This is a genomic window from Streptomyces sp. NPDC001709 (assembly GCF_053596375.1).
The window spans coordinates 113,734-226,929 of the sequence record NZ_JBSFGB010000011.1 but is presented as its reverse complement, the minus strand read 5'-3'; the positions used below and the strand labels follow the sequence as shown (position 1 = coordinate 226,929).

General features: G+C 70.4%; 100 protein-coding genes and 3 tRNA genes (1 of these 103 only partly in view). 52 read left to right on the top strand and 51 right to left on the bottom strand.

The annotated features are described in order from the left end of the window. Positions 1-271, top strand: partial view of a CCA tRNA nucleotidyltransferase gene (locus ACWC0C_RS19015; protein ID WP_450864918.1) — the end only. It extends 1,196 nt beyond the left edge of the window; only the last 271 of its 1,467 coding nucleotides appear in the window; the start codon falls outside the window, past its left edge; it ends in the stop codon at positions 269-271. Positions 272-381: 110 nt separating this feature from the next. On the opposite strand, the gene ACWC0C_RS19010 is transcribed toward ACWC0C_RS19015, so the two are convergent. The 4 genes from ACWC0C_RS19010 to ACWC0C_RS18995 form a co-directional block, all read right to left on the bottom strand. Beyond that, positions 382-876, bottom strand: a complete 495-nt coding sequence (locus tag ACWC0C_RS19010; protein ID WP_450864917.1) for an LppU/SCO3897 family protein — start codon at positions 874-876, stop codon at positions 382-384. A gap of 124 nt (positions 877-1,000) precedes the next feature. After that, positions 1,001-2,263 (bottom strand): MFS transporter, encoded by a 1,263-nt coding sequence (locus tag ACWC0C_RS19005; protein WP_449195032.1) that lies wholly within the window; start codon positions 2,261-2,263, stop codon positions 1,001-1,003. A 92-nt stretch (positions 2,264-2,355) separates the two neighbouring features. After that, positions 2,356-3,438, bottom strand: a complete 1,083-nt coding sequence (locus ACWC0C_RS19000) for an inositol-3-phosphate synthase (protein WP_449195033.1) — start codon at positions 3,436-3,438, stop codon at positions 2,356-2,358. A gap of 43 nt (positions 3,439-3,481) precedes the next feature. Then, on the bottom strand, positions 3,482-4,159 hold the full coding sequence (locus ACWC0C_RS18995) for a helix-turn-helix transcriptional regulator (protein WP_449195034.1): 678 nt from the start codon (positions 4,157-4,159) through the stop codon (positions 3,482-3,484). Positions 4,160-4,555: 396 nt separating this feature from the next. Here ACWC0C_RS18995 and ACWC0C_RS18990 point away from each other — a divergent pair, with 396 nt between their 5' ends. Then, a complete protein-coding gene (locus ACWC0C_RS18990) occupies positions 4,556-7,234 on the top strand; it encodes a transglycosylase domain-containing protein (protein ID WP_450864916.1) in 2,679 nt (892 codons plus the stop codon). A gap of 96 nt (positions 7,235-7,330) precedes the next feature. On the opposite strand, the gene ACWC0C_RS18985 is transcribed toward ACWC0C_RS18990, so the two are convergent. Beyond that, positions 7,331-7,768 carry a hypothetical protein gene (locus ACWC0C_RS18985; protein ID WP_449195036.1) on the bottom strand — a complete coding sequence of 146 codons (438 nt, stop codon included), beginning with the start codon at positions 7,766-7,768 and terminating at the stop codon, positions 7,331-7,333. A gap of 160 nt (positions 7,769-7,928) precedes the next feature. On the opposite strand from ACWC0C_RS18985, the gene ACWC0C_RS18980 reads away from it, so the two are divergent. Beyond that, complete coding sequence (locus ACWC0C_RS18980) at positions 7,929-9,473, top strand: glycosyltransferase family 87 protein (protein WP_450864915.1); 1,545 nt, start codon at positions 7,929-7,931, stop codon at positions 9,471-9,473. A 95-nt stretch (positions 9,474-9,568) separates the two neighbouring features. On the opposite strand, the gene ACWC0C_RS18975 is transcribed toward ACWC0C_RS18980, so the two are convergent. The 3 genes from ACWC0C_RS18975 to ACWC0C_RS18965 all read right to left on the bottom strand — a co-directional run bounded on the left by ACWC0C_RS18975 (position 9,569) and on the right by ACWC0C_RS18965 (position 12,298). Beyond that, the gene (locus ACWC0C_RS18975; protein ID WP_449195038.1) at positions 9,569-10,600 is read right to left on the bottom strand and encodes an alanine racemase; all 1,032 of its coding nucleotides are present in this window, start codon (positions 10,598-10,600) and stop codon (positions 9,569-9,571) included. A gap of 83 nt (positions 10,601-10,683) precedes the next feature. Further along, a complete protein-coding gene (gene femX / locus ACWC0C_RS18970) occupies positions 10,684-11,805 on the bottom strand; it encodes a peptidoglycan bridge formation glycyltransferase FemX (protein WP_449195039.1) in 1,122 nt (373 codons plus the stop codon). A 175-nt stretch (positions 11,806-11,980) separates the two neighbouring features. Beyond that, positions 11,981-12,298: a hypothetical protein gene (locus tag ACWC0C_RS18965; protein ID WP_449195040.1), complete on the bottom strand. Its 318-nt coding sequence runs from the start codon at positions 12,296-12,298 to the stop codon at positions 11,981-11,983. Between the two features lie 271 nt (positions 12,299-12,569). Here ACWC0C_RS18965 and rpsF point away from each other — a divergent pair, with 271 nt between their 5' ends. The 4 genes from rpsF to rplI all read left to right on the top strand — a co-directional run bounded on the left by rpsF (position 12,570) and on the right by rplI (position 14,256). Then, positions 12,570-12,860 carry a 30S ribosomal protein S6 gene (rpsF, locus tag ACWC0C_RS18960; protein WP_003956532.1) on the top strand — a complete coding sequence of 97 codons (291 nt, stop codon included), beginning with the start codon at positions 12,570-12,572 and terminating at the stop codon, positions 12,858-12,860. 74 nt (positions 12,861-12,934) lie between these two features. Next, positions 12,935-13,513, top strand: coding sequence for a single-stranded DNA-binding protein (locus ACWC0C_RS18955; protein ID WP_363214108.1), 579 nt, complete (start codon positions 12,935-12,937; stop codon positions 13,511-13,513). Positions 13,514-13,554: 41 nt separating this feature from the next. After that, on the top strand, positions 13,555-13,791 hold the full coding sequence (gene rpsR, locus ACWC0C_RS18950; RefSeq protein ID WP_003949403.1) for a 30S ribosomal protein S18: 237 nt from the start codon (positions 13,555-13,557) through the stop codon (positions 13,789-13,791). A gap of 18 nt (positions 13,792-13,809) precedes the next feature. Further along, positions 13,810-14,256: a 50S ribosomal protein L9 gene (gene rplI / locus ACWC0C_RS18945; protein WP_067000461.1), complete on the top strand. Its 447-nt coding sequence runs from the start codon at positions 13,810-13,812 to the stop codon at positions 14,254-14,256. 150 nt (positions 14,257-14,406) lie between these two features. Here the strand turns inward: rplI and ACWC0C_RS18940 are convergent, their stop codons facing one another. Continuing rightward, a complete protein-coding gene (locus ACWC0C_RS18940; RefSeq protein ID WP_450864914.1) occupies positions 14,407-15,744 on the bottom strand; it encodes an MATE family efflux transporter in 1,338 nt (445 codons plus the stop codon). A gap of 482 nt (positions 15,745-16,226) precedes the next feature. Between ACWC0C_RS18940 and dnaB the strand changes: the two genes are divergently transcribed. Together dnaB and ACWC0C_RS18930 are read left to right on the top strand one after the other, a co-directional pair. Beyond that, complete coding sequence (gene dnaB, locus ACWC0C_RS18935) at positions 16,227-17,705, top strand: replicative DNA helicase (RefSeq protein ID WP_449195042.1); 1,479 nt, start codon at positions 16,227-16,229, stop codon at positions 17,703-17,705. An 80-nt stretch (positions 17,706-17,785) separates the two neighbouring features. Then, complete coding sequence (locus ACWC0C_RS18930) at positions 17,786-19,171, top strand: serine hydrolase domain-containing protein (protein ID WP_450864913.1); 1,386 nt, start codon at positions 17,786-17,788, stop codon at positions 19,169-19,171. Positions 19,172-19,243: 72 nt separating this feature from the next. Here the strand turns inward: ACWC0C_RS18930 and ACWC0C_RS18925 are convergent, their stop codons facing one another. Together ACWC0C_RS18925 and ACWC0C_RS18920 are read right to left on the bottom strand one after the other, a co-directional pair. Then, positions 19,244-19,696, bottom strand: coding sequence for an N-acetyltransferase family protein (locus ACWC0C_RS18925; RefSeq protein WP_449195044.1), 453 nt, complete (start codon positions 19,694-19,696; stop codon positions 19,244-19,246). Between the two features lie 9 nt (positions 19,697-19,705). Then, positions 19,706-20,164: a MarR family winged helix-turn-helix transcriptional regulator gene (locus ACWC0C_RS18920; protein WP_449195045.1), complete on the bottom strand. Its 459-nt coding sequence runs from the start codon at positions 20,162-20,164 to the stop codon at positions 19,706-19,708. A gap of 143 nt (positions 20,165-20,307) precedes the next feature. On the opposite strand from ACWC0C_RS18920, the gene ACWC0C_RS18915 reads away from it, so the two are divergent. Together ACWC0C_RS18915 and ACWC0C_RS18910 are read left to right on the top strand one after the other, a co-directional pair. Further along, positions 20,308-21,516: an MFS transporter gene (locus ACWC0C_RS18915; RefSeq protein ID WP_450864912.1), complete on the top strand. Its 1,209-nt coding sequence runs from the start codon at positions 20,308-20,310 to the stop codon at positions 21,514-21,516. A 47-nt stretch (positions 21,517-21,563) separates the two neighbouring features. Next, complete coding sequence (locus ACWC0C_RS18910) at positions 21,564-21,983, top strand: GlcG/HbpS family heme-binding protein (protein WP_449195047.1); 420 nt, start codon at positions 21,564-21,566, stop codon at positions 21,981-21,983. Between the two features lie 69 nt (positions 21,984-22,052). On the opposite strand, the gene ACWC0C_RS18905 is transcribed toward ACWC0C_RS18910, so the two are convergent. Next, positions 22,053-22,919, bottom strand: coding sequence for a GNAT family N-acetyltransferase (locus tag ACWC0C_RS18905; protein ID WP_450864911.1), 867 nt, complete (start codon positions 22,917-22,919; stop codon positions 22,053-22,055). 152 nt (positions 22,920-23,071) lie between these two features. Here ACWC0C_RS18905 and ACWC0C_RS18900 point away from each other — a divergent pair, with 152 nt between their 5' ends. Together ACWC0C_RS18900 and ACWC0C_RS18895 are read left to right on the top strand one after the other, a co-directional pair. Then, positions 23,072-23,704 carry an HAD family hydrolase gene (locus ACWC0C_RS18900; RefSeq protein WP_450864910.1) on the top strand — a complete coding sequence of 211 codons (633 nt, stop codon included), beginning with the start codon at positions 23,072-23,074 and terminating at the stop codon, positions 23,702-23,704. Positions 23,705-24,026: 322 nt separating this feature from the next. After that, positions 24,027-25,463 carry a globin domain-containing protein gene (locus ACWC0C_RS18895; protein ID WP_450864909.1) on the top strand — a complete coding sequence of 479 codons (1,437 nt, stop codon included), beginning with the start codon at positions 24,027-24,029 and terminating at the stop codon, positions 25,461-25,463. A gap of 5 nt (positions 25,464-25,468) precedes the next feature. Here ACWC0C_RS18895 and ACWC0C_RS18890 read toward each other — a convergent pair whose 3' ends face one another. The 5 genes from ACWC0C_RS18890 to ACWC0C_RS18870 all read right to left on the bottom strand — a co-directional run bounded on the left by ACWC0C_RS18890 (position 25,469) and on the right by ACWC0C_RS18870 (position 29,185). After that, entirely contained in the window at positions 25,469-25,951 is a 483-nt protein-coding gene (locus ACWC0C_RS18890; protein WP_076089889.1) for an NUDIX domain-containing protein, read from the bottom strand. 88 nt (positions 25,952-26,039) lie between these two features. Then, positions 26,040-26,945, bottom strand: coding sequence for a LysR family transcriptional regulator (locus ACWC0C_RS18885; RefSeq protein ID WP_449195052.1), 906 nt, complete (start codon positions 26,943-26,945; stop codon positions 26,040-26,042). A gap of 218 nt (positions 26,946-27,163) precedes the next feature. Next, on the bottom strand, positions 27,164-28,312 hold the full coding sequence (locus ACWC0C_RS18880) for a cystathionine gamma-lyase (RefSeq protein WP_449195053.1): 1,149 nt from the start codon (positions 28,310-28,312) through the stop codon (positions 27,164-27,166). Next, positions 28,309-28,800, bottom strand: coding sequence for a low molecular weight protein-tyrosine-phosphatase (locus ACWC0C_RS18875; protein WP_449195054.1), 492 nt, complete (start codon positions 28,798-28,800; stop codon positions 28,309-28,311). Before ACWC0C_RS18875 ends, ACWC0C_RS18880 begins: the two co-directional genes overlap by 4 nt. Positions 28,801-28,807: 7 nt before the next feature. After that, complete coding sequence (locus tag ACWC0C_RS18870) at positions 28,808-29,185, bottom strand: phage holin family protein (protein WP_365176286.1); 378 nt, start codon at positions 29,183-29,185, stop codon at positions 28,808-28,810. 59 nt (positions 29,186-29,244) lie between these two features. Here ACWC0C_RS18870 and ACWC0C_RS18865 point away from each other — a divergent pair, with 59 nt between their 5' ends. The 4 genes from ACWC0C_RS18865 to ACWC0C_RS18850 all read left to right on the top strand — a co-directional run bounded on the left by ACWC0C_RS18865 (position 29,245) and on the right by ACWC0C_RS18850 (position 31,624). Beyond that, the gene (locus tag ACWC0C_RS18865; RefSeq protein ID WP_031164408.1) at positions 29,245-29,562 is read left to right on the top strand and encodes a cupin domain-containing protein; all 318 of its coding nucleotides are present in this window, start codon (positions 29,245-29,247) and stop codon (positions 29,560-29,562) included. Positions 29,563-29,712: 150 nt separating this feature from the next. After that, on the top strand, positions 29,713-29,925 hold the full coding sequence (locus ACWC0C_RS18860; RefSeq protein WP_449195055.1) for a DUF5326 family protein: 213 nt from the start codon (positions 29,713-29,715) through the stop codon (positions 29,923-29,925). Positions 29,926-30,145: 220 nt separating this feature from the next. Continuing rightward, a complete protein-coding gene (locus ACWC0C_RS18855) occupies positions 30,146-31,087 on the top strand; it encodes a helix-turn-helix domain-containing protein (RefSeq protein WP_450864908.1) in 942 nt (313 codons plus the stop codon). Between the two features lie 99 nt (positions 31,088-31,186). Then, positions 31,187-31,624, top strand: a complete 438-nt coding sequence (locus tag ACWC0C_RS18850) for an SsgA family sporulation/cell division regulator (RefSeq protein ID WP_449195057.1) — start codon at positions 31,187-31,189, stop codon at positions 31,622-31,624. A gap of 397 nt (positions 31,625-32,021) precedes the next feature. Here the strand turns inward: ACWC0C_RS18850 and ACWC0C_RS18845 are convergent, their stop codons facing one another. Then, complete coding sequence (locus ACWC0C_RS18845) at positions 32,022-33,512, bottom strand: YibE/F family protein (RefSeq protein ID WP_450864932.1); 1,491 nt, start codon at positions 33,510-33,512, stop codon at positions 32,022-32,024. A gap of 251 nt (positions 33,513-33,763) precedes the next feature. On the opposite strand from ACWC0C_RS18845, the gene thiC reads away from it, so the two are divergent. Beyond that, a complete protein-coding gene (thiC, locus tag ACWC0C_RS18840; protein ID WP_449195058.1) occupies positions 33,764-35,548 on the top strand; it encodes a phosphomethylpyrimidine synthase ThiC in 1,785 nt (594 codons plus the stop codon). A gap of 182 nt (positions 35,549-35,730) precedes the next feature. On the opposite strand, the gene ACWC0C_RS18835 is transcribed toward thiC, so the two are convergent. From ACWC0C_RS18835 to ACWC0C_RS18825, 3 genes are all read right to left on the bottom strand, one after another. Beyond that, a complete protein-coding gene (locus tag ACWC0C_RS18835; RefSeq protein ID WP_449195059.1) occupies positions 35,731-36,591 on the bottom strand; it encodes a hypothetical protein in 861 nt (286 codons plus the stop codon). Positions 36,592-36,771: 180 nt separating this feature from the next. Continuing rightward, positions 36,772-37,851 carry a metallophosphoesterase gene (locus ACWC0C_RS18830; protein WP_449195060.1) on the bottom strand — a complete coding sequence of 360 codons (1,080 nt, stop codon included), beginning with the start codon at positions 37,849-37,851 and terminating at the stop codon, positions 36,772-36,774. A gap of 358 nt (positions 37,852-38,209) precedes the next feature. Then, on the bottom strand, positions 38,210-39,322 hold the full coding sequence (locus ACWC0C_RS18825) for a LacI family DNA-binding transcriptional regulator (protein ID WP_449195061.1): 1,113 nt from the start codon (positions 39,320-39,322) through the stop codon (positions 38,210-38,212). A 431-nt stretch (positions 39,323-39,753) separates the two neighbouring features. Between ACWC0C_RS18825 and hisC the strand changes: the two genes are divergently transcribed. Further along, positions 39,754-40,833 carry a histidinol-phosphate transaminase gene (hisC, locus tag ACWC0C_RS18820; protein ID WP_450864907.1) on the top strand — a complete coding sequence of 360 codons (1,080 nt, stop codon included), beginning with the start codon at positions 39,754-39,756 and terminating at the stop codon, positions 40,831-40,833. A gap of 13 nt (positions 40,834-40,846) precedes the next feature. Here the strand turns inward: hisC and ACWC0C_RS18815 are convergent, their stop codons facing one another. Beyond that, on the bottom strand, positions 40,847-41,224 hold the full coding sequence (locus tag ACWC0C_RS18815; protein WP_449195063.1) for a cyclophilin-like fold protein: 378 nt from the start codon (positions 41,222-41,224) through the stop codon (positions 40,847-40,849). A gap of 208 nt (positions 41,225-41,432) precedes the next feature. On the opposite strand from ACWC0C_RS18815, the gene ACWC0C_RS18810 reads away from it, so the two are divergent. Genes ACWC0C_RS18810 through cydD form a run of 3 tightly spaced genes read left to right on the top strand, consistent with a single transcriptional unit; the run spans position 41,433 to position 47,551 of the window. Then, positions 41,433-42,941: a cytochrome ubiquinol oxidase subunit I gene (locus ACWC0C_RS18810; RefSeq protein WP_449195064.1), complete on the top strand. Its 1,509-nt coding sequence runs from the start codon at positions 41,433-41,435 to the stop codon at positions 42,939-42,941. 15 nt (positions 42,942-42,956) lie between these two features. Further along, positions 42,957-43,976, top strand: coding sequence for a cytochrome d ubiquinol oxidase subunit II (gene cydB, locus ACWC0C_RS18805; RefSeq protein WP_450864906.1), 1,020 nt, complete (start codon positions 42,957-42,959; stop codon positions 43,974-43,976). A gap of 59 nt (positions 43,977-44,035) precedes the next feature. Next, positions 44,036-47,551 carry a thiol reductant ABC exporter subunit CydD gene (cydD, locus tag ACWC0C_RS18800; protein ID WP_450864905.1) on the top strand — a complete coding sequence of 1,172 codons (3,516 nt, stop codon included), beginning with the start codon at positions 44,036-44,038 and terminating at the stop codon, positions 47,549-47,551. A 132-nt stretch (positions 47,552-47,683) separates the two neighbouring features. Here cydD and ACWC0C_RS18795 read toward each other — a convergent pair whose 3' ends face one another. From ACWC0C_RS18795 to ACWC0C_RS18770, 6 genes are all read right to left on the bottom strand, one after another. Beyond that, entirely contained in the window at positions 47,684-48,571 is an 888-nt protein-coding gene (locus ACWC0C_RS18795; RefSeq protein WP_450864904.1) for a Cof-type HAD-IIB family hydrolase, read from the bottom strand. A gap of 72 nt (positions 48,572-48,643) precedes the next feature. Then, positions 48,644-49,546: an LLM class flavin-dependent oxidoreductase gene (locus ACWC0C_RS18790; protein ID WP_449195068.1), complete on the bottom strand. Its 903-nt coding sequence runs from the start codon at positions 49,544-49,546 to the stop codon at positions 48,644-48,646. A gap of 113 nt (positions 49,547-49,659) precedes the next feature. Further along, positions 49,660-50,220, bottom strand: coding sequence for an RNA 2'-phosphotransferase (locus ACWC0C_RS18785; RefSeq protein WP_449195069.1), 561 nt, complete (start codon positions 50,218-50,220; stop codon positions 49,660-49,662). Positions 50,221-50,349: 129 nt separating this feature from the next. Next, entirely contained in the window at positions 50,350-51,288 is a 939-nt protein-coding gene (locus tag ACWC0C_RS18780; RefSeq protein WP_450864903.1) for a MerR family transcriptional regulator, read from the bottom strand. Between the two features lie 224 nt (positions 51,289-51,512). Next, positions 51,513-53,267: an SDR family oxidoreductase gene (locus ACWC0C_RS18775; RefSeq protein WP_450864902.1), complete on the bottom strand. Its 1,755-nt coding sequence runs from the start codon at positions 53,265-53,267 to the stop codon at positions 51,513-51,515. Beyond that, positions 53,264-54,106, bottom strand: coding sequence for a M24 family metallopeptidase (locus ACWC0C_RS18770; RefSeq protein WP_450864901.1), 843 nt, complete (start codon positions 54,104-54,106; stop codon positions 53,264-53,266). Before ACWC0C_RS18770 ends, ACWC0C_RS18775 begins: the two co-directional genes overlap by 4 nt. A gap of 246 nt (positions 54,107-54,352) precedes the next feature. Between ACWC0C_RS18770 and ACWC0C_RS18765 the strand changes: the two genes are divergently transcribed. From ACWC0C_RS18765 to ACWC0C_RS18745, 5 genes are all read left to right on the top strand, one after another. Then, positions 54,353-55,333 carry an ABC transporter ATP-binding protein gene (locus tag ACWC0C_RS18765; protein ID WP_450864931.1) on the top strand — a complete coding sequence of 327 codons (981 nt, stop codon included), beginning with the start codon at positions 54,353-54,355 and terminating at the stop codon, positions 55,331-55,333. Further along, positions 55,323-56,240 (top strand): ABC transporter permease subunit, encoded by a 918-nt coding sequence (locus tag ACWC0C_RS18760; protein WP_450864900.1) that lies wholly within the window; start codon positions 55,323-55,325, stop codon positions 56,238-56,240. Before ACWC0C_RS18765 ends, ACWC0C_RS18760 begins: the two co-directional genes overlap by 11 nt. Continuing rightward, on the top strand, positions 56,237-57,148 hold the full coding sequence (locus ACWC0C_RS18755) for an ABC transporter ATP-binding protein (RefSeq protein WP_450864899.1): 912 nt from the start codon (positions 56,237-56,239) through the stop codon (positions 57,146-57,148). The genes ACWC0C_RS18760 and ACWC0C_RS18755 overlap by 4 nt, the downstream gene beginning before the upstream one ends. A gap of 10 nt (positions 57,149-57,158) precedes the next feature. Next, positions 57,159-57,878 (top strand): ABC transporter permease subunit, encoded by a 720-nt coding sequence (locus ACWC0C_RS18750; RefSeq protein WP_449195075.1) that lies wholly within the window; start codon positions 57,159-57,161, stop codon positions 57,876-57,878. Positions 57,879-57,987: 109 nt separating this feature from the next. After that, complete coding sequence (locus ACWC0C_RS18745) at positions 57,988-58,230, top strand: SGM_3592 family protein (protein ID WP_450864898.1); 243 nt, start codon at positions 57,988-57,990, stop codon at positions 58,228-58,230. Positions 58,231-58,705: 475 nt separating this feature from the next. Here ACWC0C_RS18745 and ACWC0C_RS18740 read toward each other — a convergent pair whose 3' ends face one another. From ACWC0C_RS18740 to ACWC0C_RS18700, 9 genes are all read right to left on the bottom strand, one after another. Further along, a complete protein-coding gene (locus ACWC0C_RS18740) occupies positions 58,706-59,506 on the bottom strand; it encodes an HAD family hydrolase (protein ID WP_449195077.1) in 801 nt (266 codons plus the stop codon). Then, positions 59,503-60,780, bottom strand: a complete 1,278-nt coding sequence (gene serS / locus ACWC0C_RS18735) for a serine--tRNA ligase (protein ID WP_450864897.1) — start codon at positions 60,778-60,780, stop codon at positions 59,503-59,505. The genes ACWC0C_RS18740 and serS overlap by 4 nt, the downstream gene beginning before the upstream one ends. Before the next feature lie 551 nt (positions 60,781-61,331). Then, positions 61,332-62,264 (bottom strand): prephenate dehydratase, encoded by a 933-nt coding sequence (gene pheA / locus ACWC0C_RS18730; protein ID WP_449195079.1) that lies wholly within the window; start codon positions 62,262-62,264, stop codon positions 61,332-61,334. A gap of 141 nt (positions 62,265-62,405) precedes the next feature. Further along, positions 62,406-63,689 carry an iron uptake transporter deferrochelatase/peroxidase subunit gene (efeB, locus tag ACWC0C_RS18725; RefSeq protein ID WP_450864896.1) on the bottom strand — a complete coding sequence of 428 codons (1,284 nt, stop codon included), beginning with the start codon at positions 63,687-63,689 and terminating at the stop codon, positions 62,406-62,408. A gap of 8 nt (positions 63,690-63,697) precedes the next feature. Beyond that, positions 63,698-65,683: a copper resistance CopC/CopD family protein gene (locus ACWC0C_RS18720; RefSeq protein WP_450864895.1), complete on the bottom strand. Its 1,986-nt coding sequence runs from the start codon at positions 65,681-65,683 to the stop codon at positions 63,698-63,700. Positions 65,684-65,699: 16 nt separating this feature from the next. Further along, positions 65,700-66,179 (bottom strand): copper chaperone PCu(A)C, encoded by a 480-nt coding sequence (locus tag ACWC0C_RS18715; RefSeq protein WP_450864894.1) that lies wholly within the window; start codon positions 66,177-66,179, stop codon positions 65,700-65,702. Further along, positions 66,176-66,829 (bottom strand): SCO family protein, encoded by a 654-nt coding sequence (locus tag ACWC0C_RS18710; protein WP_449195083.1) that lies wholly within the window; start codon positions 66,827-66,829, stop codon positions 66,176-66,178. The genes ACWC0C_RS18715 and ACWC0C_RS18710 overlap by 4 nt, the downstream gene beginning before the upstream one ends. A 121-nt stretch (positions 66,830-66,950) precedes the next feature. Further along, the gene (locus ACWC0C_RS18705) at positions 66,951-67,706 is read right to left on the bottom strand and encodes a YcnI family copper-binding membrane protein (RefSeq protein WP_449195084.1); all 756 of its coding nucleotides are present in this window, start codon (positions 67,704-67,706) and stop codon (positions 66,951-66,953) included. A gap of 148 nt (positions 67,707-67,854) precedes the next feature. Further along, complete coding sequence (locus ACWC0C_RS18700; protein WP_450864893.1) at positions 67,855-68,718, bottom strand: hypothetical protein; 864 nt, start codon at positions 68,716-68,718, stop codon at positions 67,855-67,857. 306 nt (positions 68,719-69,024) lie between these two features. Between ACWC0C_RS18700 and ACWC0C_RS18695 the strand changes: the two genes are divergently transcribed. Further along, entirely contained in the window at positions 69,025-69,471 is a 447-nt protein-coding gene (locus tag ACWC0C_RS18695) for an ATP-binding protein (RefSeq protein ID WP_449195086.1), read from the top strand. A gap of 89 nt (positions 69,472-69,560) precedes the next feature. On the opposite strand, the gene pdxR is transcribed toward ACWC0C_RS18695, so the two are convergent. From pdxR to ACWC0C_RS18680, 3 genes are all read right to left on the bottom strand, one after another. Next, a complete protein-coding gene (pdxR, locus tag ACWC0C_RS18690; protein ID WP_449195087.1) occupies positions 69,561-70,934 on the bottom strand; it encodes a MocR-like pyridoxine biosynthesis transcription factor PdxR in 1,374 nt (457 codons plus the stop codon). Positions 70,935-71,000: 66 nt separating this feature from the next. Further along, positions 71,001-72,485 (bottom strand): aminopeptidase P family protein, encoded by a 1,485-nt coding sequence (locus ACWC0C_RS18685; RefSeq protein WP_450864892.1) that lies wholly within the window; start codon positions 72,483-72,485, stop codon positions 71,001-71,003. Positions 72,486-72,642: 157 nt separating this feature from the next. Next, complete coding sequence (locus ACWC0C_RS18680; RefSeq protein WP_449195089.1) at positions 72,643-74,043, bottom strand: SpoIIE family protein phosphatase; 1,401 nt, start codon at positions 74,041-74,043, stop codon at positions 72,643-72,645. Positions 74,044-74,654: 611 nt separating this feature from the next. Here ACWC0C_RS18680 and ACWC0C_RS18675 point away from each other — a divergent pair. Both ACWC0C_RS18675 and ACWC0C_RS18670 read left to right on the top strand, forming a co-directional pair. Then, the gene (locus tag ACWC0C_RS18675) at positions 74,655-75,341 is read left to right on the top strand and encodes a bifunctional DNA primase/polymerase (protein WP_450864891.1); all 687 of its coding nucleotides are present in this window, start codon (positions 74,655-74,657) and stop codon (positions 75,339-75,341) included. A 261-nt stretch (positions 75,342-75,602) separates the two neighbouring features. After that, positions 75,603-76,259: a hypothetical protein gene (locus ACWC0C_RS18670; protein ID WP_450864890.1), complete on the top strand. Its 657-nt coding sequence runs from the start codon at positions 75,603-75,605 to the stop codon at positions 76,257-76,259. A gap of 242 nt (positions 76,260-76,501) precedes the next feature. Here ACWC0C_RS18670 and ACWC0C_RS18665 read toward each other — a convergent pair whose 3' ends face one another. The 3 genes from ACWC0C_RS18665 to ACWC0C_RS18655 all read right to left on the bottom strand — a co-directional run bounded on the left by ACWC0C_RS18665 (position 76,502) and on the right by ACWC0C_RS18655 (position 79,590). Then, on the bottom strand, positions 76,502-77,467 hold the full coding sequence (locus tag ACWC0C_RS18665; protein ID WP_450864889.1) for a DUF5926 family protein: 966 nt from the start codon (positions 77,465-77,467) through the stop codon (positions 76,502-76,504). Positions 77,468-77,951: 484 nt separating this feature from the next. Next, entirely contained in the window at positions 77,952-78,590 is a 639-nt protein-coding gene (locus ACWC0C_RS18660) for an ATP-binding protein (RefSeq protein WP_449195093.1), read from the bottom strand. A gap of 169 nt (positions 78,591-78,759) precedes the next feature. Then, positions 78,760-79,590, bottom strand: a complete 831-nt coding sequence (locus tag ACWC0C_RS18655) for a glycerophosphodiester phosphodiesterase (RefSeq protein ID WP_449195094.1) — start codon at positions 79,588-79,590, stop codon at positions 78,760-78,762. Positions 79,591-79,922: 332 nt separating this feature from the next. Here ACWC0C_RS18655 and ACWC0C_RS18650 point away from each other — a divergent pair, with 332 nt between their 5' ends. Together ACWC0C_RS18650 and ACWC0C_RS18645 are read left to right on the top strand one after the other, a co-directional pair. Next, positions 79,923-81,371 carry a S1C family serine protease gene (locus ACWC0C_RS18650; protein ID WP_450864888.1) on the top strand — a complete coding sequence of 483 codons (1,449 nt, stop codon included), beginning with the start codon at positions 79,923-79,925 and terminating at the stop codon, positions 81,369-81,371. 67 nt (positions 81,372-81,438) lie between these two features. Beyond that, positions 81,439-81,523: transfer RNA gene (locus tag ACWC0C_RS18645), tRNA-Ser, on the top strand. A gap of 125 nt (positions 81,524-81,648) precedes the next feature. Here ACWC0C_RS18645 and ACWC0C_RS18640 read toward each other — a convergent pair. Beyond that, positions 81,649-82,527 (bottom strand): bifunctional DNA primase/polymerase, encoded by an 879-nt coding sequence (locus ACWC0C_RS18640; RefSeq protein WP_450864887.1) that lies wholly within the window; start codon positions 82,525-82,527, stop codon positions 81,649-81,651. A gap of 370 nt (positions 82,528-82,897) precedes the next feature. Between ACWC0C_RS18640 and ACWC0C_RS18635 the strand changes: the two genes are divergently transcribed. The 8 genes from ACWC0C_RS18635 (at position 82,898) to ACWC0C_RS18600 (ending at position 90,993) form a co-directional block, all read left to right on the top strand. Further along, a complete protein-coding gene (locus ACWC0C_RS18635; protein WP_449195097.1) occupies positions 82,898-83,155 on the top strand; it encodes a hypothetical protein in 258 nt (85 codons plus the stop codon). A gap of 204 nt (positions 83,156-83,359) precedes the next feature. Next, entirely contained in the window at positions 83,360-84,511 is a 1,152-nt protein-coding gene (locus ACWC0C_RS18630; RefSeq protein ID WP_449195098.1) for an acyl-CoA dehydrogenase family protein, read from the top strand. Beyond that, positions 84,508-85,461, top strand: coding sequence for a bifunctional MaoC family dehydratase N-terminal/OB-fold nucleic acid binding domain-containing protein (locus ACWC0C_RS18625; RefSeq protein WP_450864886.1), 954 nt, complete (start codon positions 84,508-84,510; stop codon positions 85,459-85,461). The genes ACWC0C_RS18630 and ACWC0C_RS18625 overlap by 4 nt, the downstream gene beginning before the upstream one ends. Position 85,462: 1 nt before the next feature. Continuing rightward, the gene (locus ACWC0C_RS18620) at positions 85,463-86,677 is read left to right on the top strand and encodes an acyl-CoA dehydrogenase family protein (RefSeq protein ID WP_450864885.1); all 1,215 of its coding nucleotides are present in this window, start codon (positions 85,463-85,465) and stop codon (positions 86,675-86,677) included. Positions 86,678-86,680: 3 nt separating this feature from the next. Next, a complete protein-coding gene (locus tag ACWC0C_RS18615) occupies positions 86,681-87,112 on the top strand; it encodes a MaoC family dehydratase (RefSeq protein ID WP_450864884.1) in 432 nt (143 codons plus the stop codon). Continuing rightward, positions 87,109-88,275, top strand: coding sequence for a lipid-transfer protein (locus tag ACWC0C_RS18610; protein WP_449195102.1), 1,167 nt, complete (start codon positions 87,109-87,111; stop codon positions 88,273-88,275). Before ACWC0C_RS18615 ends, ACWC0C_RS18610 begins: the two co-directional genes overlap by 4 nt. Before the next feature lie 276 nt (positions 88,276-88,551). Beyond that, on the top strand, positions 88,552-89,145 hold the full coding sequence (locus ACWC0C_RS18605) for a SigE family RNA polymerase sigma factor (RefSeq protein ID WP_449195103.1): 594 nt from the start codon (positions 88,552-88,554) through the stop codon (positions 89,143-89,145). Between the two features lie 192 nt (positions 89,146-89,337). After that, positions 89,338-90,993 (top strand): long-chain fatty acid--CoA ligase, encoded by a 1,656-nt coding sequence (locus ACWC0C_RS18600; protein WP_450864883.1) that lies wholly within the window; start codon positions 89,338-89,340, stop codon positions 90,991-90,993. A gap of 40 nt (positions 90,994-91,033) precedes the next feature. Here the strand turns inward: ACWC0C_RS18600 and ACWC0C_RS18595 are convergent, their stop codons facing one another. Beyond that, on the bottom strand, positions 91,034-95,533 hold the full coding sequence (locus tag ACWC0C_RS18595; protein WP_450864882.1) for a PAS domain-containing protein: 4,500 nt from the start codon (positions 95,531-95,533) through the stop codon (positions 91,034-91,036). Between the two features lie 274 nt (positions 95,534-95,807). Next, the gene (locus tag ACWC0C_RS18590) at positions 95,808-96,326 is read right to left on the bottom strand and encodes an SSI family serine proteinase inhibitor (protein WP_450864881.1); all 519 of its coding nucleotides are present in this window, start codon (positions 96,324-96,326) and stop codon (positions 95,808-95,810) included. A 171-nt stretch (positions 96,327-96,497) separates the two neighbouring features. On the opposite strand from ACWC0C_RS18590, the gene ACWC0C_RS18585 reads away from it, so the two are divergent. The 3 genes from ACWC0C_RS18585 to ACWC0C_RS18575 all read left to right on the top strand — a co-directional run bounded on the left by ACWC0C_RS18585 (position 96,498) and on the right by ACWC0C_RS18575 (position 97,974). Beyond that, positions 96,498-96,588, top strand: a tRNA-Ser gene (locus ACWC0C_RS18585). A gap of 204 nt (positions 96,589-96,792) precedes the next feature. Then, a tRNA-Arg gene (locus tag ACWC0C_RS18580) sits at positions 96,793-96,865 on the top strand. Positions 96,866-97,074: 209 nt separating this feature from the next. Next, positions 97,075-97,974, top strand: coding sequence for a calcium-binding protein (locus ACWC0C_RS18575; RefSeq protein ID WP_450864880.1), 900 nt, complete (start codon positions 97,075-97,077; stop codon positions 97,972-97,974). A 136-nt stretch (positions 97,975-98,110) separates the two neighbouring features. Here ACWC0C_RS18575 and ACWC0C_RS18570 read toward each other — a convergent pair whose 3' ends face one another. Further along, positions 98,111-98,605, bottom strand: coding sequence for a MarR family winged helix-turn-helix transcriptional regulator (locus ACWC0C_RS18570; protein WP_450864879.1), 495 nt, complete (start codon positions 98,603-98,605; stop codon positions 98,111-98,113). 90 nt (positions 98,606-98,695) lie between these two features. On the opposite strand from ACWC0C_RS18570, the gene ACWC0C_RS18565 reads away from it, so the two are divergent. From ACWC0C_RS18565 to ACWC0C_RS18525, 9 genes are all read left to right on the top strand, one after another. Continuing rightward, the gene (locus ACWC0C_RS18565) at positions 98,696-99,061 is read left to right on the top strand and encodes an HGxxPAAW family protein (protein WP_450864878.1); all 366 of its coding nucleotides are present in this window, start codon (positions 98,696-98,698) and stop codon (positions 99,059-99,061) included. Between the two features lie 66 nt (positions 99,062-99,127). Further along, positions 99,128-100,093 (top strand): BRO-N domain-containing protein, encoded by a 966-nt coding sequence (locus ACWC0C_RS18560; RefSeq protein ID WP_450864877.1) that lies wholly within the window; start codon positions 99,128-99,130, stop codon positions 100,091-100,093. 135 nt (positions 100,094-100,228) lie between these two features. Then, complete coding sequence (locus ACWC0C_RS18555; RefSeq protein WP_450864876.1) at positions 100,229-101,092, top strand: DUF2797 domain-containing protein; 864 nt, start codon at positions 100,229-100,231, stop codon at positions 101,090-101,092. A 114-nt stretch (positions 101,093-101,206) separates the two neighbouring features. After that, positions 101,207-101,575: an antibiotic biosynthesis monooxygenase family protein gene (locus ACWC0C_RS18550; RefSeq protein ID WP_450864875.1), complete on the top strand. Its 369-nt coding sequence runs from the start codon at positions 101,207-101,209 to the stop codon at positions 101,573-101,575. A gap of 100 nt (positions 101,576-101,675) precedes the next feature. Then, the gene (locus tag ACWC0C_RS18545; protein WP_450864874.1) at positions 101,676-102,416 is read left to right on the top strand and encodes a response regulator transcription factor; all 741 of its coding nucleotides are present in this window, start codon (positions 101,676-101,678) and stop codon (positions 102,414-102,416) included. After that, complete coding sequence (locus tag ACWC0C_RS18540; protein WP_450864873.1) at positions 102,413-104,080, top strand: ATP-binding protein; 1,668 nt, start codon at positions 102,413-102,415, stop codon at positions 104,078-104,080. Before ACWC0C_RS18545 ends, ACWC0C_RS18540 begins: the two co-directional genes overlap by 4 nt. 14 nt (positions 104,081-104,094) lie before the next feature. Further along, positions 104,095-105,465, top strand: a complete 1,371-nt coding sequence (locus tag ACWC0C_RS18535; protein WP_450864872.1) for a glycosyltransferase — start codon at positions 104,095-104,097, stop codon at positions 105,463-105,465. Further along, complete coding sequence (locus ACWC0C_RS18530) at positions 105,462-107,642, top strand: ArnT family glycosyltransferase (protein ID WP_450864871.1); 2,181 nt, start codon at positions 105,462-105,464, stop codon at positions 107,640-107,642. The genes ACWC0C_RS18535 and ACWC0C_RS18530 overlap by 4 nt, the downstream gene beginning before the upstream one ends. A gap of 67 nt (positions 107,643-107,709) precedes the next feature. Beyond that, complete coding sequence (locus tag ACWC0C_RS18525) at positions 107,710-108,471, top strand: TetR/AcrR family transcriptional regulator (RefSeq protein ID WP_449200060.1); 762 nt, start codon at positions 107,710-107,712, stop codon at positions 108,469-108,471. Here ACWC0C_RS18525 and ACWC0C_RS18520 read toward each other — a convergent pair whose 3' ends face one another. The 4 genes from ACWC0C_RS18520 to ACWC0C_RS18505 form a co-directional block, all read right to left on the bottom strand. Continuing rightward, complete coding sequence (locus tag ACWC0C_RS18520) at positions 108,472-108,945, bottom strand: PPOX class F420-dependent oxidoreductase (protein WP_449200061.1); 474 nt, start codon at positions 108,943-108,945, stop codon at positions 108,472-108,474. Between the two features lie 49 nt (positions 108,946-108,994). Further along, positions 108,995-109,816 carry a YceI family protein gene (locus ACWC0C_RS18515; protein ID WP_450864870.1) on the bottom strand — a complete coding sequence of 274 codons (822 nt, stop codon included), beginning with the start codon at positions 109,814-109,816 and terminating at the stop codon, positions 108,995-108,997. Positions 109,817-109,909: 93 nt separating this feature from the next. Then, complete coding sequence (locus ACWC0C_RS18510; RefSeq protein ID WP_450864869.1) at positions 109,910-112,483, bottom strand: MFS transporter; 2,574 nt, start codon at positions 112,481-112,483, stop codon at positions 109,910-109,912. Positions 112,484-112,496: 13 nt separating this feature from the next. Then, entirely contained in the window at positions 112,497-112,991 is a 495-nt protein-coding gene (locus tag ACWC0C_RS18505) for a MarR family winged helix-turn-helix transcriptional regulator (RefSeq protein WP_450864868.1), read from the bottom strand. Between the last annotated feature and the right edge of the window lie 205 nt (positions 112,992-113,196).

The window sequence follows — 113,196 nt, the reverse complement described above, 5'->3', positions numbered from 1 at the left end:
CACCACCCGCAACAAGCGCAAGGCGGCAGCGCTGTCCCGGGCCTACGACGGCCTGGAGGAGCGCATCGCCGAGCTCAAGGACCAGGAGGAGCTGGACGCGATCCGCCCGGACCTCGACGGCAACCAGATCATGGAGATCCTGGGTGTCGGTCCCGGCCCTGTCGTCGGCCAGGCGTACAAGCACATGCTGGAGCTGCGTCTGGAGAACGGCCCGATGGAGCATGACGCTGCGGTGACGGCTCTCAAGGAGTGGTGGGCCGGGCAGAGCTGATCTCTGCTGCGTCGGCACCGGCGGTGTTTCACGTGAAACATCCCGTCTGAGCCTGGGACGCCGAGGGGCGATGTTTCACGTGAAACATCGCCCCTCGGTACGTTCAAGTGCTACTTGTTCTTGCCCAGGCAGAGGACGAAGGAGTCGCTGCCTTCCTTCCATGTGACGGCAGCGGTCGTTCCCGAGACCCCCTGGCAGGCGAGCATGGCGAGGCTGGTGCCGTTGTCCTTCTTGAGCACCTTGTAGTCCGCCTTGGGGTCGCTGCAGTCCAGCTGCTTGATATCAGGGTTGTCGTTGCTTCCCTTGTTCGTCAGGCAGTCGCCGACAGCCAGCTTCTTGGCGTCGTCTTCGTGGTTGAAATACCAGCCGCCGACTATGACGATGGCGCCGACGATGGCGGCGACTGTGCGCAGCTTCTGCCTGGCGCTGCGCTTCGGCCGCTGAGGAGGCACCGGTGCATACGGTGCCGGGCCCTGCTGGGGGAACCCGGGCTGACCCGGCTGCTGCGGGTAGCCGCCCTGGGGCGGGTACGGGGCCTGGGGCTGGCCGTACGGCTGCTGGCCCTGTGCGAATGGATTCTGGCCCTGGGGCGGCGGAGTCGTCACTTCGGGGTCCCCCTAGGAGAGTTGGTGAGCGGCGCACATAAGTGGCGCGTAAGACGCACGTAAGTTACCGGGCTCCACTGACACTCCTGTAACCGAGGGCGACTCTGTGGCTTTCATGTGACACTCACGGGTCTTCAAAGCGGGCCATAGCACCAGCAACCGCTCCGTAGATGACGGCGAGTGTGACGACCAGCGTCGCCGAGCGGCCGTCCGGCGGCAGCATCAAGGCGGCCACCGCGGCGGCACCGACGAAGGCCATGTTGAACAGGACGTCGTAGACGGAGAAGACCCGCCCACGGAAGCCGTCGTCCACCAAGGACTGCACGATCGTGTCGGTCGCGATCTTCGCGCCCTGGGTGGTCAGGCCCAGGACGAAGGTAGCGACCAGCATGGGGCCGACGGCGAACGGGAGTCCGAGGGCGGGCTCCAGGACCGCGGCCGTCACGGCGCACACGACGATCCAGCGGCCCCGGCCGAGCCGTCCCGCACCCCAGGGCGTCACCACGGCCGCGGCGAAGAAGCCGGCGGCCGACGTGGCCAACGCCAGTCCCAGCAGGCGCAGTCCGGCGTCCGTGTTCGAGGCGAAGGCGTAGCGGCACAGCATCAGCAACATGACCAGCAGGGCGCCGTAGCAGAAGCGCATCAGCGTCATGGTGACGAGGGCGAAGGCGGCCTCCCTGCGTGGCGGTGCGGCGAGGTGACGTACGGCTGCCACCAGGTCGCGGGCGGTGCCGGTGAGTGCCGTCGCCAGGCGGGGCTGGATCAACTCGGGGTCCGGCCCCAGTTGCCCGGGCGTGAAGCTCAAGGACGCGAGTGCCGCGCACAGGTACAGGATGGCGCCCAGCACCACCACCGCGGCGTCGGAGTCCGCCACCACCAGCCGTACGACGAAGGCGAGCCCGCCGCCCGCGCTCGCGGCGAGCGTACCGGCGGTCGGCGAGAGGGAGTTGGCCATCACGAGGCGCTCGTCGTCGACCACGCGCGGGAGCGCGGCGGACAGGCCCGCGAGGACGAAACGGTTGACGGCGGTGACGCTCAGCGCGGAAACGTAGAAGAGCCAGTCCGGGACCTTGGCGACGATCAGCACGGCCGTCGCCGATGCCATCAGAGCGCGCAGCAGGTTGCCGTACAGGAAGACCTGCCGGCGCCGCCAGCGGTCCAGCAGGACGCCCGCGAACGGGCCGACCAGCGAATAGGGGAGCAGCAGGACCGCCATCGCCGAGGCGATCGCGGTGGCCGAGGTCTGTTGCTCCGGGGAGAAGACGACGTACGCGGCGAGCGCGACCTGGTAGACGCCGTCGGCACCCTGGGAGAGGAGGCGTACGGCGAGCAGGCGCCGGAAGTTCCGCAGGCGCAGCAGGACGCGCAGGTCACGGACGACGGGCATGGGGCACAGCCTCACATATGCGGAGGGTCCCCGGGTCGTGAAACCCGGGGACCCTCACAGCCCTGGCAGGAGCGTTCTCGGCGAGCGAGTGTCTAGCGCTCGACCTCGCCGCGGATGAACTTCTCGACGTTCTCGCGGGCCTCGTCGTCGAAGTACTGAACCGGCGGGGACTTCATGAAGTAGGAGGACGCCGACAGGACCGGACCGCCGATACCGCGGTCCTTGGCGATCTTCGCGGCGCGCAGGGCGTCGATGATGATGCCGGCGGAGTTCGGGGAGTCCCACACCTCGAGCTTGTACTCCAGGTTCAGCGGGACCTCGCCGAAGGCACGGCCCTCGAGGCGGACGTAGGCCCACTTGCGGTCGTCCAGCCAGGCGACGTAGTCGGACGGGCCGATGTGGACGTTCTTGTCGCCCAGTTCCCGGTCCCGGATCTGGGAGGTCACGGCCTGCGTCTTGGAGATCTTCTTGGACTCCAGGCGGTCACGCTCGAGCATGTTCTTGAAGTCCATGTTGCCGCCGACGTTCAGCTGCATGGTGCGCTCGAGGCGTACACCGCGGTCCTCGAACAGCTTCGCCATGACGCGGTGCGTGATGGTGGCGCCGACCTGGGACTTGATGTCGTCACCGACGATCGGCACGCCGGCCTCGGTGAACTTGTCCGCCCACTCCTTGGTGCCGGCGATGAAGACCGGGAGGGCGTTGACGAAGGCGACCTTGGCGTCGATGGCGCACTGGGCGTAGAACTTCGCCGCGTCCTCGGAGCCGACCGGCAGGTAGCAGACCAGGACGTCGACCTGCTTGTCCTTGAGGATCTGGACGACGTCGACCGGCTCCTCGGCGGACTCCTCGATGGTGAGGCGGTAGTACTTGCCGAGGCCGTCGAGGGTGTGGCCGCGCTGGACGGTGACACCGGTGCTGGGCACGTCGCAGATCTTGATGGTGTTGTTCTCGGAGGCGCCGATCGCGTCCGCGAGGTCGAGGCCGACCTTCTTGGCGTCGACGTCGAACGCGGCGACGAACTCGATGTCGCGCACGTGGTAGTCACCGAACTGCACGTGCATCAGGCCGGGGACCTTGGACGCCGGGTCGGCGTCCTTGTAGTACTCGACTCCCTGCACCAGCGACGCGGCGCAGTTGCCCACGCCGACGATGGCTACGCGAACCGAACCCATTCCGGTTGCTCCCTGTGTGTACGAGTGAGGCCCTGTGTGGGTCTCACGTGGCGGTGTCTCCGGGCGTATCCGTCCGGGGGGTGTCCCCGGGACGGGGCAGGCCGCCCGTCGATCCATTGGTGGTGTCCTGCTGAGCGGACTCCCCGGACGCGGAACCCTTCAGGTCCCGCCCGGCCCGCTCGCTCTCGATGAGCTCGTTCAGCCAGCGCACTTCGCGCTCCACGGACTCCATCCCGTGGCGCTGGAGCTCGAGTGTGTAGTCGTCGAGGCGCTCCCGCGTGCGCGCCAGGGAGGCGCGCATCTTCTCCAGGCGCTCCTCCAGGCGGCTGCGCCGGCCCTCCAGTACGCGCATGCGAACATCGCGCGAGGTCTGCCCGAAGAACGCGAAGCGTGCGGCGAAATGCTCGTCCTCGTACGCGTCGGGGCCGGTCTGCGAGAGCAGCTGCTCGAAGTGCTCCTTACCTTCTGCCGTCAATCGGTACACGATCTTCGCTCGGCGTCCGGCGAGGGGAGCGGCGTCCTCGTGGGTGCTGCCCGGCTCCTCGATCAACCAGCCGTTGGCGACCAGCGTCTTGAGGCAGGGATAGAGGGTTCCGTAGCTGAACGCGCGGAACACACCCAGGGACGTGTTGAGGCGTTTGCGCAGCTCGTAGCCGTGCATCGGGGACTCGCGCAGCAGGCCGAGCACGGCGAACTCGAGGATGCCGGAACGTCGGCTCATCGTCGCCTCCTCTCGGTCCCGCTGATCGCTCACGCGGGTCTCGCAGTGCCGCTCAGCGTCTTTATGTCGCGCTGATGTATCGACTCGATACATCAAGACGATAGAACGGCCTCCCGCAGGCGACAAGAGGGACGGTGGTGAACGGGATCACATCACCGATTCATACGGGGCGGGTTGCCTGTTTTGGGGTGAACTTCGGGGCTCGGTGGGTTTTGGTGGTGCGTAGTCTGTGCGGCATGCAATCCACCGGGAACCAAGTGACGCCCGGGGAGCGTCGTCGTCCCCGGTGCAGTACGGGTGAATGCAGGACCGACCACATCCGTACTTCGGGGGGACCGGAAACCAGCCGCCGTTCCAGGCGCGCAAGGGTGCGCCTGCCCGAGGAGTAATCGTTCGATGAGCGAGCACCGTCGCAAACCGCCGCAGCCGCAGGGAGGCGGACGTGCCGCGGCCCGACGCGGCCAGTCCGGCTCGTCCTCCGGTCGCCGCGCGGCACCGCGAGGCGCCACCGGGTCCTCAGCCGACTCCTATGGGTCCAGTTCCTATGGGTCGGGTTCCAATGGTCCGGGAGGTGAAGAGCGCCCCTACAGCGGCCGCGCAGAGGCCCGCCGGGCGGCGCAGAGAGGCAGCCGCCGCAAGGGCGCCGACGACGCGGGCCCAGGCGGCCGGCGCGGCGCTCCGGGCGGCCCGACCGGTCCCGGGCGCGGCAGAGGCCGTGCGTCGACCGCTCCTGGCAAGAAGCGGTTCATCGACTATCCCCGAGCCGGAAAGTACGGCTGGCGCCGCTGGGTGCCGTCCTGGAAGCTCGTCTCCGGGCTGTTCATCGGTTTCGTCGGCAGCCTGGTGGCGCTGGTAGGCGTCAGCTACGCGATGGTCTCGATCCCCAACGAGAACGACGCGGCCAAGTCCCAGAACAACGTCTACTACTGGGCCAACGGCCAGCAGATGGTGGCCACGGGCACCGGCGTCAACCGGCAGAACGTCAGCATCGACCAGATTCCCGAGGCCATGCAGTGGGCCGTGATCTCGGCCGAGAACAAGAGCTTCTACCAGGACTCGGGCGTCGACCCCATGGGCATCGCGCGCGCCGTGCTCAACATGGCACGGGGCGGCCAGACCCAGGGTGGTTCCACGATCACGCAGCAGTACGTGAAGAACACGTACCTGAGCCAGCAGCAGACCCTCACCCGTAAGTTCAAGGAGATGTTCATCTCCATCAAGGTGGGGACGAAGCTCGACAAGAAGCAGATCCTGCAGGGCTACCTGAACACCTCGTACTTCGGCCGGGGCGCGTACGGCATCCAGGCGGCCGCGCAGACGTACTACGGCAAGAACGCGGTGGACCTCAAGCCGGGCGAATGCGCGGTCCTCGCGGCGCTGCTCAAGGGCCCGACGTACTTCGACCCGGCGGGCAACGCGGACCTCGACCAGTCGGCGACCCCGGATGCCAACAAGAAGCGCTCGATGGAACGCTGGGGCTGGATCCTCGAGCAGATGCACAACGATCACCACCTGAGCGACACCCAGTACCAGGAAGCCAAGGCGCATTACCCCATGCCCGACGGCCGCAAGGCGACCAGGGGCATGAACGGCCAGATCAGCTACCTGGCGGACACGGCGAAGAAATACGTCCTCGCGCACTCCGACATCACGGAGGCACAGTTCGACCGCGGTGGCTACCAGATCTACACGACGTTCGATAAGGGCAAGGTCAACGCCTTGTCCGCGGCCGTGAAGAAGGTCCAAGCGCAACGCCTCGACCCGAAGCACCGTGACCTGGACAAGTACGTGCAGTTCGGTGCGGCCTCGGTGAAGCCCGACGACGGCAGGATCGTCGCTCTCTACGGCGGTGACGGCTACGAGAACGGTCACTTCACCAACAACGCGGACACCTCGGGTGTCCCCGTCGGTTCGACGTGGAAGCCGTTCGTTCTGGCCGCGGCCATGGAGTACGGGACGTACAAGTCGGACGGCGCCGGGATCTCGCCACTGAGCAAGTACAACGGCAATGACCATCTCAAGGTCATGAAGCCGGATGGGTCCTTCTACCTCAACAAGGACAACTCGACCTTCTACCAGAACAACGAGACTCCTCACCCCTGGGGCTACATCACCCTCCGCAAGGCGATGGAGCAGTCCATCAACACGCCGTTCGTGCAGCTCGGCGTCGATGTGGGGATGACGCACGTACGAGACGTGGCCAGGTCGGCCGGCATCCTCGGCCAGAGCATGTCGCAGGACCTCAACCCGTCCTTCGCGATCGGTACGTCGACCCCCAGCGCGATCCGCATGGCGGACGCCTACGCCACGTTCGCCGCGTCCGGCAAGCAGACGGACCCGTACTCGGTGACGGCCGTGAAGACGAACGGCGCGGACGCGCCCAGCTTCACCAAGCCCAAGCCCAGCCCCAAGGAGGCGATGGACCCCAACATCGCCAACAACGTCACGGACGTTCTGCAGAACGTGATCCAGAACGGTACGGGTCAGAACGCCAAGGCCCTCGGCCGTACGGCGGCGGGCAAGACCGGTACCACCGACAAGAACAAGTCGGCCTGGTTCGTGGGCTACACGCGGCAGCTGTCGACCTCGGTGGCGATGTTCCGCGAGAACCCCAAGGATCACAAACTGCTCTCCATGAACGGCACGGCGGGCAAGGACTCGATCCACGGTGGTGACATTCCGACGCTGGTGTGGACCGAGTACATGCAGGATGCCCTGAAGGGGCAGAACGACCTCGGCTTCCCGCAGGCCACCGAGATCGGCAAGGTCCAGGACGAGGCCGGTGCCCCGTCCCCGACCCCGAGCGTGACCATCACGCCGAGCCAGACGCCGAGCAGCTCGCCGAGCCCAAGCCCCAGCCCGGCGTCCCCGTCTCCGTCCCCGTCGGCGAGCGACACCTGCCAGTGGAGCTGGGGCAACCCCTGCAACGGCAACGGCAACGGTAACGGCGGCACGGACACGGGCGGCACCACCGGAGGCACCGATCCGTCGCCCAGCGTCACGGATACGACCGGCAACGGCGGTAACACCCGTGGCAATGGCAATGGAGGCATCTTCGGCGGGCCGACAGGCTGACCGAACGGCCGGAGGCCGGTGTCCGACACCCTTTCAGGTGCCGGACACCGGCCTCCGCGCTTTTCTGTGACTGCCGTTTTTCGGACTGCCGAAAAACTAGGACGGATCCTTCGTGGAACCGGAAACCCACTTCGTGCAGTGACGTATCTGCTTGCTTCCGTTGTACACGGCAACTTGAATTCCGACGTCGAAGATGTTTCCGCCCTTGGGTACGGAGCTGTCGAACTCCTTGTAGGTGCCGTATCCGTCATAGTCGGAGTGCCACGGGAAATAGCTGTACGTATCCGCGTACGACGCTACCAGTCTTATCTTGACTTCATTTCCGTCCGAAGCCTCGTCGTACACCTTCATGACAAGACTCGGGATGCTTCTGTCGTTGTAGTCCCAGCCACTGGTCGCAACGGAACCCGAGGCGCCTGCCGGACTGGTGAAGCAGCTTGCATAGTGCTGCGTGGCGGCCTGAGACGGACTGGCCGCGAATCCCACAAGCAGAGCTGAAATGGCGACAGGTAGTCCGATTCTTGTCTTCTTCATCGCTTACCCCCTCTTTTTTGGGTTGGTCAATACCCGGTGATGAAACTATCTTGCCTCGATGGACAGCAGCAAGATGAACAAAGTTCACTATTGGGATGAGGAGCTCTGAAGGGGTCCAGGCCTCGCGACGCGCACAGCCCAATGCGGCAGGATGTCCCCCATGCCCAGTGCAGAGATGACGCCCGCGAGCATGTACGAGCCCGATCGCGTGCGGCCCGCCGTGGCAGAACCGGTGCGACCGACCAGTGAGGACGAGATCGCCCGGGCCGGCAGTGAGCTGATCGGTGGTCCCCTGGGGCGGCGTGCCCTGCTCGGGACCTCCTGGTGGACCCCCGTACGGATTGTGGCGCTCGTGGCGATCGGCATGTTCGCCCTCGGCCTCGTCCAGAAGGCGCCCTGCTACCACAGTGCCTGGTTCTTCGGCGCGAGCAGCCAGTACACGCACGCCTGCTACTCGGACATCCCGCACCTCTACCAGGGCCGCGGGTTCGCCGACCACCTCGTGCCGTACTTCGACAGGCTCCCGGACGACATGTCCGGCGGCATGAGCTACCTCGAATACCCGGTGCTGACCGGTGTGTTCATGGAGGTGGCGTCCTGGCTGACCCCGCACAGCGGCACCATCCAGCGCCAGGAGCAGTGGTACTGGTTCGTCAACGCCGGCATGCTGATGGTGTGCGCGGCCGTCATCGCCGTCTGCGTGGCCCGCACCCACCGCCGTCGTCCCTGGGACGGCCTGCTGGTGGCCCTGGCACCCGCCTTCATGCTCACCGCGACCATCAACTGGGACCTGCTGGCGGTGGCGCTCACGGCCGCCGCGATGCTGATGTGGTCCCGGAGCCGTCCCGTCGCCTTCGGTGTCCTCCTGGGCCTCGCCACGGCCGCCAAGCTCTACCCCGTGTTCCTGCTGGGCCCGCTGCTCGTGCTGTGCTGGCGGGCCGGCAAGTGGCGTGAGTACGCCCAGGCCGTGGCCGGCGCGGCGATCGCCTGGTTCCTGGTGAACGCGCCGGTGATGCTCTTCGCCTTCCAGGGCTGGTCGAAGTTCTACACGTTCAGCCAGGAACGGGGCGTCGACTTCGGCTCGTTCTGGCTGATCTGGGCGCAGAACTCCAGCAACCCGCCCGGCACCGGCTTCGTGAACGCCACGGCCATGGTGCTGGTGGTGCTGTGTTTCCTCGGCATCGCCGCGCTGACGTTCACCGCCCCGCGCCGGCCGCGCTTCGCCCAGCTGGCCTTCCTGATCGTGGCGGCCTTCATCCTCACCAACAAGGTCTACTCCCCGCAGTACGTGCTGTGGCTGGTGCCGCTGGCGGTCCTCGCCCGGCCCAAGTGGCGGGACCTGCTGATCTGGCAGGCGGGCGAGCTGGCGTACTTCCTGGGCATCTGGATGTACCTCGCCTACACGACCAGCGGAGACGCCCACAAGGGCCTGCCGACGCAGGGCTATCACTGGACGATCGTGCTGCACCTGGCGGGCACGCTGTACCTGTGCGCCGTCGTCGTACGGGACATCCTCATGCCGGAGCGGGACGTGGTGCGGCGGTCGGGCGACGACGACCCCTCGGGCGGGGTGCTCGACGGCGCGCAGGACGCCTTCGTGCTCGGCGCCGCGGCCCATCCGCCGCGGCACGCCGCCCACTTCGAGGGACCTCAGGTGGACTGGGGCAGGCCGGTCCCGCCCTCCCTCGAGGACCGTTCGCTGTGAGCGAACGCACCGTCGGAAGGTCATGAAGAAGGCCACATGAAGAAGGCCGTACCCGCGTCCTGCGGGTACGGCCTTCTCCCTGTTCCGGTCCGGGCTCAGCTGTCCACGAGCCGGTCGAACTGCGTGGTGGTGTGCCGCAGATGGGCCACCAGCTCGTCGCCCACCTGCGGCTCCGGGGCGTCCGAGGGGACGAACAGGATCGACACCTGCATGTGCGGCGGCTCTGCGAACCAGCGCTGCTTGCCGCCCCAGACGAACGGAGAAAGGTTCCGGTTGACCGTGGCGAGGCCGGCCCGAGCGACGCCCTTGGCGCGTGGCATGACGCCGTGCAGGGCCTTCGGCGCCTCCAGGCCCACCCCGTGCGACGTTCCGCCCGCCACGACGACCAGGAAGCCGTCGGAGGCCGCCTTCTGCTGCCGGTAGCCGAACCGGTCGCCCCTGGACACACGCGTGACGTCCAGGACGGCACCGCGGTACTGGGTGGCCTCGTGGTCCCCCAGCCACAGCCGCGTGCCGATCCGGGCGCGGAACCGGGTCTGCGGGAACTGCTGCTGGAGCCGGGCGAGTTCATCGGCCTTGAGGTGGCTGACGAACATCGTGTGCAGCGGCAGCCGGGCCGCGCGCAGCCGGTCCATCCAGCCGATGACTTCCTCGACGGCGTCCGATCCGTCGGTGCGGTCCAGCGGCAGATGGATGGCGAAGCCCTCCAGCCGGACGTTCTCTATGGCCTGGTGCAGCTGGGGCAGGTCCTGCTCGCTGATGCCGTGACGCTTCATCGAGGACATCACCTCGATGACGACGCGCGCGCCCACGAGGCCGTATACGCCGTCGACCGAGGACACGGAGCGCACCACCCGGTCGGGCAGCGGCACGGGCTCCTCGCCGCGCCGGTACGGCGTCAGCACCAGCAGGTCACCGCCGAAGAAGTCCTTGATGCGCGCGGCCTCGTATGTCGTGCCGACCGCGAGCAGGTCCGCGCCCAACCGCGTGGCCTCCTCCGCCAGCCGTTCGTGCCCGAAGCCGTAGCCGTTGCCCTTGCAGACCGGGACGAGACCCGGGAACTGCTCCTGCACGTGCTTGTGGTGCGCCCGCCAGCGCGCGGTGTCGACGTAGAGCGTGAGCGCCATGGCCGGACCCGGAACCTTTCTCGTGGCTGCGGTGTATCAGAGCTGTGAAAACTGTGGAGCCTATCGAATCAAACGCCCGCGGCTCAGCGGCGCGACATGTAGATGTCGAGCGCCTTGTGGAGCAGCTTGTTCAGCGGGAAGTCCCACTCGCCGAGGTACTCGGCTGCCTGACCGCCGGTGCCGACCTTGAACTGGATCAGGCCGAACAGGTGGTCCGTCTCGTCCAGCGAGTCCGAGATGCCGCGCAGGTCGTAGACGGTGGCACCGAGCGCGTAGGCGTCGCGCAGCATCCGCCACTGCATCGCGTTCGAGGGCCGGACCTCACGGCCGATGTTGTCGGAGGCGCCGTAGGAGTACCAGACGTGTCCGCCGACGATCAGCATCGTCGCTGCCGAAAGGTTCACGCCGTTGTGGCGGGCGAAATACAGCCGCATCCGGTTCGGGTCCTCGGTGTTGAGGGCCGTCCACATGCGCTGGAAGTACGACAGCGGGCGGGGCCGGAAGTGGTCGCGCACAGCCGTGATCTCGTACAGCCGCTGCCACTCGGCCAGGTCCTGGTAGCCGCCCTGTACGACCTCGACGCCGGCCTTCTCGGCCTTCTTGATGTTGCGCCGCCACAGCTGGTTGAAGTTCTTGTGGACCTCTTCCAGGGAGCGGTTGGCCAGCGGCACCTGGTAGACGTAGCGCGGCTGCACGTCGCCGAAGCCGGCGCCGCCGTCCTCGCCCTGCTGCCAGCCCATACGGCGCAGCTTGTCCGCCACTTCGAAGGCGCGCGGCTCGATGAAGTCGGCCTCCAGGTCGCGCAGACGCTTGACGTCCTGGTCCTGGATGCCCTTCTTGATGGTCTCGGCGTTCCAGCGCCGGATGATCACCGGCGGGCCCATCTTCACGGAGAACGCGCCCTGCTGTTTCAGGTGCGCCAGCATCGGCTGGATCCAGTCGTCCAGATTCGGCGCGAACCAGTTGATGACCGGGCCCTCGGGGAGATAGGCGAGGTAGCGCTTGATCTTGGGCAGCTGGCGGTAGAGGACCAGGCCCGCGCCGACCATCTCGCCGGTGCGGTCGTCGAACCAGCCGAGGTTCTCCGAACGCCACTCCGCCTTCACATCGGCCCAGGCCGGGACCTGCATGTGGCTCGCCGACGGCAGGCTCTGGATGTAGGCCAGATGTTGCTCGCGGCTGATGGTCCTCAGGGTCAGGCTCATGTCGGGGCGCTCCTCGGGCTGGTGTGTCCCCATGGGTACAGGGGCTCCGGCTCTCGCGCCGAAGCCTACTGCGCCGTCCGAGCGCCCCGACTGGGCGTACGGACCTTGGCCCCGGCCGGATGGACGACCGGGGCGGTCCGTGGGGTGCGAAGGGTGCCGGGCGGACGGCCGGCGGTCAGCTGCCGATCAGCCCGCCGAACAGTCCGCCGTGCGCCATGCCGATCATGAAACCGACCCCCGCGGCGCCGAGACCCAGGATCAGGCCGAAGCGCTCCCGCGTGGTCACCGAGATCCACTGCCCGTAGATACCGACAGCGAGCCCCACCAGGCCCGTCCAGGACGTCAGCAGGTGGAGGCCGTGGAAGAAGGACGTGATGAAGGACAACAGGCCGAGCACGAGCGTGCCCGCCATGAGCGCGTCCTGAAGCGGACGGCGCTTGCCGTCCGTGGCGAAGAGGGAACCGGCGACGGTGGGATGCAAAGCCTGTGCCATGGGCACCTCCTGCGGAAGGCGGCGCATAGTAGCGCCGTACACACCCGACGTGTACAGAGTGACGGTCCTCACGGCCGGATTTCAACCGGAAGCGGGTGTGCGGGTAGTCTGTACCGTCTGCACCGGTGTCTGCCCACCCCTGCCCAGGTAACACTGCGGGAACCCTCCGGGACCCCGATTGTCAGTGGTGGCCGATACCGTTGCGTACGCATCACAACCCTCCTGCCACGGAACGACCGTGGCCGCTGAGTCCAAAGGAGGTGGGTTCCACATGCGTCACTACGAGGTGATGGTCATCCTCGACCCCGATCTGGAGGAGCGCGCTGTCGCCCCCCTGATCGAGAACTTCCTCTCCGTCGTCCGTGAGGGCAACGGCAAGGTGGAGAAGGTCGACACCTGGGGCCGTCGTCGTCTCGCGTACGAGATCAAGAAGAAGCCCGAGGGCATCTACTCGGTCATCGACCTGCAGGCCGAGCCTGCGGTCGTGAAGGAGCTCGACCGCCAGATGAACCTGAACGAGTCGGTCCTCCGGACCAAGGTCCTCCGCCCCGAGACCCACTGAGCTTCCCCGCTCAGCTGATCTCGGGTTTCGAGTAGCAAGCAAGCAGCCAGAGCAAACCCGCCGAGAGGTTCCCCATGGCAGGCGAGACCGTCATCACGGTCATCGGCAATCTTGTCGACGACCCCGAGCTGCGCTTCACCCCGTCCGGTGCGGCGGTCGCGAAGTTCCGCGTCGCGTCCACTCCCCGCACCTTCGACCGCCAGACGAACGAGTGGAAGGACGGCGAGAGCCTGTTCCTGACCTGCTCGGTCTGGCGTCAGGCGGCGGAGAACGTCGCCGAGTCGCTCCAGCGAGGCATGCGCGTCATCGTGCAGGGCCGGCTGAAGCAGCGGTCCTACGAGGACCGCGAGGGCGTCAAGCGCACGGTCTACGAGCTGGACGTCGAGGAAGTCGGCCCCAGCCTGCGCAACGCCACGGCCAAGGTCACCAAGACCGCCGGTGGCGCTCGCGGTGGCCAGGGCGGTTACGGCGGCGGTGGCGGCCAGGGTGGCGGCGGCTGGGGCTCAGGCCCCGGTGGCGGCCAGCAGGGCGGCGGCGCTCCGGCCGACGACCCGTGGGCGACCGGCGCTCCCGCCGGTGGCAACCAGGGTGGCGGCGGCTGGGGCGGAGGCTCCGGCGGCGGTGGCGGCTACTCGGACGAGCCCCCCTTCTAAGGGCTCGCATCCCCCCTTCTTGATCACACAGGAGATACACCATGGCGAAGCCGCCTGTGCGCAAGCCGAAGAAGAAGGTCTGCGCTTTCTGCAAGGACAAGGTCACGTACGTGGACTACAAGGACACGAACATGCTGCGGAAGTTCATTTCCGACCGCGGCAAGATCCGTGCCCGCCGCGTGACCGGCAACTGCACGCAGCACCAGCGTGACGTCGCCACGGCCGTCAAGAACAGCCGTGAGATGGCGCTGCTGCCCTACACGTCCACCGCGCGCTAAGGGAAGGGTGACCGACACATGAAGATCATCCTCACCCACGAGGTCTCCGGCCTCGGTGCCGCCGGCGACGTCGTCGACGTCAAGGACGGTTACGCTCGCAACTACCTGATCCCGCGGAAGTTCGCTATCCGCTGGACCAAGGGCGGCGAGAAGGACGTCGAGCAGATCCGTCGCGCTCGCAAGATCCACGAGATCCAGACCATCGAGCAGGCCAACGCTGTGAAGGCCCAGCTCGAGGGCGTCAAGGTCCGCCTGGCCGTCCGCTCGGGCGACGCCGGCCGTCTCTTCGGTTCCGTCACCCCGGCCGACATCGCGTCCGCGATCAAGGCTTCCGGTGGCCCCGAGGTCGACAAGCGCCGCATCGAGCTGTCTGCTCCGATCAAGACCCTGGGCGCCCACGAGACGTCCGTGCGTCTGCACCCCGAGGTTGCCGCCAAGGTCAACATCGAGGTCGTCGCGGCCTGATCGCCGCGTGATCGCTGCGCTCGCTTGAGCAGCTGAGAGAGGGGCCGTCCCTTGCGGGGCGGCCCCTCTTCGCGTTCGGCGCCGGCATGCGCTGCGCCCAGCCCCGCATGTTTCACGTGAAACCGCGGCGGCGCGACTGTGCCGATCTGTTCAGCGGGTGGCGCCCGTGACGATCCAGCGGCCCGAGCGAGTGCGCAGCCACAGGGTCAGCATGCGGACGGTCATCATCAGCGTCATCGCAGCCCACAGCGCGGTGAGCCCACCGCCGAGGGCGGGGATGAGCAGGGCGATCGGAGCGAACACCGCCAGGGTGACAAGCATGGCCCCGGCCAGGTACGACCCGTCGCCGGCGCCCATCAGGACTCCGTCCAGCACGAAGACCATCCCGCAGATGGGTTGCGAGAGCGCCACCATCAGCAGGGCGGGCAGGGCCGTGTCCTTGACCACGGAGTCACCGGTGAACAGCGGCAGAAAGAGCGGACGGGCGGCCACGACGAGCAGACCGAGGACGACACCGGTCGCGATGCCCCAGTGGACCATGCGGCGGCAAGCCTCACGCGCTCCTTGGGCGTCCTCCGCGCCAAGACAGCGGCCGATGATGGCCTGGCCCGCGATCGCTATCGCGTCGAGTGCGAAGGCCAGCAGGCTCCACAGGGACAGGATGATCTGGTGGGCGGCGATATCGGCGTCGCCCAGATGGGCCGCGACCGCCGTGGCGATCATCAGGATCGCCCGCAGGGACAGTGTGCGGACCAGAAGGGGGACACCCGCCTGGGCCGAGGCCCGGATGCCGGCGGCGTCCGGCCGTAGCGAGGCTCCGTGGCGATGCGCCCCGCGGACGACCACGGTCAGATAGACGGCCGCCATCCCGCACTGGGCGATGACCGTGCCCCAGGCCGAACCGGCTATGCCCAGCCCGGCGCCGTAGACGAGTCCCGCATTGAGTGCGCCGTTGGCGACGAATCCCGCGACAGCGACGTAGAGGGGGCTCCTGGTGTTCTGCAGCCCGCGGAGCACTCCCGTCGCGGCGAGGACGATGAGCATGGCCGGGATGCCCAGAGCGGAGATGCGCAGATACGTTGTGGCGTAGGGGGCCGCGGTCGTGGAGGCGCCGAAGAGGTCCACGATGCCGCGGGCCAGTGGAAGGACTACGGCGATGACAGAGATGCCGAGCAGCAGCGCCAGCCAGATGCCGTCCATACCCTGGCGAATGGCGCCCTGCAGATCGCCGGCACCGACGCGCCGGGCCACGGCGGCGGTGGTGGCGTAGGCGAGGAAGACGAAGACGCTCACCGCGGTGGTGAGGAGAGCCGAGGCGATGCCGAGGCCGGCGAGCTGAGCGGTGCCGAGGTGTCCGACGATGGCACTGTCCGCCATGACGAAGAGGGGCTCGGCGACGAGCGCGCCGAAGGCCGGGACGGCCAGCGCCACGATCTCTCTGTCGTGCCGCCGAGGGGTGGCCCTGGGTATCGCGGGAGCCTGTGTCATGAGCACTAATCTAATCGTCCACAGGTAAGAGATGCAATCGCTGACTGACCCTTACCTCTTCGCTCGGGACGTGTCCTTTCGTGCACCGTTCGAAGCGATCTTGGCCCGACCGGGGAAGTTTTTCTTCTGCACAGCCGGTGGACGGTAAACCTGCAGGTCAAGATGATCCGGTGGGTGGGGCGGAGGTCTTGTTCACAGGGCTGTCCACCGGGTCGTGCACAGGTTTCCGTGAGTTCTCCACAGCATCCGGGCCGTCGTCCACATGGCCTGTGGATAACCAGATTGGCTGACGCTGCCGAGGGGCCTACCGTTGTCCGGCGCCCGCTCCTTTCCCAGGCCCGGGAAGGTGTCCTTCACTCGGTCCTGGAATCGGCATAGAACCGCCGCGTCAGAACCGGAGTTGGGCCTCTCATTTGTCAGTGTCGTGCCGTACAAAAGAGGACACGGCGAGGTCCGCCGCGCGGACGGGAGGAGGTGGCTCGGTGAGCATTTCCGAGCCCTTGGACGATCCGTGGGCCGATGCCGGACCCAGTGATCGTCTGCCTGCCTCCCGGCGACGCGGTGACGGCGGCCGGGGCCGTGACGAACAGCACGACCGGGGCCGGGAAAACGCTTCCTGGGACGAGGGGGGCTCTTCCTTCGAGCGGGTGCCACCGCAGGACCTGGACGCCGAGCAGTCTGTGCTCGGCGGCATGCTGCTGTCCAAGGACGCCATCGCCGACGTCGTCGAGATCCTCAAGGGCCACGACTTCTACAAGCCCGCGCACGAGACGATCTACCAGGCGATCCTGGACGTCTACGCCAAGGGTGAGCCGGCCGACCCGATCACCATCGCCGCCGAGCTCACCAAGCGCGGTGAGATCAACAAGGTCGGCGGCGCCGCGTATCTGCACAGCCTCGTCCAGACCGTGCCGACGGCGGCCAACGCCGAGTACTACGCGGAGATCGTCCACGAGCGGGCGGTGCTGCGCCGCCTGGTCGAAGCCGGTACGCGCATCACACAGATGGGATACGCGGCCGACGGCGACGTGGACGAGATCGTCAACCGCGCCCAGGCCGAGATCTACGCCGTCACCGAGCAGCGCACCAGCGAGGACTATCTGCCGCTCGGCGACATCATGGAGGGCGCCCTCGACGAGATCGAGGCGATCGGCTCGCGCAGCGGCGAGATGACCGGTGTGCCCACCGGCTTCACCGACTTCGACTCGCTGACGAACGGTCTGCACCCGGGCCAGATGATCGTCATCGCGGCCCGCCCCGCCATGGGTAAGTCGACGCTCGCGCTGGACTTCGCACGGGCCGCCTCCATCAAGCACAACCTGCCGAGCGTCATCTTCTCGCTCGAAATGGGCCGCAACGAGATCGCGATGCGTCTGCTGTCCGCCGAGGCTCGGGTCGCCCTGCACCACATGCGGTCCGGCACGATGACCGACGAGGACTGGACCCGGCTGGCACGCCGCATGCCGGATGTCTCGGCCGCACCGCTCTACATCGACGACTCCCCGAACCTGTCGATGATGGAGATCCGCGCCAAGTGCCGGCGCCTGAAGCAGCGCAACGACCTGAAGCTGGTCGTCATCGACTACCTCCAGCTGATGCAGTCCGGCGGCTCCAAGCGCGCCGAGAGCCGTCAGCAGGAGGTCTCGGACATGTCCCGTAACCTCAAGCTGCTCGCCAAGGAGCTGGAGATCCCGGTCATCGCGCTCTCCCAGCTCAACCGTGGCCCCGAGCAGCGCACCGACAAGAAGCCGATGGTCTCCGACCTTCGTGAGTCGGGCTCGATCGAGCAGGACGCCGACATGGTCATCCTGCTGCACCGCGAGGACGCGTACGAGAAGGAGTCCCCGCGCGCGGGCGAGGCCGACCTGATCGTGGCCAAGCACCGAAACGGCCCCACGGCCACGATCACGGTCGCTTTCCAGGGCCACTACTCCCGCTTCGTGGACATGGCCCAGACCTGATCCGACCCGGCCCGGGCAGGGCGGCTTCCGCCGGGGTAAATGAACTCGACGTCCGTCGTCACAGCAGGTGGACTGGGCTCATGACGTCATCTCAGCAAGAGCTGCTCCCCGGAACGCGCCGCGCCCTGCTGCACCGGATCGCCGTCGCACAGGCCGAAGGGCGAGCGCCCTCGCTGGTCGCGGCCGTCGTGCGGGACGGGCAGGCCGTATGGCACGGGGCGCGGACCTCGGTGGACGGGCACGGGCCGGACGAGACCGTGCAGTACCGGATCGGGTCCATCACCAAGACCTTCACCGCCGTTCTCGTGATGCGGCTGCGCGACGAGGGTCTGCTCGACCTCGCCGATCCACTGGAGAAGCATCTGCCGGGCACCGGCGCGGGCGAGGCGACGATCGCCGAACTGCTCGCGCACACCGCCGGGTTGGCGGCCGAGTCGCCCGGTCCCTGGTGGGAGCGGACCCCCGGCACTCTGCGCCCGGAGCTGAGCGATGTCCTCGGCGAGCAGCCCCTCCTGCACCCCGTCGGCCGGCGGCACCACTACTCCAACCCCGGCTACACCGTGCTCGGCGCGCTCGTGGAGGAGCTGCGGGGCGCTCCCTGGGAGGAGGTGCTGCGCGGCGAGATCCTCGAACCGCTCGGCCTGCACCGTACGAGCACGCAGCCAATGGCCCCGCACGCCGGCGGATGGGCCGTGCATCCATGGGCGGACGCGATGCTGCCGGAGCCGCTGGAGGACCTGGGCAGGATGGCACCGGCCGGCCAGCTGTGGTCGACCACGGGGGACCTGGCGCGGTTCGCCGCGTTTCTGGCCTCGGGGGACGACCGGGTGCTGAGCGCGGATTCGGTACGGGAGATGCGCACGCCCGCGGCACCCGCCGAGGCGGCGGACGTGCTGGACGGGGCCACATACGGCCTCGGTCTGCAGATCCAGCGCCGTGACGGCCGGCTCCTGGTCGGGCATTCCGGTTCGCTGCCGGGCTTCCTGGCGAACCTCACCGTCAGCGTGGAGGACGACGTTGCGGCGGTGGTGCTCGCCAACTGCACCAGCGGACCGCTGCTGGGAGCGGTGGGTGCCGACCTTGTGCGGATCGTCGCCGAGGCGGAGCCGAGGATCCCGAAGCCCTGGCGGCCGCTGCGCGAGGTCGACCCGGCGGTCCTGGAGCTGGCGGGGCAGTGGTACTGGGGGACTAATGCCTTTGGCCTGCGAGTGACCGCCGACGGCCTCCTCGCGCTCGCCCCGCTGACCGGCAGCGGCCGGCGCGCCCGCTTCCGCTCGAACGGTGACGGCACCTGGACGGGCTTGGAGGGCTACTTCGCCGGAGAGCTGCTGCGGCCGGTACGGCGCCCGGAGGGATCCCTGAGCCATCTGGATCTCGGCTCGTTCGTGTTCACGCGGCAGCCCTACGACTCCGAGGCGCCAGTCCCCGGTGGAGTGGACCCCGAGGGGTGGCGGGGCATCGGCTAGGTCTCCACGGGACAGGGGGTGTGTTTCACGTGAAACACACCCCCTGTGGTGTTCTCGTGGTCCGCAGCGCTGTCAGAGCTGCAGTTTGAAACCTTCGTGCGTGGCGCTGAAGCCGAGCCGTTCGTAGAAGCGGTGGGCATCGGTGCGTGACTTGTCGGACGTCAGCTGCACCATCCGGCATTCCAGCTGACGGGCCGTGTCGATCGCCCACTCGATCAGCAGGCTGCCCAGCCCGCTGCCTCGTTCATCCGCGTGGATGCGGACGGCCTCGACCAGCGCACGGGTCGCCCCCTTGTGGGAGAGGCCCGGAATGGTGGTGAGCTGGAGGGTGCCGATCACGCGGCCTTCGCGGACGGCGACGACGAGGTGCTGGTTCGGGTCGGCTTCCAGGCGTTCCAGCGCGGCCCGGTACGGGGTCATGTCCTCGGGGGACTCGCGCTGGGCGCCCAGCGGATCGTCGGCGAGCATCGCGACGATCGCCGGAAGGTCGTCGGCGGTCGCATGCCGTATTTCAAGATCTCCCATGCGCGCACCCTATGCCGGTACGTTCAACGACTCCACGACCTGGACCAGCGGGGCAAGTTCGGGGTTTCTGGAGGCGTCGTCCAAGGCCTCGCGCAGGGCGGCGTCATTGGTGGGCCGCGCCTCCTTCAGTAGTCGCAGACCTGCCTCGGTGACGTTGGTGTAGATGCCGCGCCGGTCGGTGGGGCACAGATAACGCTCGAGCAGACCGCGGTCCTCGAGTCGGGTCACCAGACGTGTGGTGGCGCTCTGGCTGAGGACGACCGCGTCGGCGACCTGCTTCATCTGCAGATGGCCGCCCTCGCCGTCGTGCTGGCGGCTCAGCACATCGAGCAGGGAGTACTCGCGCACGCTCAGGTCGTGCTTCGCCTGCAAGGCGCGCTCGATGTGCGCCTCGATTCTTCCGTGCAGCGCAGAGAGGGCGCACCAGCCCTGCGCGAGGGCGGTGAGCGCGGGGTCCGTCGCTGTCATTGGCGTTTTCCTCCGTCCCGGAGCGGCTGCCTCAAGGATAGAGCAACTCCGCAATAGTGCGCGGTTGCATATATCCCGCGTCTGCAACTATTGTGAACGCACGCAAAGCGCTCCTGCAATCGTCTGGGAAGGTGTATCCCTCCATGCCTCTCGCGCTCCTAGCCCTCGCGATCGGGGCCTTCGGAATCGGAACGACCGAGTTCGTGATCATGGGCCTGCTGCCCCAGGTGGCGGGCGATTTCGGGGTCTCCATCCCCACGGCGGGCCTGCTCGTGACGGGCTACGCGCTCGGCGTGGTCATAGGCGCCCCGCTGATGACCGTGCTCGGCACCAAGGTTTCGCGCAAGCGGATGCTGATGCTGCTGATGGGCCTCTTCATCGCCGGAAACCTGCTCTCCGCAGTGGCCCCCGCCTTCGCGATCATGCTGATCGGGCGTGTGGTCGCCTCGCTCGCGCACGGTGCCTTCTTCGGCATCGGCTCGGTCGTCGCGGCCGATCTGGTGGCGCCCCACAAGAAGGCCGGTGCCATCGCCATGATGTTCACCGGCCTGACCGTCGCCAATGTCATCGGTGTGCCGCTGGGCACGCTCATCGGCCAGCACGTCGGCTGGCGCGTCACCTTCGGCATCGTCGCGGCCCTCGGGGTCGCCGGTCTCGCCGGCGTCGCCAAGCTGGTGCCCGAGATGCCGAGGCCCGAAGGTGTGCAGCTGCGGCACGAGCTGGCCGCCTTCAAGAATGCCCAGGTCCTGCTCGCCATGGCGATGACCGTCCTCGGCTTCGGCGGCGTCTTCGCGGCCATCACCTACATCGCGCCGATGATGACCCACGTCGCCGGTTTCGCCGACGGCTCGGTCACCTGGCTGCTGGTCCTGTTCGGCCTCGGCATGGTCGGCGGCAACCTCGTCGGCGGTAAGTTCGCCGACCGCGCCCTGATGCCGATGCTGTACGCCTCCCTGGGCGCCCTGGCCCTCGTCCTGGCCCTCTTCACGCTCACCGCCCACAACAAGATCGCGGCGGCTGTCACCATCACCCTGATCGGCGCCCTGGGCTTCGCGACCGTACCGCCGCTGCAGAAGCGCGTCCTCGACCAGGCGCACGGTGCACCGACGCTCGCTTCGGCCGTGAACATCGGCGCCTTCAACCTGGGCAACGCGCTGTCCGCCTGGCTCGGCGGCATCGTGATCGCGGCCGGCTTCGGTTACACGGCCCCCAACTGGGTTGGTGCCGCCCTCGCCGCAGCAGCCCTGGTCCTCGCCGTCCTCTCGGCGGCGCTGGAGCGCCGCGACAGCGCCCGCAGCACCGTGGTCGCCTCCGGGACGCCCGCCGGGCAGCAGACCCCGGTCCACCACTGACCCCCCGTAACAACCGAGATCTCAGTAACACCCGAGGAGAAACCTCCATGAGCACCACCGCCGTCGCCCCGCTGTCCATCGAGGACGCCGAACTGCTCGTCGCCACGGCCCGCCGCGCGGCCGAGAACGCCGGGGTCACCGTCAGCGTCACCGTTCTGGACGCGGGCGGTCATCTGCTCGCCTTCCGCCGGGACGACCGGGCCGTGCTGATCTCCGGCGAGACCAGCACGCGCAAGGCCTACACGGCCCTCCAGCTGAACACCCCCACCGCCGACCTGGTCGACGCCGTCCAGCCGGGCGGTCTCCTACACACGCTGCCCACGGCGCTCGACCGGCCCCTGCTATTCCTCGCGGGCGGTGTGCCCGTCCACCGGGACGGTCGGCTGATCGGCGCCATCGGCGTCGGTGGCGGTGCGCCGGAGCAGGACCACGGCTTCGCCACAGCGGCCGTGCAGGCGCTCGCCTGACCCACGCCCCCGTAAGGACACCGGCCCCGCCGCATGATGCGACGGGGCCGGCGTTCGTCGTACGACAGCTCAGCCCGCGGCCACGGTCAGCGGTGCGAACCGCCGGGTCCAGTCCCCCGGGAGGTCCGTGATGCCGTACGTCATCACGGCGTTGAAGGCCACAGAGGCGAGCCCCCGGGCCTTCGCCCAGGTCAGCAGCTCCTCATGACGCACGTCGATGTCGGTGCGCAGTGGGCGGTCGGTATGGGCCGCCAGCGAGGTGATGAGAGCCTGGGCGGTCTCCGTGTCCCGCGCGATCAGCGGACCGATGACATGGGTGTCCATATTGGGCCACGCGGCCGTGTAGCCGATGATCCGGCCGTCCTCCTCGGCCACCCGCACCTGGTCGGCGAAGGCGGGCAGCCGGGTGATCAGGGGAGTGCGGTCGGCGCCGAAGACCTCCTCGTCGAGACGCAGGATCGCGGGAAGGTCCTCGGCAGTGGCGGCGCGCGTGACCACACCGGATTCCGGCCCGCCGGGAGCGAAGCGGCCCGTCAGCATCTCCGCCCGACCCGTCACCTTGAACCCCAGTTCCTCGTACAGAGGACGGCCGTTGGGTGTGGCGTGCAGGGTGAGCGGAGTGGTCCCCATGGTCGACACGACATGGCGCATCAAGCGGCGCCCGACGCCCTGGCGGGCATGACGTTCGGCCACCAGAACCATGCCGATCGCGCCGAGATCCATGCGGTTCCACGAGCCGTACTCCGTGACGACGCACGCGGCGACAAGACCGCCCTGTGGGTCGTCGATACCGAAGCCCTTTCCGGCCGCGAGAAGGAACCCCCACTTGTGTTCTTCGCGGGGCCACCCCCGGTCCTCGGACAAGTCGGCGCAGGCGGAGAGATCGCGAAGCGTCAGACGACGGATGGGCAGAGCGGCGAGGGAAGGAGTCGACACGCAGGTCAGGCTGTCCGACCGGCACCCCTGGCGTCCACCCGTTTCGAGACAGACACACGTGCTTTTGGCCATGCCGTAGCCATATGCACAGCAGGTGGAACAGCAGGAAGTGTTTCACGTGAAACATCGACTGCCGGTTAGCCTCGGGGGCCATGGCGAGACTTCATCTCTTTGATCTCGACGGCACGCTGCTGCATGGCAGTACGGCACCGGTGGAGATTTCCCGTCAATTGGGGCTGGAAGCGGAGACCGTGGCACTGGACCGGGCTATCGCCGAGGGGCGCATCGGCCCGCCGGAGTACGCGACGCAGGTGTACGACCTGTGGGCCGACCTGACCGAGGCGCATGTCACCGCCGCATTCGAATCGGCTCCCTGGCTTGCCCGCATTCGTGAGGTCTGGGCAGAGATCAGAAACGCGGGCGACTACTGCGCGGTGGTGTCGCTCTCGCCGTCCTTCTTCGTGGAACGCCTTCTCGACTGGGGTGTTCATGCGGCCCATGGATCCCGCTTCCCGGCCGTCCCGTTCGCCGAACCCGTCGATCCGTCCGGAGTGCTCAGCGCCGAGGCCAAGGTGACCGTCGCGGATCGACTCTGCGAGGAGTTCGGCGTGGCCAGGGCGGGCTGTGTGGCCTACGGCGACTCCTCATCGGACAAGGAGTTGTTTGCTGCCGTACCGGTTTCGGTGGCGGTCAATGCGGACGCTCACCTGGCCGGACTCGCGACGCACTCCTACTCGGGACGGGATCTGTGGGATGCCTATGAATTGGTTCGTCCTGCCCGGTAGTTGAATGGACCTCATGATTCGCACCCTTGCCCGATTCGTGAGGAAGCGACGGGGGACTTGTGTGCACGGCGACGGCCGGTAGGGTCGAGTCCGGTTCACGTCCGGGATGGAGTGCACATATCCCGTGCGGGCCTAGAGCAGGGCAAGCAGCCTAACGGGACGGAGAACACGAAACCCGCGTTTCCGAGTACGCGACCGCGACATCCGATCGGGATGGCAAGCTGCGGAGAGTGCTACGGCTGGCGCCCGCCGGGGGAAAGCATGCGCCTTCCGGGGGAAGGTGCGCAGACCGACCGAAAGACGTTCGAGGCGAGGGCACATCATGGACGCTCCGACCACCACGTCGGGGGAGAACGGCATATCGGGCGGGGGTGGCTGGTTCACGCCGCGCAAGGCGCCACCCGCCCCGCCGTCAGATGCCGACCAGAAGACGCACGAGGGCCCGCTCCCGGCGAACGCCCCCACCTCGCCTCCGGCGGACGCACGCACCCTGCTTCCCGCGGACGCACCCGCCCCGCAGCCGTCTCACGCACCCGCCTTCAAGCCGGCGGACCGACCCGGGCACCCATCCACCCCGCAGCCGATGGACGCGCCGGACCCACAGCGCGTACCGGCTCAACGGGCGGCGTCGGCCGTCGAGGAGGGGTCTCCGGACGCCATCCTCATACGCCGCACGATGGCCGAGATAGGCCCGATAGCGGACAAGGTCACCTCCTACTTCTATGCGCTGCTGTTCGTCCGCCATCCCGAGCTGCGCGCGCTGTTCCCGCCCGCGATGGACACCCAGCGGGACCGCCTGCTGAAGGCCTTGCTCACCGCGGCCGAGCACATGGACAACACCCCGGTTCTCGTCGACTACCTGCAAAACCTCGGACGTGGACACCGCAAGTACGGGACGCGCGCCGAGCACTATCCGGCCGTCGGGGAATGCCTGATCGGCGCGCTGAGCAGGTACGCCGCCACCGTCTGGGACCCGGAGACCGAGGCCGCCTGGGTACGCGCGTACACGACGATCTCCCAGGTCATGATCGACGCCGCGGCCGCGGACGAACTGCGGTCCCCGGCCTGGTGGCACGCCGAGATCGTCACGCACGACCTCAGAACCCCCGACGTCGCGATCCTCACGATCCGCCCGGACCAGCCCTATCCCTTCCTCGCCGGCCAGTACACGAGCATGGAGACACCCTGGTGGCCGCGGGTGTGGCGGCACTACTCCTTCGCCTCCGCGCCCCGCTCGGACGGTCTGCTGACGTTCCATGTGAAGGCCGTACCGGCCGGCTGGGTCTCCAATGCGCTGGTGCACCGCGCCCGGCCCGGAGACGTCCTGCGCCTCGGGCCGCCGACCGGGTCCATGACCGTCGACCACACGTCCGACAGCGGGTTGCTCTGCCTGGGCGGCGGCACCGGCATAGCGCCCATCAAGGCCCTGGTCGAGGACGTCGCCGAGCGCGGAGCACGCCGGCCCATCGAGGTCTTCTACGGCGCCCGCACCGATCACGACCTCTACGACATCGACACCATGCTCCGGCTCCAGCAGAGCTACCCCTGGCTGTCGGTCCGGGCGGTCATCGACCAGCAGGCCCACCTCCAGCTCCCCGACGCCCTCCGCGACTACGGTCCCTGGAACGAGTACGACGCTTATCTCTCCGGCCCGCCCGGGATGATCCGCAGCAGCATCGACACGCTCCGGGACATCGGCATCCCGTCGAGCCGCATACGGCACGACGCGGTGGAGGAACTGCTCGTCACCGGCGCCTGAGCGCGCTAACCAAGGTCGGGAGCGTGCATGGCGCGCACTCCCTCGATGTTGCCGTCCAGATAGTGGCGCAGCGACAGCGGGACCAGGTGGACGGAGGCGATGCCGACGCGGGTGAAGGGGACGCGGACGATTTCGTACTCACCGGCCGGCTCGTCCACTTCGGGGCCGTGGCGCAGAGCCGGGTCCATGGATTCGAGCCGGCAGACGAAGAAGTGCTGCACCTTGACGCCGGTCGCCCCGCCGTCCTCGCCGATGTGCTCGACGGTGTCCACGAAGCAGGGCACCACATCGGTGATCTTGGCGCCGAGTTCCTCGGACACCTCCCGGTGCAGGGCGTCCACGACAGTCGGGTCCCCGGGCTCGACCCCGCCACCGGGAGTGACCCAGTAGGGATCGACGCCGGGCTTGGTGCGCTTGATCAGGATCAGGTCGTCGCCGTCCAGAAGAACGGCACGGGCGGTGCGCTTGACCACGGGTCGGACGGTCATGGGAGAAATGTGGCCCGGCTGGTTCCACGTGAAACATCGCAAGTCGTCACCGTGCGACCGCCGTGCGTGCATGCGGTGCCGGATGGCCTCAGCACCAGGCCGTAGCCGCCTGCTGGAGCCATTCGTGGGCCCGCGCTATATGGGGCATGGCTAGGGTGCCGGTGCGGACCACCAGGAAGTAGGTGCGCAGCGGCGGCACCGCCGGGTCGTGCAGAGCCGCGAGCGTGCCGTCGTCGAGGGCGGTGGCGCACAGATAGCGGGGCAGCACGGCGAGTCCGGCTCCCGCGATCGTGCAGGCGAGCACCGCCCGTAGATCCGGGACGATCACCGTGCCCGACGCGGCCGGACGGGAGTCGAAGACGGAGGCCCAGTAACGCGCGACGAAGGGCAGCGACTCATGGACCTCGACGACGGGGAGATTCTCCAGCGCGGGCGCCCCCTTCAGGCGCAGTGCCTTCGCGCCGATCCGCTCCACCCAGCGAGGAGCGGCGACCAGCACGTGTTCCTCGTCGCAGAGCGGAGTCGCGGTGAGCAGAGCGCCGCGCGGACGGGCCGTGCTGATGGCCAGATCATGGTGTCCGGAGGCCAGCCCCTCCAGTGCTTCCTCCGCCGTGCCGAAGGAAGCGCGGAGCGCGAATCCCTGGCCGTCGTCGCCGGTCAGCTCGGTCAGGGCGGGCAGGGCGCGCTCGGCGGTGAACTCGGGCGGCCCTGCGAGGTGCAGGGTCCGTAGCGAGGAGTCGTCGTCCAGGCCGCTCTCGGCTATCTCCACCAGGGCGTCGAGATGGGGAGCGGCCTTGTGCGCGAGTTCGTCGCCGATGGTCGTCGGGGTCACCCCGCGCGCCTGACGGAGGAAGAGAGGTCTGCCGAGCTGCCGTTCCAGCGTGCGGATCTGTGAGGTGACGGCGGGCTGGGAGAGGCCGAGCAGGGCGGCGGCGCGGGTGAAGGAGCCGGCCCGGTGCACAGTGACGAAGGTGCGCAGCAAGGCCAGGTCCATGTCGTGCCCTCCCCTATCCCTGCCCTCCTTCGGCCCCCCAGGCAGGCCCCAACTATAAATAAGTCGATAGGTCTCTGTCGCTAGCGTGATTGGACACTGACACAGAGTCAACTAGCCTTGTTCGCGCGGTTCTTCGCGCGCGGAACCGAAGACGGTCCGAGCCACGAGGGGGGAGGCTCGGACCGTCGTGCGCCGTCAGCGAGCGGACGGGCAAAGGTTCACTCGGCGGACTCGTCCAGGGCCCGCAGCAGGTCGGCGACCAGGTCCTCGGGGTCCTCGGCGCCCACGGACATCCGGATGAAGCCCTCCGCAACCGCGTCCCCGCCCCAGCGGCGGCGACGCTCGGCCGTGGAACGCACTCCGCCGAAGCTCGTCGCGTCCTCCACCAGGCGCAGGGCCTCGAGGAAACGCTCGGCACGCGCGCGCGTGGGCAGTGTGAAGGAGACCACGCAGCCGTAACGGCGCATCTGCTGCGAGGCGATCTTGTGCGAGGGGTCGTCGGGCAGTCCGGGATAGCGCAGGTCGGACACCTCCGGCCGCTGCTTCAGGGCCTCGGCGACCGCGAGGGCCGTGGCGTTCTGCCGGTCGACGCGCAGCTGGAGCGTGGCGATGGACCGGTGCGCGAGCCAGGCCTCCATGGGCCCGGAGATCGCCCCCACGATCTTGCGCCAGCGCCGGACGGCGGCCATCGCCTCCGCGTCCCGGCCGGTGACATAGCCGAGGAGCAGATCGCCGTGGCCGGTGAGCTGCTTGGTGCCGCTGGCCACGGCGAAGTCCGCGCCCAGCTCCAGGGGGCGCTGCCCGAGCGGGGTGGCGAGGGTGTTGTCGACGGCCACCAGGGTGCCCTGCGCGTGAGCCGCAGCCACCAGCCGCCGGATGTCGCACACGTCCAGCCCCGGGTTGGACGGGGACTCGATCCACAGCAGCCGGGCGCCGTCGAGGACCTCCAGCTGGGCGTCGCCGCCGGTGGGGGCGGTGCGCACCTCGATGCCGTACGCCTCCAGCTGGGCGCGGACCAGCGGCAGCACCTGGTAGCCGTCGGAGGGCAGCACGACCGCGTCTCCGGCGCGCAGCTGGGAGAACAGCACGGCGGAGATCGCCGCCATGCCGGAGGCGAAGACCAGCGTCTCGACGTCGTCCCGGCCGGGCGCTTCCAGCTCGCCGATGGCTCGTTCCAGCAGTGTCCAGGTCGGGTTGTCGTCCCGGCCGTACGAGTACGGGCCCGTCACCTCGCCGGGGAGGTGGAAGTGCGCCGCGAACACCGGTCCGGGCAGGGTCGGCTCGTGCTTGACCGGCTCGGGCAGTCCGGCGCGCACCGCGCGCGTGCCGTCGCCGGTACGACCCTCGTCCTTGCTGGCGTCGCTCATGCGGCCCGTCCCTCCAGGTCCTCGCGTACGGCGGCGAGCAGGCCGGTGCTCGCCGCCTCCACCATCTCAAGGCATTCCTCGAAGCCGTCCCGGCGTCCGTAGTACGGATCCGGCACTTCGAGGTCGTCAGAGGCAGCGGGGTCGTAGGAGCGCAGGAGCCGGACCTTGCGGGCATCCTCCTCGGTGGGCGCGAGACGGCGCAGCGCCTTGAGATGACCGGTGTCGAGGGCGATCACGAGATCGAGGCGGGAGAACCACGAGGGCTGGAACTGGCGGGCTATGTGATCGCTGCCGTAACCGTGCTCCTCGAGGACCGAGACGGTTCGCGGGTCGGCGGGCTCGCCCTCGTGCCAGCCGCCGGTGCCCGCACTGCCGACCTCCACCCGGTCCTCGAGGCCGGCCTCCGCCACACGCGCGCGGAAGACCGATTCGGCCATCGGGGAGCGGCAGATGTTGCCGGTGCACACGAAGCAGACGCGGTAGGTCATGGTGCGCTCAGTCCTCGTCGGGCAGGACGACGTGCAGCGCCCAGGAGACGACGGAGACGATAAGGCCGCCTACGACGGCCGTCCAGAAGCCCTGTACGTGGAAGCTCAGGTCGAGCTTGCCGCACACCCAGGACGTCAGCAGCAGCATCAGCGCGTTCACGACCAGGGTGATCAGGCCCAGGGTCAGGATGAACAGCGGGAAGGTGAGCACCTTAACGATCGGCTTGACCAGCCAGTTCACCAGGCCGAAGACCAGCGCGACGACGATGAGCGTGCCGGCCTTCTTCGCCGTGCTGTCACCGGTAAGAGTGATCTTGTCCAGCAGCCACACGGCGACCGCCAGGGCGCCCGCGTTGGCGATTGTCTTGACTACGAAATTCTTCATGTGTCTGATCGTGGCAGACCCGATCGGAACCGAGCAGTGAGACGAGGGCGACAGCGGCGATGAAGGCATTCCGGCTGGACGAACTGGAGGCGGAGCGTGCCGCCAACGAGGGGGCCTACCTTCAGTTCCTGCGGGAACGGAACATGTCCGTCGGCCTGTACGCCCTCAACGCGGGCGAGCACGACCCGCAGAAGCCGCACAGCCAGGACGAGGTGTACTTCGTCGTGAGCGGCCGGGCGTCGATCACGGTGGGGCTGGAGACGACCGAGGTGGCGCGCGGCAGCGTGGTGTACGTGCCGGCCGGGGTCGCCCACAAGTTCCACCACATCAGCGAGGACCTGAGGGTTCTGGTCGTGTTCTCTCCGCCCGAGGCGTGAGACCGGGCCTCGGGGTTCCCTAGGGGACGGGTCAGGGGAGGACAAGGGACGCGAGGCCCCCGCGGGACCCCCTGCCGGCCCTAGCATCGAGTGCAGGACATCAACGCCGTACGAGAACACAGCCGTACGAGAACGCAAAGGACGAGGGCGATGCGAGAGATCTTCACGGGACTGCCGTGGTGGGTGAAGTGGGTCGCGGTGCCGATCATCGCCCTGGTCGTGTTCGGCGGCCTGATAGCGACCGTGCTCACCATTGTGATCGGCCTGCTGTTCAAGGCACTGGTTTTCGTCGCCCTGGTCGGCGGACTCATCTACATCGTTCGCAAGTTCATGTCGAACTCCTCGTCACGCAGCGACTGGTGACGGCTCACGGGGACCGGTGACAGGCAACGGCGTCAGCCGTTCCCGGCAAGGCGATCACCGGTTTCCCTCGGGGGAGGGAAGTTTCCCCGTGGGGCCGTCTGCGCGCGGTGGCGGAGGGTTAGAGTCCGGAACTCCCGCGGGGCCCGGCCCCGTGGGCGGCGCAGATCCCCTCCGTGCTCTTCCTCCGCACGGGCTGCCCCTCGCGCTCCGGGAGTGATCCTTGGCCACGGCTGACACCGCACCGGCAGAACCCCACGCACCCCCCACCGCACCGCGCTCCTGCGCACCCCCCACCCAGCGGCCGCCGACCGTCGCGGTCCCCGAACAACCGCACCCCACCGGCGCCCCCGAGCCACCCCGCCGGATCGACGCTTGCGGCCCACCGCACCCCGCCGATTCCCCCGGCCCGTCGGCCGGTACGACGCTCATCGGATCCGTCCAGCGCGCCATGCGCCTGCTGGAGACCGTAGCCGCGCACACCTACGGCGCCCCCGCCAAACAACTGGCCCGCGAGACCGGCCTCGCGCTCCCGACGACTTATCACCTGCTGCGCACCCTGGTGCACGAGGGCTATCTGCGCCGTGAGAAGGGGTTGTTCTTCCTCGGTGACGCGGCCGAACGGCTGGGCAGCAGCGGGGCGCAGCAGAAACGTCGCAGCGCGGTGGCGGACACACTCGCGCACTGGCGCGACTCCATTGGTGTGCCGGTGTACTACGCGATGTACCGGGACGGTGAGATCGAGGTCATGTGCGTCTCCGACTCCCCCGAGGCACCGGCCGTCGAGGAGTGGGCCGACTTCCGCGAGACCGGTCATGCGCACGCCATCGGGCAGTGCCTGCTCTCCCAACTGGACGAGGACGCCCGCCGCGACCATCTCGCCCGCTATCCCGTGCAGTCGCTCACGCCGTACACCGTGCGTGACAATGACGCCCTGTTGCGGCGGCTGGCCCGGATGCCGCGCATGGAGCCGGTGGTGGAGCGCCAGGAGTACGCGCTCGGGACCGTCTGCGCGGCGGTCCCGATCACGGTGGGCACCACCGTGGCCACGATGGCCATGTCGCTGCCCGTCCACCAGGCCGACCGGCTGTTGCCCGCCGCCCATCGGCTGCAGACCGAGATCGGGCGGCACCTGGGAACGCTCACCCTCTCTATCAGTATCTGAAAACTTACTCCTTGTGATCTCCCGTGTACGTTCAGCAAGATTTGACCACCGTTAGAGGGATCACTCCCGGCCAGTCGACGTCATATGACGGGGTAGGCGATGCGCGAGTCCGTACAGGCAGAAGTCATGATGAGCTTTCTCGTGTCGGAGGAGCTCTCCTTCCGCATCCCGGTGGAGTTGCGCTACGAGACCAGTGATCCCTATGCCGTCCGGCTCACCTTCCATCTGCCCGGCGATGCCCCGGTCACCTGGGCGTTCGGGCGCGAGCTGCTGATCGACGGGGTCGGCCGGCCGTGCGGCGAAGGGGATGTGCGTATCGCCCCCGCCGATTCCGAGGTGCTGGGCGAGGTGCTGATCAGGCTTCAGGTCGGCAGCGACCAGGCCCTGTTCCGCTCCTCCACACCGCCGCTCGTGGCCTTCCTGGACCGTACGGACAAGCTCGTGCCGCTCGGTCAGGAGGGCGCGCTGGCCGACTTCGACGCTCATCTGAACGAGGCCCTGGACCGCATCCTGGCCGAGGAGCAGAGCGCCGGCTGAAGCGTTACGGCATGGGGCGCCGGGCGCTCCGCCGTGCCGCGTGGAAGTGCGCAGGAACGCTTCTGCGTGGGATGTGAGGGTCCGGGGGCGAAGTCTTCTGTGCGGGACCATCCGGAGCCCGGGGTTCGCCTTCGGTCGATTCGCCGTGTCGGCATCCGTGTCGGCCGACGTCGTGTCCGGCATCCCAGCCGGCCGATTCGCCGCGTCCGGCAACCGAGTCGGCCGATTCCCCGTGCCGCTGTCTGACCCTGGCGGGCCGACCGCGTCTCGCACCACCCCGGCCCAGATGACCGCGCCCGGCCGCACACCCGAGGAGGCGTCGGCGGTCTCGGCCGGGCCCGCCGTGTCCGGCGTCGGCGGCTTCGGCCGGGCCCGCCCTGTCCGGCACCGGCCGGGCTTACCGCTTCCGGCGTCGCCCCCGCCCGCCGCGTGCCGGTACGGGCTGTGTTCTGGCCGGTCCCGGGGTTTCCGGGCCGGGGCGGTCGGCCGAGACCACGAGGGCGGCGAGTGCGGTGGTGACCGGGACCGAGGCGACCAGACCGATCGAGCCCACCAGCGTGCGCACGATCTCCTCGGCCACCAGCTCGCTGTTGGCCACGGTCCCGACACTGCTCTGCGCGATAGAGAACAGCAGCAGCAGCGGCAGCGCGGCACCGGCGTAGGCGAGGACGAGGGTGTTGACCACGGACGCGATGTGGTCGCGGCCGATGCGGATGCCCGCCCGGTACAGCCCGCGCCAGCCCATCGACGGATTGGCCTCGTGCAGCTCCCAGACGGCCGACGTCTGCGTCACGGTCACGTCGTCCAGGACGCCTAGCGAGCCGATGATGACGCCCGCCAGCAGCAGGCCGCTCGTGTCGATCGACGGATACAGGCCGTGGATCAGGCCGGTGTTGTCGTCCGTGTTGCCGGTCAGCGCGGCCCAGCCGATGAACAGGGAGCCGAGCACGCCGATCAGTGACAGCGAGATCAGGGTGCCGAGCACCGCCACCGATGTGCGGGCCGACAGACCGTGACACATGTACAGGGCGATCAGCATGATGGCACTCGACCCGACCACCGCCACGAGCAGCGGGTTCGAACCCTGGAGGATCGCGGGCAGGATGAACAGCGTCAGCACCAGGAAGCTCACGGCCAGGGCGACCAGCGCCATGACACCGCGCAGCCTGCCCACCACCACGACGGCGAGCGCGAAGATCCCCGCGAGCAGCGTCATGGGAAACTTCCGGTTCACGTCGGTCACCGAATACTGCAGGTCCTTCGGTGCCGAGGGCTCGTAGGCGGCCACCACCTTCTCGTCCTGGTGCAGCTGCCGGGTCTGGTCCGGCTGCACGATCTCGGTGAACGTACGGCCCTTGTCCTTGCCGGTGTCGACCCGGACGGTCGCCTTCTTGCAGGTCCCTTTCGACTCCTGTTCCGCCGAGGTGCCCTCGGCGGTGGAGGTGTCGCCGGTCGGGGTGTCGCCGGAGGCGTTCACGGACTTGCAGCTGACCTCGACGACCCTGGTGACCGTTGCCTGCTGCGTCTCCCGGTCGAAGCCGACGCCGGTGCGCTTGTGGTGCGGGGCTCCCCCGGGCCACAGCACCACCATGCCGACGACGACCGCCGCGGCGAACGGGACCAGGATCGCGGCGATGACCTTGCGGAGGTGCTTGGAGACGGGGGCGGCGGGCCCGTGGCTATGCCCGTGCCCATGCGCACGCTCGGGCTCGTGCTCATGCCCATGCTCGGGCCCGCGCTCATGCGCATGCCCCTCGCCGTGACCGCGGCCGTCGTCCCCGCCGGGGCGGCTGCTGCCGGTCGTACGGCTCTCGTGGCCGTAGCCGCCGTCCTGCCCCGCGCCGGCTCCATGGCGCGGCTCGGGCGGCCGATACGGGTACTGCTCCAACCTGGTCACCGCCTGATCATCGCAAGAACGGAAGGGGGCCCACTGTTCACCGCGCCACATATGACGCTAGCGTGGAGGCACCTTTGCACACGCGGGAGCTCGGAGCACCGGGCTGAGAGGGCGCTGACCTCCGTACACGCGATGTTTCACGTGGAACAGTCAATGTTCCGCGGGAAACGTCGACAGACGGAAACCGCTGCGTCGACCGCCGAACCTGTTACCGGGTAATGCCGGCGTAGGGAGTAGGTCTCATGACCAACAAGGACGCACGCACGCCTGCCTCCGTTCAGGACGACAAGTCCCAGGAGGCCGGGAAGTCCATCGGCTGGCACAAGGCGTACGTCGAGGGTTCGCGCCCCGACCTGCGCGTGCCGGTCCGTCAGGTGCACCTCACCAACGGGCAGTCGGTCACGCTGTACGACACGTCGGGCCCGTACACCGATCCACTCGTCGACACAGATGTCCGCAGGGGCCTGCCCCCGTTGCGGGAGAACTGGATCATCGCCCGTGGCGACACCGAGGAGTACGCGGGCCGTCCCGTCCGCCCCGAGGACGACGGGCTCAAGCACACCTCGCCGCGCGGCGGACTGCGCAACCTGGACGCCGTCTTCCCCGGACGGCCGCGCCAGCCGCGCCGGGGCCGCAGCGGTGAGGCGGTCACGCAGCTCGCGTACGCCCGCCGGGGCGAGATCACCCCGGAGATGGAGTACGTGGCCATCCGGGAGAACGTCTCTCCCGAGGTGGTCCGCGAGGAGATCGCGGCAGGCCGGGCCGTGCTGCCGGCCAACGTCAACCACCCGGAGATCGAGCCGATGATCATCGGCAAGCGGTTCCTGGTGAAGGTCAACGCCAACATCGGCAACTCCGCGGTGACCTCCTCCATCGAGGAGGAGGTGGAGAAGATGACCTGGGCGACCCGGTGGGGTGCCGACACGGTCATGGACCTGTCCACCGGCCGCAACATCCACACGACCCGCGAGTGGGTGCTGCGGAACTCCCCCGTCCCCATCGGCACAGTGCCGCTCTACCAGGCCCTGGAGAAGGTCGACGGCAGGGCCGAGGAACTGACCTGGGAGATCTACAAGGACACGGTCATCGAGCAGGCCGAACAGGGCGTGGACTACATGACGGTCCACGCGGGCGTCCGGCTGCCGTACGTGCCGCTTACCGCCAACCGCAAGACGGGCATCGTCTCGCGCGGCGGCTCGATCATGGCCGCGTGGTGCCTGGCGCACCACAGGGAGTCGTTCCTGTACGAGAACTTCGAGGAACTGTGCGAGATTCTCGCCGCCTACGACGTCACGTACTCGCTGGGCGACGGCCTCAGGCCGGGTTCCATCGCGGACGCCAACGACGAGGCACAGTTCGCGGAATTGCGAACTCTTGGGGAACTCAACCGGATCGCCAAGCGTTTCAATGTGCAGACGATGATCGAGGGCCCCGGTCACGTCCCGATGCACAAGATCAAGGAAAACATCGACCTCCAGCAGGAGATCTGCGATGAAGCTCCGTTCTATACGCTCGGCCCGCTGACCACGGACATCGCGCCGGCGTACGACCACATCACCTCCGGTATCGGCGCCGCGATGATCGCCTGGTGGGGCACGGCGATGCTCTGCTACGTCACGCCCAAGGAGCACCTGGGCCTGCCCAACCGGGACGACGTCAAGACCGGCGTCATCACCTACAAGATCGCCGCGCACGCGGCCGACCTCGCCAAGGGGCACCCGGGCGCCCAGGAGTGGGACGACGCACTGTCCGACGCCCGCTTCGAATTCCGGTGGGAGGACCAGTTCAACCTGGCTCTGGACCCGGACACAGCGCGGGAGTTCCACGACGAGACCCTGCCGGCCGAGCCCGCCAAGACGGCCCACTTCTGCTCCATGTGCGGGCCGAAGTTCTGCAGCATGAAGATCTCGCAGGACATCCGCCGCGAACACGGCGGCAGCCGGGCCGAGATCGAGGAGGGTATGGCCCAGAAGTCGAAGGAGTTCGCGGCGAGCGGGAACAGGGTGTACCTGCCGATCGCCGACTGAGACGGACGCGATGAACCGGCCGCGCCAGCACGTCCGCAGAGGCGGCCGGTGCGGTCGAAACGGCGGGATGGCGGCTGACCGGGGTGGTTGCGCCACACCGGTTGGCCGCTCGGCCCGCCGCCCGGTCGGGCCCCATGGTGATCAGCGGCGCGAGTCGGGGCTGTTCAGGTGTTGATGCGGGGTTACTCGGGCTGGTGCTCCGGGCCGCCGAAGTCCGGGCTTGTGTAGTCCGGGCTGGTGAAACTCGGGCGGCCGGGCTCGGTGCCGTCGTCGGGGCTGCTGAATCCGGGGCGGTCGTATCCCAGGCGGGGCATACGGCCGCGCGGGGTGGGCGGGGTCGTGTGGCGCAGGGCGGCAGCCCCGGGCTCGGCGAGCGCCTCCGTCAGGAACGGCAGGATGCCGCGCTGCAGCAGGGCGTCCCGCCAGGCCTCCCTGGCGCTGTCCAGTTCCCGGTGCGCCGCGTCCAGCGCCTGGGCCTGGGGCGAGCTGCCGTTGCGCAGCGCGGTGAGGAGCAGTCCGACGGCGGCGAGGAGGATCGTGGCCGCGGTCACCGCACCGAACACCCAGCCGGCGGTGAGCATGGTCTGGGCGAAGGCCTGTCCTGGGCTCAGGGTCTTCAGGATGTAGCCGACGAGCAGGAATATCGCTGCGGCGGTTCCGGAGAGGACGGGAGCGAGGACGGCGATGACCGCCACGGCGCCCGCGCCGGTGTTCTCGTCCGCCTCGCCGAAGGTGGTGTCGAGCCCGGGCGTGGCCGGACTCTGGTCCACGGGACCGGAGCCACCGGTGGCCGAAGGGGTCATCGCCGGCTGACGCAGTTCCTGGCGGACCTTCACATAGTGCTGGTATTCGGCCGCGGCGGCGGCCGTGATCAGGGCGCTGGCGTTGAGCGCCATGGTGCGCAGTTGTTCGGGATTGAGCCGCTGTCCGACAGCGGCCAGTTCCGGCCGGTGTGGCGCGGAGCGCAGCGCCTCATCGAGGAGCCGCTCGAATTCCTGGCGGTCCTCGCTCTGCAGGTGCTGCGGAACGCTGTTCATGTGCATCCCCCGATGCTCCGTAGGGCTTGGGGCTCGCACGCCGGCGAGCCGTCGGGCAGAAACGGAGGGGAGCCTGCTACGGATAAGCCGATGGTAGAGCCGTGACGGCGCACGGTGACAGGGGTTGCCGGAAATTGCCCTCCGGCCGGTGTGTACTCCGTCGGGGGGCGCCTGCCCCCGGAACGGTCAGGTAGTCAGGGGGAGCTGTCGGACCAGTAGCTTTCCGGCCATGGTCACCCCGCCGTCCATCGCGATGGCGAGGCCGTCGGCGTAGACGTGCGGTCCCTCGACGGCCGGGCCGGAGCCCTCCTCGCCGTCCTCGGAGCCGACCTCGCCGAGGAGGTAGGGAATCGGGCTGTGGCCGTGAACGATGCGGGTGCCGCCATACGTATCGAGGAGGGAGCGCACGGCGTCGGCGCCGCCCTCGTCGCGGAAGGAGAAGCGCTTGGTGAACTTGCGGAACAGATCCCAGCACTCGTCCGCGTCGTTGCGGGTGAGGGTCTCGCGGACGGTGTCGTTGACCGCCTCGATGGAGTCGCCGTAGTCGAGGTAGGCGGTGGTGTCCGAGTGCACGAGCAGATAGCCGTCGACCTCCTCGACGGCGTCGAGCCGGGCCATCCACTGCAGATGGTGGTCCTGGAGGCGGTCCATGTCGGTCTTCTGACCGCCGTTGAGCAGCCAGGCCGCCTGGAAGGTGGCAGTGCCCGCACCGGAGTTGACGGGGGTGTCGCCGAACCGCTTGGCGCCGAGCAGCAGCAGCTCGTGGTTGCCCATGAGGGCCTTGCAGTAACCGCCCGCCGCGGCGGCCTCGGCGGACAGCCGCATCACCAGGTCGATGACGCCGATGCCGTCGGGCCCGCGGTCGGTGAAGTCGCCGAGGAACCACAACCGGGCAGTGCCCGCGCACCACTGGCCCGAGGCGTCGATCAGCCCCTGTTCCTGCAGGGCGGTCACCAGTTCGTCGAGGTATCCGTGGACGTCTCCGACGACGAACAGCGGTCCGGGGCCGGTAGTGGGCTGCGGCGCCGGGGCCGCGGGTGCCGGTTCGACGCGGACCTGGACCGTCTCGGTGCGGGTGATGACCGGAAGGTCGCGCTGCGTGGGTGTGTAGCCGTCGGGGTACGCCTCTTCGGCGGGCGGCGCGGTGTCGCCCCGGGGGGCGGCCTGGACGTACGGACCGGTCTCGTGGACGTACGCAGGTACCCGGAAGTCGCGCAGCGTCGCCGTCCGCTCCACTTCGGGTCCCTGACCGGCCCCCTGAGTCATCAGACCCCTCCACCATCGCGCCGCATCTGCACCGCTTCGGACTGCCTGGTCGCAGCGGTCCACGGTGTCGTGGGCCCATCATAGGAATGCGCGTCGCGCCGTGTGATGACCCAGGGGTGGTGAATCGGAACAAGACTCCAGTTCACTGCGGCTTTCGCCCCGTTTGGGCAGGTGTTCGGCCGACCCTGCGCCGACCGGAGCCACCCGGCCGACGGTCGCCGGCCCGCCGCGCGCGCTCCATCGGCCGGCGCGGGTGCGGGGTGAGCGCCCCGCTTTCGGCGCTGCTTTCCGTCCGCGCTGTTTCCCGACCGCGCTCTTGATCGTCCTGCTGTTCCTCGTCCCGCTGTTCCTCGTCCCGCTATTTCTCGTCCGGCGTCCGCGGCGGGCTGACCGTCGTGCGCGGCGAGCGCCGCTGGGAGGAGGTGCGCACGATCAGCTCGGTCGGTATCACCTGCTCGACCGGCTGGTCCGACTCCACGCCCTCGATGGCGTCGATGAGGAGCTGCACCACCGCGGTGCCGATACGGCGGGGCTTCAGGGAGAGCGTGGTGATGGGCGGCTCGGTGCTGGCGTAGACCATGGACTCGCTGCAGCACACCAGCAGCAGGTCGTCGGGGACGCGGAGCCCGTAGCGGCGGGCGGCGGCCAGCAGGTCGGTGCCGTTGGGGTCGAACAGGCCGTAGACCGCGTCGGGCCGGTCGGGCCGGGCCAGCAGCCGGTCGGCGGCGACGGCGCCCGCGCACGGGTCGTGCGCCGGGTAGGCCTCGTAGACCGGGTCCTGGCCGACCCGCTCGCACCAGCGCAGGTAGGCGGTGGTGGACAGGTGGGTGTAGGTGTCCGTGGTCGTGCCCGTGAGCAAGCCGATACGGCGGGCGCCGGCGTCGGCGAGGTGGTCGAGGATGCCGAGTACGGCGGCCTCGTGGTCGTTGTCGACCCATGCGGTGACCGGCAGTGAGCCGGCCGGGCGGCCGTCGGAGACGACGGGCAGTCCCTGCCGGACCAGTTCGGTCACCACGGGGTCCTGGTCGGAGGGGTCGATGACAACGGTGCCATCGAGGGCGACGTTGGACCACACGTCGTGTCGGGAGGTGGCGGGCAGGATGACGAGGGCGTAGCCGCGGGCGAGCGCGGCCGAGGTGGCGGCCCGTGCCATCTCGGCGAAGTACGCGAACTCCGTGAAGGTGAAAGGTTCATCCCCGTACGTCGTCACGGTCAGACCGATCAGGCCCGACTTGCCGGTACGGAGGGTGCGGGCGGCGGCCGAGGGGCGGTATCCCAGCCGGTCGGCGACCTCGCGGACATGGCGGCGGGTGGCGTCCGGGAGCCGGCCCTTGCCGTTGAGGGCGTCGGAGACGGTCGTGATGGAGACTCCGGCGGCGGCGGCCACGTCTCTGATGCCCGCCCGGCCCGGCCGGCTGCCTCGACGTGAGGTTTCCGCGCGGCTCACCTGGTGCTTCCCTGCTGCTGTCATGGCGAGCCGATAGTAGGGCTCATGTGGTGGGGTAGTGCGGACGCATATGCACGCGTTGACAGGCACGTTTCTGCATGGTCACGAGGCATCAACTGCCTTGGAAAGAAAGGAAGTTGAACGATTCTGCGGCAGGACCTGACTTGTCAACGCGTATGGACCTGCCAAGTGCCCCATGTCTCGAAGAGGTCTCAACTCACCTGCACGGGGGATGCGCGCCACGGCGCGAGCCACCGGCGCATAGATATATGTATGGCGCGCCCCCTGATACGTACGCCTTCGTATGGCGATGCCCGTGATGGCGCTCGGGGCGGATGCGGCTCACGTATTGCAGGTTCGCGACCTGTACGCACCGGGGCCGAATCCTCATAAGGTGAGGAGTATTGGAAGCCGGCGGCGTCGACGGTCCGCCGGTGATCGCGAGGAGGACTGTGGTGAGCGAGACGAGCCCCAAGCTGCGCGCCGAGCTGGAGGGTATCCCCACCTACAAGCCGGGCAAGCCCGCCGTGACCGGCGGGCCGGTCGCCTACAAGCTGTCCTCCAATGAGAACCCCTACCCGCCGCTGCCCGGTGTGATGGAGACCGTGACGGCGACCGCCGCCAACTTCAACCGCTACCCCGACATGGCCTGCGCCGGGCTGATGGACGAGCTGTCGGAGCGCTTCGGCGTCCCGCTCTCGCATCTGGCCACCGGTACGGGCTCGGTGGGCGTCGCCCAGCAGCTCATCCAGGCCACCAGCGGTCCCGGCGACGAGGTGATCTACGCCTGGCGTTCCTTCGAGGCGTACCCGATCATCACGCAGATCAGCGGCGCCCGGTCGGTGCAGGTGCCGCTCACGCCCGGCGATGTGCACGACCTGGACGCGATGGCGGACGCGATCACCGACCGGACCCGTCTGATCTTCGTCTGCAACCCCAACAACCCGACCGGCACGGTGGTGCGGCGGGCCGAGCTGGAGCGGTTCCTGGACCGGGTGCCCGGCGATGTGCTGGTGGTGCTGGACGAGGCCTACCGCGAGTTCATCCGCGACCCCGAGGTGCCCGACGGCGTCGAGCTGTACCGGAAGCGGCCCAATGTCTGCGTCCTGCGCACCTTCTCCAAGGCCTACGGGCTCGCCGGGCTGCGTGTCGGTTTCGCGATCGCCCATGACCCGGTGGCGGCGGCGCTGCGCAAGACGGCTGTGCCCTTCGGGGTCAGCCAGCTCGCGCAGGAAGCGGCGATCGCTTCGCTGCGGGCCGAGGACGAGTTGCTCGGCCGGGTCGGCTCGCTGGTGTGCGAGCGCACGCGCGTGGTCGACGCGCTGCGCGCGCAGGGCTGGACGGTGCCGGAGACGCAGGCGAACTTCGTCTGGCTGCGGTTGGGGGAGCGCACGGTTGCGTTCGCTCAGGCCTGTGAGCAGCACGGGGTGGTGATCCGGCCGTTCCCGGGCGAGGGTGTGCGGGTGACGGTCGGAGAGACCGAGGCGAACGACATCTTCCTGAAGGTGGCGGAAGGGTTCCGTAAGGAGCTGTAGTCCGGCGCGGGTTCTACTCGTCGATCAGTTCCACCCGGATGGGGTCGCCGTTTCGTACGGTCGCCAGAGCGCGGGCGTCCCCGTCCAGGCTCCCCAGGACATTGCACGGGCTCGCGAGGCGGCACTCGTCGCCTCGCGAGATCGGCGTGGGGCCGTAGGGGAGGGCGAGCGCGTCGCCGTCCGTCCAGAAGGCCACCGTGCCCGGCTCCACGACCTGCCGGGCATCCGTTTCACGTGAAACAGAGACACCTGTGTCGAAATAGACCTCCTCGCCCCATGTACAGGCGCTGGAGGTGAGCGGCAGCGCCTTGGCCAGGGCCTGTGCGGTCGCTGTGTCTGCGTCGAGGGTCGCGGTGATGTTGCCCGCGGGCCAGGAAATACGTATCTGCATGGCGCGCAATTCAACAAGATGTTGAAGTCGCTGCCAAGGCCTTGACGCGGAGGCGAAGGGGGGACCCCCCGTTGGTTGCCGAAAATCAGTGAGTCATAATGGCTTGTGAATGTGAACGCGTTCACAAGCGCGTCCCGATTGCCCTGTATGTGCGCGATAAACAGGGCAAACCGCCGCTGTACCACGGCGTAGTAAGGAGAGTGACGACGTGGACCTGGCTCTGGCGCCGGAGACACTGGCGCGCTGGCAGTTCGGCATCACCACCGTCTACCACTTCCTGTTCGTCCCGCTGACCATCTCGCTGGCCGCCCTCACGGCCGGGCTGCAGACGGCCTGGGTGCGCACGGAGAAGGAGAAGTACCTCAGGGCGACGAAGTTCTGGGGCAAGCTCTTCCTGATCAACATCGCCATGGGCGTGGTCACGGGCATCGTGCAGGAGTTCCAGTTCGGCATGAACTGGTCCGACTACTCGCGCTTCGTCGGTGACATCTTCGGCGCCCCGCTCGCCTTCGAGGCGCTGATCGCGTTCTTCTTCGAGTCCACCTTCATCGGCCTGTGGATCTTCGGCTGGGACAAGCTGCCCAAGAAGATCCATCTGGCCTGCATCTGGATGGTCTCGATCGGCACGATCCTGTCGGCGTACTTCATCCTCGCGGCCAACTCCTGGATGCAGCACCCGGTCGGCTACAAGATCGACAAGGCGAAGGGTCGCGCCGAGCTGACCGACTTCTGGGCCGTGCTCACCCAGAACACCGCCCTCAGCCAGGCCTTCCACACCTTGTCCGCGGCCTTCCTGACCGGTGGTGCCTTCATGGTGGGCATCGCCGCCTACCACCTGGCCCGCAAGAAGCACATCCGCGTGATGAAGACGTCGCTGCGGCTCGGGCTGGTCACCGTCGTCATCGCCGGTCTGCTGACCGCGATCAGCGGGGACACCCTCGGCAAGGTCATGTTCAAGCAGCAGCCGATGAAGATGGCGGCCGCCGAGGCGCTGTGGGACGGGCAGAAGCCGGCACCCTTCTCGATCTTCGCCTACGGCGATGTGGAGAAGGGCCACAACACCGTGGCCATCGAGATCCCGGGTCTGCTGTCCTTCCTCGCCGACGACGACTTCTCCTCGTACGTCCCCGGCATCAACGACGTCAACAAGGCAGAGCAGCAGAAGTTCGGCCCCGGCGACTACCGGCCCAACATCCCCGTCGCCTTCTGGGGCTTCCGCTGGATGATCGGCTTCGGCATGGCCTCCTTCGCCATCGGCCTGGCCGGACTGTGGCTGACCCGCAAGAAGTTCATGCTGCCGCAGCATCTGCGGGTCGGTGAGGACGAGGTGCCGCATCTGGTGCTGTTCAAGAACGAGGCGCTGAGCCCGAAGCTCACGCCCTGGTACTGGCGCATCGCGACCTGGACCCTGGCCTTCCCGCTGATCGCCAACTCCTGGGGCTGGATCTTCACCGAGATGGGCCGCCAGCCGTGGGTCGTCTACGGCGTCCTGCAGACCCGGCACGCGGTCTCCCCCGGCGTCTCCCAGGCCGAGGTCCTCACCTCGATGATCGTCTTCACCTCGCTGTACGCGATCCTCGCCGTGGTCGAGGTCAAGCTGCTGGCGAAGTACGTCAAGGCCGGCCCGCCCGAGCTGACCGAGGCCGACCTCAACCCGCCCACGAAGATCGGCGGCGACACCCGTGACGCCGACAAGCCGATGGCCTTCTCGTACTAGGCCGGGGGAACAGTCATGGAACTTCACGACGTCTGGTTCGTCCTGATCGCGGTCCTGTGGACCGGCTACTTCTTCCTGGAGGGCTTCGACTTCGGAGTCGGCATCCTCACCAAGCTGCTGGCCCGCAACCGGCCGGAGCGGCGGGTGCTGATCAACACCATCGGGCCCGTCTGGGACGGCAACGAGGTGTGGCTGCTCACGGCCGGCGGTGCGACCTTCGCCGCGTTCCCGGAGTGGTACGCCACCCTCTTCTCCGGCTTCTACCTGCCGCTGCTGATCATCCTGGTCTGCCTGATCGTCCGGGGTGTCGCGTTCGAGTACCGGGCGAAGCGGCCCGAGGAGAACTGGCAGCGCAACTGGGAGACGGCGATCTTCTGGACCTCGCTGGTCCCGGCGTTCCTGTGGGGCGTGGCCTTCGGGAACATCGTGTGGGGCGTGAAGATCGACCAGCACTTCGACTACGTCGGCAGCGTCTGGGACCTGCTCAACCCCTATGCCCTGCTCGGCGGACTGGTGACGCTCACGCTGTTCACCTTCCATGGAGCGGTCTTCACCGCGCTCAAGACCGTGGGGGACATCCGGGTACGGGCGCGGAAGCTGGCTCTGTGGGTCGGTCTCGGTGCGGCCGTCGTGGCGCTCGCCTTCCTGTTGTGGACGCAGGCCCACAGCGGAGACGGCAAGAGCTTGATAGCCCTCGTCGTGGCGGTCGCCGCCCTGGTGGGAGCCCTGGTGGCCAACCAGTTCGGGCGTGAGGGATGGGCGTTCGCGTTGTCCGGCGTCACCATCGTGGGCGCCGTGGTGATGATCTTCCTGTCGCTCTTCCCGAATGTCATGCCGTCCACACTCAACGGGGACTGGAGCCTGACGGTCACCAACGCCTCGTCGAGCCCCTACACCCTCAAGATCATGACGTGGCTGGCGGCCATCGCCACGCCCCTGGTGCTCCTCTACCAGGGCTGGACCTACTGGGTGTTCCGCAAGCGGATCGGTACGCAGCACATCGCTCCCGATGCTGCGCCCGGCGCCGCACACTGAGTCCGCCGAGGGTGTGTTTCACGTGAAACACACCCTCTGGACCGAAGGGCACGTTTCACGTGAAACCAATCGATCCACGTCTGCTGCGGTACGCCCGCGTCACGCGCCTCTTCCTCGTGGCGGTCGTCGGCCTGGGTGCTGTCGGGGCGGGGCTGGTCATCGCCCAGGCGATGCTCATCGCCGAGATCGTCGTCGGAGCCTTCCAGCACGGGCAGTCTGTAGCTCAACTGCGCGCTCCCCTGCTGCTGTTGGCGGTCGTGGCCGTGGGCCGGTCGGTTGTCGCCTGGCTCACCGAACTCGCCGCCCACCGGGCGAGTGCGGCGGTGAAGTCCGCGCTGCGAGGCCGGCTTCTCGACCGGGCGGCGGCGCTCGGCCCCGGGTGGCTGGCGGGGCAGCGCACCGGTTCGCTGGTCACCCTGGCCACGCGTGGGGTCGATGCCCTTGACGACTACTTCTCGCGCTATCTGCCGCAGTTGGGGCTCGCGGTGGTGGTGCCGGTGGCGGTGCTGGCGCGGATCGTCACGGAGGATTGGGTGTCTGCGGCGATCATCGTCGGCACCCTGCCCCTCATCCCGCTCTTCATGATGCTGATCGGCTGGGCCACCCAGTCCAGGATGGACCGTCAGTGGCGGCTGCTGTCCCGGCTGTCCGGGCACTTCCTGGACGTGGTCGCCGGGCTGCCCACGTTGAAGGTCTTCGGCCGGGCCAAGGCTCAGGCCGAGTCCATCCGCAGGATCACCGGCGAGTACCGGCAGGCCACGCTGCGGACTCTGCGGATCGCCTTTCTCTCCTCGTTTGCCCTGGAGTTGCTTGCCACCCTGTCCGTTGCCCTGGTCGCGGTGACGATCGGGATGCGGCTCGTGCACGGTGACATGGATCTGTACGTCGGTCTGGTGATCCTCGTGCTGGCCCCCGAGGCTTATCTGCCGCTGCGCCAGGTCGGTGCGCAGTACCACGCGGCGGCCGAGGGCCTTGCCGCGGCGGAGGAGATCTTCACGGTGCTGCAGACCCCGGTTCCGGCGTCCGGAACCGGAGCGGTGCCCGCGGGTGCGGTGGCCTTCGAGGGGATCACCGTTCGCTACCCCGGCCGTTCCATGGACGCGGTGACGGACGTGTCGTTCAGCGTCGAGCCCGGTGAGACGGTCGCGTTGGTGGGGCCGAGCGGGGCGGGCAAGTCGACGCTGCTGAACGTGCTGCTCGGGTTCGTCGAGCCCGCCGAGGGGCGGGTGCGGGTCGGGGGAGCCGATCTCGCGGACCTCGACCTGGATGAGTGGCGGTCGCGGATCGCGTGGGTGCCGCAGCGGCCGCATCTGTACGCCGGGACCATCGCGGAGAACGTACGGCTGGCCCGGCCCGACGCGGACGAGGGTGCGGTACGGCGGGCGCTGCGGGATGCCGGTGCGCTGGAGTTCGTGGATGCGTTGCCCGAGGGGGCGGACACCGTGCTCGGCGAGGACGGGGGCGGGCTGTCGGCGGGTCAGCGGCAGCGGTTGGCTCTTGCGCGGGCCTTTCTCGCGGACCGGCCTGTGCTGTTGCTGGATGAGCCGACGGCCTCGTTGGACGGGGGTACGGAGGCGGAGGTCGTGGCGGCGGTGCGGCGGCTTGCAGCGGGCCGTACGGTGCTGCTCGTTGTGCATCGGCCGGCGTTGCTGGAGATTGCCGGTCGGGTGGTGCGGCTGGAGTGTGCGGAGTCGTTGAGCGCCCGGAGCGGCAGTCGGCCACCCAGGGGGCTGGTGTCCGGGCTCGGTGGGCCGGAAGGGGGCCCGTCGGACTCTGGGCTCGGTGGGCCGCAGAGTGGTTCGGGCGGGGTCGCTTCGGTGCGTCACCGGCGTGTGCTTGCGCGGGTTCGTGCGCTTGCCGGGCCTCGGCGGGGGCGGTTGGTGCTGGCGTTGGTGCTCGGCACCCTTGCGCTGGGTAGTGCCGTGGGGTTGATGGCGACCTCGGGGTGGCTCATCTCGCGGGCCTCGCAGCAGCCTCCGGTGTTGTACCTGATGGTGGCGGTGACGGCCACGCGGGCCTTCGGGATCGGGCGGGCCGTCTTCCGGTACGCCGAGCGGCTGGTGTCGCACGACGCCGTGCTGCGCATGCTGGCCGACACCCGGGTCGCCGTGTACCGGCGGCTGGAGGCACTCGCGCCCGCCGGACTGCGGACCGCCCGGCGCGGTGATCTGCTGACCCGGCTGGTCGCGGACGTCGACGAGCTCCAGGACTACTGGCTGCGGTGGCTGCTGCCCGCCTCGGTCGCCGTCGTGGTCTCCGCGGCCTCCGTCGGCTTCACGGCCTGGCTGCTGCCGGAGGCGGGGGCCGCCCTGGCGGTGAGCCTCGTGGCGGCCGGGGTCGGTGTCCCGCTCGTCACCGCGGCCGTGGCCCGGCGGACCGAGCGACGGCTGGCTCCCGCCCGAGGCACCCTCGCCACCCGCGTCACCGACCTGCTCACCGGCACCGCCGAGCTGACCGTAGCCGGTGCGCTGCCCGCCCGTACGGGCGAGGCCCGGCGAGCCGACGGCGCCCTCACCCGGATCGCCTCGCGCGCTGCCGCCGTGACCGCGCTCGGCGACGGGCTCATCGCGCTGATCTCCGGCCTGACCGTCACGGCGACCGCGCTGCTCGGCGCCCAGGCAGTGGCCGCGGGTCGGCTCGGCGGCGTGGCGATGGCCGTGGTCGTCCTCACTCCCCTGGCCGCCTTCGAGGCCGTACTCGGGCTGCCGCTCGCCGTACGCCACCGGCAGCGGGTGCGGCGCAGCGCCGAGCGCGTCCATGAGGTGCTGGACGCTCCGGAGCCCGTGCGGGAGCCCGAGCGGCCCCGGCAGGCGCCCGCCTCGCCGTTCCCGGTGGTGGTCAAGGGGCTGGCCGCGCGGTATGAGGGGCAGCAGAGGGAGGCGCTTGCCGGCTTCGAGCTCACGCTGCGGGAGGGGCGGCGGATCGCGGTGGTCGGGGCGTCCGGTTCCGGCAAGACGACCCTCGCGCAGGTGCTGCTGCGCTTCCTGGACCCGCAGGAGGGCTCGTACACGCTCGCCGGTGTGGACGCGTACGCGCTGGCCGGTGACGACGTACGGCGGCTCGTCGGGCTGTGTGCGCAGGACGCGCATCTCTTCGACAGCTCGGTGCGCGAGAACCTGCTGCTGGCCAGGAAGGACGCCACCGAGGCCGATCTGCGCCGGGCGCTGGACCGGGCCCGTCTGCTGGACTGGGTGGACGGGCTGCCCGATGGCCTGGACACGCTGGTCGGTGAGCACGGGGCGCGGCTGTCGGGCGGTCAGCGGCAGCGGTTGGCGCTGGCCCGCGCCCTGCTGGCCGACTTCCCGGTCCTGGTCCTCGACGAGCCCGCCGAGCATCTGGATCTGCCGACGGCCGACGCGCTGACCGCCGATCTGCTGGCCGCCACTCAGGGCCGTACGACGCTGCTGATCACCCACCGGCTGGCGGGACTGGAGGCCGTGGACGAGGTGATCGTGCTCGACGCGGGCCGGGTGGTGCAGCGGGGCACGTACGCGGAGCTTCTCGCGGCGGACGGGCCGCTGCGGGGGCTGGCGCGGCGGGAGGCGGAGGCGGAGTCGCTGGTGGGGGCGGGGTGAAGGGCACCTCGGTTCGCGGCTCCGGCGGACGGGACGACCGCCCGCCGTATCGGCCGGTTCCCGGATGGGCGCAAGGGGCTGCTCGGCGCGCTCATCCGGAACCCGGATCCGGTTCTGCCGGCCTGCGGTGCTTCAGTAGCGTGCCGCGAGCAACTGCTCGATCACGACCGCGACACCGTCCTCGTTGTTGGCGACCGTATGGCCCGATGCTGCGGCGATGACGTCCGGGTGGGCGTTGCCCATCGCGTACGACTGGCCGGCCCAGGTGAGCATCTCGACGTCGTTGGGCATGTCGCCGAAGGCGACGACCTCCTCGTGCGAGATACCGCGCTCGGCGCAGCACAGGGCGAGGGTGCTGGCCTTGGAGACGTCGGGGCCGCTCAGTTCCAGCAGGGCGCTGGGGCTGGAGCGGGTGACGTTGGCGCGGTCGCCGATCGCGAGCCGGGCGAGGGTGAGGAAGGCGTCCGGGTCGAGATCCTGGTGGTAGGCCAGGATCTTGAGCACGGGCTGGTCGGCGTCGGGGCCGTCGGGGGCGAGGAGTTGCTCGGCGGGCAGGAGGTTGTCCGGTATCTCCATGTGCAGCTTGGGATAGTCCGGCTCCTGGTGGAAGCCGTAGGTCTGCTCGACCGCGAACACCGTGCCCGGCGCCGCCTCGCGCAGCAGCCGTACGGCGTCCAGGGCGTTCGCGCGGGCCAGTTCGCGCACCTTGACGAAGCGGTGGGTGCCGGGGCCGCCGTGCAGGTCGACCACGGCGGCGCCGTTGCCGCAGATCGCCAGGCCGTGGCCGTGGACGTGGTCGCTGACGACGTCCATCCAGCGGGCCGGGCGGCCGGTGACGAAGAAGACCTCGATGCCCGCCTCCTCCGCGGCGGCCAGCGCGGCGACCGTGCGTGAGGAGACCGACTTGTCGTCGCGCAGCAGCGTGCCGTCGAGGTCGGTGGCGATCAGCCGCGGTCGTACGGCGGCGGACGGGGTCCCGGGCTGTCTGGTCGCTGAGGTCACCCGGCCATTCTCGCGCATATGCCAGCACGGCCGTGCGGGACTGCGCACAGATGAGACACAGATGACGCTCGGCCCCCGTGGCCGTACCGGTCAAGCCAGTTGGGCGGTGGTCTCCATGGCGATCTGCTCGAAGACCTTCTCGTCCGTGGCGAAGTCGGAGTCCGGCACGGGCCAGTGGATCACGATCTCCGTGAAGCCCAGCTCCTGGTGCCGGCCGGCGAAGTCCACGAAGGCGTCCAGGGACCGAAGCGGCCGGGCGCGGTCCGGGGTGAAGCCTGTGAGCAGGATCTTGTCCAGGCCTGCCACGTCCCGCCCGGCGTCCGCGCAGGCCTCGGACAGCTTGGCGATCTGCCCGCGCAGGGCCTCTACCGACTGCTCCGGGGTGCCCGACTCGTACAGCTTCGGGTCGCCCGTGGTCACCCAGGCCTGTCCGTGCCGGGCGGCGAGCTTCAGGCCGCGCGGGCCGGTGGCCGCCACGGCGAACGGCAGTCGGGGCCGCTGCACACAGCCCGGGATGTTGCGCGCCTCGTGCGCCGAGTAGAAGCGGCCCTCGTACGACACCGCGTCCTCGGTGAGCAGCCGGTCCAGCAGCGGCACGAACTCGGCGAACCGGTCGGCGCGCTCGCGCGGGCTCCACGGCTCCTGGCCCAGCGCCGAGGCGTCGAAGCCGGTGCCACCGGCGCCGATGCCGAGCGTGATCCGGCCGCCGGAGATGTCGTCGAGGGAGATCAGCTCCTTGGCGAGGGTCACCGGGTGCCGGAAGTTAGGTGAGGTCACCAGCGTCCCCAGGCGCAGCCGCTCGGTGACGCCGGCGGCGGCGGTCAGCGTCGGGACCGCGCCGAACCACGGGCCGTCACGGAAACTGCGCCAGGACAGGTGGTCGTAGGTGTACGCGGTGTGGAAGCCGAGCTGCTCGGCCCGCACCCAGGCCGAACGGCCGCCTTCGCTCCAGCGGCGGTAGGGCAGGATCACGGTGCTCAGACGCAGACTCATGCGTCCGAGAGTAAGCGGCCCCACTGACAACCGGCCAAACAATCACCGTACGCCGCTGATCGGCCACGGGGTGAGCAGGATCACGGGTACGCCCGCTCGAAGGGGGCCTCGTGTCAGTGGGGGCCCGGAAACCGCAGGTAGCGCGGTGGTACGGCCCTGGTCAGCCAGACGCCGTTGGCGCTGACGTGGAAGACGTGTCCGTCGCGGTGCATGGCACCGGCGTCGACGGTGAGGACCACGGGGCGGCCGCGGCGGGCGCCGACCCGGGTGGCGGTCTCGCGGTCGGCGGAGAGGTGGACGTCGTGTCGGCTCATGGGCCTGAGGCCGTCCGCGCGGATCGCGTCCAGGTTGCGGGCGACGGTGCCGTGGTAGAGGTACGGCGGCGGGGTCGCCGGGGGCAGGCCGAGGTCGACCTCGACGCTGTGGCCCTGGCTGGCGCGGATGCGGTTGCCGTCGATCGCGAAGCGCTGTTTGTCGTTGGTGGCCACCACGTGGTCCAGTTCCTCGCGGGTGAACCGGAAGCCGTGGGCGGTGGCCGCGGCGATCAGGGTGTCGATCTCCACCCAGCCGCCCGGGTCCAGGGTCAGGCCGATGCGCTCCGGCTGGTGGCGCAGGTGTTTGGAGAGGTACTTCGACACCTTCACGGTGCGTCTCTCGTCGTGTCTTTCGGTCATGCGTCCAGCGTGCGGGAGAGACGCGGATCACGCAGGTTTTTTTGTTCGTAGGTTTGATCCACAACCAACTGAGGTTATCCACAGGGGAATTGACATGTCTGTGGACAAGTGGCGTACCTCTTCGGGTGATTAGTGAACTTCCGTGTCCTGTACGACACCTGAGGTCAGGCGGTCCAAACCACGTGCTCTCACCTCGCGTTCGGCCGCCAGTGCGATGAACTCGGCAGTGTGTTCACGTCCAACGAGCCTCTCCACAGCCTCGATCGTCTCGGCGGGAAGAGTGACGGAACGGTCGCCGGCAGGCTCGTCCACCGGCTTCTCCGTACCCAGGTGTGTGCGCAGATGCCGGGTCGCCAACGAGCGCATGGCACGGGCCAGTTCGACTTCCATCGTCTGCTGGGCCAGTGGGCGCAGACGGCGCACGAGTGAGGCTGCTTCCGCCGCGTGTGCATCTGTACGGTGCTCGGGGTCGTCCAGATAGCGGGCGAAGACGTACTCGGTGGTGAACTCCAGGAATCGGGCGGCGATGTGCTCGACCTGACCCCTCAACTCCCGTAGATGGCCCGAGATCGCGGACAGGGGAACTCCGGCCTCGTGCAACTCGACGGCGACGGAGAGCTCTTGGGGGCTCGGCACGAGGAACGTGTCGGGGTCGCCGTCGATCCGCTCCAGCACGCCGAGTTCGACTGCCTCGGTCACGGCGTCGTCGTCCGGCGTGCCGCCGAAGCGGGCGTCCAGGTCGGTGCGGGTGATGCGGTCGGGGCGTTCGTCCGTCCACGGCCCTTCCACCTCGGTGACCAGGCCGAGGACGCCGCCCAGGCCGCGGCCGGTGTCCCAGGCGTCCAGCAGCTCCTTGATCGAGGCCAGGGTGTAGCCGCGGTCGAGGAGGTGGGCGATCTGGTGGAGCCGGGTGATGTGGGCCTCGGAGTAGTGGTTCGCGCGGCCCTGGCGTTCCGGGCGGGGGAGGAGGCCGCGGTCCTGGTAGGCGCGGATGGTTCTCACCGTGGTGTGGGTTTGGTGGGCCAGGTCCTCGATGCGGTAGGTCTTTTGGGCCGGGGGGTCGGACATGCTCGGGTTCCTCGACTGCTGGCCGGGGTGTGGGCTGGGCGGGGGTCGGGCCGCTCGCCGGTGCTTGCCGGGTGCCGCTCTGCGTGGGACGGGCGCCGCCCCGCGGTACGACTGCCCGCGGCTGCGGTGCCCCGAAGGGGCGCGGGGGACTGCGCGACCAGCCATGGCGTGCCCGCACTCGGCAACGGTTCTGCACCCCCCTGGCGGCGCGGCCCCCTCCGCCCTCACAACTTCGGCTCGACCCGTGCCAGTCGGCGCAACGCCCTCGGCGCGAAGCGTGACAGCAGATGGGCGCCCCGGGCCTCCGGCGTCACCGGCACCACGGCCCTGTTGTGGGTCACGGCGGTCAGGATCGCCTCGGCGACCTTCTCCGGGGGGTAGTTGCGCAGGCCGTACAGGCGGGCCGAGTTCTTCTGGCGGCGGCGTTCTTCCTCCTTGTCGACGCCGGCGAAGCGGGCCGTGGAGGTGATGTTGGTGTTGACGATGCCGGGGCATATCGCGCTCACCCCGATGTCCTGCCCGGCGAGTTCGGCGCGCAGGCACTCGGAGAGCATCAGCACCGCCGCCTTGGACGTGCTGTAGGCGGGCAGGGCGCGAGAGGGCTGGAAGGCGGCCGCCGAGGCGATGTTGACGATGTGGCCGCCCTGGCCGCGTTCGGCCATCCGCGCGCCGAAGAGGCGGCAGCCGTGGATCACGCCCCAGAGGTTGACGTCCAGGACCTTGCGCCAGTCGTCGGTCGTGGTGGCGAAGAAGGAGCCGGACAGGCCGATACCCGCGTTGTTGACCAGCACGTCCAGCACGCCGTACTCGCGGTGCACCTTCTCGGCGAGCTTCTCCATCGCCTGCTCGTCGGAGACGTCGGCCGTCTCGGCCCAGGCCTCGGGCGCGCCGATGAGCCGCGACAGCTCGGCGGTGCGGGCGGCGGCCTCGGCGTCGCGGTCGACGGCCACCACGCGCGCGCCGGCCTCGGCGAACGCGAACGCCGTGGCCCGGCCGATGCCGCTGCCGGCACCGGTGATCAGCACCAACTGCCCGCCGAACCGGTCGGCGTGGCGGCCGGTGGCCTTCGGCTCGGGGCGGCCACCGTCCACAGACATGATGAATTCCTCGATCCAGGAAGCGAGTTGACCAGGGCGGGTGCGGGGGACCCAGTGCCTGGCCGGGAGTGTGCGGCGGGTCAGCTGGGGCACCCACTGCTCCAGGTCGTCGTAGAGCCGCTCCGAGAGGAACGCGTCGTCCTGGGGCGTGATGAGCTGCACGGGCGCGTGCGCGTATGCGTCGGGGCGCGGCCTGCGCAGCCGGGCGCGGACGTTGTCCCGGTACAGCCAGGCGCCGTGCGCCGCGTCGGAGGGGAGGGAGGCGGTCGGGTAGTCGGCGGCGGTGACCTTCTCGACCCGCTCCAGGACCTTGGGCCAGCGCTTGCCGAGCGGGCCGCGCCAGGCCAGCTCCGGCAGGACCGGCGTGTGCAGCAGGTACACGTACCAGGACTTGGCGCCCTGGCCGAGGAGCTGGCCCACCCGGCGGGGCGTCGGGCGCTTCACGCGCGCGCTGATCCAGTGTCCGAAGTGGTCCAGGGACGGGCCGGAGATCGAGGTGAAGGAGGCGATCCGGCCCTCGGTGCGGCCGACCGTGACGAACTCCCAGGACTGCACCGAACCCCAGTCGTGCCCGACCAGGTGCACCGGGCGGTCCGGGCTGACCGCGTCCACGACGGCTAGGAAGTCGTCGGTGAGCTTGGGCAGGGTGAAGCCGCCGCGCAGCGGCTTGGGCGCCGTCGAGCGGCCGTGGCCCCGGACGTCGTACAGGACCACGTGGAAGCGGTCGGCGAGGCGGACGGCGACCTCCGACCAGACCTCCTTGCTGTCGGGGTAGCCGTGCACCAGCACCACCGTCGGCTGCTGCGGGTCGCCCAGTTCGGCCACGCACAGCTCGACCCCGCCGGTCGCCACCCGGCGCTCCCGCGCACCCTTCAGCGTCACTTCTCCTCCGCCCAGCGCCGCACGTGCGGCAGATCGTCGTCCAGCCAGAACGCGCTCTGCTCAGGGTCCTTCGAGTCGGTGACCACGAGGATCTCCTCGAACTTCGCGCCCGTACCCCGGAAGCCGAGGTGGGGTTCGACCGCCCACAGACCCGGCCGCGGCGGGTGGTCGGAGAAGCGGTACGGCGACCACAGGGGGGACCAGCCCTCGCGGTGGCCGTGCAGCGCGTCGGCGGCGAGACCCTTCAGGGACTGCGTACCGAATCCGAACAGATGGGGGGAGAAGCGGCGCTGCTTCACCCGGTCCACCTTGTGGGCGATCACGCCGAACGGGTACGCACGATGCCGGTTGGCATAACCCTGGCGGACCATGAGCCGGTCCACGTGCTCGTAGATCTCGCGCAGCGGGCGCCGCTCGCGCACCTCGCGCAGGATGAGCTCGCGGTGCGCCTCCAGGTCGGCCATCAGCCGGTCCTGCACCGGGTTCACGCCGAGCGAGCCCGAGTAGCCGATGTCCGCCGTGTAGCCCTCGTAGACCGGCGCCATGTCCAGGATGAACGGCATCCCGGGCTCCAGGGCGCGGTCGGTGGGGAAGAACTGCAGGGGTATGCGGAAGTTGACGAACGCGGTGCGGTCGCCGAACCACGCGAAGGGGAGGTGGAACCAGTCCCGCACCCCGTGCTCGCGCAGCCATTCCCGCTGCATCCGCGCCGCCTCGCGCTCGGTCACGCCCGGCTCCAGCCGCGCCGCGACCGCCTCCGCGCACTCGTAGGCGAGGCGCTGCACTCGCCTGAATCCCCGCAGCTCAACGGAGAGTTCGCTGCTCACTGCCGTCGTCATGCCGCCTCGTCCCGTCGTGCCGCCGACTCGCCGTCGACTGCGGTACGCGTCCGTAACTTGACACTGGCGAATGTGACAGTTGTTAGAGGCGGCGTCAATAGGGTGGGCGGCAGGCTGTGGAAAACCCGGGGTAACCCCTGGGCAGGGGCATCCCTTAGGGTCCCGTAATACCTGGGTCTGACGCGAAGACGGCTCTGAGGTCTGACGACTGGCGTGGCCCGGATCACTACCGTCGTCTGCGTGACTGTGATCGCGACCGAAAGCCTGAGCAAGCGGTTCCCCCGGGTGACCGCTCTCGACCGGCTGTCCGTGGACATCGGGCCCGGTGTGACCGGACTCGTCGGAGCCAACGGCGCCGGCAAGTCCACCCTGATCAAGATCCTGCTGGGTCTGTCCCCCGCCACGGAGGGCCGCGCCGAGGTGCTCGGCCTCGACGTCGCCACCAAGGGCGGCGCCATCCGTGAACGCGTGGGCTACATGCCGGAGCACGACTGCCTGCCGCCCGACGTCTCGGCCACCGAGTTCGTCGTCCACATGGCGCGCATGTCCGGCCTGCCGCCCACCGCCGCGCGCGAGCGCACCGCGGACACCCTGCGCCACGTCGGTCTGTACGAGGAGCGCTACCGCCCCATCGGCGGCTACTCCACAGGCATGAAACAGCGGGTGAAGCTCGCCCAGGCGCTGGTGCACGACCCGCAACTGGTGTTCCTGGACGAGCCGACCAACGGCCTCGACCCGGTCGGCCGGGACGAGATGCTCGGCCTGATCCGCCGCATCCACACCGACTTCGGCATCTCGGTCCTGGTCACCTCCCACCTCCTGGGTGAACTGGAGCGCACCTGCGACCACGTTGTCGTCATCGACGGCGGCAAGCTCCTGCGCTCCAGCTCCACCACCGACTTCACCCAGGCCACGGCCACCCTCGCGATCGAGGTCGCCGACAGCGACGCCCACCCCGACGGCACCAGCGCGGTCCGCGACGCGCTCCACGCGCGCGGGGTGGACACCCACAACGAGGGCCAGGGCCTGCCCGGCGCGGGCCACATCTTGCTGCTGACCGCCCAGGGCGAGGAGACGTACGACCTGATCCGGGACGTCGTCGCCGACCTCGGGCTCGGCCTGGTGCGCATGGAGCAGCGCCGGCACCACATCTCCGAGGTGTTCACCGGCAGCGACGAACACGGCAGCGACGAGCAGCGGAAGGAGGCCGTCAGCCATGGCGGTTGAGCACCCCTTGCAGCCCCTGACCTCGCCCACGGGCGACCAGACCCGCATCCACGACATCGGCTACCGCGGCTACGACGGCCCCCGCCTGGGCCGCGCCTACGCCCGCCGCTCGCTGTACGCGCAGTCCCTGCGCGGCTCCTACGGCCTCGGCCGCTCGGCCAAGTCCAAGGTGCTGCCGATGCTGCTGTTCGCGGTGATGTGCGTGCCCGCGGCCATCATGGTGGCCGTCGCGGTCTTCACCAAGGCGCATGAACTACCGGTGGCCTACACCCGCTACGCGATCATGATGCAGGCCGTGATCAGCCTGTACGTCGCCGCGCAGGCACCCCAGGCCGTCTCCCGCGACCTGCGCTTCAAGACCGTGCCGCTGTACTTCTCGCGGCCCATCGAGACCGCCGACTACGTACGTGCCAAGTTCGCCTCTCTCGCCTCGGCGATCTTCATCCTGACCGCCGCTCCCCTGCTCGTGATGTACGTGGGCGCGCTGCTGTCCAAGCTGGGCTTCGCCCACCAGACGAAGGAATTCACCGAGGGACTGGTCTCCGTGGCCCTGCTCTCCCTGCTGTTCGCCGGCATAGGCCTGGTCATCGCCGCCGTCACCCCGCGCCGCGGCTTCGGCATCGCCGCCGTGATCGCCGTGCTGATCATCACCTACGGCGCGGTCTCCACGCTCCAGGCCATCGCCGATGTGCAGAACCACTCCAGTGCCATCCCGTGGATCGGCCTGTTCTCGCCCATCACACTCATCGACGGCGTCCAGTCGGCCTTCCTGGGCGCGACCGCCCGCAACCCCGGAGCGGTCGACCCGTCGGCCGGGCAGGGCGTGGTCTACGTCCTGGTCGTGCTCGGCCTGATCGCCGGCAGCTACGGCCTGCTGATGCGCCGCTACAAGAAGGTGGGACTGTGACCACGCTCAGCATCGACCACGTCTCCCGCTGGTTCGGCAACGTGGTCGCCGTCAACGACATCACCATGACCATCGGCCCCGGCGTCACCGGCCTGCTCGGCCCCAACGGAGCCGGAAAGTCCACCCTGATCAACATGATGGGCGGCTTCCTCGCCCCCTCCACCGGCACCGTCACCCTCGACGGACAGCCGGTGTGGCGCAACGAGCAGATCTACCGGCACATCGGCATCGTCCCCGAACGCGAGGCGATGTACGACTTCCTCACCGGCCACGAGTTCGTCGTCGCCAACGCCGAGCTGCACGGCCTGGGTGCCAAGGCTGCCCAAAAGGCGCTGGCCACGGTCGAGATGGAGTACGCGCAGGACCGGAAGATCTCCACGTACTCCAAGGGCATGCGGCAGCGCGTGAAGATGGCGAGCGCGCTGGTGCACGACCCCTCGCTGCTCCTGCTGGACGAGCCGTTCAACGGCATGGACCCGCGCCAGCGCATGCAACTGATGGACCTGCTGCGGAAGATGGGCGACGAGGGCCGCACCGTGCTGTTCTCCTCGCACATCCTCGAAGAGGTCGAACAGCTCGCCCGGCACATCGAGGTCGTCGTCGCCGGACGGCACGCGGCCAGCGGCGACTTCCGCAAGATCCGCCGGCTGATGACCGACCGCCCGCACCGCTATGTCGTCCGCTCCAGCGACGACCGCACGCTCGCGGCCGCGCTGATCGCCGACCCCTCGACGGCCGGCATCGAGGTCGACCTGACCGAGGGAGCGCTGCGCATCCAGGCCGTCGACTTCGGCCGTTTCACCGCGCTGCTGCCCCGGGTCGCCCGGGACCACGGCATCCGGCTGCTCACGGTCTCGCCGTCGGACGAGTCCCTGGAGTCCGTCTTCTCGTATCTGGTCGCGGCGTAGGAGGCCGAAGATGTACGACCCCACCGTCGCCCGGCTCACCTACCGGGCCCTGCTCGGCCGCCGTCGGGCGCTCATCCTCGGCGCGCTGCCGCTGCTGCTGATCGTGCTCTCCGTGGCCGTGCGCGGCCTGACCGGAGCCGACGACCAGACCGCCGCCGACGTGCTCGGCGGTTTCGCGATCGCCACGATGGTGCCGATCATCGGCGTCATCGCGGGCACGGGCGCGATCGGCCCGGAGATAGACGACGGCTCCGTCGTCTATCTGCTGTCCAAACCGCTGAAGCGGCCCGCGATCATCTTCACCAAGCTGATCGTCGCCATCGCCGTGACCATGGTGTTCTCGGCGGTGCCGACCCTGATCGCGGGGCTGATCCTCAACGGCAACGGCCAGCAGATCGCCGTCGCCTACACGGTCGCGGCACTGGTCTCCTCCATCGCCTACTCGGCGGTGTTCCTGCTGCTCGGCACGGTCTCCCGGCACGCGGTGGTCTTCGGGCTCGTGTACGCGCTGGTCTGGGAGGCGCTGTTCGGGTCGCTGGTGCCCGGCGCGCGCACGCTCAGCGTCCAGCAGTGGTCGCTGGCCGTCGCCCACAAGGTCGCCGGCGGGGACCTGGTGACCTCGGACGTGGGGCTGCCGACGGCCACGGTGCTGCTGGTGGCGGTCACCGTGCTGGCCACCTGGTACGCCGGACAGAAGCTGCGGACGCTGAAGCTGGCAGGCGAGGAGTAGGGCTGCGCAGGTCTGCGCAGGGCTGCGCGGGCCTGCGGCGGCTTTGACGGGGGCTTCACCTGGGTCTGGGCACACTGGGCACATCGGATGTACGGCTAGGAGGCCGGTGATGGCAGAGGAGACGCCGCAGAACGACGGGCGTGGGCGGACCACGGGTGACGCCTGGGACGGGTTGGTCCTGGACGAGTCCTTCGTGCATGCCGCCGAGACCTCGGAGCCGTCCGCGAGAGCCCGGATGCTCGCCGCCCGGTGGCGGGCCGAGGAGCCGGAGCCGCAGCCGTGGCGCTCCGACGATCCGCCGGCGGGCTGGTTCTTCAGCAAGGCCCGGCGCCGCAGATGGCGCCGCAGGTAGGGCGGTTCGCGGGCACCGGTTAATTCGGTGGCACCCAACTCGGCGGCGGGGCAGAGTGGTTGTGCCCCATCCGCCGGGAGTGTCCCGGCGCCGCGTTCTGGGAGAGGAGTCGGGCGACGTCCATGCACGGCAGTACGCCCAGCTCCCGACAGGGCAGCCCGAGGCCGGCTCCGGTGTAGTTACCCCACCGTGGAGCTCCAGCGCTGCCCGGGGCGGCCGCTTCGAGCACGTGAGCGCTGCGCTTGCGTGGGCCGCCTTCCCCGTGGCCCCCTGTTGCAAGGGGGCACCCTTCGCTGGGGTGGCCGGGTGAGTCGCGCGACTAGGCGCGCGAGGTGCCTCCCCCGCTCTCGACTTCGCTCGAGCCGGGGGGGGGACCCAGCCCACCCGTGCCACCCCAGCGGGACGAACTGCCGCAGCTACGGCGGTACGAGGCACCCGCACCCGGCGATGGACCGTACCCCCAGCAGCGCGGCCCCTACGCCAGCAACCGCTCCAGCACCACCGCGATGCCGTCCTCCTCGTTGGAGGCCGTCACCTCGTCGGCCACCGCGCGGAGCTCCTCGTGGGCGTTGGACATGGCCACGCCGTGGGAGGCCCAGGCGAACATGGGGATGTCGTTGGGCATGTCGCCGAAGGCGATCGTGTCCGTGGACTTCAGGCCCAGCCGGCGGGCCGCCAGGGACAGGCCCGTGGCCTTGGACAGGCCGAGCGGCAACAGTTCCACGATGCCCTCGCCCGCCATGGCCACCGTGACGAAGCCGCCGGCCGCCTGTCGGGCCGCGTCCGCCAGGTCGTCGTCGCTCAGCGTCGGGTGCTGTATGTAGATCTTGTTGAGGGGGGCCGCCCAGAGGTCGGACACGTCCGTGAAGGGCGTGGCGGGCAGGGTGCCCGTGACCGCGTAGCCCGGGCCCACCAGCACCTCGCCGTCGAGCCCGTCCCGGCCGGCCGCCAGGTACAGCGGGCCCACCTCGGCCTCGATCTTGGCCAGGGCCACGCCCGCCAGCTGCCGGTCCAGGGTGACCGAGGTCAGCAGGCGGTGCGCCCCGGCGTCGTAGACCTGCGCGCCCTGGCCGCAGACGGCGAGTCCGTCGTAGCCGAGGTCGTCCAGGATGTGCCGGGTCCACGGGACCGCGCGGCCGGTGACGACGATATGGGCCGCGCCCGCCGCGGTGGCCGCGGCGAGCGCGTCTCGGGTGCGCTGGGAGACCGACTCGTCGGAGCGCAGAAGCGTTCCGTCGAGGTCGGTGGCGATCAGTCGGTACGGAAAGCCGGTCACTTGGCGACCGGCTCCAGGACCTCCCGGCCGCCCAGGTACGGGCGCAGCACCTCGGGGACCCGGACGGAGCCGTCGGCCAGCTGGTGGTTCTCCAGGATCGCCACGATCGTGCGCGGGACGGCGCACAGCGTGCCGTTGAGCGTGGCGAGCGGCTTGACCTGCTTGCCGTCACGGACACGGATCGACAGACGGCGGGACTGGAACTCGGTGCAGTCCGAGGTCGAGGTCAGCTCGCGGTACTTGCCCTGGGTCGGGATCCACGCCTCGCAGTCGTACTTGCGGGCGGCCGAGGAACCCAGGTCGGCGCTGGCGACGTCGATGACGCGGAACGGCAGCTCCAGCGAGGTCAGCCACTGCTTCTCCCACTCCAGCAGGCGCTGGTGCTCGGCCCGGGAGTCCTCGGGGGCGACGTAGGAGAACATCTCGACCTTGTCGAACTGGTGCACCCGGAAGATGCCCCGGGTGTCCTTGCCGTGCGAGCCGGCCTCGCGGCGGAAGCAGGGGGAGAAGCCCGCGTAGCGCAGCGGGAGACGGTCCGCGTCGAGGATCTCGTCCATGTGGTACGCCGCCAGCGGGACCTCGGACGTGCCGACCAGGTACAAGTCGTCCTTGTCGAGGTGGTAGACGTCCTGGGCCGCCTGGCCGAGGAAGCCGGTGCCCGCCATGGACTGGGGGCGGACCAGCGCCGGGGTGAGCATGGGGGTGAAGCCCGCGGCGGTTGCCTGGGCCAGCGCCGCGTTCACCAGCGCCAGCTCCAGCAGGGCGCCGACACCGGTGAGGAAGTAGAAGCGGGAACCGGAGACCTTCGCGCCGCGCTCGACGTCGATGGCACCGAGCAGCTGGCCGAGCTCCAGGTGGTCCTTGGGCTCGAAGCCCTCGGCACCGAAGTCACGGATCGTGCCGTGGGTCTCGAGGGTGACGAAGTCCTCCTCGCCGCCGACGGGCACGTCGGGGTGAACGAGGTTGCCGAGCCGGAGCAGCAGCTCCTGGGTCTCGGCGTCGGCCGCGTCGCGCTCGGCGTCGGCGGCCTTGACGTCGGCGGCGAGCTGGCTCGCCCGCTTCAGCAGCTCGGCCTTCTCCTCGCCGGTGGCCTTGGGAATCAGCTTGCCGAGCTGCTTCTGCTCGGCGCGCAGCTCGTCGAAGCGGACGCCGGAGGACCTGCGCCGCTCGTCGGCAGACAGGAGGGAGTCGACGAGCGCGACATCCTCTCCACGGGCGCGCTGGGACGCGCGCACACGGTCGGGGTCCTCACGAAGCAGGCGAAGGTCAATCACGAGGCCAAGGCTACCGGTGCGGGCTCGCCGCTCACGAATCCCTATTCCGGGGAGTTCGGATTCGCTACTGTTCGCCCGCTTACGTTCCGTTATGCGCGAATTGCGGAACGTGTCAGAACGCGTCAAGGAAAAGTGTCTCACTCCCTGGGACGGGGCAGGGCCCGGGCGCCGGGTTGACCGGATTTCCTTGTGGAGAACGGGACTTCGCGGCCCCGCTGTCCACAGGGATCCACACCCCTCGAAGAGTTATCCACAGGCTGTGTGGAAGAACTGTGGACTTCGGAATTGATCAATCCGGATCTGCTGAGCGGAGTGAGGAATTCCCCGGTCAATGGCCGTCCACACCCACTTTCGAGTGGAAAACGGTCGCCCCGAAAGATGAACCCAAGGAAACGGGTGGACGAAGGGTGACCTAGGTGTAGGTCGTCCCATCGGTGAACCGAAGAGCGATTTGTCGACCGAGTCCCCCGCGCTTGTCGACTTGTCCCCAGGTCGAGAAGCGGACCTGTGGATAACTTCTGTGGATAACGATGATATGCAGGTACGACTGGCTAGAACCGGCCGTCCTGGCAGCGCGCCATCCAGTCCGCCGCCGCCATGAACTCCTCGTCCGAGGTCCCGGGCCGGGTCGCCGGAGCCTCGTCCGGCTTGATGTCCGCACGCGGATAGGAGCCGAGGAAACGCACCTGGAGACAGATCCGCTTCAGCCCCATCAGCGTCTCCGCCATCCGCCGGTCGGAGATATGGCCCTCGGCGTCGATGCAGAAGCAGTAGTTGCCGATGCCGGCGCCGGTCGGCCGGGACTGCAGCAGCATGAGGTTGATGCCGCGCGAGGCGAACTCGCCGAGCAGGTCGCGCAGCGCACCGGGATGGTCGTCGCGCTGCCACAGCACCACCGAGGTCTTGTCGGCGCCGGTCGGCGCGGCGGGCCGGGCCGGACGGCCGACCAGCACGAACCGGGTCTGTGCGTTCTCCGCGTCGTGGATCCCGGTCTCCAGGGCCTGGAGGCCGTACCGGGCGGCGGCGAACTCGCCCGCGAAGGCGGCGTCGTAGCGGCCTTCCTGGACCAGGCGGGCGGCGTCGGCGTTGGAGGCGGCCGACTCCCACTGCGCGTCCGGGAGGTGCTTACGCAGCCAGTTGCGCACCTGGGGCTGGGCCGCGGGGTGGGCGGAGACCGTCTTGATGTCCGTGAGCTTGGTGCCCGGCCGGACCAGCAGCGCGAAGGTGATCGACAGCAGCACCTCGCGGTAGATCATCAGCGGTTCGCCCGCGACCAGTTCGTCCAGGGTGGTGGTGATGCCGCCCTCGACGGAGTTCTCGATCGGTACGAACGCCGCCTCGGCCTCACCGGCCCGCACCGCGTCCAGCGCGGACTGCACCGACACATACGGCACGAGCGCCCGAGTGGCCGTTTCCGGGAGCGTCCGCAGGGCGACTTCGGTGAAGGTGCCCTCGGGGCCGAGATACGCATAGCTCGCTGGCATGTCCTCACCCTAATGGCCGCACGCCGCCCGGGGGCCGTTGTCTCACGACAGCCACTCGACCGGGTGGTTTGAACCCGGAAAGCCCAGTTGATCCGGTAAACCCCGTAACCCCGTCCCGCTCCGGCCCCGGCGCACTCCGGACTACCCCTCCAGCAGCCGCTGCCCCACGTACTCGCCCTTCGCCGCCCCGCCCGGCACTGCGAACAGCCCGCTCGCCTCGTGCCGGATGAACTGCGACAGCGCGTCGCCGCGGTCGAGCTTGCGCTGCACCGGTACGAAGCCGCGCAGCGGGTCCGCCTGCCAGCAGACGAAGAGCAGACCGGCGTCGGGCGCGCCGTCGGCATCGAAGCCGTCGTGGTAGGAGAAGGGGCGCCGCAACATGGCCGCGCCGCCGTTCTTGTCGGGCCGGGTGATCCGGGCGTGCGCGTTGAGCGGGATGACGTACTCGCCCTTGGCGTCGGTCTTCTCCAGGTCCATCGGGGTCGTCTCGCCGCCTCCGGACAGCGGTGCGCCGTTCGACTTCCGGCGCCCGATGACCGCCTCCTGAGCCGTCACCGACAGCTTCTCCCAGTCGTCCAGGAGCATGCGGATGCGGCGGACGACGGCGTAGGAGCCGTTCGCCATCCAGGCCGGCTCGCCCGTGGCCGGCACGAAGATCCGCTGGTCGAAGTCGGAGTTGGCCGGCTTGGGATTGCCGGTGCCGTCCAGCTGGCCCATGAGATTGCGGGCCGTCATGGGGTGTGCGGTGGCGCCCGGGCTGCGGTTGAAGCCGTTCATCTGCCAGCGCAGCCGGGCCGCGCCGCCGGCGTCCTTCTGGATCGCGCGCAGGGCGTGGAAGGCGACCAGGGCGTCGTTCGCGCCGATCTGCACCCACAGGTCGCCGTCGCTGCGCGCCTTGTCGAGATGGTCGGAGGAGAAGTCCGGCAGCGGGTCCAGCGCGCTCGGACGCTGCTTCTCCAGGCCGGTCCTGCCGAAGAAGCCGTGCCCGAAGCCGAAAGTGATCGTCAGCGAGGAGGGGCCGGCGTCGCGGGCCACATCGGTGTCGTCGTGCGGTGCGGCCTCGCCCGCCATCAGCCGTTCGGCCGTCGTCGACCAGCGGCGCAACAGGGCCGCCGCCTCCTTGCGGCCCGTGCCCGCCGCCAGATCGAAGGCGACGAGATGGCCGCGGGCCTGGAGCCCCTCGGTGATGCCGGACTGATGTTTCCCGTGAAACATCGCCTGATCGGAGCCCACCGAGGTCAGCGGCGTGGGCTCGGCGGGTGCGGCGGCATAGCCCACGGCTCCGCCGGCCGCGCCGAGCACGAGCCCGGTGGCGCCGGCGGTGCCGAGCAGCGCGCGCCGGGAGATGCCGTGGCCGCCCGCGGTATCGGGCTCTCCCGGAACCTCGGCGGAGGCACGGGCCTGAGGGACGGACTGCTTGGGCATGGTGTCGTTCAGCCGATCTGCGCGTTCTTGGAGACGGTCGCCTGGTCGATGTCGGAGGTCCGCACGGTGACGGCGATCTTCCAGTCGCCGGCCATGGGGATCTGCACTCCGTTCGCCGACCAGTGGCCGGTCGTGATGTGGTCGGGGGTCACGGGAAGCGGGCCGATCTTCTTCGCCTCCAGGGTGAAGGAGACCTTCACCTCGGGGACGTCGAAGGCCCGGCCGTTGGGCCGCTGGACGTACACATGCATCTCGTTGCCGCCCACGCGCGCGGGGTCGAGGTCGATGCTGATGACGCCCTTGCCGTCGGTGCCGCCCGTGTCGAAGGGCATGTCCAGGGTCAGCGCGCCGTTCGAGGGCGCCGTGGCCGAGGCCGAGGAGGAGCCCGCGGCCTTGGCGTCCAGCTCGGTGCGGCCCGGCTCGGTCTGGGTCAGCCAGGTGGTGACGGCGAGCAGTACGACCGCGACGCCCGCCTCTGCGAGCACCGAGCGGCGCAGCCCGAAGCGGTTCGCGTCACCGTCCCGCAGCCGCTTCTGCCGGGCGGTGTCCATGGCGGCCCGCTGCCGGGCGAGCTGGGCGGCGCGCTGGGAGTCACCGGCGCCCTTGTCCTCGCCGGCGGACTTCTCGGCCGCACCGGACGCGCCCCGCCCCTTGCCGGCCTTCCCGGCGACGGCCACCGTGACCGCGTCCTTGACGTCCTCGGCGCTTTTGGCGTTCTTGGCGTCCTCGGCGGCGACCGTGTCGGCGCTGTCGCCGAGCCGCCCCGTCCACCGCCGTGACACCGAGGCGATGCCGACCAGCAGCGCCACCAGCCCGATCTTGACCAGCAGCAGCTGTCCGTACCGGGTGTCGGTGAACGCCGACCAGGAGCCCAGCTGGCGCCAGGACTGGTAGGTGCCGGTCGCGACGAGCGTGACGACGGAGCCGAAGGCCACGCGGGAGAAGCGGCGCACGGCGGCGGCCTCCACCGGGGTCTCGGCGGGCGCCCGGTACAGGGCGACCAGCAGGGCGGTGAGCCCGCCCAGCCAGGCGGCGACGGCGAGCAGGTGGAGGACGTCGACGGGCATGGCGATGCCCGGCTGGAGCCCGACGGAGGCATGCTCGGCCATGGCCCAGCTGCTCGCGAGACCCGACGCGACGACCACCCCGCCGATCGCGAGCCCGAAGGTCAGATCGCGCTTCTCCTGGCCATCCGCGCGTTTGGTGTAGGCGCCGAAGAGGACGGCGATGAACAGCGCGGCGGCGGCTAGCAGCAGCAGCCGGGAGACCAGGGCCGCGCCGGTCTTGGTCTGCAGCACCTGGCCGAGCAGACCGAGGTCGAAGATGTCGGCGACCTTGCCGGACGTGGTGTACGAGCCGCGCAGGAGCAGCAGCCACAGGGTCGCCGCGGTGAGCGTGAGCCAGCCGCCGACGACCAGCCGCTGTACGGCCCGTACACCCGCGCCGCGCTCCCAGCAGGCGAGGACGAAGGCCGCGCCGCCCGCCAGCACGATGAAGCCGGCGTACGACGCGTACCGCCCGAACGCGTAGAGCCCGCCCACGGTGCCGCCGCCCGCGACCGGCCCGGTACCGGAGACGACGGTCTGCGAGGGCGCCCCGATGGAGAAGGTGTAGGCGCCGGAGACGGGGTGGCTGTCGGCCGAGACGACCTGGTAGGTGACCGTGTAGGTGCCCTTGCCCAGGCCGCTCTTGAGCCGCACGGCGTACGTCGTCCCGCTCAGGTTGGCGGGCTTGCCGGTCTGGACAGGCTTGCCCCGGGGGTCGAGGACGCGCAGGGAGTCGTCGTTCATCGCCACCTTCTCGGAGAAGGTGAGCGCCACCTGGCTGGGCGCCTGCTTGACCACCACCCCCTGCGCGGGGTCGCTGCCGGTCAGCGCCGCGTGCGCGGAGGCCGGTCCGGCACCCGCGAGCAGCGCGCCGGTGACGGCGAGGAACAGCGTCACCAGGATGCGCAGGGCGGCGCGCTGTCCCTTGGGGGTGATGGTCGGCGTCACGGTGGTGGTCCCTCCCTCAGTGGCCGGTCGACGGGTTGTACGTGGCGGACTTCACCGGCATCTCGACGGTGAGGGGCCCGGACTTGGCGAAGGTGAGCTTCACGGTGACCGTCTGGCCCTGCTTCGGCCTGCGCTTCAGCTTCTCGAACATCAGATGGTTGCCGCCGCTTTTGAACACGAGTTGACCGTGGGCGGGTATGGCGAAGGAGTTCTGCTCCCGCATGGCGCCGCCCATGGTGCTGTGCATGGTGACCTGGCCGGTCAGATCGCTGCTGACCGAGGTCAGCTCGTCCTTTGTACCGCCCTTGTTGGTGATCGTCAGGAATCCGGCGGCCATGTCGGCGGAGACCGGCTGGGGCATGTAGGACGCGCTCACCGAAAGGTCGGCCTTCGAGGAGCCGGAGCCGGTCGAACCGGAGCCGGAGGAGCCGCAGCCCGCGAGGGCCAGTGCACCGGCGAGCGCGGCGGCGGTCATGACGGCGGGGCGGTGCCTCACGGGTTCGCCCCCTTGACGAGCTTGGGCAGGTCCTTGGTGTAGTCGTCGACCGTGGCGTTCTCGCCGTAGAGGACATAACCGCCGTTCGTCTTCGGGGAGAAGGCGATGACCTGGGTGCCGTGGACGGAGACGAGCTTGCCGTTCTTGTCCTTCGTCGTCGGCTCGACGGAGATGCCGACGGAGCGGGCACCGGCCTGGATGGTGGCGAAGTCCCCGGTCAGGCCGATGAACTGGGGGTCGATGCCCTTGAGCCACTTGCCCAGCTCGGCCGGGGTGTCGCGGCCGGGGTCGGTGGTGACGAACACGACCCGGAGGTCGTCCTGCTCGGCCTTGGGCAGCGCCTTCTTGGCGACGGCGATGTTGCTCATGGTCGTCGGGCAGATGTCGGGGCAGTGGGTGTAGCCGAAGTAGACCAGGGTCGGATGGCCCTGGGTCTCCTTGCGGAGGTCGTACTTCTTGCCGTGCGTGTCGGTGAGGACGAGGTCCGGCTTCTCGAAGGGCTGGTCGAGGACGGTGGCGGCCTTGCCCGAGCCGGACTCCTCCGAGACCACGGCGACCGGCGACTTGCCGTCGTTCCCGCTGCCGCAGGCGGACAGGGTCAGGGTGGCGGCGGCGAGCAGCGCGGCCGCGGCGAACGTCTTCTTGCGCATAGAAAAATGTCCCAGATGTGAGTACTCCGGTGCGCACCGGGGTCGTACGACGGCTTACGACAGCCACGACAGCGTCGCACGCGCCGCACGGCCCCCGTGCGCGGTCCGGAAGCGGTGGGGCTCAGGCGGTCCGGCGGCGGCCGGCGAGGACGCCGTAGGCGACGCCCGCGATGCCGACGGCGATGCCGACCACGGCGAGCACGCGTGCGGTGGTGTCGGTGTCCTGGGAGCCGGAGTTCGGGGCGGCGGCCGCGGCCGCGTCCTCGGTCTTGTCGGAGGCGTCCTTGGCGTTCGCCGAGCCGTGGTCGTCGGCCGCGCCGGACAGCTGCAGCACCGGCGCCGGGTTCTCCGGCTCGTCCTGGCCGGCCTGCGGCACCTCGATCCAGCGCACGACCTCGTTGTCGGAGTACGTCTGGAGCGCCTTGAACACCAGCTGGTCGGTGTTCTCGGGCAGGGCGCCGAGGGAGAGCGGGAACTTCTGGAAGTAGCCGGGCTGGATGCCCTTGCCGTCGGCGGCGGTCCAGGTGACCTTGGTGACGGCCTCGTCGATCTTCTCGCCGTGCATGGTCAGCGGCTTGTCCAGCTTGGACTTGGTGACCTTCGCGGTCCAGCCGGGGACGGCCTCGGGCATGACCGAGGCGAGCGGGTGGTCGGCGGGGAGGCTGACCTCGACCTTGGTGGTCGAGGCGTTGTCACGCTCGTTGGGGACCTTGAAGTCGACGACGGCGAAGCCGCCCTTGGCCGCGGGGCCCTCCGGCTGCACGCTGACGTGCGCGAAGGCGGGGACGGACAGGGCCAGTACGGCCGTGCCCGCGACGGCGCCGGCGGCGGCGAGGCGGGAGACGGCGCGACGAGAGGCGATACGGGAAGCCTGCATGGCAGGAGCACTCCACTCTGAGAGTTCCGGTGGCGAAGAGAGGTACGCGTGCGCGTGAGGGCACCACTCGGGGGGTGTGCGCACGCGCGCGTGCCGCGCGGCGGCGGCGGCCTCTCCGGTGAACAGGTGGAGTGGTGCGCGCGTCGCGTCAGGCGGCGAGGAGGAAGCCGGCGGCGGGCGGGCCGCGCCGGATCACCGTGTGCTGGAGTGCGGTGGTGTGCGGGGTGGGTGCCTCGTCCCGGGCGGTACGAGGGCCGCGCGGGCCGGGCTCGGCGGCGGGCAGCAGACCGGCGCACAGGGCGTGCGCGAGCGCGAGTGCCGCGCGCAGGGACCGTACGAGCGCCCCCTCCGCGACTCCGTGCGCCGACAGCTCGATCAGCCGCAGCAGCGCCAGATCACCGCGGCGCAGCAGCCAGCCGGCGGCGACGGCCGCGAGGACGTGGCCGAGCAGCATCGGCAGGGAGGGCAGCAGTGCGGCGGAGGAGCCGGTGGCGTCGTACGCGGGGCGCATGCCGCCCATGACGGCCGCGGGCCGGCCCGAACGGTCGATGAGGTGGGCGGCGAGCAGGAGGTGGTAGGCGCGCCCCGGGGTGAGGGCCGTCGGGGTCGACCCGCACAGGAACCGTGCGGCCTGCTCGACCAGCGCGGTGTCGCTGAGCGAGGAGCCCCGCGCACCCGGTGCCGCCGTCGCCATGCCGCCGGAGGCCATAGCGCCGGAAGCCATGGCCGCCCCGTGCTGGCCCAGCCCGAACAGCGTGTGCAGGGCGGTCTGGCCGAGTGCGAGGAGCGCGGCGATGCCCGGCAGCGAGCGGGCCCGCCCGGCGAGCGGCACCACGAGCAGCAGACAGCCGAGGAAGCCCGCGCCCAGCGTCCACAGCGGCACGCTCGCACAGGAGGCGAGCGCGTGCCCGCACGCGGCCAGCACGACGCAGACCGCGGCGAACACCGCGGCCCGCAGGATCCGGAGCCCGGCTCCGGGACGACACGCCGTGCGCGGGTGGGGGGCAGTCATGGCGGCCTCATCATCCCATTGCGCTTATCGGGGGCCTACGGCAGGGGCTGCGCAGGTGGGCGGGGGCGGGACTGTGGAGGGGTGCCGGGCCGGGGCTGTCGTAGCCGTGTGTGACCGGGCGGCGCGAGCGGCGTACGGCAGGGGGGTGGGGTGTTCTACGACCGGTCCGGGGGATCGCCCCTCATACACCGATTCCTCCCTCGGCGCATCGGCTGTATGGGCGGTGTCACGTCAATGGAGTGCTTACGCCCCCCTACGGGCGGCAATAGGTATCGGTATGTCGAGCCGCGGCCAGGAGGCTGGAGCATGAGCATCTGGTGGTCACTCCATCTGCGGCGCGAGGCTGCGAGCGTGCCGCTCGCCCGGCGGCTGCTGATCGGCACCATGGAGACGGCGGGCGTGGACCCCGACATCTCCTACGACCTGTCCGTCGCCCTCACCGAGGCCTGCGCGAACGCCGTCGAGCACGGCGGGAGCACCCCGCACGGCGGCTCCTCGGAGGCGTACCGGGTGACCGCGTACCTCGACGGCGAGAAGTGCCGTATCGAGGTGGCCGATTCCGGACCGGGGTTCTCCCGCGTCCAGGAGGTCAGAGCCGCCCGCGCGGACGCCGAGCACGGCCGCGGGCTGTGTCTCATCCGGGAACTCGCCGACCACGTCCACATCGGCGCCAAGCCGGGCCGGGGCGGCACGGTGGTCAGCTTCGACAAGATCCTCAAGTGGCGGGAGGACGCGCCGTTGCTGGCCGTCTAGGACCGCCGGACGCGGCGGCGGTGTCGTCGCCGCGGCTCAACGGGCCTACCGTGAGCGCCGGTACGGCCGCCCGCGGGGGCCCGTGCCGCTCAGCGGCCGCCCGTCTCCAGCACCTTCGCCAGCACCTCCAGCGCCTCCGGATACGCCCGCTCGCGGGGCGTGCCGTAGCCGACGACCAGGCCCTGGGGGCGGCCGGGGCCGGGGGTGTGCCAGTGGTCGCCGAGGGCGCCGAGGGCGAGGCCCTCCGCCTCCGCGCGGGCCAGCACCTCCGCCTCGTCGGGCACGTCGATCAGCGCGTGCAGCCCCGCCGCGATCCCGCGCACGCTCCGGCCCGCCCCCAGTCGGTCCAGCAGCAGGTCCCGGCGGCGCCGGTAGCGCAGCCGGCACGCGCGTACGTGCCGGTCGTAGGCATGGCTGTCGATCAGCTCCGCCAGCGCCAACTGGCCGATGGTCTCGGTGTGGTGGTCGCTGTGCAGCTTGGCGTCGGCCACCGCGTCGACCAGGTGCGGCGGCAGCACCATCCAGCCGAGCCGCAGCGCCGGGCCGAGCGTCTTGGAGGCCGTGCCGAGGTACACCACCTGGCCGGGCGCCATGCCCTGCAACGCGCCCACCGGCTGGCGGTCGTAGCGGAACTCCCCGTCGTAGTCGTCCTCGACGATCAGGCCGCCACGCGCGCGTGCCCAGTCGCCCAGCGCCCGCCGCCGCTCCGGGTGCAGGGTCACACCGGTCGGGTACTGGTGCGCCGGGGTGACGACCACGGCGGCGGCCTCGCCCAGGTGCCCGGCGTGCACCCCGCGCGCGTCGACGGGCACCGGCAGGACCGTTCCGCCATTGCGCCGCACCACGTCCCGGTGGAACGGCAGCCCCGGGTCCTCCATGGCGACGGTGGCGCCGTCCAGCACGCGCGTGAGCAGCGCGAGTCCCTGGACGTACCCGGAGGTGATGACGATGCGCTCCGGCGGCGCGAGCACCCCGCGTGCCCGGCCCAGATACCCGGACAGCGCCGTGCGCAGCTCGATCCGGCCCCGCGGGTCGCCGTAGTCGTACGCCAGCGAGGGCGCCGTCGCTATCGCCCGGCGCAGCGCCCGCAGCCAGGCCGCCGCCGGAAACGCGCCGACGTCGGGGCTGCCGGGGCGCAGATCGAAACGCGGGGCACGCGTGCGTGTCGCCGTTCCGGCTTCCGCCGACTCGACGCTCGGCAGCTCGGCGACCCGGGTGCCCGAGCCCTGGCGCGCCGTCAGATACCCCTCGGCGACGAGCTGGTCGTAGGCGGCCTTGGCGGTGCCGCGCGAGATACCGAGCTCGACCGCGAGCCGCCGGGTGGCCGGCAACCGTGTCCCGGGGGCGAGCCGCCCGTCCCGCACGGCGTCCCGCAGGGCCCGTTCGAGCCCGATACGGCGCCCGTCCGCCGCGTCGGGTTCGAGATGCAGATCCACACCCACACCGGACCAGAAGTCGTTCACGAGAACCTTCCCCCTAGGCACGCGAATGGCCGGGCACCCCCCGGTACCCGGCCATTCAAACGCAGATCAGCCCTTCAGCGAGGCCATCCACGCCTCGACCTCGTCAGAGCGGCGCGGCAGGCCGGCCGAAAGGTTGCTGTTGCCGTCCTGCGTCACCAGGATGTCGTCCTCGATCCGGACCCCGATCCCCCGGTACTCCTCCGGCACGGTCAGGTCGTCGGCCTGGAAGTAGAGCCCCGGCTCGACGGTGAGCACCATGCCCGGCTCCAGGACACCCTCCACGTAGGTCTCGGTCCGCGCGGCAGCGCAGTCGTGGACGTCCATGCCGAGCATGTGACCCGTGCCGTGCAGCGTCCAGCGGCGCTGCAGGCCCAGCTCCAGGACGCGCTCGACCGGGCCCTCGACCAGGCCCCACTCGACGAGCTTCTCGGCGAGCACGCGCTGGGCGGCGTCGTGGAAGTCGCGGTACTTGGCGCCCGGCTGCACGGCCGCGATACCGGCCTCCTGGGCCTCGTACACGGCGTCGTAGATCTTCTTCTGGATCTCGGTGTACGTGCCGTTGATCGGCAGCGTGCGCGTGACGTCGGCGGTGTACAGCGTGTGCGTCTCCACGCCCGCGTCCAGCAGGAGCAGGTCGCCGGAGCGGACCGGGCCGTCGTTGCGGACCCAGTGCAGCGTGCAGGCGTGCGGGCCGGCCGCGCAGATGGAGCCGTAGCCGACGTCGTTGCCCTCCACGCGCGCACGGAGGAAGAACGTGCCCTCGATGTAGCGCTCGGACGTGGCCTCGGCCTTGTCCAGGACCTTCACCACGTCCTCGAAGCCGCGCACGGTGGAGTCGACGGCCTTCTGCAGCTCGCCGATCTCGAACTCGTCCTTGATCAGCCGGGCCTCGGAGAGGAAGACGCGCAGCTCCTCGTCGCGCTCGGCGGTGACCTTGTCGGTCAGGGCCGCCTCGATGCCGGCGTCGTAGCCACGCACCACCCGGACCGGGCCGGTGGCCTCGCGGAGCTTGTCGGCCAGCTCGCGCACGTCGGCGGCCGGGATGCCGTACAGCGCCTCGGACTCGGTGAGGGAGTGGCGGCGGCCGACCCACAGCTCGCCGTGGCCGGAGAGCCAGAACTCGCCGTTCTCACGGTCGGAGCGGGGCAGGAGGTAGATCGTCGCGTCGTGGCCGTCGCCGTTGGGCTCCAGGACCAGTACGCCGTCCTCGGTCTGGTTGCCGGTGAGGTAGGCGTACTCGACGGAGGAGCGGAAGGCGTACTCGGTGTCGTTCGAGCGGGTCTTCAGGTTGCCCGCGGGGATGACGAGGCGGTCGCCCGGGAAGCGGGCGGAGAGCGCGGCGCGGCGGCGCGCGGTCTCGGCGGCCTGCGGGATCGGCTCCAGGTCACGCAGCTCCGTGTCGGCCCAGCCGGACTTCATGTTCTCGGCCAGCTCGTCGGAGACGCCCGGGTACAGGCCGTTCTTCCGCTGCTTGATGGGCTCCTCGGACTCGGTCTCCGGGCCCTCTGCGGTAGCAGAGTCGGGCACAGCCGGGTTGAGCTCGTCGGACACGTGATCCTCCTCGATACGCCATGTGATCTCCCCCGGGGCCCGCGCGCTCCTGCTTGTGGCCGAGCGGGGGCCTCCATCATCGTACGGTCGTACCGTGGGCGGACCGGGGTCGGATGACCTGTTATGCCCGGTCATGCCAGCCCCTGGGGGCGGTGGCTCAGTCGAAACGCGCCGCCAGCAGTACGACGTCCTCCTCGCTGTCGGCCGTGTCCCGGCCGTCCGGCAGGACGGTGCGCAGGACGTGGTCGGCGACGGCTCCGGGGTCGTGGCGCAGCGCGCGCGGAATGCTCGCGGCGGCCGCGTGCAGCCGGGCGAAGGCGCGGTCCACGGGGTCGCCGGTACGGTGCAGCAGCCCGTCGGTGTAGAGCAGGACCGTCTCCCCGGCCTGCGCCTGGATCTCCACGCTGGGCGCCTCCCAGCAGGCCAGCATGCCGAGCGGCGCGGAGACGGACGTCTCGGCGAACTCGGTGCGCCGCCCGCCGATCAGCAGCGGCGGGCTGTGCCCGGCACCGGCCAGGGTGATCTTGCGCAGGGCGGGCTCGCAGTAGGCGAACAGCGCGGTGGCCGAGCGGGCGGGCTCGGTCAGCCGCAGCAGCAGCTCCAGGTCGGACAGGACGGCGACCGGGTCCTCGCCCTCCATCACGGCGTAGGCGCGCAGGGAGGCCCGCAGCCGGCCCATCGCGGCCACGGCGCTCGGGCCGGAGCCGGTGACCGAGCCGACGGAGAGACCGAGCGCGGCATCCGGCAGCGGCAGCGCGTCGTACCAGTCGCCGCCGCCGCGCGGGCCGGTGCGGTGCCGGGCGGCGAGCTGGACGCCGGGCACGCGGGGCAGCCGGCTGGGCAGCAGTTCCTCGGTGATGGTCGCCACGCGCGCGCGGGTGCGTTCCACCTCCACCAGCCGGGCGAGGTGCTCGGTGGCGTGCCGGACGTAGAGGCCGGCGAGGTGGCGCTGCCGCTCGTGCGGCTCGGCCGGTTCGTCATAGAGCCAGACGGCGGCGCCGAGGCGGCCGGCGGACTCGGAGGCGAGGGGCAGGGCGTAGCTGGCGGCGTAGCCGAGGCGCGCGGCGACCTCGCGGTGCCGGGGGTCGAGGCCGTCCTCGGCGAGCAGATCGGGGTGGACGATCTCGGCGGTCATGCCGGTGTCGTACGGCAGCGCGCCGCGCGGGACCGTCTCGATGTGGCCGAGGTCGGCGCGGCCGAGGCCGAGGCCGAGGGTGGTGCGGGGGCCGAGTCCGTCGCCGGGCTCCAGGGCGACCATGCCGCGGCGGGCGCCGACGAGGGCGGCTCCGGCGCGCAGCAGCTCGTGCAGGGCGGAATCGAGTGCGTCCGTGCGGGACAGGCGCTCGGTGAGTTCGTGGAGGGTCGTGAGGTCCGAGACCCAGCCGGCCAGCCGGTCCTGGAGGAGGGCGCCGGGCGCGGGGGTGTGCGGGGCGGGGACGGGAGCGGTGTCCGGGGAGGGACCGGCGCCGGCGGCGGGGGGAGTGGGCGCGACAGTGTGTGCGGGCGTCGAAACCGTTGGATCGATTCCAGCCACTTTCGGAGGGTGCGGGGCGTTCATGGCGTCCGGCCTTCAGACCGGTGCGTATTGCTGAAAAGCATCGCAAACCCCCATGTCATTCTGCGCCGCTAGCAGTGTCTCCACATGTACACGCACTCGTGAGGGGATGTCCAGCATTGTCCTGCGGGGATTCCTGGTGTCCATGGGTCGGGCGAGGTTTCTGCCTTAACCCCTTGCCATACCGCCAAGTTGGCTGAAAACTGCACCAGGTATCGGTCCATTGCGGTCGACTGGCCTTGCTCCACGGAGCGTCACAGCGGTCGTGATGGGTACGTACTCGGAGAAGGCCAGGGGTGGTTCGGGGCCACCCGGAACCTGGCGACGGACCCGGGCGTCATAGCCACCGACGGCCGAGCCCCATCCTCCCTGGCGGAGGCGGAGAGAAACACGCGCGACGGCAAAACGCCATACTTCGCCACCCCCGCGCCGCACCCGTGCTTTTGTCAGACGCACTATGGACGCGGACGCGGCCCATGCTCGACCCCCTGGGGTTCCCCCTGCCGTACGCAGGGGTGTGATGCGCCAACAGGTACGCACAGTGAAGTGATCGACACATGGTGTGATGTGGACCACGGTGTTGCCAGCGGTGCAACGGAAAGGAACGAGCGCTCATGCGCGAGATCCTCGGAAGGCGACGCAGGCTCCTGTCCAGGCGGAACGACGGGAGGCCCAGGCGGAACGACGAGAGGCCTGAGCTGATCAGCGCGGCCCTGACCTTCGCGACCGAGTGGCAGTGGCCCGTACTCCCGGGCGTGGCCCCGGACCCGCAGGGGCGGGCCCGCTGCGCCTGCCCCGACCCGGAGTGCACGGTGCCCGGTGCGCACCCCTTCGATCCCGGCCTGCTCGCGGCCACGACCGACGCGCGCATGGTGCGCTGGTGGTGGACCAACCGCCCGAGCGCGCCGATCATCCTGGCCACCGGGGGCAGGGCGCCCTGCGCGGTCAGCCTGCCGGCGCTCGCCGCCTCCCGCGCCCTCGCCCTGCTCGACCGGCGGGGCATGCGCCTCGGCCCGGTGATCGCCTCGCCCACCCGCTGGGCGCTGCTGGTCAAGCCGTACTCCATGGAGCAGCTGGGCGAACTGCTCTATGCCAAGGACTTCGTCCCCGGCTCCCTGCGCTTCCACGGCGAGGGCGGCTATACCGCCCTGCCCCCGTCCGAGACCGGCCGGGGCGAGGTCCGCTGGGAGCGCGCCCCGCTGCCCGGCTCGGCCGCACCCTGGGTGCCCGACGTGGAAGCCGTCGTCGACGCCGTGGTCGACGCCCTCACTCGTACGGGTGTGAGCGCGCCCGAGTTGTAGCGATGTCGGCGCGGGCGGGGCGGGTCGGCGCCGCTTGCTCGTTATCTTCCGCACATGGTGCGAAATACTGGGGGACACGGCCGTCGATTCGGTCCGGGGGGACTTGGCCGTCGGTTCTCCGGGAGGTCCTTGGGGGGACACGCTCGCCGATCACCGCGACACGCGGCGCGATCGGCGGCGGTTCAGCAGGCGCCGGTGCGTCCGGCGGGTGCGCGGTCGGCAGGTGCCCGGTCGGCGGGTGTGCGCCGCCGTGACCCCCGAATGGTGTGGCTGTTCGCGCTCATCGGCGTGGTGACGGCCGCGGTCGTGCTGCCGCTGGCCGTGGCGTCCGCGGAGCAGGTGCGTGAGGCGGCCCGGCATGTGGCGGCCGAGAGACCGGGGCACCCGGTACGGCCCTCGGGGCGTCCCTCGGGAAGCGGCGGGGCCGACGGGAGCAAGGGTGCCGCCGGTGGTCGCCGGGGTGCCGCCGGGGCCGGGGGTGGCGCCGGGTCGGGGGACGCCAAGATTCTCTCGCCCGGCGGGTCACCCGGGCTGCTCGGGCTAGGACTGGACACCGCCACGCGGTGCGGCCCGAAGCTCACCTCGCCCGACGGCCTCGAGGCACAGACCTGTGTGCTGACCCAGGGCGCCGACACCTGGGCCCGCACCTACTACCGCAACACCACCGGCGAGCAGCTCGACTCCGTGCTGAGCCTGATGGGACCGGGCGGCCGCAGTGTGCAGATGCGCTGTGTCACGAGCGACGACAACGAGCCCGCCACCTGCGAGACGCCCCGGGAGCGCAGCAAGGGCGGAATGGACGCCTACTCGGCCGTCATGGAGTTCGCCAGGACCGGGGTCGACGGCGCGCTGCTGCTGCGTTCGGGCAGCGACTCGGCGGCCTCTGTCGGCAACTCCGGTGCCATTAAGGGGAGTTGACGCTCCGCGCCGCGCGGTACGCCGTACGCGGACATGGAAAGACCCGGTTGCTGGCGACGGGGGATGCACCAGCAACCGGGCTACTGGAACGGTAACAAGAGATCGGCCGTTCGCAAATTCCGTCCGGGTCATTCGGCCACCGATTTCCCTGTCACCAGGGGGAGTTGTGACAGGAGTCACCCGATTCGGGGATCGCGGTCCCGCCTTACCGACCGTTCAGTCGAGTCACACGCGCGGGGGCGTCAGCTGAGCGTGACCTGCCGGTTGGTCAGTCCGCCACGCGCGCGGCGCTCCTCCGCCGTGAGCGGTTCGGTCACGGCCAGGGCCGCGGCGAGGCGCTCGGCGAACTCGGTGGCCGGCTTCTCCACGTCGTCCGCCGTGACCCCGCTCGGCAGGTCCCAGACCGGCACGGTGAGGCCGTGAGCACGGAAGGAGCCCACGAGCCGGGTGCCCTCGCCGAGGTTCGAGCGGCCCGCCGCGTGCAGCCGCGCGAGAGCGTCCAGAAGCCGCTCCTCCGGATGCGGCATCACCCAGCGCAGGTGGTTCTTCTCCGGGGTCTCGCACCAGTACGCCGCGTCCACGCCGGCCAGTCTCGCCGTCGGGATGGCGGCGGCGTTGGCCCGCTCCAGGGAGGCGGTCACCTCCGGGGTGGCGTTCTCCGCGTCCGGCACCCAGAACTCGAAGCCGCTCTGCACGACCGGCTCGAACGGCGCCTGGAGGTCGAGCAGGTCCTGCAGCCGCGGACCGCCGGCCGGGGCGCGGCGGCCCTGCACCGGGGTGCCGGGGTCGGCCTGGAGGGCGCGCTGGAGGGTGTCGGCGAGGTCGCGGCTGAGGTCGCCGGACGACGTGTCGTTCTGCAGGCCGAGCAGGACCGAGCCGTCGTCGCGGCGCAGCGCGGGCCAGGCCATGGGCAGCACCGTGGCGAGCGTGACCGACGGGACGCCCTCGGGCAGGCCGTCCTTGAGGGTCAGCTCGACCGTCGCGGCCGGCACCAGCTCGCGCAGCGCCACCCAGTCGCACTCGCCGGGCAGGCCCTCGAACGGGCGCTGCACCAGCTCGGTCGTCGCGTGCGCCGCGGCCCGGCCGTGGCATGCCTTGTAGCGCCGGCCGCTGCCGCAGGGGCAGGGCTCGCGGGCGCCGACAACCGGGACCTCTGCATCGCTGAACTGCGGCCGCTCGGCCTTCGTCTGGGGTCGCTTCTTGGCCATCTGGGTGTCTCCCGGTTACGGCTCTTCTCGTACGGGCGGGAGCCTAGCCGTTCAGGCCGTGACCGGCGGGAACCTGTGGACAACGCACGCCCGCTCAACGCCGACTGTGTGAACCTGTGGACAACTTCCGAGCGCATTGCGGGTGCGTGCGGGGCCTATTGGGCCGGGGTCTTGGGCGCGTCGGTCGGGCCGGGTGTTCGTCCGTGTCGATTGGTTCGGGGCTTTGGGCGCGTCGCTGGGGCCGGGTCTTCGAGTGCGTCGGTGGGTCCGGGTTCCTGTCGGGGTTGGTGGGCCTGGAGCCTTGGGCGCGTCGGTCGGTCCGGGTTTTCGTCGGGGCCGGTGGGCCTGGAGCTTCGTCGGCGTCGGGCGTGCCGGGTTCGCGTCCGCCTCGGGGGTGCTCGATGGTGTCCGTCGGGGCAAGTCCTCGTCCCCATGAGCCACGGTTGGAACTCGTGGCTGTCTACCCGGTCCTCGTCCCAGCCCGTCAGGCCAGGTCGTCGAACGCGTCCGTGAAGTCCAGGTCGGACATGTCGGGGAGGGCGGGGGATGTGACGCGCGTAGCGAAACCGTGCCGGTGGCAGTCGGCATCGGGATCGTGGACGTCCTCGTGGACCACCACCCAGACCGTCACCTCGCCGTGGACGTCGTCCCGGACGCCCCAGTCGTCCGCGAGGGCGGTGATGATGTTGAGCCCTCGGCCGCCGTGCGCGGTCACCGAGGGGGTGGCCGGCGCCGGGCGGGTCGGACCACCGCCGTCCGTCACCTCGACGATCAGCCGGCCCCGGGCGTCCACCCGCCACGCGGCACGCACGTCACCGTCACCGGCCAGCGCGTCACCCAGCGGCCGCCCGTGTTTGCAGGCGTTGCTCAACAATTCGGAAAGGATCAGTACGGCATCGTCGATGACCGATTCGGACACACCGCCGCTGCGCAACTGCGAACGCATCCGGTGCCTCGCCTTCCCCACGCCCGCAGGGCCATGGGGTACGGCCATGCTCGACGACGTGGGCACCTCCTGTGCCACCACCAACGCCACCCCCGAGACCTCCTTTGCCCCACGCCACGGTGTGGATGCCCCATTGGCCTGTACCGGAAACCGGCCAATCCCCTTCCGGTGACGCATTCGCAACGGCCCTGCACGGAGCGAACGCGCCGGAGCACTCCCTGTGATGAAGGCCTTTACCTCTGGTCGTCGTATGGCTGGATTTCAATGGTGTGGCCGAGAGTGGAGGATTCAGCAGGCGCACAGCCGGGTCAAGGGATGTGCGCAGCCTTTTACCGGCCTCTTGAGGTCACACACGCCCCAGCTGACGCAGGACCGCGCCCGGCCGGTTGGTGATGATGGCGTCGATGCCCAGCTCCACGCAGAGATCGACGTCCTCGGGCTCGTTCACGGTCCACACATGCACCTGGTGGCCGGCACGTTTCAGCCGTTCCACGTAGGCGGGATTGTTGCGCACGATGCGGATCGAGGGCCCCGCGATCCGCACGCCCGCGGGCAGCCGCCCGTCCCGCAGCCGGGGTGTGAGGAACTGCACCAGGTAGACCGTCGGCAGTGTCGGCGCGGCGGCACGCACGCGATGCAGCGAGCGCGCCGAGAAGCTCATGATCCGCACCGGGGACTCGGCGGCGGAGGCCGGCGCGTCCAGACCGAACCGCTTCAGCAACGCCAGCAGCCGCTCCTCGACCTGGCCCGCCCAGCGCGTGGGGTGCTTGGTCTCGATGGCCAGCTCCACCCTCCGCCCGGCGTCCGCGACCAGCCCCAGCAGCCGCTCCAGGGTGAGCACGGAGGTGTCCGCCGGGTCCTCCGGCCGGGACACCCAGTCGGGCTCCTCGTCCCGCCCGCGCCAGGCCTCGCGCGTCTTCCAGGAGCCGAAGTCGAGGGCGGCCAGATCGGCCAGTTCCAGCGCGGAGACGGCGCCGCGGCCATTGGAGGTGCGGTTCACCCGCCGGTCGTGGACGCAGACCAGGTGGCCGTCGGCGGTCAGCCGTACGTCGCATTCGAGGGCGTCGGCGCCGTCCTCGATCGCCTTCTTGTAGGCGGCCAGGGTGTGCTCGGGCGCGTCTTCGGAGGCGCCTCGGTGGGCGACGACCTGGATGGAGCGGTGTGGTGCGTGGGTCACCGCGTCATGGTGTCATCGTCGTGGGGTACGCGTGGCGGCGCGGGCGCGTCCGTGCGACAAACGATGCGGGCGAAGCATACGCGGACCGTGCGGTGAACGAGTGGCGTCTGCCTTGCTCGGTTATGTAAATGCTTGTGCAAGTTTTTCCGGAAAGATCCCATATAAAGAGAGCCCCCCGGACCCACAGCCACCGCTTATGGTGCTCTGACGGCCCGTGGGAAAAGCTGACCGCATACAAACGGAACAGTGAAGACTGGCCCAGCACCATGCACAGCTGCCGAGCGTGACCGAGTGCGACCGAGAACTACAGCCGTGGACCGAGGAGAAGAGCTGTGAGCACCGAGAACGAGGGCAACGAGGTACCCCCGGCCCCGTCCGCACCTCCCGTGCCGGTGGCCTCTCCCGGTTCCCCCCAGGGCCTGGCGCCCGAGGGGAACGCACCGACGGCTCCCCTGCCGCCGCTGCCCCAGGACGCTCCGGCCGCCGCCGAGCCACAGCCGGGCCAGGCCCCCTCCGCCCCCGCCGCCTCCGGCCCGGCCCCTGACGGCTCCTGGCCGCCTCCGCCGCCGTCCACCCCGCCGTACGGCGACACCGCGTCCTACGGCGACGCCGGTGCCGCCGGCTGGGGAGCGTCGTACCAGCAGCCCGCCCCCAAGCCGCGCAACGGACGTGGCGGGCTCGTCGCCGCGGTCCTGGTGGCCGCTCTGGTCGCGGGCGGCCTGGGCGGCGGCCTCGGCTACACCCTGGCCAAGGACAGCGACAGCAGCGGCTCCACCACCGTCTCCGCCTCCGAGAGCAGCGCCTCCCAGGTCAAGCGCGCGCCCGGCACGATCGCCAACGTGGCCGCCAAGGCGCTGCCGAGCACGGTCACCATCGAGGCCGAGGGCACCAACGGCCAGGGTGGCACGGGCACCGGCTTCGTCTTCGACAAGCAGGGCCACATAGTCACCAACAACCACGTGGTGGCGGACGCGCTCGACGGCGGCAAGCTGACGGCCACCTTCCCGAACGGCAGGAAGTACGACGCCGAGGTCGTCGGCCATGCCCAGGGCTACGACGTGGCGGTCATCAAGCTCAAGAACCCCCCGTCGGACCTCAAGCCGCTCGCCCTCGGCGACTCCGACAAGGTGGCCGTCGGCGACGAGACGATCGCCATCGGCGCCCCCTTCGGCCTGTCCAACACCGTGACGACCGGCATCATCAGCGCCAAGAACCGCCCGGTGGCCTCCAGCGACGGCAGTTCTACCAGCAAGGCGTCGTACATGAGCGCGCTGCAGACCGACGCGTCGATCAACCCGGGCAACTCCGGCGGCCCGCTGCTGGACGCCGCCGGCGCGGTCATCGGCATCAATTCGGCGATCCAGTCGAGCAGCAGCGGAGGCTTCGGCTCCGGCCAGTCCGGCTCGATCGGCCTGGGTTTCGCCATCCCGATCAACCAGGCCAAGTACGTCGCCCAGCAGCTGATCAAGACCGGCAAGCCGGTGTACGCCAAGATCGGCGCCTCCGTCTCGCTGGAGGACTCCACCGGCGGTGCGAAGATCACCGACCAGGGCGCGGGCGGCTCCGCCGCGGTCGAGTCGGGCGGCCCGGCGGACAAGGCGGGCCTCAAGCCGGGTGATGTCATCACCAAGCTGGACGACATGGTGATCGACAGCGGCCCGACCCTGATCGGCGAGATCTGGACCCACAAGCCCGGCGACAAGGTCACGATCACCTACAAGCGGGGCGGCCAGGAGCACACGACGGACCTGACCCTGGGCGCCCGAGCCGGCGACAGCTGACCCACCGCCCGCCGGACGCCCGATCCCGGTACGCTGTACCCGCTCCGCCCCAGGTGGGCGAGAGCGAGGTGGGTTGCCCGAGCGGCCTAAGGGAACGGTCTTGAAAACCGTCGTGGCGCGAGTCACCGTGGGTTCAAATCCCACACCCACCGCGGATGTTGGGAAGGGGCGCTCCGAAAGGGGCGCCCCTTCCGTATGCCCGGAGGTCTTTCCGTATGCCCGGAGGTCTTTCCGTGCGCCCGGACGTCCTTCGTGTGCCCGGACGCCCTCCCGGTCGTCAGGGCCGGTGCCCCGTCATCCGGGCCGCCGAGGCGATCGTCGCCCGGGCCTCGCGCTCGGAGAGGCCGGTGTTGAGGGCCGCCTCGGTCAGGGGGTCGGCGAGGGCGGGGCCGATGCCGTTCTCGTAGGCGCGGCAGGCCGCCCAGAACAGGCGGGTGTTGCGTTGGCCCTCGTGTGCGGAGAGGACGAACTGGACCAGGCCGCGGCCGTGGTCGCCGGGGGCCGGCGCGGCCGGGGCCGGGTGTGGGGGCCGTGGCGGTGGCGCGAGCAGGCGCAGCAGTGACGGCGGGCAGGGGGCGGGGGCCAGGTGCGCGGTGCCGGGCGCGGTCGTGTACTCGCCGTGGTCGGTGCGGGAGCCGGGGCCCACGAGGTAGCCGCCGGCGCCGCGGATGTCGATGCCGGGGGCGAGGCGGCCGGCGGAGTTCGGTACGACGACGTCCGGTGGGCCGGTGAGCCACAGGTGACGGCCGCCGCTCGGGGTGCGGACGACGACCGTCTCCGGGATGGTGAACAGGTGGCGCAGGGCCAGCTCGCGCAGCGCGGTCGAGGAGTCGGTGCCGGACTTGGTGTCCAGGTCGACGCCGATCAGGTGGTACGGCGGCAGCCCGCAGGCGATGCCGTAGCCGGTGGCCCAGGGCGCGGCGGCGAACAGCTCGCGGATGCGGACCGGGTCGGTCGAGGCGTCGTACACGCCGTGGCCGAAGCGGCCGCAGTCGCCGTGGCAGCGCGGCCCGGCCGGGTCGGGGTCGTCGTGGTGGGGGGAGCGCAGGGCCGGGAGTTTCGTCCGGGACAGGGGGATGACGGCCAGGCCGCGTTCGGCGGCTGACAGGGCGTGTGCGAGGGCCAGCGTCGTGGCCTGCCGGTCGGTGGTGGCCATGGCTCCATGTTCGTACTCATGTTCGAAAAAGGGAAGGGCGGGCTGTCGCGACGCGCCGGGCGGCGGGAAGTTGGCCGGATATGCGACGGAACGATTCACCCCTTGTGTCACCAGAGGAATGGAAGCGCACCTCTGGTCCGCCCTGGGGGCTGTGATGGCAAAAGATGCCGATAGGGGTTTATCGACTTGTCATCACGCTTGTGTGCGAATCGCGGCTTCCGGGGCGGTTCGTCGGGGATTCGGTGGGCAACTCTGCTCTCGCGACGTCGTCCACAACGGTCAGAGCGGTCGGCCAACCGCCCTGACGCAAGCCGTACTTCATGTACTCCCGGCCGCTGGGCCGCGGAGTGCTTGGTTCTGGAGGAACAACATGGCAAGTATCCGTACCGCCCGCGTTCTCGCCGCCGTCGCCGCGGTGCCGCTCGCAGCCGCCCTCTTCGGTGGCGTCGCGGCCGCCGACAACGGTGCCATCGCGGACAACGGATCGAGCGCCAACACCACGCAGCAGGGCGCGGTCGGCTTCGGTGCCTCGAACCAGAGCAACACCGCCCAGGTCAGCGGTTCCGCGTTCACACCCATCCAGCCGGGCGACGGGAATGTGGCCATCAACTTCATCCCCCTGTGGTGAGTCCCGGGCGAGGTCCCTCCCGTTGAGGGGCCTCGAGGGGAGTGCTCAGGGGTCGTAACGCGTCTGCGCGGCGGTGCTTCGGTGCCGCCGCGCAGGTGTTTTCCGGACCCTGGGCGCCGGTGGCCGACCTTGACACCCATCCAGATCTGACGGACAGTCAGAAACTGTCCTTGTCAGGTACGCGAGGCCGGGAGGGCCCCCGCCGTGCACCTCGCCCCCACGCAGCGGCAGCAGCGCCTGCGCGCCGAACTCCGCGCCTACTTCCGTGACCTGCTGCCCGAACGCCGCGAACCGGCCGACGACCGCGCCCTGTTGCGCCGCATCGGCGCCGACGGCTGGCTGGGTCTCGGCTGGCCGGTCGAGTACGGCGGCCAGGGCCGGGGCGCGGACGAGCAGTTCGTGTTCTTCGACGAGGCGTACCGGGCCGGCGCCCCGGTCTCCATGGTCACGCTCAACACCGTGGGCCCCACCCTCATGAAGTACGGCAGCGAGCAGCAGAAGGCCTGCTTCCTGCCCCGCATCCTCAGCGGGGAGGCCGTCTTCGCGATCGGCTACACCGAGCCCTCCGCCGGCACCGACCTGGCCTCACTGCGCACCCGGGCGGTGCGCGAGGGGGACGGCTGGCGGATCGACGGGCAGAAGATCTTCACCTCGGGCGCCCAGCACGCCGACTGGATCTGGCTCGCCTGCCGCACCGACCCGGAGGCGCCCAGGCACCGGGGCATCTCCATCCTCCTCGTCCCGACCGACGCTCCGGGTTTCTCCTGGACGCCGATCGAGACGGTGGGCGGGCAGACGACGACGGCCACCTACTACGACGGGGTCCGCGTCCCGGCCGGGAACCTGGTCGGCGCCGAGAACGAGGGCTGGTCGCTGATCACCGGCCAGCTCAACCACGAGCGGGTCGCGCTCGCCGCCCTCGGCATGCAGGCCGAGGACTTCCTCGCCGCCGCGCTCGCCGCCGCCCGTACACCCGATCCAGTGAATCTGCGGCGCCGGATCGATGAGCCGTGGGTGCGTCTGCGGGCGGCCGAGGCACATGCCCGACTGGCCGCGAACCGCCTGCTCAGCTGGCGTTTGGTGGCGGACGCGGGGGCGGGCCGGCCGGCCCCTGGCGAGGCGAGCGGCGTGAAATTCGCGGGAACGGAATCGACTGTCGCGACGTATCGCATGTGTCAGGAGATCGCCGGCGAGGCGGGCCTGGTCCGCGCCGGCTCCCCGGGAGTCTTCGGGGACGGGGAGCTGGAGCGGCTGAACAGGGCGGCGCAGATCAACACGTTCGGGGGCGGGGTGAGCGAGGTGCAGCGGGAGATCGTCGCGACGATGCGGCTCGGGATGACGAGGGGGCGGCGGTGAGCACGGAGGGTGTGGAGCCGGGGGGCGGGCAACCGGCAGCAGCGGATCCCGACGCACTCGGCGCGCGGCTCAAGGCGTACGAGGGGCGGCCGGCCGCCGTCGCCGGGGTGGGCAAGGACCCGGTGAACGCGCCGATGATCCGGCACTGGTGCGAGGCGATGGGCGACACCAACCCGGCGTACTCCGGCCCGGACGCCATCGCCCCGCCCACCATGCTCCAGGTCTGGACGATGGGCGGCCTGTCCGGACACGAGGGCCGCACGGGTGCGTACGACGAACTGCTCGGCCTGCTCGACGAGTCGGGCTGTACGTCCGTCGTCGCCACCGACTGCGAGCAGGAGTACGTACGGCCCCTGCGCCCGGGGGACCAGGTCACCTTCGACTCGGTGATCGAGTCCGTCTCCGACCGCAAGACGACGAAGGTGGGCACCGGTTACTTCGTCACGACGCGTACGGACGTCCGGGCCGATGGCGACCTCGTGGGCACGCACCGCTTCCGCATCCTCAAGTACGCCCCGGCCCGCCGGAAACCCCCGGCCCCCCGCCCCCGCCCGGTGGTCAACCGGGACAACGCCGGCTTCTGGCAGGGCGTGGCCGAGCACCGGCTCCTCATCCAGCGCTGCACGGACTGCGGCACCCTGCGCCACCCCTGGCTGCCGGGCTGTAACGCGTGCGGCTGCCTGGGCTGGGACACGGTCGAGGCGATCGGCGAGGGGACGGTCCACTCCTACGTGGTGATGCACCACCCGCCCTTCCCCGCCTTCGATCCCCCTTATGCGGTCGGCCTCGTCGAACTCACCGAGGGCGTACGGATGGTGAGCAACGTGACCGGGGTGCCCTACGACAAGGTGCGCATCGGGTTGCCGGTCCGGGTGGAGTTCCGTACCTACGAGGACGCGGAGGGTGCGCTGGTCCTGCCGGTCTTCCGGGCCGTCGAGGGCGAGGGCTGACATGGACTTCACGCCTACCGAGGCCCAGGCCGAGGCCCGTGACCTGGCCGCGCGGATCTTCGGCGACCTCTCCACCCACGAGCGGCTGAAGTCCGCCGGCAGCGGCAGCGACCCCGGACTGTGGAAGGCCCTGTGCGCGGCCGGCCTGGTCGGCGCGGTGGCCGACCTGGGCCTGCTCGGCCTGGTGCTGCTCCTGGAGGAACAGGGGCGTACGACGGCCCAGGTGCCCTTTGCGGCGAGCTGTGTGTACGGCCTGCTGGCCCTGACCGCACACGGCAGCGCCGAGCAACGGGCAAGGCTGCTCCCGGCGGTCGAGGACGGCTCGGCGGTGCTGACGGGGGCCTTTCCCGCGCAGAGCGCGGTACGCGCCTCGGCCGCCCCGGGGTCTTCACGGTCTTCGGCCGCCCCAGGTTCTGTACGGTCTTCGGCTGCCCCAGGGCCTGTACCGTCTTCGGCCGCCCGGGGTTCCGCACGGGCCTCGATCGCCCGGGGTTCCGCACGGGCCTCGGTCGCGAACGATTCCGTACGAGCCCCGGCTGCCCAGGGTTCCGCAGCCGCTTCGGCACCGGTCGAGCTGACCGGTACCGTCCCGGTCGTCCCCTGGCTTCGGGACGCCACCCATGTCCTGGTCGCCGACGCCGGCCGCCGGTTGTGGCTGGCCCCGCTCGGCCGGGGCACCGAGGTCACTCCGGTCGAGCTGACCGCCCCCTGGTCGGCGGGCCGCCTCACCCTGGACCGGGCACCGGCCGAGCCGCTGGGCGGCGCGGAAGCCTACGCCGATGTCCTCGCCACCGCCCGTACGGCCTTCGCCGGGCTCCAGGCCGGGGTGTGCGCGGGCTCCCTGGCGCGGGCCGTGGCGCACGTCGGCAGCAGGGAGCAGTTCGGGCGCCCGCTGGCCACCCGGCAGGCCGTCCAGCTCCAGGCCGCCGACGCCCACATGGACACCGAGGCGATACGGGTGACCGCCTATGAGGCCGCCTGGCGGCGGGACGCCGGGCTGCCGTACGCCACGCATGCGCTGACGGCTGCCTGGTGGGCTTCCGAGGCGGGGCAGCGCGTGGTGCACACCGGCCAGCATCTGCACGGCGGGGCGGGAGCCGACCTCGACCATCCGGTGCACCGGCATTTCCTGTGGGGCCGGCAGCTGGACGCCTATCTGGGCTGTGGGGCCGAAGTGCTCCAGGAACTGGGGGAGTTGATCGCGAATGGGGAGTGAGACATGACGACGGCGTCGACCAGGCCACTGACGGCGGGCGCCGAGCTGCCTCCGCTGCAGATCCCAGTCACGCGCACGCTCATCGTGGCGGGGGCGATCGCCTCGCGGGACTACCAGGACGTGCACCACGACGCCGAACTGGCCAGGCAGAAGGGCTCGCCGGACGTCTTCATGAACATCCTGACGACGAACGGCCTCGTCGGCAGGTACCTCACGGACCACTTCGGCCCGACGGCGGTGCTCGGCAAGGTCGCGATCAGGCTGGGTGCGCCCAACTACCCGGGGGACACGATGGTGTTGACGGGCAGGATCGAGGCGGTCGACGGCGACACCGTCACCGTACGGATCGTCGGCGCCAACGCCCTCGGCAGACATGTGACGGGCACGGCGACGGTCACGGTCCCGGGGGCCGCGGCACCGGAGGTGGCCCCATGAGCCGACCGGCCCGCGACACCCTGGGCGGGCGGGCCGCGATCGCCGGGATCGGGGCCACCGAGTTCTCCAAGGACTCCGGGCGCAGTGAGCTGCGGCTGGCCGTGGAGGCGGTGCGGGCCGCGCTGGACGACGCGGGGCTGGTGCCGGCGGACGTGGACGGGATGGTGACGTTCACGATGGACACCAACCCGGAGATCACGGTGGCCCAGGCCTGCGGGATGGGCGAGCTGTCCTTCTTCTCCCGGGTCCACTACGGCGGCGGTGCGGCCTGCGCGACCGTCATGCAGGCGGCGCTGGCGGTGGCGACGGGCGTGGCGGAGGTCGTGGTGTGCTACCGCGCCTTCAACGAACGCTCGGGCCGCAGATTCGGTGCGGGCGTGCAGCACCGGGAGCCGTCGGCGGAGGGCGTGGCGCTCGGCTGGGTGCTGCCGTTCGGGCTGCTCACCCCGGCCTCCTGGGTGGCGATGGCGGCCCAGCGGTATCTGCACGCGTACGGGCTGACGCCGGAGGCGTTCGGGCATGTGGCCGTGGTGGACCGCAGATACGCGGCGACGAACCCGGCGGCGTACTTCCACGGCCGCCCGATCACGCTCGCCGAGCACGCGGCGTCCCGCTGGATCGTGGAGCCACTGCGGCTGCTGGACTGCTGCCAGGAGACCGACGGCGGGCAGGCGATCGTCGTCACCTCGGTGGAGCGGGCCCGGGACCTGCCGCATCCCCCGGCGGTGATCGCGGCGGCCGCGCAGGGCGCCGGCCGGGCGCAGGAGCAGATGACCAGCTTCTACCGGGACGATCTGACCGGCCTGCCGGAGATGGCCGCCGTCGCCCGTCGGCTGTGGCGCGGCTCCGGTCTGACGCCGGCCGACATCGACGTGGGGATCCTGTACGACCACTTCACGCCGTTCGTGCTGATGCAGCTGGAGGAGTTCGGGTTCTGCGGGAAGGGGGAGGCGGCGGACTTCGTGGCCGAGGAGCGGCTGCCGCTCAACACGCACGGGGGCCAGCTGGGGGAGGCGTATCTGCACGGAATGAACGGCATGGCGGAGGCGGTACGCCAGCTGCGCGGCACAGCGGTGAACCAGATACCGGGCGCCTCCCGGACCCTGGTGACAGCGGGCACCGGCGTCCCGACCTCGGGCCTGGTCCTGACGGCGGACGAGTGACGGGCGGCCCGGACGCGTCCCCGGAGTCCGCGTCCCCGGAGTCGCGGGTGGGCAGGGCCCGAGGTCAGCGCGTCTGCCGCACCCGGTGTCAGGGTCGGCCCGGTGGGCGGAGCCAGGGCTGATCGGGGCGGCGTCAGGGTCGTACCCGCAGACGGGGTGTACGGGCCGTCCACCTTCAGGAGGTGCAGTCGGCACCACCCCTACAACCTGAGGGGGACTCCGCTTCGGGACCTGCGGCCGATCCGCCCGAGGGGGAGCCGCTCCTAGCGTGGAGCCATGACCACACCCGTCTGCACCAGCGCCTCGGCCGCCGCCGCACCAAGGCGGCAGACCCTCCCCCACCCCCGGCTCCGGCCGGGCGGTGAGACGACCACGTACCCGTCGTTCGCGTCGTATGTGCGGGCCCGCCAGCCGGTCCTGCTGCGCACCGCGCGCTCGCTGACCGCGAACCCGTGCGACGCCGAGGACCTGCTGCAGACCGCGCTCGCCAAGACGTACGTGGCCTGGGAGCGGATCGAGGACCAGCGGGCGCTCGACGGCTATGTGCGCCGGGCGCTGCTGAACACCCGGACCTCGCAGTGGCGCAAGCGCAGGGTGGACGAGTTCAGCTGCGACGAGCTGCCCGAGCCGGAGCCCGTGCCCGGCGCCGACGATCCGGCCGAGCGGCAGGCACTGCACGACGCGATGTGGCGGGCGGTCGTCAAGCTTCCGGCGCGGCAGCGGGCGATGGTCGTCCTGCGCTACTACGAGGACCTCAGCGAGGCCCAGACCGCCGAGGTGCTCGGGGTGTCGGTGGGCACGGTGAAGTCGGCGGTGTCGCGTGCGCTGGCCAAGCTGCGTGAGGACCCTGAGCTGGGCCTGGTCCGTTAGCCCGGGATTTCCCCCGGTTTGCCCTCTCCCCGTCTGCCCTCTCCCCGAGGCGCCTCCTCGGTTTGCCTGGCGGATTTTCATCGCCGTTTTCCTCCCCAGTGACACACCCCCTAGTGACATACCGCGCGGTATGTGAGCAGAATCAGCGGAACCTCTACCACCGCGTAGGCAACGCCGCCCCGGGAGGACTCCGTGCTGAGCACCATGCAGGACGTACCGCTGACCGTCACCCGCATCCTCGTGCACGGGGTACTGGTACACGGGCGGTCCCAGATCACCACCTGGACCGGCGAAGCCGAGCCGCAGCGGCGCAGTTTCGCCGAGGCGGGGGTACGCGCGGTGCAGCTGGCGAACGCCCTGCGCGACGAACTCGGCGTCCGCGGCGACGACCGGGTGGCGACCCTGATGTGGAACAACGCCGAGCACGTCGAGGCGTACTTCGCGATCCCGTCCATGGGCGCCGTACTGCACACGCTCAACCTGCGGCTGCCCGCCGAGCAGCTCACGTGGATCGTCAACCACGCGGCCGACAAGGTCATCATCGTCAACGGCTCGCTGATCCCGCTGCTCGCGCCGCTGCTGCCCCAGCTGCCGACGGTGGAGCACATCGTCGTCTCCGGCCCCGGTGACCGTTCGCCCCTGCAGGGTGCCACCGCGCGGGTGCACGAGTACGAGGAACTGATCGCGGACCGGCCGCAGCGGTTCGACTGGCCGGAGATCGACGAACGCCAGGCCGCCGCCATGTGCTACACCTCCGGCACGACGGGCGACCCCAAGGGCGTGGTGTACAGCCACCGTTCGATCTACCTGCACTCCATGCAGGTCAACATGACCCAGTCGATGGGCCTGACCGACCAGGACACCTCGCTGGTCGTCGTCCCCCAGTTCCACGTCAACGCCTGGGGCCTGCCGCACGCCACCTTCATGACCGGCGTGAACCTGCTGATGCCGGACCACTTCCTGCAGCCCGCGCCACTGGCCGAGATGATCGAGCGCGAGAAGCCGACGCACGCGGCGGCCGTCCCGACCATCTGGCAGGGTCTGCTCGCCGAGCTCACCGCACACCCCCGCGACGTCTCCTCCCTCACCCAGGTCACCATCGGCGGCTCCGCCTGTCCGCCCTCCCTGATGGCGGCCTTCGACAAGCTCGGCATGCGCGTCTGTCACGCCTGGGGAATGACGGAGACCTCCCCGCTCGGCACGGTCTCCCGGCCCCCGGCCCACGCGGTCGGCACGGACGAGGAGTTCGCCTACCGCCTCACCCAGGGCCGCTTCCCGGCCGGCGTCGAGGCCCGCCTGAGCGGCCCCGGCGGCGAACGCCTCCCCTGGGACGGCGAGTCGGCGGGCGAGCTGGAGGTGCGCGGCCCGTGGATCGCGGGCGCGTACTACAACGGCCCCGACGCCGAACCCCTCCGCCCCGCCGACAAGTTCAGCGAGGACGGCTGGCTCAAGACCGGTGACGTCGGCACGATCTCCCCCGACGGCTTCCTCACCCTCACCGACCGCGCCAAGGACGTCATCAAGTCCGGTGGCGAGTGGATCTCCTCGGTGGACCTGGAGAACGCGCTGATGTCCCACCCCGACGTCGCCGAGGCCGCGGTGGTCGCCGTACCCGACGACAAGTGGGGCGAGCGCCCGCTGGCCACGGTCGTCCTCCGGGAAGGTGCCGCCGCCGACTTCGAGACCCTGCGCGCCTTCCTCGCCGAGGAGGGCAAGATCGCGAAGTGGCAGCTCCCCGAGCGCTGGACGATCGTCGAGTCGGTGCCGAAGACGAGCGTCGGCAAGTTCGACAAGAAGGTCCTGCGCAGGCAGTACGCCGACGGGAAGCTGGACGTGACCCGGCTGTAGCACCGACGGGCCGACGGCACCAACCGACCGGGATACCAGGTCAGTTGGTGCCGATCCGCGCCAGCAGCTCCACGATCCGGCTCTGCACCTCCGCGCTGGTCGACCGCTCCGCGAGGAACAGCACCGTCTCGCCCGAGGCCAGCCGGGGCAGGTCGGCCGGGTCGACGGCGGCGGTGTAGACGACCAGCGGGGTGCGGTTGAGCTGCCCGTTCGCGCGCAGCCAGTCGATGATCCCGGTGAAGCCGCCCTGCCGCCGCTGCACCTGCATCAGGTCCATCACCACGAGGTTCGGCCGGAACTGCCCCGCGAGCGTCACCGCGTCGTTGTCGCTCGCGGCCCGCGCCACCTGCATCCCGCGCCGCTCCAGCGTCGCCGTCAGCGCCAGCGCGATCTCCGCGTGCTCCTCGATCAGCAGCACCCGCGGCGGATGCTGCTCGCTGTCGCGCGGCGCCAGCGCCTTCAGCAGCACGGCGGGGTCGGCGCCGTACGCCGCCTCGCGTGTCGCCTGCCCGAGCCCGGCCGTGACCAGCACCGGCACCTCGGCGGCGACCGCGGCCTGGCGCAGCGACTGCAGGGCCGTACGCGTGATCGGCCCGGTCAGCGGATCCACGAACAGCGCGGCCGGGAACGCCGCGATCTGCGCGTCGACCTCCTCACGGGAGTGCACGATCACCGGACGGTAGCCACGGTCGCTCAGCGCCTGCTGGGTCGTCACGTCCGGCGCCGGCCACACCAGCAGCCGGCGCGGGTTGTCCAGCGGCTCCGGCGGCAGCTCGTCGTCGAGCGGCTGCGGCAGCGGGGCGTCCGCGATCTCCACGGCGCCGCCGGGACCGTCCAGCGGCTCGGGCCCCTCGGCGGCGTCGGCGTCGGGCGCGCCTATGGCGTACGACCGTCCGGCGCCCTCGGTGGCCGGGGCGAGCCGGGACTGCCCGGCGAGCGACGGCTGCGCGGCCGCCGGTTCGGCCGCCGGTTGCTGCTCCGGGCGCTGGGCCGGCTCGGGCGGCGTGCCCAGCTTGCGCCGGCGGCCGGAACCGCCCGGCGCGTGCGGCGGCGGGGTCGCCGTCGGCTGCTGTACCTGCGCGGCCTGCCGCGAGAACGGCACGCCCTGTCCGAGCGTGCGGACGCTGATCGCCCGCCCCTGCGTCGAGTTCGGGTCGACACCGGCAGCCTCGGCGGGCAACGGCTGCGCGGCCTGCGGCGGCTGGAGACCGGCGCGTTCCGCGGGGAGCGGGGTGCCGGGCGCCGGCGTGGCGGCCTGCTGCGCTACGGCCGTGCCCGCGCCGGAGGTGTCATCGGCGCCGGGCCACTGCTGGGGCACGGCGGCCGCCTGGACGGCGGTCGGCGCCGGTCCGGCACCGGCCTCGGCGGGCAGCGGCTGGGCGCCCGGGGTACCGGCGGGCGGGGTCGCGGACGACGCCGTGACCGGCTGGGCCGGGACCGGCTGTCCCGGAGCCGCCTGCACCGCCCGGCCGGCGGTGTCCTGCACGGGCGCGGCGGGGTGCGGTACCGCAGGATGCGCTACGGCAGGCTGCTGACCGGGCGTGGAACCACCGGCCTGGGCGCCGGGTACCGGCTGCCCCGGCACCGGCGCGGGACCGGCCTGGACGGGGATGCCCTGCCCGGCCGTACCCTGCGCCGGAATGCCGTGAACCGGCGTGCCCTGACCCGGAGTCGGCGTCCCCGCCGGGACGCCCTGAGGAGGAGTCACCTGCCCCGGCACGCCCGGGTTCGGTACGGCCGGTACGGGAGCGAGCTGTCCCGGAGCCGCCTGTGCCGCGGGCGCGGGCGCCGAGCCCGGCTGTGCGGCGCCCGGCGCGACCGCGGGTGCGGCACCCTCCGCCGGGGACTGGGCGCCCTGAGCCGGCTGGGCCACGGCCCGGCGGCGCCGACCGGTCGGTGCGCTGGTCGGATGCGGCTGCGGCGGGGTGTGGTCCGCGCCTTGGTCGAGCGGTACGGCGTCGTGTCGGCCGTCCTCACCGGGCGCGCCCTCGACGGTCGGCGGCAGCTGAGCGGGCACCTGGACCGGCCCGGCGCCCTGTCCCACGGTCTGCGGCTGCCCCTCGGCAGCACCCGGAACGGCACCCGTACCCGGACCGACCGGCACGGCTCCCCCGGGTCCGACCGGCACACCCACCCCGTTCGCCGAGTCCGCGGACTCGGGTGAGCGGTCGGCCTCGGCCGGCGGCAGGGCGAAGACCGTACGCGCACCGCCCGCCTCCTGGGCCGCGGCACGCTCCGCCGCGGCGGCCAGCGCACGCCGGCGCCGCCCGGTCGGCTGCGCGCCCTCGGCCGGAACGACCTCCGTACCCGCGACGCCCTGTGCACCCGGCGCCGCATCGCCGCCCGCGGCGGGCAGCGCGGGCGGCAGGGCGGCCTGCGGGGCGCCGGAGTCGGGGCGGGCACGCCGGCCCGCGGGTACGGGCACGCCCTGGGGCGGTACGGCGCCGAGCCCCGTACCGGAGGCGGCGGCCCCCGCGGCGTGCTCGGCCGCGGTCACCACCGCGCCCTCGCTCACCCCGTCGCCGTCGCCGGCGACGCCCTCGGCGGGGCGGCCACGACGGCGCCCGGTGCCGCCGGACGCGGCCTCCGCAACCTCGGCCGGGACCGCGGTGGTCTCCTCGGCGGGCCCGGCCGCACGCCGGCGGCGCCGCCCGGTCGGCACGGGCGCCTCGCCCTCACCGGCCTCGCCCGCGCCGGGCACGTCACTCTCCAGGAAGGCGTCGGTGGACGAACGCCGGGCCCGCCGCCGTCCGCCACCCGCGGCCTGCTCGGCGTCACCGGTCTCGGCCACGGCCATCTCACCGGTGCCGGAGACCTGACTGCTCGGATCCGGCGCGGCCGGAAGGGCGGCGGCGGTCGCGCGCCCCGCGACCGCACCGGCGCCACCTCCGAGCGGCACCTCCAGCACATACGCGCTGCCGCTCATGCCCGGCACCTCGTGCGTCTGCAGCACGCCGCCGTGGGCCCGTACGATCCCGCGCACGATCGGCTCGTGCACCGGGTCGCCCCCGGGATACGGCCCGCGCACCTCGATCCGCACGACCTCGCCACGCTGAGCGGCGGCGACCACGACCGTATTGTCCAGATAACCGCCTGCGGAGACGGGCGAGTTGCCGGTCGCGTCGACCCCGGCGACATCCGCCACCAGATGAGCGAGCGCGGTGGCGAGCCGCTGCGGGTCGACCTCGGCCTCGATGGGCGGCGCGTGCACGGCGAACTGCACCCGCCCGGGACCGATCAGCTCGACGGCCCCCTCCACACCGGCGGCGACGACGGCGTCCAGCATCACCTTCGTACGGATGACGTCCTCGGCGCCCGCGTCCAGCTGCTGGTAGCCGAGGACGTTGTCGATGAGGGTGGTGATGCGCGAGTACCCGGCCGACAGGTGGTGGAGCACCTGGTTGGCCTCGGGCCACAGCTGCCCGGCGTCATCCGCCGCCAGCGCGGACAACTCGCGCCGCAGCTGGTCCAGGGGCCCGCGCAGCGACTGCCCGAGCAGGATCAGCAGCTGCTCGTGCCGCCCGGCGAGGGCCTCGTACCGGTCCTTCTCCCGCTCGGCGAGCGCGGCGTACCGCTCCTCGCCGGCCGCCAGCTCCTCCGCGTGCTTCTCGCTCAGCTCCTCGACCTCGGCGACGTGCTGCTGGCGCAGCGCGGTCAGATCGGAGGCGTGCTCCTCGGAGAGCCGCTCGACCTCCTCCGCGTGCGCCTTCTCCAGCCCGGCCTTCTCCTCGGCCAGGGTGTCCAGCGGCCGCCGGTCGGTGAAGGTCATCACGGCGCCGACGAGCTGGTCCCCGTCGCGCACCGGCGCGGTGGTCAGGTCGACGGACACCTTCTGGTCGCCCTTGGACCACAGCACCTGCCCGCGCACCCGGTGCTTGCGCCCGGAGCGCAGGGTGTCGGCGAGCGGGGACTCCTCGTACGGGAAAGGGGTGCCGTCGGCGCGCGAGTGCAGCACCAGCGTGTGCAGCTCCTTGCCGCCCAGCTCCCCGGCCCGGTAACCCAGTATCTGGGCGGCGGCCGGATTGACGAGCACGATCCGCCCGTCGGTGTCGGTGCCCACGACACCTTCCGACGCGGCCCGCAGGATCATCTCGGTCTGCCGCTGCGAGCGGGCCAGCTCCGCCTCGGTGTCGACGGTGCCGGAAAGATCCCGGACGACGAGCATGAGCAGCTCGTCACCGGTGTATCCGTAACCGTCGTACGCCTGCTGCCCGTTCTCCAGATTCGCGCTCGTGACCTCGACCGGGAACTCGCTCCCGTCGGTCCGCCGCGCGATCATCCGCGTGGGTTTGGTCCGCCCCGCCGGGTCCATGTGATCGGGCCGCCGCATGGACCCGGGGATCAGTCTGGAGTCGAACTGGGGCAGGAGATCGAGAAGCCCACGCCCCACGAGAGCCGTGCCGGGCGCCTCGAAAGCCTCCAGCGCGATGGTGTTCGCGTTGACGACGGTTCCGTTGGCGTTGACCAGGACCAACGCGTCCGGCAGCGCGTCGAGTATGGCTGCGAGGCGAGCAGCGCCTCGGGATGGCCTGCTGCTCACGAGACGCTTCCTCCCTGTTACCGCACCTTGCCGACCGCTCGGGCCATCTTGCCAACCGGCCCGCGACGTGTCACGCGAGGGAGTCTAAGGGCACACGTTGCGCTCGCGACGCCGGATGAGAGGGAGGTCCCACGACGAAGTGACACCGAACCGGCCACCACCCGCTGACCATGGCCTCCGGCTCCGCGAGACCTTCGCCGGACCTTTACCGGACCGGTGTTTTCGCCAAGAGAAGCCCATGAATCCCATGAATGCCCATGCAAGTACGTCTTATCTACGTCGCCGGGCCCTGCTCGGGCAGCAGCGGCACCATCCGGTCCCACCGCCCGATCTCGCACCCGTTGCTGCGGTCGTACGCGGTATCGACCCGGCGCCCGGCCCAGCTGCCGGTCACCCGGGCGGTGGCCGGCCCGCCGTAGAGCATGGTGCACGTGCCGCCGGGCGCCTCAGGGGCGAACAGATCCCGCCCCCACCGCGTCCGCTCGTCCAGCGCGCGGCACGCGTCCGCCGCGGCCGGGTGGCTCCCGGCGGCCGGATGACAGAACACCTCGAACGTCCCGTCCCGACCGGCCCCGGCATGCCGCACGACGACGGTCAGATGATCACCGGCCTGATCCTCGGGTCGCACGGGCGGCGGCACGGCGGATACGGCGGATACGGCGGGCGCGGGGACGGCGATGGCGGGGACGGCGGAGAGGGAGGAGAGGGCGGAGAGGGCGACCAGGGCCGACACGGCGGCGAGGACGGGCGGCACACCGGCCCGGCCCTTACCCCGCTGAAGATGAAAAACCATGTCCTGCCCAACGCCCGGGCGCCCCGGACGTTGCGTACGCGCCTCGCCGGGCGGAAGCCCTTTGCCCTGCGACCCGGGTGCCTAGTACCGTGGGGGGCGATTGGTGACAGGGCGCTCGGCTGTGTCATCATCTGCACGCACCACTCGCGCGCTCGCGTGAGCGGTTGTGCTGGAGGCGTCGCCTAGTCCGGTCTATGGCGCCGCACTGCTAATGCGGTTTGGGCCTTAAAGCCCATCGAGGGTTCAAATCCCTCCGCCTCCGCACCGATCCCGAAGCCCCGGTCCCTCAGGACCGGGGCTTCGGTGTTCCCGCCCTCCGCCGCCCTCGGCCCTCTACGGACGTTTCCGCAGGTCACAAGGGGTGTGCCAATCGGATTTCACATGTCGGCGGCAGTCATGTAATGTTCTTCCTGTCGCCGCGAGCGGGGCCGAAAGGACCGGGAGCGGGGACAAAACAAAAGAACAAGCACTCGTAGCTTAACGGATAGAGCATCTGACTACGGATCAGAAGGTTGCAGGTTCGAATCCTGCCGAGTGCACACAGAACAGAGGCCCCGGAGAGATCCGGGGCCTCTGGCGTTTCCAGTCGTTGGTGCCCAGTCCCGCCCGTTCAAAAGATTGTTCTGATCTGTACAACCGTTTCCGGTGGCTGCGAGTCTTCGGGTGCGAGTCAACAGACTCCTCAGAACCTTTGGGCCCACCAGCGCCCCCACTACTGGTGGGCTCTCTGTCCACTTGGGGAACATACATGCGCATTCGTGCCAGTCTGGCCGCCGCGGCCTTCTCCGGTGCCGCGGCCCTGACCGCCCTGGCCGTCCCGGCCGCGCACGCGGAGGGGAACCCCGCTGCCGCCAAGGCCGAGCAGTTCAAGAGCGCCCATCAGGCGCCGAGCAAGCAGCGTTCCTTCGCCGCTTCGTCCGCCGCCGAGGTGGATGGTGACATCCAGGTGACCAAGGTCACCGTCAACGCCAACAAGGACGTCGTCGTCGGTCTTTCGCCGAAGTCGTTCAACGTCTACGTGACGGTGACCGACCCGTCGGGCATCAACCCCGAGCAGCACGGCGTGGACGTCGCCCTGTGGCACGGCACCAGCCTGGACCCGGACACCGGCGACGTCGACGGCTTCCTCTGGAACGAGAACGGCGCCGAGAGCTGCGACTACTGGAGCGCGACGGCCGCCACCTGCAAGTTCACCATCACGGCCAAGCCGGGTGAAGTCGACGGGCTGTGGGACAGTTCGCTGAACGGCAAGTGGAACGTCACCGTCTTCGCGTCCGCCAACGACGGCGACACGTACACGAACGACTTCTACAAGAACCACTGGATCAAGCGCGCCAGCAGCTTCAGCGGTTTCAACGCCGGTCCGGAGCCCGTCGCCAAGGGCAAGACCATCACGATCTCCGGCACCCTGAAGCGCGCCAGCTGGAGCTACATGAAGTACTACGGCTACGGCAGCCAGTACGTCCAGCTGCAGTTCAAGAAGGCGGGCACCAGCACCTACAGCACGGTCAAGACCGTGAAGACCTCCTCCAGCGGTTACGCGAACACCACGGTCACCGCCGCCGCGGACGGCACCTGGCGCTTCCACTACGCGGGCAACAGCACCTCGTCCGTCGCGGACGCGTACGACTACGTCGACGTCCGCTGACCGACTGATCGGCTGATCGACTGATCGGCACACGCTGAGACAGGGGCCCCGGAGAGATCCGGGGCCTTTGGCGTTCCCGGCGGGGGCAATCAGGGGCAATCGGGGGCAGTCGGAGGGGCAGTCGGGGGCGCGAGGATCAGCACTCCTCGTCCGGGTCGTTCCGGTTCAGCTTCTCCAGGTACTCGTGTGCCAGGGCGGTGGCCCGGGTGAACCAGTGCGTGATGATCGCCAGTTCCTCGGGGGAGTAGTCGGAGAACAGGGCCGTCAGCCGTTCGTAGTGGCCCGCGTACACGGCCTCGACGCGGGCGACGGCGGCCGGTACGGCGGCCACGCGGACCCGGCGGCGGTCCATGGGGTCGGGGCGGCGGGTGACATAGCCGGCGCGTTCGAGGCGGTTGAGGATGCCGGTCACCGCGCCGGTGGTGACGTGGGCGCGGGCGGCGAGGTCGCCGGCGGTCAGCAGGTTGTCGCCGGCCTCCAGGACGAAGGCGAAGCAGGTCAGGTCGGTGACGTTCAGGCCCAGCCGCCGGGCCAGCTCCTGCTGTCCGATCAGGTGGGCGGCGATGAGGTGGTCCATCGCCGACAGCGCCTGGGCCGGAGTGGCGGCCGGCGGTCGCGGCGTGCCGTGCATCTTTCGGAATCCCTTAGTTCGTGAGATATTCGGAACGACAAACTTCTTAGCTCGTGAGGGAATCTTGTCCTTGTCCCCGGAGGTGGCTGTATGAGTCTGTACGACGAGGGTCACACGATCGCCGGCTGGACCGGCTTCGGCATCGCGGCGGTGGGAAGCGGTGTGGTGGGGTTGGGGGTGTGCACGGCCTCGCTGCCGGTGGTCGCGGGCGGGCTCGCCGTCGTGGCCGTGAGCGTCCTGGTGACATGGGTGCTGCATCTGGTCGGCTGGGGCAAGCCGCCGGGCGTACGGCCGCGGGGGGAGTGGGGGATGCGGGTGCGGGACGTGACGGCCCGGGAGGGGCATACCGGGTGCGTCGGCTGCCGGCTGGCGGGGCGGGGGCGCGCGGCGGTCGCGGTGGCCGGGACGCCGACGTCGACGGCCGCCGAATCGATACCTCTGTCACCTATCGAGTGAATGTGCTTTCGACGAACGGCAGTTGGTGATCGTCGTCCCTGGCTTCCGTGGTGGAGGTGATGCTCGATGTACGAGCAGGACGACATCCCGTCGGAGCAGTCGGCGGGGCGGGAGCAGGACGCGATCGACATCAACGACTTCGTGTTCGCGGCCACGGGGGCGCGGGTGCGGAGGCTCACTACGCCGGAGGGGGAGCATTGGTTCCCGGCGGCGGATGTGGCCGGCAATCTGGGGTACGCAAACACGCGGCAAGCCTTGTCGTGGCATGTTGCAGCATCTTGCAAACAGTCCCTCGAGGATCTTGCACGAAGCGTCTATACAGCGGACGCTTTGCGCAAAGTTGCAGGTCATGGGCTCAAGAAGTCCATGCGGATGGTGAATCTCCGCGGCCTCATCGCACTCGTCAACGGCTGTACCAAGCCCGAGTGCGCGCCTTTCAAGGCGTGGGTCAGCGAGGTCATCGAGACCATCCAGCGCGACGGCACGTACACCCTCGACCCCGCCCCCGTGCAGCCCGCCCCCGACGGCCGGACCGCCTACCTCATGCCCGAGCAGGTAGCCGACGCGATCGTCCGGCTGGAGGAACGGAACATCCGGGCGGACGAAGCGCTGGCTGTCGCCCAGATCGAGCGGATCGAGCAGATGCGCCGCACCAACGAACAGCTCGGCGGCCTCAATGACCGCCTCGGCGGTGTGCACCACGTGCTCGGTCGGATCGCCGACACCCTCGACCTGATCGCCGAGCGGTTGCCACCGCCCACAGCCACCCAGCCCGCCATGACCCCCCAGCAGCTCCTCGCCACCTGGCGGGCGAAGAACCTGGTCGTCACCGAGGACGTGCACGCCGTCGCCGCCTATCTCGCCCCGGCGCTGGTGCGCGGGCCGGTGCACTGCCGGCTGCCGGAGGTCGCGGACCGTACGGGGCTCACGCTCGACCCGTTCCATGACTGCGTGCGCATGCTGATCAAGCGGGGTTGCATGCGGCAGGTGGGTGTCTCGGCGGAGGGGATGCCGGTGTACGCCCTGCCGTAGCACGCGTGCCGTAGAGCACCTGCGCAAACAGGCCCGAAGTCGCAAAACGAGGTTGCGGCTTCGGGCCTTCGTGCAGCCTACGCCTCCCCGCCGCCCGGAACCCATTGTCAGACCCAACCCATACCCTCACGAGTGATGGCACAGGTATGGAAGTGCACGGGACTCCGCTGGTCGTCCGATGGACCCGTGCTGGTGTGGGACGGCGGGCGGCGCAGTGTGCTGACCCGGGGGAAGCGGGTCGGCTTCGCGGTGGCCGAAGGGGGCGTGCGGACGTGTGTGGGGGCGCGGGGGCATGCGTGTCCGGTGCGGGCCGTGGTGCCGGGGCGGAGTACGGGGGCCCGGTGCGAGGAGTGTGCGCGGCTGGACCGGGCGCACTCGGTGGCCGCCGACACGATCGCCGACGACCCGCGGCCGTACCGGGTGTATCTGGCGTGGTTCGGGCCCGGCATGGTCAAGGTCGGCATCACCGCCGTCGAGCGGGGCAGCGCGCGGCTGCTCGAACAGGGTGCCGTCTGTTTCAGCTGGCTCGGCACCGGTCCGCTGATGGCCGCCCGCCGCACCGAAGAGCTGCTGCGGGCCGCGCTCCAGGTGCCGGACCGGATTCCGTACGCCGAGAAGCGGGCGGTGCGGTCGGCGCTGCCGGGGACGGAGCCGGAGCGCGCCGCCGAGGTGCGGGAACTGCATGCGCGGGCCGTCGCCCTCGCCGGGTGGCCGGAGTCCCTGCGTCCGGAGCCCTGTGAAGTAACCGATCACGTCGGGGTGTTCGGGCTCGCCACCGCTCCTTCCGCCGTCGGGGAAGTGGTGGAGCTGGTCCCCGGTGGCGGCATGAGCGGTGAGCTCGTCGCGGCCGCCGGGCCCGATCTGCACCTGGCGGTCGCCGGACGGGGAGTCGTCGTCCTCGACACCCGGCTGATGAGGGGGTGGGAGTTGGTGCCGGAGGCGGGTGGACTCTCCTTCCCGCTCCGGGAGTTCACGCGACCGCAGGAGGGGCTGTTCTGAGCAGCCCGAGGCTTCTGAGCAGCCCGAGGCCAAGGCAAAGACTCGGATCCCGTACGGATCCCTTTCGGTAAGGGGCATGGACGCCGAACCGGCCCGCGGCCGACCGTGGTTGACATGAGCGATCAAACGAACGCCCCTCTACAGCCCGCCTCCCTCCCCGAACCCCCTTACTACGCCGCCATCTTCACGTCCATCCGCACCGACAACGACCCCGCCGACGCCCCCGACGGATACGACCGCACCGCCGCGCACCTCTCCCGTCTCGTCCGCGAAGTCCCCGGCTTCCTCGGTGAGGACTCGGCCCGTACCCCCGGCGGACTCTCCGTCTCCGTCGCCTACTTCCGCGACCTCGCCGGGATCCAGCAGTGGCGCGATCACCCGGCACACCTCGCGGCCAAGCGGCGCGGGCGGGAGCGGTGGTACGAGCGGTACTCCTTGCACATCGCCAGGGTCGAGCACGCGCACGTCTTCGCGCGGGAGTGAGCGCTTCCCAGGTGCCGCCTGAGAGGCGCCTGTGCGTTTCTCAGGGAAATCACAGATGGGGGAAAGCGTCCTCTCAGAGGGCGGCGACAGGGTGTCCACCATGACCACGACCTCGCCCCAGGGGCGCACCGAACTGCTGAGGCCGGACGGGAGCCCCGTCCGCGTGCTTGTGGTGGACGACGAGCTGTCGATCACCGAACTGCTGAGCATGGCCCTGCGTTACGAGGGCTGGCAGATCAGGAGCGCGGGGGACGGGCAGGGTGCCGTCCAGACCGCCCGTGAGTTCCGGCCCGACGCCGTCGTACTCGACATGATGCTGCCGGACATGGACGGGCTGACCGTCCTCGGGCGGCTGCGGCGCGAACTGCCGGACGTGCCCGTCCTGTTCCTCACGGCCAAGGACGCCGTCGAGGACCGTGTCGCCGGGCTCACCGCCGGCGGGGACGACTACGTCACCAAGCCGTTCAGCCTGGAGGAGGTCGTGGCGCGGCTGCGGGGGCTCATCCGTCGCTCCGGGGCCGCCGACCGCCGGTCCGAATCCGTGCTCGTCGTGGGGGATCTGACCCTCGACGAGGACAGTCATGAGGTCTCGCGGGCCGGGGAGTCCATCCATCTCACCGCGACCGAGTTCGAGTTGCTGCGCTTCCTCATGCGCAATCCGCGGCGCGTGCTCAGCAAGGCACAGATCCTGGACCGGGTGTGGTCGTACGACTTCGGCGGGCAGGCCAATGTCGTCGAGCTGTACATCTCCTACCTGCGGCGGAAGATAGACGCGGGGCGCGAGCCGATGATCCACACCCGGCGCGGGGCCGGTTATCTGATCAAGCCCGCCGCGTCATGAGCGGACGACGACGGCCGGGTCCGCGGCAACGGCAGAAGCGGCAGCAGCGACGAGTGGGAAAGCCGCGCAGCCTGCGGACCCGGCTCGTCGTCGCGTCGGTGGTGCTGATCGCCGTGGTGTGCGCGGTGATCGGCACGGTGACCACGGTGGCGCTGCGCTCGCATCTGTACGACCAGCTGAACCGGCAGCTCTGGGAGGCCTCCGCGCGCGCGGCCGGCGGCTTCGGACCGGCGCCGGACGGGCCGAAGGACGGTGCCACGCCGCCGGACCTGCAGAGCGGCCGGCAGAGCAGGCGGGGCCTGCTCAAGGAGACGAACCTCACCGAGTTCGTCGCGCGGGGCCCGCAGCCCAGCGGCACCATCGCAGCGAAGGTCGAGAACGGCGGCATCACCGATGCCAAGGTCGGCCACAAGTCCAAGGACGACAACAACGTCCCGCAGATGAACGCCAAGTCCCTGAGGGCAGATCAGAAGGCGGCGCTCGGTTCCGTCGCCAAGGACAAGAAGATCCACAGCGTGGAGATTCCCGGCCTCGGTGACTACCAGGTGCTGTACGTCGACGGGAACAACGGCACCTACTACGTCGCCCTGCCGACGGCGGAAGTCGACGGCACCATCAACACCCTGATCCTCGTGGAGATCAGCGTCACCGCCGCCGGCCTCATCGCCGCCACCCTCGCCGGCACCGTCATCGTCGGCGTCGCCACCCGCCCCCTGCGCAAGGTCGCCGCCACCGCCACCCGGGTGTCCGAACTCCCCCTGCACACCGGCGAGGTGAACCTCAGCGAGCGGGTCCGGGAGTCGGAGTGTGATCCGCACACGGAAGTCGGGCAGGTCGGCGCCGCGCTCAATCGCATGCTCGATCATGTGCACGGCGCCCTGCACTCCCGGCAGCAGAGCGAGATGCGGGTACGGCAGTTCGTCGCCGACGCCAGCCATGAGCTGCGGACGCCCCTCGCCTCCATTCGCGGGTACGCGGAACTCACGAGACGCGGACGCGAACAGGTCGGCCCCGACACCCGGCACGCGCTCGGCCGCATCGAGTCCGAGGCCGGGCGGATGACCCTCCTCGTCGAGGATCTCCTCCTTCTCGCCCGGCTCGACGCCGGGCGGCCGCTGCAGTTCGAGCAGACCGATCTCATCCCGCTGGTCGTGGACACCGTCAGCGACTCCCGAGCGGCCGGCATGGACCACAGCTGGCGGCTCGATCTGCCGGATGAGCCCGCCCTCGTCTCCGCCGACGCGGCCCGCATCCAGCAGGTGCTCGTCAACCTGCTCGGCAACGCGCGCAAGCACACGCCGCCGGGTACGACCGTCACCGCGCGCGTGCAGCGGCGCGGGCCGTGGATGTGCGTCGACGTCGAGGACAACGGCCAGGGGATTCCGCCGGAGCTGCTGCCGCACGTCTTCGAACGGTTCGCGCGCGGGGATTCCGCGCGTTCGCGGTCCACCGGGTCGACCGGGCTCGGGCTCGCCATCGTGCAGGCGGTGGCCGCCGCGCACGGCGGCGCGGTGACCGTCGACAGCGTTCCGGGGCGGACCGTGTTCACCGTGCATCTGCCCGCCCTCACCGCTGTCGTGCCCCGGCCGGCGCCCGAAACCGACTGGCAGTCGCACTCACAGGTGCAGCACAGTGCCACCACATGGGTGCAACAGGGCGCCTGACGAAAGTCGGTTCCATGCGAACCGATTCTTCTCCCGGCACCCTGCCGGCGCGGGAGCACCTCCCGGCCGGAAACGCCGGTACGCCTGTCCTGGACGTAGTGATCCCCGTCTACAACGAGGAGAAGGACCTCCAGCCGTGTGTGCTCAGACTGCACGAGCACCTCGAGCGCACCTTTCCGTACGCCTTCCGCATCACGATCGCGGACAACGCGTCCACGGACACCACCGCGCTGGTGGCGGCGCGGCTGGAGGCGGAGATCCCCGAGGTCACCAACTTCCGCCTGGAGCAGAAGGGACGGGGGCGGGCGCTGCGGACCGTGTGGTCCGCCTCCGACGCGCCGATCCTCGCCTACATGGACGTCGATCTGTCCACCGACCTCAACGCCCTGCTGCCGCTGGTGGCACCGCTGATCTCGGGTCACTCGGACCTCGCGATCGGCTCGCGGCTCGCCCGCGCCTCCCGGGTCGTACGCGGCCCCAAGCGGGAGTTCATCAGCCGGGCCTACAACCTGATCCTGCGCGGCTCGCTCCAGGCCCGGTTCTCCGACGCGCAGTGCGGTTTCAAGGCGATCCGGCGTGATGTGGCGCAGGTGCTGCTGCCGCTGGTGGAGGACACCGGCTGGTTCTTCGACACCGAGATGCTGGTGCTCGCCGAACGCGCCGGGCTCCGTATCCACGAGGTGCCGGTCGACTGGGTCGACGACCCGGACTCCACCGTGCACATCGTGAAGACCGCGACCGACGACCTCAGGGGCGTGTGGCGGGTCGGCACGGCGCTGGCCACCGGTTCGCTCCCGCTGGACCGGCTCACCCGGCCCTTCGGCGACGACCCGCGCGACCGCGAACTGACCAATGTCCCCACGGGACTTGCCCGCCAGCTCGTCGGGTTCTGCGTGGTCGGCGGCCTGTCCACCCTGTTCTACCTGGTGCTCTACAGCCTCTTCCGGCAGTTCTCCGGCTCCCAGATCGCCAACGCGCTGGCCCTGCTGGTCTCGGCGGTCGCCAACACGGCCGCCAACCGCCGGCTCACCTTCGGGGTGCGCGGCCGGGGCGGCGCCGTACGGCACCAGGCGCAGGGCCTGGTCGTCTTCGGTATCGGACTCGCCCTGACCAGCGGCTCCCTGGCCGCCCTCAACGCGGCCACCGACAGCCCGGCGCACTCCACCGAGCTGGCGGTGCTCATCGCCGCCAACCTGGCCGCGACCGTGCTGCGCTTCCTGCTCTTCCGCGCCTGGGTCTTCCCGGACCGGGCGGAGCCCACCCCGTCCGCGGTCGTCGCCGCGCACACCCCGTCCTCGCCGACCTACAGCACCAGCTGGAGGGACGCCACCATGCGACTGCAGCCGGTGCGCCCTCACGACACCGATCCGGGGGATCCCCGATGACCACCCAGTACGACCAGCAGAGCGGTACGACCGTGTGGGGCCCGCCCCCCACCGCTCCCCGGCACACCCCGAACCCGCACCGGTCCGGTGAGCCCAGGCCGCCGTTCGTACACAGACTGTGGCGCGGCCGGCCCGAGGACCCGCGCTGGGTGCGCCCGGCCTTCCTCGGCCTGCTGGCCGCCACCCTCCTGCTCTACCTCTACAACCTCAGCGCCTCCGGTTACGCCAACTCCTTCTACTCGGCGGCCGTACAGGCGGGCAGCAAGTCCTGGAAGGCGTTCTTCTTCGGCTCGCTGGACGCGGGCAACGCGATCACCGTCGACAAGCCGTCGGCCTTCCTGTGGCCGATGGAGCTGTCGGTCCGGATCTTCGGCCTGAACTCATGGGCGATCCTCACGCCCGAGGTGCTGATGGGCGTGGGCACGGTGGCGGTGGTCTACGCGGCCGTACGGCGCCGGTTCAGCCCCGGGGCCGGTCTGATCGCGGGCGCGGTGCTCGCGCTCACCCCCGTCGCCGCGCTGATGTTCCGGTTCGACAACCCGGACGCGATGCTGGCCCTGCTGATGGCGCTGGCCTGCTCCTTCGTCGTACGGGCGGTGGAAGACGGCCGGACGAAGTGGCTGGTGTGGGCCGGGGCCGCGATCGGCTTCGCCTTCCTCGCCAAGACGCTGCAGGCGTTCCTGATCCTGCCGCCGCTGGCGATCGTGTACGCGGTGTGTGCGCCGGTCCCGGTGAAGAAGCGGTTCGGTCAGCTGGCTGCCGCCACCCTCGCGATGGTCGTCGCCGGCGGCTGGTGGGTCGCGATCGTCGAGCTGTGGCCGGCCTCCTCCCGCCCGTACATCGGCGGTTCGCAGAACAACAGCTTCCTGGAGCTGACCTTCGGCTACAACGGCCTCGGCCGGATCAGCGGCAATGAGACCGGCAGCGTCGTCCCCGGTGGCAACGGCAACAACAACGGCGGCGGCGGGATGTGGGGCGCCACCGGCTGGAACCGGATGTTCAACTCCGAGGTCGGCAGCCAGATCTCCTGGCTGCTCCCGGCCGCGCTGATCCTGCTGGTCGCGGGCCTGTGGGCGACCCGGAAGCTGCGCCGTACGTCGGTCACCCGGGCCTCGTTCCTGGTGTGGGGCGGCTCGCTGCTGATCACCATGGTGGTCTTCAGCTACATGGCGGGCATCTTCCACCAGTACTACACGGTGGCCCTCGCCCCGTACCTGGCGGCGGTCGTCGGCATGGGCGCCGGGCTGCTGTGGGAGGAGCGGCGGGAGCTGTGGGCGTCGATCACGCTCGCCGCCTCCGTGGTCGCGGCGGCGGCCTGGGGTTACGTCCTGCTCAACCGCACCTCCACCTACCTGCCCTGGCTGAAGTGGCTGGTGCTGATCGGCGGTCTGGCGGCCGCGCTGGGCCTGATCTTCGCGGGCCGGATCTCCCGGCAGCCGGCCCTCGGGGCGGCGGCGGTGGGCCTGGTGGCCGCGCTCGCCGGTCCGGCGGCGTACACCCTCAGCACGGTGGACTCCGCACACACCGGCTCCATCCCGACGGCCGGTCCGGCGGGCGCGAGCATGATGGGCTTCGGCGGCGGCCGGGGGCCCGGCGGCGGTATGCGCGGCGGCTTCGGCGGCGGTATGCCCGGCCAGGGCCAGCAGGGCCGGCAGAACGGAAACGGTTTCCCCGGCGGCATGCCGGGCCAGAACCAGCAGCAGGGCAACGGCAACACGCAGGGCCAGGGTCGCAACGGCAACGGCTTCCCCGGCGCCGGCCGGATGGGCGAGGGCGGGATGGGCGGCGGCGGTGGCGCCGGCGGTCTGCTCAACGGCGCGAACGTCTCCTCCGAGGCCAAGAAGCTGCTGGCGAAGGACGCGTCCCAGTACACCTGGGTCGCCGCGTCCATCGGTTCGCAGAACGCGGCCGGCTACCAGCTCGCCACCGGTGACCCGGTGATGGCGATCGGCGGCTTCAACGGCACGGACCCGTCCCCGACCCTGGCGCAGTTCAAGAAGTACGTGGCAGACGGAAAGATCCACTACTTCATCGCCGGCGGAGGCATGGGCGGTGGCAGGGGCGGCAGCGGCGGCGGTACGTCGTCCCAGATCACCTCGTGGGTCGAGAGCACCTTCAAGAAGGTCACGGTCGGTTCGGCCACCTTCTACGACCTCACGCAGAAGAACGGCGGCTGACCAGGCAGCGATCCAGCCCCGCGCCCCTTAGGTTGGATCAGTGGGTGGAATCGAGAAAGGTGCGCCGGTGGTGAAGGACGCGGGACGGTCGGCGCGAGCCAGCGTATGGCTGGAGGACAAGGGCCGCCGGGGCGGCCGGAGCGGTGGGCAGCCCTCCGGACTCGACCGCGAGCGGATCACGACGGTGTCCGTACGGCTGCTGGATGCCGAAGGACTGGCGAAGTTCTCCATGCGACGGCTGGCCGCCGAGCTGAACGTCACCGCGATGTCCCTGTACTGGTACGTCGACACCAAGGACGACCTGCTCGAACTCGCCCTCGACGCGGCCTTCGGCGAGCTGCGGCTGCCCGACCCGGATGCCGAGGGCGAGGACTGGCGGGAGCAGTTGCGGGCACTGGCCACCGAGTACCGGGCGCTGCTGGTGCGCCACCCCTGGCTGTCACCGCTGGCGGGGCGCTATCTCAACATGGGCCCGAACTCGCTGGCCTTCTCCCGCGTGGTCCAGCGGGTCGTCCGCCGGGCCGGGCTGCCCGCGCACGGGGTGATGGGGGCGATCTCGGCGGTCTTCCAGTTCGTGTACGGCTACGGCACGATCGAGGGCCACTTCAGCGCCCGGATCGCGGACACCGGGCTGAGTGCCGACGAGTACTACCAGCAGGCCATGGCCATGGTGGCCGAGGCGTCGGAGACCGCCGAGGCCGTCGAGGAGTCCAAGGACCTCCTGGCGGCCCGTGGCGGGGACACGGTCGCCGAGATGCTGGACCGCGACTTCGCCTTCGCCCTGGACCTGCTGATCGCGGGCATCGAGGCGATGGTCGACCGGGGCTGACTACTCCCCGCCCGCCACCAGCCCCGCCGGAAACCCCCCGGTCGCCACCGGACCCCACCGCTGTGGTGTCACCCGGATGATGGACTTCCCCTGCTTCACCATCGCCGCTCGGTACTCGTCCCAGTCCGGGTGTTCGCCGCTGATGTTCCGGAAGTACTCGACCAGGGGTTCCACCGAGTCGGGGCTGTCGATGACCTCGGCCGTGCCGTCGATCTGGACCCAGGGGCCGTTCCAGTCGTCGCTCAGGACGAGCACGCTGACCCGGGGATCCCGCTTGGCGTTGCGGGTCTTGGCGCGCTCCGGGTAGGTGGACACGACGATCCGCCCCGAGTCGTCCACCCCGCAGGTCAGCGGGGAGGCCTGCGGCCCGCCGTCGGCGCGGCGGGTGATCAGCAGGGCCCGGTGACGCGGTCGTACGAAGTCCAGCAGCTCGTCCAGCGATACACGGGTGTTGGTAGCGATGTTCGGTGCCATGGGGGCAGCCTAGGGGCAGTGTGCGCCCCGGTGGCTGACCCTGTTGTGCCTATGCCTGGCGCAGCGAGTCGCCCTGCACCGCCTGGATGTCCAGCTCCACCTTCAGCGTCGTGCCGATCGCGGCGATGCCGGCCTGGAGGACCTGGTTGTAGTTCATCGCGAAGTCCTCACGGTGCAGTTCGGCCGTCGCGCGGAACGCGGCCCTAGTGCCGCCCCACGGGTCGGCGCCGGTGCCGAGGTAGGCAAGGTCCAGGTCCACCGGGCGTACGACGCCGTGCATGAACAGCTCGCCATGGATCGTCCACCGGTCGGGTCCGGCCTGGGTCAGGTCCGTCGAGCGGTAGGTGATCTCCGGGTGCCGGTCCACGTCGAGGAAGTCCGCGGACTTCAGATGCGTGTCGCGCATGCCGTTGCCCGTGTCGACGGACGCGGCCCTGATCACCGCCTCCACGCGGGACTTGGTGACGTCGTCCGGGGCGATCTCGATCGTGCCGCCGAACTCCGTGAACCGGCCGTGCACGCTGGAGATCCCCAGGTGCTGGGCGACCGCGGCGACGGAGGAGTGCACCGGGTCGATGGTCCAGGGGCCGGGCGGCGGCAGTTCGGTGCCGCCCTGGCGGGCCAGCGTGACCGTGCCGACCTCGGCGCGGCCGCTCGCGGTGACGATCGCGGAGGAGGCCGCTGGCGCGTATCCGACGGCCGTCACGATCACCGTGTACGCCCCCGGTGCCAGCTCGGTGGTGTCCCGTACGGCCCCCTCGGCATCCGCCTCGGCGCGCAGCACCTGCGTACCGGTCATGTCGGTCACCGTGACGACCGCGTGCGACACGGCCCACCCGTCCCGGGTACGGATCTTCGCGGTCAGTCCCATCCCGTTTTCTCCCTGCAAAGGCTTAAAAAATGGTCGTAAAGAGTCCGGCCCGTGGTGCGCGCACGGCGGCGCGCACCACGGGCCGGGGCTGAACTACTCGCCGGGGTGGGCGAGTTCGATCTCGTGGCCGTCGACTCCGGGGCCGGCCACCGTCAGGGCCGTCGCCACCGGCGGGTAACCCGTCGCGATGACCGTGTACTCGCCGCCGTCCAGGTCGGTGAAGGCGTACGCGCCGTCCGTGCCGGTGGTGGCGGTGCCGACCACGTTGCCCGCCTGGTCGACGAGCGTCACGCGGGCGTCGGCCAGCGGACCGTGCGGGGCCTTGACGACACCCTGGAGACGGGCGCCGGCGTCCAGGTCGATCTCGATCCGGGTGACCCCGGTGGCGCCGATCTCGACCGGCAGTGCGCGCGGCCTGAATCCGCTCGCGTTGACGGCCATGGTCACCGTGCCCGGCACCAGGTCGGTGAGGGCGAAGTCGCCCTGCTCGCCGGTGGCGGCGGTGGCCAGCAGGTCACCGCGCACGTCGGTGACGATCACCATCGCGTCCTTCACCGGCAGCGCGCTCCCGGCGGCCCGGACCACACCGGTCAGCCCACTGGTGCCGCTGAGCAGGATGTCGTACGACAGCGGCTCCTCGCCCACCACGATGGTGGAGGCCTGCGGCTGGTAGCCGTCGGCGGAGGCGATCAGGACGTACGTGCCGGTGCCGGGGGCGTCGAGGGAGTAGGAGCCGTCGGGCTGGGCGACCGCGCGGCCCAGCTGGCGGCCGGAGAGGGAGATCAGGGTGATCGCGGCCTGCGGGACCGGGGCGCTCTCGGCGCCGCGGACGTAGCCGTGCACCGGGGTGCCGCCGCCCGCGCCCGGGCCGGGCTCGGCGATCGTCGCGACGGCGGTCGCCGCCGGCTGGGCGGCCGTGGACGGGGCCTCGAAGGTGTCCGAGACGACGGGGGCGGCCCAGCTGGGCACCTGCTTCTGCGCGGGCTCCTGCACGGCGTTCTCCACAGTGGTCACATGGGGCGCAGTGGTCTCCACGGGGGTGGCGGCCGGGTCGGCGACGGGGGCCGCACCCTCGGCGGCCTGCGCCAGCGCGCCCTTGGTCTTCAGTGGGACCTCCTTGATGAACAGCGTGATCAGGAAGGCGGCGGCGGCGAGGCAGCCGGCGATGAAGAAGACGTCACCGATGCCGTGGCCGTAGGCGCTCTCCAGCAGCGTCCGGATGGGCGCCGGGAGCTTGTCCATGTCCGGGATGCTGTCGGTGGAGCCGGAACCGCCGGCCAGGGCGGCCTGGTACTTGGGGCTCAGGGCCGAGATGCCGTCCTGGACGTAGTGCGTGATCCGGTGGGACATCACCGCGCCGAGGGCGGAGACGCCGACCGCACCGCCGAGCGAGCGGAAGAAGGTGACCGTGGAGCTGGCCGAGCCGAGGTCGGAGGGCGCCACCTGGTTCTGCGTGGCGAGCACCAGGTTCTGCATCATCATGCCGATGCCGAGGCCCAGCAGCGCCATGAAGATGGCCATCTTCCAGTACTCGGTGTCGTACCGGATGCCGCCGAGCAGGACCAGCCCGGCCGTCACCAGCACGCCACCGCTGACCAGCCATGCCTTCCAGCGGCCGGTGCGGGTGATGAACTGGCCCGAGACGGTCGAGGAGACGAACAGACCGCCGATCATCGGGATGGTCATGACGCCCGACATCGTCGGGGACTTGTCACGGGCCAGTTGGAAGTACTGGCTGAAGAACACCGTGCCGGTGAACATCGCGACACCGACGAACAGCGAGGCGAGCGACGCCAGCGTGATGGTGCGGTTCTTGAACAGGCGCAGCGGGATGATCGGCTCGCTCGCCTTGGACTCCACGAGCACGAACAGCGCGCCGAGGACGATCGAGCCCGCGACCATCGTGTAGGTCTGCCAGGACAGCCAGTCGTACTTGTCACCCGCGAAGGTGACCCAGATCAGCAGCAGCGAGACCGCGGCGGAGATGAAGAAGGCACCGCCCCAGTCGACCTTGACGTCCCGCTTCACGACGGGCAGGTGCAGGGTCTTCTGCAGCACGATCAGCGCGATGATCGCGAAGGGGACGCCGACGTAGAAGCACCAGCGCCAGCCCAGCCAGGAGGTGTCGGTGATGACGCCGCCGAGCAGCGGGCCGCCGACGGTGGCGACGGCGAACGTGGCGCCCAGGTAGCCGGAGTAACGGCCGCGCTCACGCGGGGAGATCATCGCCGCCATGACGATCTGCGCCAGGGCGGACAGACCGCCGACGCCGATGCCCTGCACCACGCGGCAGGCGATGAGCATGCCGGCATTCTGCGACAGACCGGCGGCGGCCGAGCCCAGCACGTAGATGACCAGGGCTATCTGGACGAGCGCCTTCTTGCTGTAGAGGTCGGCGAGCTTGCCCCACAGGGGAGTGGCCGCGGTCATCGACAGCAGGGCGGCGGTGACCACCCAGGTGTAGGCGGACTGACCGCCGCCGAGGTCACCGATGATGTGCGGCAGGGCGTTGGAGACGATCGTGGACGACAGGATCGCCACGAACATGCCGAGCAGGAGCCCGGACAGGGCCTCCATGATCTGCCGGTGCGTCATGGGGGCGTGCTCCGCGGAGCCTCCCCCGTGCTTGGCGTGAGCCCGCACACCGGCTGGTGTGGTCGTTGCCATGGGCTTCCTTTTCTTACGTGCTTGCGGGTGTACGGGTGGTCTCTTCGAGTACGGGTACGGGCGGCCGCGGCGGGGCGGACCGGCAGTCGCCGAAGGACGCGCGCAGGCGGGTCATCAGCCGGATCAGCTGGGCCACCTCGCCGTCGGTCCAGTCGGCGAGCCGCTCGGCGAGCAGCCGCGTGGTCCGCCGGGACAGCTCGTCGAGCTGCGCCAGGCCCGCGGGCGTCAGGCGCAGGATGCGCGAGCGCCTGTCCGCGGGGTCCGGGTGCCGCTCGATCCAGCCGCGCGCGGCGACGTGCGCGACATGCCGGCTGGTGACCGACATGTCCACGGCGAGCAGCTCCGCGAGCTTGCTCATGCGCATGTCTCCGTCGCGGCCGAGCAGAGTCAGCACGGCGGCCGAGCCGGCCGGGCAGTCGGTCGGCAGGATGCGTCCCAGGTCCCGTTTCACGGCTCCGACGGCACTGAGCTGACGCGCCAGCTCCTCGAACTGCGCCTGCTCGGCCATCACACCTCCCGTATTCGTTGCTTGGGGCAACCATAGCGATGTTTGGTTGCTGCAGGCAAACAAATCGGCGATCCGGTGGCGTAAAAACTTGGCAAAGGCAAGTGTTGCGAACGTAAACGCGCAGGTCGGTGCGGGTGAGGTGCCCCCGTCTGTCCCGGTGGCCCCGCACTTGGGTCGGTCACCTGGATTCGCTAGTGTCTCGGGC

Coding starts and splice junctions, on each gene's coding strand:
- ACWC0C_RS19005 (WP_449195032.1), bottom strand. CDS start 2,263: ATGCCCGTCGTCCGTGACCTGCGCGTCCTGCTGCGCCTGCGGAACTTC.
- ACWC0C_RS19000 (WP_449195033.1), bottom strand. CDS start 3,438: ATGGGTTCGGTTCGCGTAGCCATCGTCGGCGTGGGCAACTGCGCCGCG.
- ACWC0C_RS18995 (WP_449195034.1), bottom strand. CDS start 4,159: ATGAGCCGACGTTCCGGCATCCTCGAGTTCGCCGTGCTCGGCCTGCTG.
- ACWC0C_RS18990 (WP_450864916.1), top strand. CDS start 4,556: ATGAGCGAGCACCGTCGCAAACCGCCGCAGCCGCAGGGAGGCGGACGT.
- ACWC0C_RS18985 (WP_449195036.1), bottom strand. CDS start 7,768: ATGAAGAAGACAAGAATCGGACTACCTGTCGCCATTTCAGCTCTGCTT.
- ACWC0C_RS18980 (WP_450864915.1), top strand. CDS start 7,929: ATGCCCAGTGCAGAGATGACGCCCGCGAGCATGTACGAGCCCGATCGC.
- ACWC0C_RS18975 (WP_449195038.1), bottom strand. CDS start 10,600: ATGGCGCTCACGCTCTACGTCGACACCGCGCGCTGGCGGGCGCACCAC.
- femX (WP_449195039.1), bottom strand. CDS start 11,805: ATGAGCCTGACCCTGAGGACCATCAGCCGCGAGCAACATCTGGCCTAC.
- ACWC0C_RS18965 (WP_449195040.1), bottom strand. CDS start 12,298: ATGGCACAGGCTTTGCATCCCACCGTCGCCGGTTCCCTCTTCGCCACG.
- rpsF (WP_003956532.1), top strand. CDS start 12,570: ATGCGTCACTACGAGGTGATGGTCATCCTCGACCCCGATCTGGAGGAG.
- ACWC0C_RS18955 (WP_363214108.1), top strand. CDS start 12,935: ATGGCAGGCGAGACCGTCATCACGGTCATCGGCAATCTTGTCGACGAC.
- rpsR (WP_003949403.1), top strand. CDS start 13,555: ATGGCGAAGCCGCCTGTGCGCAAGCCGAAGAAGAAGGTCTGCGCTTTC.
- rplI (WP_067000461.1), top strand. CDS start 13,810: ATGAAGATCATCCTCACCCACGAGGTCTCCGGCCTCGGTGCCGCCGGC.
- ACWC0C_RS18940 (WP_450864914.1), bottom strand. CDS start 15,744: ATGACACAGGCTCCCGCGATACCCAGGGCCACCCCTCGGCGGCACGAC.
- ACWC0C_RS18930 (WP_450864913.1), top strand. CDS start 17,786: ATGACGTCATCTCAGCAAGAGCTGCTCCCCGGAACGCGCCGCGCCCTG.
- ACWC0C_RS18925 (WP_449195044.1), bottom strand. CDS start 19,696: ATGGGAGATCTTGAAATACGGCATGCGACCGCCGACGACCTTCCGGCG.
- ACWC0C_RS18920 (WP_449195045.1), bottom strand. CDS start 20,164: ATGACAGCGACGGACCCCGCGCTCACCGCCCTCGCGCAGGGCTGGTGC.
- ACWC0C_RS18915 (WP_450864912.1), top strand. CDS start 20,308: ATGCCTCTCGCGCTCCTAGCCCTCGCGATCGGGGCCTTCGGAATCGGA.
- ACWC0C_RS18910 (WP_449195047.1), top strand. CDS start 21,564: ATGAGCACCACCGCCGTCGCCCCGCTGTCCATCGAGGACGCCGAACTG.
- ACWC0C_RS18900 (WP_450864910.1), top strand. CDS start 23,072: ATGGCGAGACTTCATCTCTTTGATCTCGACGGCACGCTGCTGCATGGC.
- ACWC0C_RS18895 (WP_450864909.1), top strand. CDS start 24,027: ATGGACGCTCCGACCACCACGTCGGGGGAGAACGGCATATCGGGCGGG.
- ACWC0C_RS18890 (WP_076089889.1), bottom strand. CDS start 25,951: ATGACCGTCCGACCCGTGGTCAAGCGCACCGCCCGTGCCGTTCTTCTG.
- ACWC0C_RS18885 (WP_449195052.1), bottom strand. CDS start 26,945: ATGGACCTGGCCTTGCTGCGCACCTTCGTCACTGTGCACCGGGCCGGC.
- ACWC0C_RS18880 (WP_449195053.1), bottom strand. CDS start 28,312: ATGAGCGACGCCAGCAAGGACGAGGGTCGTACCGGCGACGGCACGCGC.
- ACWC0C_RS18875 (WP_449195054.1), bottom strand. CDS start 28,800: ATGACCTACCGCGTCTGCTTCGTGTGCACCGGCAACATCTGCCGCTCC.
- ACWC0C_RS18870 (WP_365176286.1), bottom strand. CDS start 29,185: ATGAAGAATTTCGTAGTCAAGACAATCGCCAACGCGGGCGCCCTGGCG.
- ACWC0C_RS18865 (WP_031164408.1), top strand. CDS start 29,245: ATGAAGGCATTCCGGCTGGACGAACTGGAGGCGGAGCGTGCCGCCAAC.
- ACWC0C_RS18860 (WP_449195055.1), top strand. CDS start 29,713: ATGCGAGAGATCTTCACGGGACTGCCGTGGTGGGTGAAGTGGGTCGCG.
- ACWC0C_RS18850 (WP_449195057.1), top strand. CDS start 31,187: ATGCGCGAGTCCGTACAGGCAGAAGTCATGATGAGCTTTCTCGTGTCG.
- thiC (WP_449195058.1), top strand. CDS start 33,764: ATGACCAACAAGGACGCACGCACGCCTGCCTCCGTTCAGGACGACAAG.
- ACWC0C_RS18835 (WP_449195059.1), bottom strand. CDS start 36,591: ATGCACATGAACAGCGTTCCGCAGCACCTGCAGAGCGAGGACCGCCAG.
- ACWC0C_RS18830 (WP_449195060.1), bottom strand. CDS start 37,851: ATGACTCAGGGGGCCGGTCAGGGACCCGAAGTGGAGCGGACGGCGACG.
- ACWC0C_RS18825 (WP_449195061.1), bottom strand. CDS start 39,322: ATGACAGCAGCAGGGAAGCACCAGGTGAGCCGCGCGGAAACCTCACGT.
- ACWC0C_RS18815 (WP_449195063.1), bottom strand. CDS start 41,224: ATGCAGATACGTATTTCCTGGCCCGCGGGCAACATCACCGCGACCCTC.
- cydB (WP_450864906.1), top strand. CDS start 42,957: ATGGAACTTCACGACGTCTGGTTCGTCCTGATCGCGGTCCTGTGGACC.
- ACWC0C_RS18795 (WP_450864904.1), bottom strand. CDS start 48,571: ATGCGCGAGAATGGCCGGGTGACCTCAGCGACCAGACAGCCCGGGACC.
- ACWC0C_RS18790 (WP_449195068.1), bottom strand. CDS start 49,546: ATGAGTCTGCGTCTGAGCACCGTGATCCTGCCCTACCGCCGCTGGAGC.
- ACWC0C_RS18785 (WP_449195069.1), bottom strand. CDS start 50,220: ATGACCGAAAGACACGACGAGAGACGCACCGTGAAGGTGTCGAAGTAC.
- ACWC0C_RS18780 (WP_450864903.1), bottom strand. CDS start 51,288: ATGTCCGACCCCCCGGCCCAAAAGACCTACCGCATCGAGGACCTGGCC.
- ACWC0C_RS18770 (WP_450864901.1), bottom strand. CDS start 54,106: ATGACGACGGCAGTGAGCAGCGAACTCTCCGTTGAGCTGCGGGGATTC.
- ACWC0C_RS18760 (WP_450864900.1), top strand. CDS start 55,323: ATGGCGGTTGAGCACCCCTTGCAGCCCCTGACCTCGCCCACGGGCGAC.
- ACWC0C_RS18750 (WP_449195075.1), top strand. CDS start 57,159: ATGTACGACCCCACCGTCGCCCGGCTCACCTACCGGGCCCTGCTCGGC.
- ACWC0C_RS18745 (WP_450864898.1), top strand. CDS start 57,988: ATGGCAGAGGAGACGCCGCAGAACGACGGGCGTGGGCGGACCACGGGT.
- pheA (WP_449195079.1), bottom strand. CDS start 62,264: ATGCCAGCGAGCTATGCGTATCTCGGCCCCGAGGGCACCTTCACCGAA.
- efeB (WP_450864896.1), bottom strand. CDS start 63,689: ATGCCCAAGCAGTCCGTCCCTCAGGCCCGTGCCTCCGCCGAGGTTCCG.
- ACWC0C_RS18710 (WP_449195083.1), bottom strand. CDS start 66,829: ATGCGCAAGAAGACGTTCGCCGCGGCCGCGCTGCTCGCCGCCGCCACC.
- ACWC0C_RS18705 (WP_449195084.1), bottom strand. CDS start 67,706: ATGCAGGCTTCCCGTATCGCCTCTCGTCGCGCCGTCTCCCGCCTCGCC.
- ACWC0C_RS18700 (WP_450864893.1), bottom strand. CDS start 68,718: ATGACTGCCCCCCACCCGCGCACGGCGTGTCGTCCCGGAGCCGGGCTC.
- ACWC0C_RS18695 (WP_449195086.1), top strand. CDS start 69,025: ATGAGCATCTGGTGGTCACTCCATCTGCGGCGCGAGGCTGCGAGCGTG.
- ACWC0C_RS18680 (WP_449195089.1), bottom strand. CDS start 74,043: ATGAACGCCCCGCACCCTCCGAAAGTGGCTGGAATCGATCCAACGGTT.
- ACWC0C_RS18675 (WP_450864891.1), top strand. CDS start 74,655: ATGCGCGAGATCCTCGGAAGGCGACGCAGGCTCCTGTCCAGGCGGAAC.
- ACWC0C_RS18670 (WP_450864890.1), top strand. CDS start 75,603: ATGGTGTGGCTGTTCGCGCTCATCGGCGTGGTGACGGCCGCGGTCGTG.
- ACWC0C_RS18665 (WP_450864889.1), bottom strand. CDS start 77,467: ATGGCCAAGAAGCGACCCCAGACGAAGGCCGAGCGGCCGCAGTTCAGC.
- ACWC0C_RS18660 (WP_449195093.1), bottom strand. CDS start 78,590: ATGCGTCACCGGAAGGGGATTGGCCGGTTTCCGGTACAGGCCAATGGG.
- ACWC0C_RS18640 (WP_450864887.1), bottom strand. CDS start 82,527: ATGGCCACCACCGACCGGCAGGCCACGACGCTGGCCCTCGCACACGCC.
- ACWC0C_RS18635 (WP_449195097.1), top strand. CDS start 82,898: ATGGCAAGTATCCGTACCGCCCGCGTTCTCGCCGCCGTCGCCGCGGTG.
- ACWC0C_RS18620 (WP_450864885.1), top strand. CDS start 85,463: ATGGACTTCACGCCTACCGAGGCCCAGGCCGAGGCCCGTGACCTGGCC.
- ACWC0C_RS18615 (WP_450864884.1), top strand. CDS start 86,681: ATGACGACGGCGTCGACCAGGCCACTGACGGCGGGCGCCGAGCTGCCT.
- ACWC0C_RS18610 (WP_449195102.1), top strand. CDS start 87,109: ATGAGCCGACCGGCCCGCGACACCCTGGGCGGGCGGGCCGCGATCGCC.
- ACWC0C_RS18605 (WP_449195103.1), top strand. CDS start 88,552: ATGACCACACCCGTCTGCACCAGCGCCTCGGCCGCCGCCGCACCAAGG.
- ACWC0C_RS18590 (WP_450864881.1), bottom strand. CDS start 96,326: ATGGTTTTTCATCTTCAGCGGGGTAAGGGCCGGGCCGGTGTGCCGCCC.
- ACWC0C_RS18575 (WP_450864880.1), top strand. CDS start 97,075: ATGCGCATTCGTGCCAGTCTGGCCGCCGCGGCCTTCTCCGGTGCCGCG.
- ACWC0C_RS18570 (WP_450864879.1), bottom strand. CDS start 98,605: ATGCACGGCACGCCGCGACCGCCGGCCGCCACTCCGGCCCAGGCGCTG.
- ACWC0C_RS18565 (WP_450864878.1), top strand. CDS start 98,696: ATGAGTCTGTACGACGAGGGTCACACGATCGCCGGCTGGACCGGCTTC.
- ACWC0C_RS18560 (WP_450864877.1), top strand. CDS start 99,128: ATGTACGAGCAGGACGACATCCCGTCGGAGCAGTCGGCGGGGCGGGAG.
- ACWC0C_RS18555 (WP_450864876.1), top strand. CDS start 100,229: ATGGCACAGGTATGGAAGTGCACGGGACTCCGCTGGTCGTCCGATGGA.
- ACWC0C_RS18550 (WP_450864875.1), top strand. CDS start 101,207: ATGAGCGATCAAACGAACGCCCCTCTACAGCCCGCCTCCCTCCCCGAA.
- ACWC0C_RS18545 (WP_450864874.1), top strand. CDS start 101,676: ATGACCACGACCTCGCCCCAGGGGCGCACCGAACTGCTGAGGCCGGAC.
- ACWC0C_RS18540 (WP_450864873.1), top strand. CDS start 102,413: ATGAGCGGACGACGACGGCCGGGTCCGCGGCAACGGCAGAAGCGGCAG.
- ACWC0C_RS18535 (WP_450864872.1), top strand. CDS start 104,095: ATGCGAACCGATTCTTCTCCCGGCACCCTGCCGGCGCGGGAGCACCTC.
- ACWC0C_RS18530 (WP_450864871.1), top strand. CDS start 105,462: ATGACCACCCAGTACGACCAGCAGAGCGGTACGACCGTGTGGGGCCCG.
- ACWC0C_RS18520 (WP_449200061.1), bottom strand. CDS start 108,945: ATGGCACCGAACATCGCTACCAACACCCGTGTATCGCTGGACGAGCTG.
- ACWC0C_RS18515 (WP_450864870.1), bottom strand. CDS start 109,816: ATGGGACTGACCGCGAAGATCCGTACCCGGGACGGGTGGGCCGTGTCG.
- ACWC0C_RS18510 (WP_450864869.1), bottom strand. CDS start 112,483: ATGGCAACGACCACACCAGCCGGTGTGCGGGCTCACGCCAAGCACGGG.
- ACWC0C_RS18505 (WP_450864868.1), bottom strand. CDS start 112,991: ATGGCCGAGCAGGCGCAGTTCGAGGAGCTGGCGCGTCAGCTCAGTGCC.